A 110,797-nucleotide genomic window follows, 5' to 3' on the forward strand; every position below is an offset into this window, starting at 1 on the left:
CTAGTGCCAGGCGGCAGGCGGTGGTGCATCTCCAGGCCTGCGCGGTTTTGGGCGCTGCCGCATGGCACGCTCCCACACGATCGCAAGCGACAACGGCACCGAACTGACCAGCATGGCGATCCAGCGCGGGTCGAAGGAGCGCAATGTCGAGTGGCACTATATCGCGCCGGTCAAGCCCTATCAGAACGGGTTCATCGAGAGCTTCAATGCCCGGCTCAGGGACGAGCTCTTGAACGAGACGATCTTTACCAGTCTTGTCCATGCCCGCCAGGAGTCGGAAGCATGGCGGCCCGACTACAACTACTTCCAGCCCCACTCGAGCCTTGGAAACAAACCCAGGCCGACATCGAGGCAGGATCAAACGGCAATGGGCATCAAAACGGCCCAAGGCCCTGCTCGTAGCTGATGAAAACTTCGGGCTCAGACCACCAATTCTATGCCATCGAAGACGAGGTGCGAGGGTCGCCGGCGCAGCAACGTCAGGCCGTCCGCAACGCGCAGAGAAAAGACATCATCGATGACCTTCATCAGTTTCTCGATAACCGTGCCCCCCAAGGTGAGCACCAAGAGCAGGCTGGACGAAACGATACGCTATGTGCTCACACGCTTGGACGGCCTCATCCGCTTCCTCGATGATGGCCGCATCGATCTCGACAACAATAGCGTCGAGCGATCAATCCGCCCGCTTGCGCCCAACCGCAAGGACGCCCTGTTCACTGGTTCCAACGAAGGCGCCGACAGCTGGGTAATGATCGCCACTCTTATCGAGAGCGGCAAGTTACCAAGCATCGATTCGAACGCATGGATGAACGCCATGCTCACCAGTCTCGCCAACCGTCACTTGGATAAGCACATCGATCAACTGATGCCTTGGGCCGACAGGGGCTGAAAACACCGCTTACGCATCAAACAAATATAGCCGGTCGAATGACCCTGCACCACAGCCTATACGCGCTCGGGATTTACGGGTTCACGACCTAGGACCGCAACCGCATCGAAGGGATGTTCAAAAAACTCTAGCTATCACGTCGCATCACATTTCACTGCGGCAAGACCATTAAACCCTCGCCAGCCGTCTCAACATTGCCAGCATACGGCTATGACTTAATTATCTTGTCAACACGACCTAAAAAGCCCGATCGTGAACCAATACACGTGCGGTAGCGAAGCTAATCGATATGTCCCTCCATAACGACCAGCCATCCATGTATTGAAGGTCCGACTGCAGCCGATTGGTGAGATCGCCTTCCGTATCAGTCGCGCCGCGAAAACCCCGTACCTGCGCAAGGCCGGTAAGGCCGGGCTTTAGCGTGTGACGCTGCCAATATCGCGAATCAATTTCCCAGAAAAGTTTGTCACCAGCCTGCGAACCGAGGGCATGCGGACGCGGCCCCACGATACTCATGCTTCCTCCCAGAACGTTGAGTAACTGTGGAACCTCATCCAGCGACGTTCGGCGCAAGAAACGACCGACCTTGGTAATTCGATCGTCATCCTTGGACGCCGAACGATTTCCCGCGCTGTCTAGTCGGTCGCTGCGCATGGAACGAAACTTGTAGATCGAAAAAAGCTGGTTCGACCGCCCCATTCGTTTCTGAAGAAAGAAGACAGGGCCGCGATCCTCAAGCCAGATCGCCAGGGCAATAAGCCCCAGCAAAGGAGAGAGAAGTATGACCGCCGGGCCAGCCACGGCGAGGTCAAAGGCACGCTTCATGATACGAGCGCGAAGACCAAGCGGTCGATGCGAAATCAGCAGAATTCCCATCCCATCGCGAACGTGCGCGCCCAAAGCACCAAGCTCCCTAACGGAATCATCGAGAATTTCGCCATCAACCGAAAGGCATTTAAGAGCGTGCGCCCATTCACCTCGGCGTTCCGGCGCACAAGAAACCAGAACGCGGTCCATGTGACGTAACATCTTGCCCAGCCGTTCGATCGCTTCGGGATTCCCGATATCTGGACGAAGACCAAAGCGCTCCGCATCGAAATAATACGCATTGTCGCTTTCGATCTTCGGCCCCCCATCAGACACGATAAGGAAATTTTCACCTGTCGTACCGCACCTTTGCCGGATGACCGAACGCATCTGATCACGCACGAAGATGATCGTGATCACCGAAAATAGAAGCGATAGCGCCATGGTGCTGCGCGAAAATTCCGCGCTGGATTTGGCAAAAAATGCGACGAAGGTGATGATCGCGGCCGCGACAAGCAAAGCCACAATCGCCCGCAGAATCGAGAAGGTCGGCTGTCGCAAGGCTTTTATCGAATAGCTGCCGTTATAAAGTCCGATGGTCAGAAAAACCGGCAGGATCATCTGTATCTGCATCATCGATTGCGGTGCGAACATCGCACCAAGATAGATATAGCTCGCCAAGAAAAACCCAAAGGCAAGCGCCGCCAAGTCTCCGATAACGAGCATGAGGTAGCATTGGAGACGCCCGTGCTCGAGTGACGGAATGCGCGCTAACTGCGAAGGTGTTAGTATCCTGCGATCCTGCCGTGCCGAGATTGAGGTTTGGCGCTTGCCTTTTTTCGTAGGCCGCGCATCGGTTGCAATTCTGGAATTTAGTAGCATCGGTTTGATCCGTTCCACTTTCACCGACTAAGGGTCGTTACCCGAAGCACGCTAAGGGCTATTCCATGTTGCATCGCAGCATACACGGCCAAAGCCATATGGCAAAGTAATACCAACCAATGAATAGGCTTTTATACCTAATGGCCAGATTGCGATGCCGCTCGTGCGATATTGGTACAACCTATACGAAAATTGAGCGAAGCCGTCTGGCTATCGGCCAGAAGCTGCCGATGCATCGCTACCAGTCGTTGAGACAATCGAGCCAGACGTGGACCCCGCCAGCGAGAAAGCTGGTCTGCGATCGCACCCTTTTCCATAAAGAACACACCGGGTTGCTGAGCGACGAACGCGGCGACATCGGCTCGGGACCCCAATTTAGATGACAATTCGGTCAGTTTTGCTACCCGACGCTCCATCGCGAGCAAAGTGCCAAGTGGATTCATATCCAGTTGCTGAAACCGCGTAAGCTCCTCGCCAAGCCGCTCTATGTTTCCGGACAGAACCGCATCCACCAGCGCCATCATTCCGTCGTCTTCGGTCACAGCACCGATCGCATGCACGTCAGCTTCGGAGAGGGAACGGGGTGCTTCTGGCGCAGCGTCGATATAAAGAGCCAGCTTCGCGATTTCCGATTTCGCCATGCGGGTGTCCAGCCCAACCGATCCGGCGATCCGTTGGGCCAATTCCGAGCCCATACGCAGTCCCGCCGCATCAGCCATATGTCGCACTTCCGATGTCACGGAACGAATGTCGGGCGGGTAGAACATCGCGACCAGCGCATCGTCCCGCTTTTCCAACAACTTGGCCGTGCGCGATTTGTCAGTCGCACCCGATGCCAAGATAAGCACCGGCCAACCATCGGCCACCGTCTCGCTCTCGATAAGGATCTTTAACGCTTCGAGCGCTTCTTCCGCCTGAACGCGTACGAAAATATGGCGCGTGTCCCCGAACAAGGAAGTAGAGCGGGTTTCGTCCGACAGCCTGACCGGATCACGCTTCAATTCTGAGCCGCCAATCTCCACCCGCTCGCCAGCTTTTTCGCCCAACAGGGTTATTAGGCGCATTGCGGCAGCATGGGCGCCCGCCTCGTCCGGCCCGCAAAAGAAGAAGATTTTCGCCGTCTGCACAGCCCGCGGCGCAATCTGTGCAAAATTGCTGTTCTTTGCTTTCACCGTTCAGCTTCACGCGATTGGTCGCGCAGTTTCAGCGCCAGCGTGGCAACGATCCGGTCGGCAACCACCTGCGTCAAGTTTTCGAGTGCGGTCTGCTCCGCCGCGATCGTAGCATATTCGCTCGAAACCACATCGACCCCGGCATCGGAACCAGACGTGGTGTCCAGCATGACCGCCCCGGTCGCCACATCCACGAGCCGATAACGCGCACGCAACGTGCGCCTTTCACGTCCGATCGTATCGTCCTTCAACAGCCCCAGCCCTTCGAGTCGATTGTCTAGCCGTACGTCGAGCCGGTACCGCGTTGGCACCGCCCCGCTCGCGCCCAGCCGCTCGATCAACGCATCGCGCATGAGCCAGCCCGACTGCCCCTCAATGGGCAACACCTCGATCCCGGAGAGCCCGGACGCGACCGCTCCATCGCCGCCACCAGCATATACCGGCTGCAACGCGCACGCCGAAAGCGGCATCGTCGCGAGCGCGAGGAGAAGAACCGCCGCCCGCATCAGACCACCAGATTGACCAGCCGGTCGGGTACGACGATCACCTTGCGGATTTCGGCCCCGTCGAGATTGCGCTGCACCTTCTCGCTCGACAGCGCGAGCCGCTCCAGCTCGTCCTTCGGCAAGCCCTTCGCCACGGTCAGCGTGTCGCGCAGCTTGCCCTTGATCTGCACCGCGATCGTCACCTCGTCCTCGACAAGCAGGCTTTCTTCCACGGACGGCCAGGGCGCGTCTGCGATAAGCCCTTCGCCGCCGCTGCGCGACCAGGTTTCCTCACAAAGATGCGGCATCATCGGGCTGGCGAGATGCATCAGCGCGGTGATCGCGTCGTTGCGGCTGACCGATGGCGGCGCCTTTTCCGTCGCGTTGGTCAGCTCGTAGATCCGCGCGACCGCCTTGTTGAAGGACAGGGCCTCGATATCCTCACCGACGGCGGCGATCGCCTGATGCGTCTTGCGGGCGAGCGGCTTGTCCTCGCCCGTCGCAGCATCGTCGACCTGTCCGAACAGGCGCCACAGACGCTGCACGAAACGGCCGCAGCCCTCGATCCCCGCCTCGCTCCACGGCAGGTCGCGTTCCGGCGGACTGTCGGAGAGCATGAACCAGCGCACCGCATCGGCGCCATATTGCGCGATGATCTCGTCGGGGTCGACGACGTTCTTCTTCGACTTCGACATCTTGATGACGCGGCCGATGTCAACTGCGCCACCATCATCCTTCAATGTCGCGCCCTCTGCCGCCCGGCTGATTTCCGATGGCGCGTAATAGACCGGCTGCCCGTTGGGACCGGTGCGCGAATAGGTTTCGTGCGTCACCATGCCTTGCGTAAACAATTGCCGGAACGGTTCGGCGACATCGATCATGCCGATGTGTTTCAGCGCCCGCGTCCAGAATCGCGCATAGAGCAGGTGCAGGATCGCATGCTCGATCCCGCCGATATACTGATCGACCGGCAACCATGCGGAAATTTCCGCAGGATCGAACGGGCGGTCGGCGGGCTGGCTCGCGAAACGCAGGAAATACCAGCTGGAATCCACGAACGTGTCGAGCGTGTCAGTCTCCCGCTCCGCCTTGCCGCCGCATTTCGGACAATCGACATGCTTCCACGTCGCATGCCGTTCGAGCGGATTGCCCGGCGTCTGAAAATCGACATCCTCGGGGAGCGTGATCGGCAGGCTGTCCACCGGCGCAGGCACGACGCCGCAATCCGCGCAATGGATGAACGGGATCGGCGTCCCCCAGTAACGCTGACGGCTCACGCCCCAGTCGCGCAGGCGCCACACGGTTTTGCCCTCGCCCCACGTGCCCTTTTGCGCACGGGCGATCACCTCGGCCTTGGCATCGGCGACGCTCATGCCGTCGAGAAAGTCGGAATTGACGATGACGCCCTCGCCCGCCTCGGCCTCCCCGGCGAAGGGCGTGTCCGCCTCCTCCGCACTGGCGGCAACCACACGCCGGATCGGCAGGCCGTATTTCGTGGCGAATTCGAAGTCGCGGCTGTCATGGCCGGGCACGCCCATCACCGCGCCGGTGCCGTAATCCATGAGCACGAAATTGGCGATATAGACCGGCAATTTCTCGCCCGTGAACGGGTGGTCTGACCGCAGCCCGGTGTCGTATCCGAGCTTTTCCGCGGTCTCCAGCTCCACCGCGGTCGTGCCGCCGGCGCGGCACGTCTCGATAAAGGCCGCCGCCTCGCCCGACGTGTCGGCCAGTGCGCGGGCAATCGGGTGCTCAGCCGCTATGGCGATGAAACTGGCGCCGAATATCGTGTCGGGCCGGGTCGAATAGACCTCGATCTCCTCGTCGAAATTGCTGCCCTTGAAATGGAATTGCAAACCCTGCGACTTGCCGATCCAGTTCTCCTGCATCAGCCGCACCTTGTCCGGCCACATGTCGAGATTGCCAAGGCCGTCGAGCAATTCGTCGGCAAATTGCGTGATCTTCAAGAACCACTGCGACAGCTTGCGCTTTTCCACCAAGGCACCCGAACGCCAGCCGCGCCCGTCGATCACCTGCTCATTCGCGAGCACGGTCATGTCGACCGGGTCCCAGTTGACCGCGCTTTCCTTGCGATAGACCAACCCCGCCTCGTAAAGCGCGAGGAACAGCGCCTGCTCATGCCCGTAATATTCGGGATCGCAGGTGGCGAATTCGCGCGTCCAGTCGAGCGCGAAGCCCAGCCGCTTGAGCTGCGCCTTCATGTTGGCGATATTTTCGCGGGTCCAGCCGCCGGGGTGCACGCCCTTCTCCATGGCGGCGTTTTCGGCCGGCATGCCGAACGCGTCCCAGCCCATCGGGTGCAGCACTTCGTGCCCCGTCGCTTTTTTATACCGCGCGAGCACGTCGCCCATCGTGTAATTGCGGACATGCCCGATATGAATGCGCCCGGACGGGTAGGGAAACATCTCCAGCACGTAGCTTTTGGGCTTCGCGCTCGCCGAATCGGCGCGGAAGGTTTCCGCATCGTCCCACGCGCGCTGCCAGCGCCCGTCGGCCTGTGACGGATCGAAACGCTCGTCGCTCATGCCCTGCGTATCCCCCGGTTCAGCCGATCACCGCGTTGCGGCGCAATTCGCGAGCGCGGGTGAGGATGATGTCCTCCAGCTTCTGCACCGTGGCGGCTTGCACCGGCGCATCGACCCATCCGCCGCCCTGCGCGACCTGCCGGCTGGCCGCGACGCGCAGCGCATCGGCGCGCAGGTCGGTATCGAGGATGCTGACTGTCATCTTCATGCGTTCGGCCGGATTTTCGGGGTTGCTGTACCAGTCGGTCACGATGACCCCGCCCGCGCTGTCGGCCTGCACCAACGGCATGAAGGACAGCGTGTCGAGGCTGGCGCGCCACAGATAGCTGTTGACGCCGATGGTCGCGACCTGCGCCGCGGCGGCTTCGGTCTGCACGCGTTCGGGCCCGCCGCATCCGGACAATGCGGACAGGGCGGCCAGCCCTGCGATAGCGACAGAAACGGTGGAAAAGCGAGGGCGTTGACCGGTCATTGCGGGACTTTCGTTCGTCGATTCGCCCGCCGGGGCGAACGTATCTGGCACAAGGGATCGGCCCGCGCCGCGATGGGCGGGCCACATGTTTCGCGCGCTCTATCACCGTGCGCGCCTCGGCGGCAAGTTTTTGCACGCGCGCCGCCGATGCCCGGTCCGGCGTGAACGAGGGCCGAACCGCGCGCGCCGTAACGACCCGGCTGTCGATTCAATGCAACAGTCGGTCAGGGAACTGTCATCGAACCGACGCATTCATTTGGCAGTGCGCCCTACGACAGGTTATGCATGTTTATCTCCGTGCCCTGCAATCGGGTCATGACGGCGAAAGCTTTCCGGTGTATAAGGAAGGCGAGTGAGATTCAGGGGATCAGGACTGTGGCGTCGCAAGGTACGAAATTCGGCACGAAACGGTGGGGCATTGCCCTGCTGACGGGTGCTGCGTTCGTCGCGGCCCTGCCCAGTGCGGTCGCCGCCGCCAGCAATGGCCTGATCGATAAGGCCGACGCCGATTCGATGGCCGGGCGCATTCTTTCGGTAGGCTCCGACGGGCTTACCGCTTTCACCCCGTCCTCCGCCGACCCCCGCCTGCTCGCCCGGTTGAGCGGCGCGCAGGGCGACGCGCAGGACAACAGCGGCATTTTCCGTTTCACCCCCGCCGGCGCGAAAAAGACGGGCAAGCGCGCCGTGACGGTCGCCGTACGAGTCAACACCGATACCGTCCGCGCCATTTCCATGCGCGCGGGCGCGGTCGGCGGATTGGACGCCGGTCGCGGCGCTTCGATACCCAGCATTTCGCCCGTCGCCTTCAACCTGGGCATGGCGCGCGGCTATCAGGGTTTTGGCGTCGAGCGCGGCGAATCGAACACGATCGGCCGTGCCGGATTGGGCGCGGGCATTGCGGGAAGCGCGAACCGCACGTTGACCCTGCCGGGCGAGGTTCGCAAGCTCGACATGCCCGACCTGTCCAGCTTTACCCCGTCGAAGGCGAAGCCCAGCCGGTTCAGCGCCACGGTCAATCTCGACGAGAGACAGTTCCCGGTCGATACGGTCCGGAGCGGCGAAACCGGGTCCGACGTGTCGGTCGATGTCGGCGGCGCCTATCGCGTGGCCCGCAACCTGAAGGTTACCGCCGGCCTTCGTTACTCCGCCGACCGCAACCGGATCGCCCCGCTCACGGATGAGGAGCAGGACGCACAGGCCGTCTATGTCGGGACGCAGTTCCGTTTCTGATTCCTGCCGCAGATGCGTAGCCAAATTGCTGCATTGCCATAGTTTCGATCCGACCGAATAAGAGGTTGTGACCGTCCGCCGCTATCCCTAACCTTTTGAGGAGGAGAGCAGGCGGAAAGGATGTTCATGTCAAAAATTGCAGTGGTTACGGGCGGAACACGCGGCATTGGCGAAGGGATCAGCCTCGCCCTGCGCGAGATGGGATGCACAGTTGTCGCCAACTACGCCGGCAATGACGAAAAGGCGAAAGCGTTCAGCGAGCGCACCGGAATCAAGACGGCCAAGTTCGACGTCGGCGATCACGACGCGGTGACGCAGGGTTGCAGCCAGATCGCCGGGGATGTCGGCCCCATCGACATTGTCGTCAACAACGCCGGCATTACCCGCGACGGGGTCTTGCACAAGATGACTTGGGACGACTGGAACGAGGTGATGCGGATCAATCTCGGCGGTTGCTTCAACATGGCGAAGGCCACGTTCCCCGGCATGCGCGAACGCAAATGGGGCCGCATCGTCAATATCGGGTCGGTCAACGGCCAGGCCGGTCAATACGGGCAGGTCAACTATGCCGCGGCGAAATCGGGCATCCACGGCTTTACCAAGGCGCTGGCGCAGGAAGGCGCGAAATATGGCGTGACGGTCAATGCCATCGCCCCAGGCTATATCGACACGGACATGGTGGCGGCGGTGCCGGAACCGGTTCTGGAAAAGATCATCGCGAAAATCCCGGTCGGACGGCTGGGCCATGCCGATGAAATCGCGCGCGGCGTCGCGTTTTTCTGTTCCGAGGATGCGACCTTCGTGACGGGCTCCACGCTCAGCATCAATGGCGGGCAACACATGTATTGATCGAATCGCGTGCGATTCGCATGGGGCGGTCCGTTCTCTTCCGAACGGGCCGCCCTTTTTCCATCAATCCCGCCCGGTCGATCCGAAACCGGCCGCACCGCGAACGGTGTCAGACAATGCGTCGGCTTCCTCGATTCCGACGCGGCGCACATCGGCGATGACCGCCTGTGCGATGCGGTCGCCATGGGCGATGGTAAAGGACGCATCGCCCAGATTGTGCAGCCCCACCATCACCACGCCGCGATAATCCTCGTCGACCGTGCCGGGGCTGTTGGGCACGATGATCCGGTTCTTGAGCGCCATGCCCGACCGCGGGCGGATCTGCATCTCGGTCCCGCGCGGCAGTTCGACGCGAAACCCGGTCGACACCAGTGTCAATTCGCCAGGCGCCAGCGTCACCGCGCCGTCGGGCAGAAACGCGCGCAGATCCATGCCCGCCGCCCCCGCGCTCGCATAATGGGGGAGCGGGAGATCATTGCCCTCCACCCGGCTGAAACGCACCGCGGTCATGGCCTGTCCTTATTGTCGAGCGTTTCCGCCATGCGCGTCACCAGCGCGCGGGCGACCGCATCTTTCGCCATGGCATTCCAGCTTTGGGTGCCGTCGGCGTCGATGACATGCACCGCATTCGCATCGCCGCCCATCACGTCGCCCGACACGTCGTTGGCCACAATCCAGTCCACCTGTTTTGCACGGCGTTTCGCCTCCGCATGGGCGATCACGTCCTGCGTTTCGGCGGCAAACCCGACGAGCAGCGCGGGCCGCCGATCCGACTGGGCGAGCATGCGCAGAATATCGGGATTCTGTTCGAGCGCGAGGGGAGGTATCTGCCCCGACCCGTCCTTCTTGATCTTCTGATCACGCACGGCGGCGGCGCGCCAGTCGGCCACCGCGGCAACCATCACCGCGACATCGGCGGGCAGCGCGCCGTCCACCGCGGCCTGCATCTCCCGCGCGCTTTCCACGTCGATCCGGTCGACCCCCGGCGGCGTCGCCAGCGTGACCGGCCCGGCGACCAGAGTTACGCGCGCGCCCATCGCCGCGGCGGCGGCGGCAATGGCAAAACCCTGCTTCCCGCTCGACCGGTTGGCGATGTAGCGGACCGGGTCGATCGCCTCGTGCGTCGGCCCTGCGGTGACGAGCACATGGCGCCCGAACAGCCGGCGATGCGCCGTGGCGGAAAAATCGGGCCGTCCGGCGAGCGGATCGCTGCCGTTGTCGAGCGTATCGCGAATCGCCCCGAATATCGCATCCGGTTCGGGCAGGCGCCCCGGCCCGTATTCGCCGCAGGCCATCGCGCCCGCGTCCGGCTCCATCACGGCGATGCCATCGGCGCGCAGCCGGGCGACATTGCGCTGCGTCGCGGGATGCTGCCACATGCGCACGTTCATTGCCGGCGCGATCAGCACCGGCTTGTCCGTGGCGAGCAGGAGCGTCGTCGCCAGATCGTCGGCGATGCCCGCCGCCATCTTCGCCATGAGATCGGCGGTGGCGGGGCACACCACGACGAGATCGGCCTGCCGCGAAAGCTGGATATGCCCCATCTCAGTCTCGTTCTTGAGATCCCAGAGCGTGGTGTGCACCACATTTTCGCTCAAGGCCGCGAGCGTCATCGCGGTGACGAAATGCGCGCCCCCGTCGGTCAGCACGCAGGTCACCTCGCCCCCGCTATTGCGGATGAGCCGAACGAGTTCGCACGATTTATAGGCCGCGATCCCGCCGCCGATGATCAGCAATATCTTCATGCCGCCCCGTCCATGCCCGCGTCAGAACAACCCGGCCGCCAGCGCCCCATAGGCCGCCGCCGCGCCGACGCCGGCCGACAGCACATAGGGCCAGAACCCGCCGCCCTTGCGCTCCCGCCGTTCCCAGATAAGCTCGATATGCGGCAAGGGCGGTGCCTCCGGCGCGCCGCCCTTGGCCGGAAACATGTCCTCGATCCGGCGGATAAGGCCGGGCAGGCGCAGCAGCGTGTCCGTATCCTCGCGGATGCGGGTCGTGATCGCCGCCTCCGGGCCGAGCTCGTCGCGGATCCATTCGCGGACATAGGGGGCCGCCGTGTCCCACAGGTTGATACCGGGATCGAGCGAGGTCGCGATTCCCTCCACCATGACCATCGTCTTTTGCAGGAGGAGGAGGTGCGGCTGCGTCATCATGTCGAAATCGCGGGTGATGGCGAACAACCCGTCGAGCATCTGTCCCACGGACAATTCGCTAACCGGCTTGCCACGCATGGGTTCGCCTACCGCGCGCAGGGCAGTCGCGAATTCCTCGACCGAGTGATAGCTCGGCACATATTGCGCCTCGAAATGAATTTCGGCGACGCGGCGGTAATCACCGGTGGTCAGGCCATAGAGGATTTCGGCAAGCCAGCTGCGCGCCTGCCGGTCGATGCGGCCCATGATGCCGAAATCGATGGCGACGATGGTGCCGTCCGCCGTCACGAACAGGTTTCCCTGATGCATGTCGGCGTGGAAGAACCCGGCGCTGATCGCCTGACGCAGGAAACCGAGCACCAGCCGGTTGGCGATATCGGGCAGATCGTGCCCCGCCTCGATAAGCCGCGCGCGGTCGGCAATTTTTACTCCGTCGATCCATTCCATGGTCAGGACGCGGCCATTCGTCCGGTCCCAGTCGATGTCAGGCACGCGGAAACCGGGCACCGCGCTCATCCCCTGCGCCAGTTCGGAGGCCGACGCCGCCTCGCGCCGCAAGTCCAGCTCGCGCAGGGTCCAGCGTTTGAAATTGGCGATGGTGAGGCGCGGGCGCAGCCGCGTGGCCTCCCCGCCAAATGCCTCCAGATGGGCGGCGGCCCATTCGAACGTGTCGATGTCGCGCGCGAACTGCGCACGGACGTCGGGCCGCTGCACCTTGACCGCGACGGTGCGGCCTTCGGTCGTGACCGCCTTGTGCACCTGCGCGATGGAGGCCGCGCCGATCGGCGTTTCCTCGATACTGGAATAAAGCGCGGCGATCGGGCGCTCGAAGCTTTCCTCGATCACCCGGCAGATGCGCTCGAACGGCACCGGGGGAAGCGAATCCTGCAACGACAGCAGGTTGCGTGCCGCTTCCTCGCCCACGAGGTCGGGCCGCGTGGCGAGCGTCTGTCCCAGTTTGATCGCGGCCGGGCCGATCTCCTGAAACGCGGCGGCGTAATCGGGGATGCGCGGCTGGCGCGTGCCGAACCGGGCGATCCGGCACAGCCGGCGCACCGGCGCGGGCGTCGCGGGGTTTTCCTCCACGATGCGCAACGCACCATGTCGGGCGAGCGTGCGGCCCCATCGCAGAAGCCGCATCACATGGATCGCAGGGCGCGTCATGAACTCAGATTTTCCAGCCCGAATGGATCGCGACCAGCCCGCCCATGATCGGTTCCACCTTCGATTGGGCGAACCCTGCATCGCGGATCATGCCCTCGAATTCGGGCATGGTGGGAAAGCGGCGGATCGATTCGACGAGATAGCGATAGCTGTCCGCGTCGCCCGCGATCCGCTTGCCGATTTCGGGCACGAGCCGGTGCGAATAGGCATCGTAGATGTCCTTGAACCCGGCCCATTCGGTCGTCGAGAATTCGAGGCAGAAGAACCGCCCACCATGTTTGAGCACCCGGTGCGCCTCGGCCAGCGCGCGATCGATATGGGTGACGTTCCGGATGCCGAAGGCGATGGTATAGGCATCGAAGCTGTTGTCCTCGAAGCTCAGATCCTCCGCTTCCTGCCGCGACCAGACGAGGCTGTCGATGCCGCGTTTCACCGCGCGGTCGAGCCCCACGTCCAGCATATCCTGATTGATGTCGGACACGGTGACGTCGGCGCCGCGCGCCTCCATGCGAAAGGCGATGTCGCCCGTCCCGCCTGCCATGTCGAGAATGCGCTCGTGCGGCTGCGGCTTAACCCGGCGGACGAAGCGGTCCTTCCACAAACGGTGCATGCCGCCCGACATCGCATCGTTCATGATGTCGTATTTGCGCGCCACATTGGTGAACACCGCGCCGACCCGGTCGGCCTTCTCACTCGCTGCGACCTGTTCGTAGCCGAAAGAAACTGTCTCGCTTTCTGTCATGGCACAAGCGTTTAGGGGGTTATGCGCCCCGCGCAAAGCAATTGTGTCGCGTTTTGCCTCGCTCAACGCTGACACTTCGGGCACCAGAACGTGCTGCGCCCGCCCTGCACGAAACGCTGCACCGTCCCCCCGCAATGGCACGGCTGCCCCTCGCGGCCATAGACCTGCCACGATGTCGCGAAATAGCCCAGCTCGCCATCGGGCTTTGCATAATCCCGCATCGAGGAACCGCCCGCCGCAATCGATTCGTTCAGCACGTCGCGAATGGCCGGGACCAGCAGCTTCAGCTTCGCGAGAGAGACCGCGCCCGCCGCCTTGTCCGGGCGGATGCGCGCACGGTGCAGCGCCTCGCACACGTAGATATTGCCGAGCCCCGCCACGATCCGCTGATCGAGCAGCATGATCTTGATCGGCGAAATCCGCCCCGACAACGCTTCGCGCAGATCGTGCGGGGTCAGCTCCGGCCCCAAAGGCTCCGGCCCCATCGCCGCGAACGGGCCGAACGCATCAATTCCATCGGCATCGACCAGATCGACCGATCCGAATCGCCTTGCATCATTGAGCGCCAGCACATGGCCGCTGCCGGTTTCGAGCACGAGATGGTCGTGCCTGCCCATCTCCTCGGGGTCGATGCGCCAGCGCCCGCTCATGCCCAGGTGAAACACCATGACCTGCGGGCGGGAGAGGTGGATGAGCCCGTATTTCGCCCGCCGCGACAGGCCGGTGACCCGCGCCCCGGTCATCGCCTGCACCAGCCCGTCGGGGAAAGGCCGGCGCAGGTCGGGCCGGTTCACGCGCACGCGGGCGATGGTTTCCCCATCGAGAAAGGCGGACAGCCCGCGCACGGTGGTTTCGACTTCGGGAAGCTCTGGCATGAGCGCACAGATAGGAACGATCAGCCGATGAGGGAATAGCGGCAGGCCGGCGGCGGCGGTTCGACAAGAGCTACGTACCCATCCGGCCCACGCATGACCCCGCCGCGCGACAGGGTTTCGCCGAACGGATGCGCGGTGCCTGCGATAATGACGCGATCGGGTTGTACGATCACCGATGTTTCCGCGGAAACCATGGGCAAAGCCGCATCGCCGCCCGCCATGACGAAGAGGAGGCAATCGTCGCGCACCGCATAAGCCCCGTGGAACAGCGCAAGCGGCCTGACGATTGGCGGGGTTCCCGGTTGCGCGACCGGTGCGGGATAGCGCGCGACCTAGATGGTGCGCGCGTCGGCGGACGGCGTTGCGACGGTGCCAGCGGTTTGGTCGGTGCGCCCCGTGCCCGCATCCGCCGCCAGCGCGCCGCATCCCAGAAGCAGGACCGCCACGCTCGCCGGCAAAAGCCGCACCGCCCGCAGCCCATTCAGCTCTCCAGTTGCCGCAGCAGGCTGCGCACATCGCCGTCCATGTCGGCATCGCGCGTGCGCAGATCCTCGATCAGGCGAACGGCGTGGATCACGGTCGAATGGTCGCGCCCGCCGAACTTGCGCCCGATTTCGGGATAGCTGCGCGGGGTGAGCACCTTGGCCAGGTACATCGCCACCTGCCGCGGGCGGACCACCGTGCGGGTCCGGCGCTTCGACGCCATTTCGGATCGGTCGAGCCGGTAGAACTGGCACACCGTGCGCTGAATCTCGTCGATGGTGATGCGGCGGCGATTGGCGGACAGAATATCGGTAAGCTGTTCCTCGGCCAGTTGCAGGCTGACCGGCTGGCCCGTCAGTTGCGCATAGGCGATCAGCTTGTTGAGACCGCCGACCAGCTCGCGCACGTTGCGGCTGATGGTGCGGGCGAGGAATTCGATCACGTCGGCGGGCACGTCGCTCGCGGTAAAGCGGGCGAGGCGGTGATTGAGGATCTTGCGCCGCAAATCGATATCGGCGGGCTGAATATCCGCGACCAGCCCCATCGACAGGCGCGACAGCAACCGCGGCTCCACCCCGTCGAGCGCCTGCGGCGCGCGATCGGCGGCAAAGGCGAGGCGCTTGCCCTCCGCCAGCAGCGCATCGATGGTATAGAGCAATTCCTCCTGCGCCGAGGCCTTGCCGATGATGAACTGAATATCGTCGACCAGCAGCATGTCGAAGCCGCGCAGCCGCGACTTGAATTCCATCATCTGATTATGGCGCAGCGCCTGCACGAATTCGACCATGAAGCGTTCGGCGGAACAGTAGAAGATGCACGCGCCCGGACGCGCCGCGGCAAACTGATGGCCCAGCGCATGGAGCAGATGCGTCTTGCCCTGCCCGGTCGCGGCCTTGAGATAGAGGGGCGAGAATTGCGGCGTCTCGATCGCGGCCATGCGCTGCGCCGCGTTATAGGCGAGCACATTGCCCTCGCCCGTGACGAAGCTCGCGAAGGTCAGCGACGGGTCCAGCCCGGCCGAGCCGAGATCGGTCAGCGCGCCTGCGGGATCGGCCATCGCCGCCGGTTCCGCGGCGGCGGACCCCACGCGCAATTCGGGCAGCTTGCGCCGGTTCGGATGCACGCAGATGCGGACATTGCGCACGTCGCTGCTCGCGATCTTCCACGCCAGCGAGAGCCGGTCGGCAAAGCGGTCCGTGACCCAGTTGGCGGAAAACTCGGTCGGCAGATACAGGTCGAGCGTGCCCGTCTCGCGGCAGAACGGGCCGAGTTCGACCGGGCGAATCCATTGATTGTAGAGCTGCTGCCCCAAATCCTTTTTCAGCCCGATGCAGATGTCGGCCCAGTCGGCCTGCAGATCCTCGGCGCGGCGGCGCGCCTCGTCGCTGTGCGCCGAATCGCCAGCCGCCGAAGCACCGGCCCCCGAAGCGCCGGACGCCACTGCCCCCGCGCCGCGCACATCGCGTCGATCCGCGGTGCCGCTCGCGATGCGCGAGGACGAAAGGGGCGCGGCGGTGCCATGTCCTGCATCATTCGTATCATCCGATCCGCGCATCATAGCCGTCATCAAATCCTGCCCCAAAACCTTCGTCCACCCGTCCTGTCATCGGCAATATCCGCCCATCGGCGCCGCACCATAATACGGCGCCGTCCGCCGGAGTAATCCGGTGGGCGAGCGATCTTCGCGATGTTCAATAATGCCGGTTGCGGGTCACCGCCCGGCCCTCATTTTGTAGGGCTGTGGATGGTCCACGGGCAAGGGTTGCAGCGTAAAAAAGTTGAAATAATGCGCCTTGACTCAATCAAGCCCGCACAACTCCAAGAGTGCGGTTTCAAGCCATTGGTTTGGAACGTTTTATTGGTCACACCGCCATCCGAATCAACGGATTTCCGCCGATTCGAGGGCGATCGCATCCGGGCCTGAGCCGCCGGATCGCAGGTACGAAAAAGGCCGCCGGATCATGCCCGGCGGCCCTTTCATGGCCCGATCCGCCAGCGGTCCGGCGAATCGTCCTGCGATGTCGGCGTCAGAGCGCGGCGACGCGCTTCGACAGGCGCGACATCTTGCGCGAGGCGGTGTTCTTGTGGATCGCACCACGCGCCACGCCGCGCGCCAGTTCGGGCTGCGCATCGTGCAGGGCGGTCTTGGCCGCGTTGCTGTCGCCCGATTCGATGGCAGTCTCGACCTTTTTCAGGAAGGTGCGGATGCGCGCCATGCGGTTGCCGTTCACTTCGGCGCGGCGCTCGTTGCGACGGATGCGCTTGCGCGCCTGGGGGGTATTGGCCATGTCGATCCTTTATGCGGCCGCCGGCGCGGCGGCCCTGTTCAAACGGGGTACTTGCGAGTTGCTCCGGGTCCGGCCCGCACGAATGCGCGATACCCGACCGATACGAAATCATGCGCGAAAGGGCATGCCCCTCACGTGAAAGCGCGGCGCATATCCCCGTAGCGGCGAATCGTCAAGCTTTTCGGGCGTTCCGGCCCGCCGTGTCACGCCGATCCGAAGCAGTTCTTGCCCCCGCCGCCCCCGCCGGGGCAAGGGACAGCTCATGCCCCATGATACCACGCCCCGCCGTCCTGACGCGCCATCGCCCCGTTCCGCCATGCTGGACGGCGACGAACGCATGGAACGCTATGCCCGCCATATCGTCCTGCCCGAAATCGGCGGCGTGGGGCAGGTCCGGCTCGCCGCGTGCCACGTGGTGGTCGTGGGGGCGGGCGGAATCGGTTCGCCCGCGATTCAGTATCTCGCCGCCGCCGGGGTGGGCCGCATGACGATCGTGGACAGCGATGTCGTCGATGTGAGCAATCTGCAGCGGCAGACGATCTTCACCCCCGGCGATACCGGCGCGGGAAAGGCCGAGCGCGCCGCCGACTGGGTCCGCCGGTTCGATCCGGCCATCGCCGTGACGGCACGCGACATGCGCATCGATGCGGATAACGCCGGCGCGATTCTCGCAGGGGCCGATCTCGTGCTCGACGGGTGCGACAATTTCGCCACCCGCCTCGCAGTATCGGATGCCTGCGTCGCGACGGGCGTCCCGCTGAGCAGTGCGGCGATCGGACGGTTCCAGGGGCAGATCGCCAATTTCGCCGGGCATCTCGAGGATCAGCCCTGCTATCGCTGCTATGTCGGCGATGCGTTTGATGCGGACGATTGCGACACCTGCGCGGAGCAGGGCGTGCTCGGCGCCTTTGCCGGGATGGCGGGATGCTTTGGCGCGATGCACGGCCTGCGCGTGTTGCTGAATGGCGTGCCGAACGGGGGCTCGGCGCTGAGCGATCCGCAATTCGGGCGGCTGCACCTGCTCGACGGGCTGGGGCCGGGCCTGCGCACGATCCGGATTGCGCCCGACCCGCAATGCCGGGCTTGCGGCGGGGGATGAGCGGCGGCGGTTCATCTGGAGCCCCCCTCCACCTCGACAGCCGCGCCCGGCCTGCCCATATTGGCACCCATGCCAGCCAAGAAACAGCCCGCCCCCCCCATCGGCACCCCGCAGCAGCTTGAGGAACGGGTGCAGCGCGTGCTGGCCGGCAATCCCAGCGCGTTTACCCTGCACGGGACGCAGACCTATATCGTCGGCGCGGGCCATGATGTCGCGGTGATCGACCCCGGCCCCGATGATGCCGCGCATATCGACGCGCTGATCGCCGCCATCGGGGATCGCACGGTCACGGCCATCTGCTGTACCCACACCCATCGCGACCATTCGCCCGCCGCCGCGCCGCTTGCGGCCCGCACCGGGGCGAGGATCGTGGGCTGCGCTGCGCTCGCGCTCGAATCCATCGGGCCGCGCGGCGATGCCCCGTTCGATACAGGCTACGCGCCCGACCGCGTGCTCTCCGATGGGGAGAGCATCTCGGGCGATGGCTGGACCCTGACGGCGGTGGCGACGCCGGGGCATACGTCGAATCACCTGTGCTTTGCATTGGAGGAAAGCGGCGCGCTGTTTACCGGCGATCACGTCATGGGCTGGTCCACCACCGTGGTCATCCCGCCCGATGGCGACATGGCGGATTACATGGCCAGCATGGAATTGCTCCATGGCCGCGAGGATCGCATTTATTACCCCGCCCACGGTGCGCCGGTGGACAATCCCCGGCAACTGGTGCGGGGCATGATCGGCCATCGACGGCAACGCGAACGGCAGATCCTCAAAACGCTCGACAAGGGCGCGCGCGCCATCCCGGCGCTGGTCGACACGATGTATGTCGGGCTCGATTCGCGGCTCGTCGGGGCGGCGGGGCAATCGGTGCTGGCGCATCTGATCGACCTCGAACGACGGGGCATGGTGGGGCGCGATGGCGAAGAATGGGCGCTTGCTGGCTGAATGCCCTGTAAAAGCCGGGGGTTTGTCCCTAGATGAAGGGCAAGCACGCCCGCCACGGGCCACGACAATACGGGGACACGACGCATGACCGCCCAACCGCGAGAGAATCTGACCGGCATGGACCTGCGCGAGGAGATCGAGAAGCTGCGCAAGGAGCGCAATGCCGTGATCCTCGCCCATTATTACCAGAAGCCCGAAATCCAGGACATCGCCGATTTCGTGGGCGACAGCCTCGAACTGTCGAAAAAGGCAGCCGCCACCGATGCGGAGGTGATCGCGTTCTGCGGCGTGAAGTTCATGGCGGATACGGCCAAGATCCTGAGCCCGGAAAAGATCGTCGTGCTGCCCGATCTCGACGCCGGGTGCAGTCTTGAGGACAGCTGCCCGCCGGACAAGTTCCGCGCATTCCGCGAGGCGCATCCCAACCATATCGCGCTGACCTACATCAATTGCTCGACCGAGGTGAAGGCGCTGTCCGACGTCATCGTCACCTCGTCCAGCGCGGAGACGATCCTTCAGCAGATCCCCGAGGACCAGAAGATCATCTTCGGTCCCGATCGCCATCTCGGCGGCTATCTCAACCGCAAGTTCGGGCGCGACATGCTGCTCTGGCCCGGCGTGTGCATCGTGCACGAGGCGTTCAGCGAAACCGAGCTGATGAAATTGGAGCAGCAATATCCCGACGCGCCCATCGCCGCGCACCCGGAATGCCCGCCGCAGATCGTCGACCACGCCGATTACGTCGGCTCGACCAGCGGCATCCTGCAATTTGCGAAAACGACGGAGAGCGACACGCTCATCGTCGCGACCGAGCCGCACATCATCCACCAGATGGAGCTTGCGCTGCCGGAGAAGAATTTCATCGGCGCGCCGGGGGCGGACGGCAATTGCAACTGCAACATCTGCCCGTACATGGCGCTCAACACGATGGAGAAGCTCTATATCGCCCTGCGCGACCTCGAACCCCGGATCGAGATCAAGGAAGGCTTGCGGCTGAAGGCGAAGCAGAGCCTCGACAAGATGATCGAAATGGCGGCCGGCACCATCGGCAAGGGCGATCTGGGCCGGGTGTGAGCGGACCCGGCCCCGCGCCCGATCCGCGCCGCATCCCCAACGGGCGGCAACGAAACGGCGCGTACCGCGTTGTGTTCTCCGGTCGCACGACAGGAGGGCACGCCATTCGCATCGACACATCCCCGCACGCAGCCGCGTATCGCGCCGCCGCCCGCCATCGCATGGGTAAGCCGTGACCGCGCATCTCCGCTCGTTCCTGGCGGGCATCAATGCCAGTTACTGGTTCTATCCCGCGCTGTTCTCGATCCTCGCCTTCGTGCTGGCGCTGGTGACGATCATGCTCGACCGCAGCTTTGCGGCCGAGATGATCTCGAACACCAAATATCTCGTGCCCGCCCGCCCCGATGGCGCCAGCACCATGCTGCAGGTGATCGCCGGCACGACGATCGGCGTCGCCGCGACGGTGTTTTCAATCACCATCGCCGCCGTCGCCTATGCCAGCGGCACCTACGGCCCGCGCCTCCTCACCAATTTCATGGAGGACAAGGGCAATCAGCTTTCGCTCGCCACGTTCATTGGCACGTTCGTCTATTCGGTGATGGTGCTGCGCGTGGTGCGGGCGGAGGACGAGGCCGCCGCCTCGGCGCAGGCCGCCGCGTCCGATGGCCTGCCGGGTTTCGTGCCGCAATTGTCGTTGCTGGTCGCGACGGGGCTGATGCTGGCGTCGATCGCGGTGCTGGTGTTCTTCCTCAACCATATTCCCGATTCGATCCGCATCAACACCGTGCTGAAACAGATCGGCGAGCGGCTCATCCGGCAGATCAAGCATCGCTTTCCCCACAACGGCTCGGATATCGAACAGCCCGAACCGCCCGATGGCAAGATCGTGTCGGTCACCTCGGCCGGATATATCGAGATCATCGATTTTTCCGGGCTGGAGGAGATTGCGGAGCGCACCGATTCGGTCATCGTGCTGAAGGCGGAGGCGGGCGATTTCGTGCATCCGCCGATGGCGCTGGTGCAGATTGCCGCCGACGACCCGGACGATGCGCTGATCGAGGAGATTCTGGGCTGTTTCGTGCTGTCGGGCCTGCGCACGCCGACGCAGGATCTGGGCTTCCTTCTCGACGAGCTGGTCGAGATTGCCCTGCGCGCGCTATCGCCGGGGATCAACGATCCGTTCACGGCGATGACGGCGCTGCACTGGATCGGGGCGGCCACGGCGGAGCTGGGCGGGCGGGTGCTCGCCGATTCGCCCAATGACGACCGTGCGCAGTCGACCGACCGGCGCGTCATCCCGATCATGACCGGGTTCGACGGCTATGTCGCGGCGGGGTTTGGCGCGGCGCGGTCCGCCGTCGCGACCAGCCGGAAGGCGACCTTCGCCATGTTCGACGCGATGCAGCATTGCGCCAGCGCGCTCAACAATCGCGACCGGGTGCAGGTTCTGTTGAAAGAGGGCGACCTGTTGATGAGCCAGGCCGTCGATGCGTTGAGCGGGCCGGACCTTGCCGAGGTGCACGACCGGCACCTCGCCTTCCGCGCCAGACTCAGCAACAATCGGCAGGCCGGGGACTAGTCTTCGGGTTCGGCGTCCGGCGTCGCGGCGTCGGTTTCGGTATCGATATCGGCATCATCCGCGTCCTCGCCGGCGGTCTCGCCTTCCCCTTCCGCTTCGCTGACCGGCATGCCCTGCGATTGGAGCTGATCGAACGGGATCATCGCATCGTCGATCGTGCCGGGCAGCACCTCGCCCTGCGCCGCCGCGCCCTCGGCCTCGGCCGGAGCGTCCGCCGTGTCGTTACAGCCGGACAGGAGCGGCAGCAGCGCCGCCATCGTGAGGGTGAGGATCGTTTTCGCCATGGCCTCGCTGATTACTCCGTCGGGCATTTGCGGTCCAGCGCGGAGAGGAACGTTTCGCTGTGCCGCCCCATCGCCTCGTCCCATTCGCGCGCCGACACCGCGCGGCCGAGCCGTTCGAGGCTGGTCACGCCGAATTCGCTGATGCCGCAGGGCACGATGCCGGTAAAATGGGTGAGATCGGGCGACAGGTTCACGCTGAACCCGTGCATCGTCACCCATTTGCGCACGCGCACGCCGATCGCGCCGATCTTCGCCTCGCGCCCGTCGACATTGCGGGTCCAGATGCCGATGCGCCCCTCCGCCCGCCAGCTTTCGACATCAAAATCGGCAAGCGTGTCGATCACCCACCCTTCGAGCGCATGCACGAAACCGCGCACGTCGCGCGCCCGCCGGCTGAGGTCGAGCAGGACGTAGCCGATCCGCTGCCCCGGTCCGTGATAGGTGAATTGCCCGCCGCGCCCCGCCTTCACCACGTCGAATCGCGGGTCGAGCAGGTCGGCATCCTTCGCGCTGGTCCCCGCGGTATAGACGGGCGGATGTTCGAGCATCCAGATCAGCTCGCGCGCGCCGTCGCGAATCGCGGCATTGCGCACCTCCATCTCGGCCAGCGCATCGCGATAGGCGACCTGCTCATAGCTATGGCGCCATTCGATCGCGCCGCGCAGCGAGGCGGGCATATCCGTCGTATCATCGGTCATCGCGCGTTGCGTGGCGGCAAATGCCGTGCCAATCAAGACCCATGGCATTACCTTCATGGAAACCGGCGCCCAAGGGGCCGCCGCCTGCAAAGCTCGACATCGGCCGGGCATGGTCGCGCGCCGCGGCGATGATCGCGGCGAACCGGCAATTGCTGCTCATCGTGGCGGGGGTGTTCTTTCTCCTGCCGCAGCTGATCGTGAATTTCGTCCTGCCCTCGCCGCAGGACGGGCTGGAGGGGGATGCCGCGACGCAGGCGATGCTCGACCTCTTCGCCGGCTGGTGGCCGGTCCTGCTCGCCTCGCTGTTGATGCAGAGCGTGGGCGTGCTCGCCGTGATCGCGCTGCTCGCCGATCCGGCGCGGCCCACCGTGGGGGAGGCGATGAAGCGGGCGCTGCGCTATCTGCCGAGCTATGTCGCGGCGCAGCTCGTGCTTCTGTCGGGTATCGGGGTGGTCATGCTGCTCGTGCTGGTGCCGGTCGCGACGGCGGGGGCGGCGGCAGGCAGCGCCTCTTCAGCCGGGGCGTTCGGCACGCTCATTGCGCTGGCCATCGCGCTCTATCTCTTCATCCGGGCCGTGCTGACCGCGCCGGTCATGGTGGCGCAGCGGGTGCGCAATCCGTTCGATGCCCTGCTGCGCGCGTGGCGGCTGACGCGGGGCAATGCGACGCGGCTGCTGTTCTTTCTCGCGCTGCTGACGCTGTCGGCGCTGATCATCTATACGGTGGCGACGCTGATCCCGGGGCTGATCCTGCTCCCGCTCGTCGGGGCGGATGGCGCGGCGGTCGTCGTCGGCTTTATCGGGGCGCTGGTGGGCGCGGTCTATTCGCTGATCACGACGGCGGTGCTGACCGCGATCTGGGCGCAGCTTGCTGCGACGCCTGCCGAGTGACGCTCAGCCCGCGTCCTTCCAGCCCCAGAACATCTTGCACGGCAGCACGTTGAGCGGTTCGAAATCGCTGTCGATGCGGCGGAACCGGCGGGCCATGAAATCGCGCGCCTTGGCCGAAAACTGATAGACGAGAAACGCGCCGCCGGGCCGCAACACGCGGTGGGTGGCATCGACGATGGCCGGGCCGACCCCATCCGGAAGGGTCGAAAACGGCAGGCCCGAAAGGACGTAATCCGCCCCGTCATGGCCATGCGCGGCGATGATCGCCTCCACATCCGCGGCGGAGCCGAGCACGGCGGTGAACCGGCTATCGGCGATCGTGCGATTGAGATAGTCGATATACAGCGGGTTGGTGTCGATCACGATGAGCGCGGCATCCCGCTTCATCCGGTCGAGCACCGGTTGGCAGAACGTGCCGACGCCGGGGCCATATTCGACAAACAGATCGCACCGGCTCCAGTCCGTGCGCGACAGCATGCGGTCGATGGTAAAGCGCGAGGACGGAATGATCGAACCGACCATAACCGGGTGCTGCACGAACCCCTTGAAGAACACGCCCCAGGGTCCAAGCGCCCGGGAAAGGCGGCGCTTTGCCCGGCGCGTGATGGTCTCGCGCGTCAATTCGGTACCCGCCATGAAATAATCGTCTCCGCCTCTTAACAGATCGTTGCGCGGGCGTGGCAAATCGCGGCCCGCTTTGCAAGCGCCGGGGCATACATCGGTGCAAACATCGGTAAGTTAAAGGATTTCGTACACCGTATCCTGCGGCCGGCACAGGCGGGCACCCTTTTCCGTCTCGACCAGCGGCCGCTCGATCAGCATCGGCTCGGCCGCCATCGCGTTGAGCACCGTGTCATCGTCCGCATCGGGCAGGCCGCGTTCGGTTGCATCCGTGCCCCGCATGCGCAGGCCCTGCTGCGGCGTGATGCCCGCCTTTTCGTAAAGGCCGCGCAGGCGCACCGCGCTCGGCGGGTTTTTCAGATATTCGACCACCTCGACCTCGACGCCGGGCGTGTCTTCCAGGATGGCGAGCGTCTTGCGCGAGGTGCCGCATTTCGGATTGTGCCAGATGGTGGCCTTCATTCGTCGTTCTCCTCACTTGCGATAGTCGCGTTGCCGGGCGCCATGGCGGGCACGTCGCGCGCGGCCTGCGCCGGGTCGATGCCGGGGGCGGGCACGTCGCCCGCGGGTTCGCGGCGGCGGAGCGACCGGCTCGCCCGTTCGAACGCCCGCCGTATCCGCGGATGCGCGCCGCACGGGCACAGATTGCGAATCGCATCGTCGATCGCGGCCCGGCCCGGCGCCGGATCGCGCGCCAGCAGCGCCGCCCCCGCCATCACGATGCCCGGCGTGCAGAACCCGCATTGAATCGCGCCCTCGGCCACCATCGCCTGTTGCAGCGGGTGCGAACGGTCGGGGGACAGCGCCTCGATCGTCGTGACGTATCGCCCCTCCACCTCGGCCAGCGACACGAGGCAGGACCGGATCGCCTGCCCGTCGATGATGACCATGCACGCGCCGCAATCGCCATTGCCGCAGCCATGCTTCGTACCGGTGAGATTCGCCGCATCGCGCAGCGCCCAGACTAGCGGCGTATCCCCATCCATCAGGAATTGCACCGGGCGATCGTTGACGGTCAGGCGAGTCATCGTGCGCCCGCCCTACCGCGAAGCACCCGCGCACGAAAGCACCCGACCCCCGCCATCACGAACCGAGCAGGCCCCGCCGCTCGAAATCGGCGCGCAGCGTGGGCGCATCGGTGAAATGATGCACCTGCCACCCGAGCGCGGCGGCGGCATCGACATTGTCGCGGCGGTCGTCGATGAACAGGGCGGTCGCGGGCACGATGCCGAAACGGCGGGCGGCAAGGTCGAAGATTTCCGGCTCCGGCTTGGCCAGCTTTTCCGTGCCGGACACGACGATGTCGCGAAACCGGTCGAAAACCGGCTGCGTCGCGCGGAACTGTTTCCAGAAGCTGTCGGCGAAATTGGTGATCGCCCAGAGCGGCACCCCGGCGGCGTCCAGCTCCTCGACCAGTTCGAGCGAGCCTGGAACCGGGCCGGGGATGGATTCCGTAAACCGCGTCGCATAGGCGTCGATGAGCGCGCCCTCGTCCGGGAACGCGGCCTTGCGCTCGGCGACCATCTCGGCGAGGTCGCGGCCTTCGTCGTGGCCGTGGTGCCACTCGGGCGTCACCACATGCGTCACGAACCATTCGAGCCGCGCCGGATCGTCGATCATCGGGCGATAAAGATAGCGCAGGTCCCAGCGGAACAGCACCATGCCGACATCGAACACGACATGGTCGACCGTGCGATCATCCATCACCAGATCACTCCCGTCGCGCACGCATACGCGAAAGCGCCGCCCGGTCGCCCCGGCGGCGCATCTTCACGCAAGGCCACCGGGCCGGCGAACGGCCCGAGACGCATGGGTTCAGCCCTGGCGGGCCTTGAACCGGCGATTGGTCTTGTTGATGACATAGACCCGGCCGCGACGGCGGATCACGCGGTTGTCGCGGTGGCGGTTCTTCAGCGATTTGAGGCTGTTGCGAATCTTCATTGTCTCATTCCCAATTGCCGGTGAGAGATCGACCCCACCGGGCGCATTCCGACAGATGACCGGGTGGGCATCCATCTCTGGCGGGGGTGCGATCCATATGGACACGAACCCGCCGAAATCAAGGTGGGGCGGATAGGTGCAGCCCAGCCTTGAGTCAAGCACGTTTGGCGCGCGCCTTACCCGCCCTGCCCGCCGCCTTGCCCCTCACGCAGGCCGGTCAGCCGCTTTTCCCATTGCAGCGCATGGCCGATGATCGTTTCCAGATCGTCGTGCCGCGGCTGCCATGGCACGGTGTCCATGATCCGGCTGTTGTCCGACACGAGCGAGGGCACGTCGCCCGCGCGGCGCCCCTCCATCACGCGCGGCACGGGCTGTCCCACAACCCGGTCCACCGCGTCGAGCACTTCGAGCACGGAAAAACCGCGGCCATATCCCACATTCATGGTCAGGCTGCGCTCCGGCTGCGCGATCAACGCCTCCAGCGCGAGGACATGCGCATCGGCGAGGTCGGACACGTGGATGTAATCGCGCACCCCGGTACCGTCGGGGGTCGGATAATCGGTGCCGAACACGCCGACCGGCCCGCGTTTGCCCAAGGCCGATTCGACCGCCACCTTGACGAGATGGGTCGCACCGATGCTGGACTGTCCGCTGCGCGCGTCGGGATCGGCGCCCGCCACGTTGAAATAGCGCAGCACGCAATGGTTGAGGTCGTAGGCGCGCGAACAATCGGCAAGGATCCGCTCGGTCATCAGCTTCGACATGCCGTAGGGATTGACCGGCGACAGCGGCAGATCTTCCTGCAGCGGCTTGAGGTCCGGCTCGCCATACACCGTCGCGGTGGAGGAGAAGATCATGTGCGGCACGCCATGTTCGACCGCCGCCGCGATCAGGGCGCGCCCCTTCACCGTGTTGTTGTCGTAATATTTCAGCGGGTCCGACACCGATTCCGGCACGATGATCGAGCCTGCGAAATGCATGATCGCGCGCGTACCCTGCTCGGCGAAGATGCGGGACAGCAATTCGGCATCGGCGATGTCGCCTTGATAAAACGCCACCTCGTCCGGGATCGCCCAGCGAAAGCCGGTCGACAGATCGTCGATCACCGCGACGTCCCACCCCTTGTCGAGCAGGGCCAGCACGGCATGGCTCCCGATATATCCGGCCCCGCCGGTCACCAGCACCGGAACTTTTGCACTGTCGTCGGATTTCACCATCGCGGGCTCCTCGGCATTTGGTCCATAGTCGATGGGTGACCTATTCGAACCCGGCCTGCAAGTTAAGCGCGAATACACGATGCATCCCCTAATCGGACGCCTCACATTATTTCGCCGGTTCGGGAGACGATCATGACATTTCGCGCATTCACGCCAGGAACCCTGCCCATGCTGGCGCTCGCACTCGTCGCGCCGGCGATGCTGGGGGCCTGCGCCACGACGCCGCCCGTCGATGTCACGCGGTTCAGCGCGCCCGAACGATTGAACCTGGCCGACCGCGGCACGGTCGAGATCGTGACCCCCGACATGCCGGGCGGCTCGCTCATGCTGGAGCCGTGGCGCGCCGCGGTCGCGGCGGAGCTGGCCGAGGCCGGCTATACCCCGACGAACCGCGCCGACAGCGCGCAGGTCGCCGAAATTTTCGTGCGCCGCGACACGATGCGCCCCGAACGCCGCCGCGGCCCGGTCAGCGTCGGGGTCGGCGGATCGACCGGCGGATACGGTTCGGGCGTTGGCGTGGGCGTCGGCATCGACCTCAGCGGTCCGCCGCCCGAGCAGGTGTCGAACGAGCTTTCGGTCGTGATCCGCGACCGGGCCAGCGGCGAATCGGTGTGGGAAGGCCGCGCCGATCAATATGTCGAGGCCAAATCCGGGCTTGCCGACGCGGCCACCGCCGCGCAAAGGCTGGCCGCCGCCCTGTTCGCCGATTTTCCGGGCGAACCCAGCGAAACCTACACCGTAAAGGACTGATCCGACCCCATGACCGATACCACCCACGAAAACGCCGATATTGCCATCAATGCCGCCTTCGATGCCGGCAATATCGCGGTGACGCGCGTTTCGGGGGCGGAGGCATGGCTGACCATCCGCAAGGACGAGCAGAGCGAATTTTTCCAGTGGTTCCATTTCCGCGTCGCCGGGGCGGCGGGGCGCGAACTGACGCTGCGGATCACGGGACTTGCGCAGTCGGCCTATCCGGATGGCTGGGCCGATTACAAGGCGTGCGTGTCGGAGGATCGCGCCGAATGGCTGCGCGCGGATACCGAATGGGCGCCGGGCGAGGATGGCGGAACGCTCACCATCCGTTACACGCCGATGGGCGATCTGGCCTGGCTCGCCTATTTCGCGCCCTATTCGATGGACCGGCACAACGATCTCGTCGCGCAGGCCGCGCTGACCGAAGGGGTCACCCATCGCACATTGGGCGAAACGCTCGACGGGCAGGCGATCGACTGCCTCGAAATGGGTGAGGGCGATACGCAGGTCTGGCTCTACGCCCGGCAGCATCCCGGCGAATCGATGGCGGAATGGTGGATGGAAGGGGCGATCGCCCTGCTCACCGATCCGTCCGACCCGGTGGGCCGCGCCCTGCGGCAGAAGGCGACATTCCATATCGTGCCGAACTGCAACCCGGACGGCAGCCGCCGCGGCCATTTGCGCACCAATGGCATCGGCACCAATCTCAACCGCGAATGGGACGAGCCCTCGCCCGAAAAATCGCCGGAGATCTACGCCATCCGCAATGCGATGGATGAAACCGGCGTCGATTTCGCGATGGACGTGCACGGGGACGAGGCGATCTCCGCCGTCTTCCTCGCAGGGTTCGAAGGCATCGCCGACGCGAGCGAGGAGCAGGCGGAGGGCTACACCCTCTATTCCGACCTGCTGCTGGCGCAGACGCCCGATTTCCAGACCGAGAAGGGCTACCCGGTGACCGCGAAGGGCAAGGCGAACATGGCGATCTCCACCAATCAGCTGGCCGGTCGGTTCGGCGCGGTGTCGATGACGCTGGAAATGCCGTTCAAGGACCACGCCCCGATGGCCGATGCGACCAACGGGTGGAGCCCGGATCGCTGTATCGAGCTCGGGCGGTCATGCATGGCGGCGCTCTATCAATGGCTGGTGCGGCGGGGCTGATTTTAACGAAGCGTTAGGATTTGGGCGCTACGTTCGGAGGCATGAACGCTTTCGTGTCCCGCGCCGATCACATTGTCCGGTCCCGTCTGGCCGCCACGCCCGGCGCCCTCGCGCGGAGCTGCGTCATCGCGGCCTGCGCCATGGCGCTGGCGGCTGCGGGACCGTTTCTTCCGTTCTGATCCTGCGCTGCGTCCAACGACGCTGGCTTTTTCATGGGCGGCTGCGCTAACGCTGCGCGCCATGACCGACATTTCCTCACCGCTCGACCTCGCCCGCCGTCTGATCGCATGCGAAAGCGTGACGCCGGCGCGCGGCGCGGTATTCGATACGATGGCCGCAATGCTCGAACCGCTGGGCTTTGCCGTGACGCGCACCGTCGACGGCGCGGCGCCCGACGGGCCGGTGGAAAACCTCCTCGCCGTGCGCGAAGGGCCGGTGGGCAGCCGCCATTTCGCCTTTGCCGGCCATCTCGACGTGGTGCCGCCGGGCAAGGGGTGGCATTCCGATGCCTTCGCGCCCGACATTCGCGGCGACCTCCTCTATGGCCGCGGGGCGGTGGACATGAAGGGGTCGATCGCCTGCATGATCGCGGCCGTCGCCGCCATCCCCGCCGATGCCGGCACGATCAGCTTCCTCATCACCGGCGACGAGGAAGGCCCCGCCGTCCACGGCACGCGCGCCATCATGGAACACATGGCCGCCGCGAAGGTCGCGCCCGACCTGTGCCTCGTCGGGGAGCCGACCTCGGTCCACCGGCTCGGCGACATGATGAAGATCGGGCGGCGCGGTTCGGTCAATATCTTCCTCTCCGTCGCGGGGACGCAGGGGCATGTCGCCTATCCGCATCTCGCCGACAATCCGATCCCGCGGCTCGTCGCGATGCTGGCCGAACTCGATGCGCTGACGCTCGACGAGGGGACCGACTGGTTTCAGCCGTCGAACCTCGAAATCACCGAGCTGGAGGTTGGGAACCCCGCCCATAACGTCATTCCGGCGCAGGCGAAGGCGCGCATCTCCATCCGCTTCAACGACACGCACACCGGCGCCGAACTGGGCGCGCGGGTGAAGGCGATTGCCGAAAGCCATGGCGGCACTGCGGTCCCGGTGATTTCGGGCGAGCCGTTCCTGACCCCGCCGGGCGAGTTTTCGGCGCTGCTGGCCGAGGCGATCCGGGCCGAAACGGGGATCGACCCCGAACTGTCGACCGGCGGCGGCACGTCGGACGCGCGCTTCCTGCGCGCGCTGTGCCCGGTCATCGAATTCGGCCTCTGCAACGCCACCATGCACAAGCGGGACGAGGCGGTGGCGATTGCCGATCTGGACGTGCTGACCCGCATTTACGAACGCACGGTCCGGGCCGCACTCACCGCATAACCGCCGCCGCCCACTTGCGGGCCGCGTCGGCGCAGGCCACAAGGGCCGCTTGCTCCAAGGCGCGAGAGGGATCGAGCCCATGTTCCGTATCTGGTTTAACATACCCTTGTGGCAGCGGGTGATCGCGGCGCTGATCCTCGGCGTGGCGGTCGGCATGTGGTGGGGGCCGGGCGCGGAAAGCATCAAGTGGATCGGCGATTTCTTCATCAAGTCGATCAAGATGCTGGTCGTGCCGCTCATCTTCTTCAGCCTGGTATCGGGCGTGGCGGCCATCGGCGACCTTCGCAAGCTGGGCGCGGTCGGCGGGCGCGCGATGCTGATCTTCGTGGTGACGGGGCAGATCGCGGTGTGGCTGGGGCTGTTCCTCGGCACGGTGCTGGCGCCCGGCGCAGGGGTCGATACCTCCGCCATCGAAATGGGCGCGGTGCCCGAACCGGTGCCGACGACGGCGGTGGACATGATCCTGTCCATCGTGCCCGAAAGCCCGGTGCAGGTGATGGCCGACGTATCCGTGCTCCCGCTGATCGTGTTTTCGCTGCTCATCGGGATCGGCATCCTGATGGCCGCAGACGAAGGCACGCCGGTACAGAAGGTGTTCGATAGCGGCGCCGTCATCATGCAGAAGGTGACGATGGTGGTGATGGAACTCACCCCGTTCGGCGTGTTCGCGCTGATGGCGTGGGTGGCGGGCACGCTGGGGCTCGACGCGCTGATCGCATTGTCGAAGCTGGTCGCGCTCAATTACCTGGGCTGTCTCATCATCATTTTCGTCATGTATTCGGCGATGATCAAGTTCATGGCTCGTCTTCCGGTGCGCGATTTCTTTCGTGGGATCATCGATGCCATGGCGGTCAGCTATTCGACCGCGTCGTCCAATGCGACGTTGCCGGTGACGATGCGCTGTGCCGAGCGCAATCTGGGCGTGTCGAATTCGGTGGCGAGCTTTGTCGTGTCGCTGGGCGCGACGATCAACATGAACGGCACGGCGATGTATCTGGGGCTCGCCACCTTGTTCGGGGCGCAGATCTTCGGCGTGGATCTGAGCTGGGCCGATTATTTCCTGATTTCGATCCTCGCTACCCTGGGCGCGGTGGGGGCGGCGGGCATTCCGGGCGCGGGGCTGATCATGATGGCGCTGGTGTTCGGGGCGGTGGGCGTGCCGCTCGAAACCATTGCCTTCGTCGCGGGCGTGGACCGGATCATGGACATGATGCGCACGACCACCAACGTGTCGGGCGATGCGGCGGTGGCGACCACCGTGGCCGTGATGACGGGCGAGATCGACCGGCGGGAGATGATTTCCGCCGACGACGTCTAGTCCGCCGCGCCCCTTACCGGGTGGCGGAGCAATAGGCCGCGGCGGCGCCCGTCACCGCGATGACCTCCGGGTCGCCGACGCGGCGGGCGCGCTCGACATAATCGGCGATGGTCAGGTTTTCGGTCCGTTCACCATCGCGCGCCTTCGCCCGCGACAGTTTCCGCAATTGCGCGACCGACAGGCGATCGGCCATTTCCGCCGCCATGCACCGCGCGACCGGCGTGCGCACCCCCGCATCGGTGAGCCCCGATTGCACCGCCTGCTGCTTTACACAGCCGGTAAGCGCGACGAACGAAAGAAGCAGAAGCAGGCGCAAGCGTATCATCCTTTCACCAGGAAACTGCGCGGTAAGGTGTCTACGCCCCACGCGCCAGCACCGAATCCACCCATTCGGGCACGATCACCCCCGCCGGGCCAAGCCGGGTTTCGTCGAACCAGCCCGAACCCTGGCTGCGTTCGAGATTCAGCTCCAGCGTGGCCGCCCCCATCGCCTTTGCCTCCTGTACGAAGCCCGCGGCGGGATAGACCGCGCCCGACGTGCCGATCGACACGAACAGATCCGCCTCGCGCAGCGCGGCATAGATCCGCTCCATCTCATACGGCATTTCCCCGAACCACACGACATCGGGCCGGAGCGCCGCCTCTCCGCACGCCGGGCACGCGGGCCGGTCGATCAGCGTCCCGGTCCACCGGCTCCGCACGTCGCACGCGGTGCACCACGCGTTGAGATGTTCGCCATGCATGTGCAGCACGCGGTTCGCGCCCGCCCGTTCATGCAGATCGTCCACGTTCTGCGTCACGATCAGCAATTCGCCGTCGAATTCGCGGTCGAGCCGGGCCAGCGCATGGTGCGCCGCGTTCGGCTCCTTCGTCTGGATCGCTTCGCGCCGCATGTCGTAGAAGCGGAGGACAAGATCGGGGTCGCGGGCGAACCCTTCGGGCGTGGCGACATCCTCGACCCGGTGCTGCTCCCACAATCCGCCGGCGCTGCGAAACGTGTCGATGCCGCTTTCGGCGGACACGCCCGCGCCGGTGAGGATGACGATGTTCCGCAATGCGTTGATGTTGTCTTTCATGTCCCCCATGAAGCACGACAACACGCATCAAGGCAAAAGGCAAAATACATGGCACGGATCGGCATCGTCGGAATCAACGGCCGCATGGGGCAGGCACTGGCCAGCGCGATCGCCGCATCGGGCCATGAATGCACCGGCGGGGTCGATCGCGATACCGGCGACATCGCCGCCCTTTCCCGCGACAGCGACGCGCTCGTCGATTTTTCCTCGCCCGACGCGCTCGCCGCTACGCTGGACGCGGCGGTGGCGGGCGGGGCCGCCGTGCTGATCGGGACGACCGGGCTGGACGATACGCATCACGCCGCGATCGATACGGCGGCGCGCGATATTGCCCTGCTGCAAACCGGCAATACCTCGCTCGGCGTGACGATGCTGGCCCATCTGGTGGAGGAGGCAGCCGCCCGGCTCGGCCCCGATTTCGATGTCGAGATCGTGGAAATGCACCACCGCAACAAGGTCGACGCGCCGTCGGGTACCGCGCTTTTGTTGGGCGAGGCGGCGGCGCGCGGGCGTGGCATCGACCTTGCGCCGCATAGCGAGCGCGGGCGCGACGGCCATACCGGCCGCCGGGCCGAGGGGGCCATCGGCTTTGCCGCCCTGCGCGGCGGCACGGTCGCGGGCGAGCACAGCGTGATCTTCGCCGGTGACGAAGAGCGCATCACATTGTCGCATGGCGCGGAAAATCGCATGATCTTTGCCCGCGGTGCGGTGCGCGGGGCCGAATGGCTGATCGGGCGCGCGGCGGGTCGCTACACCATGCCGGAGGTGCTGGGCCTCTAAGCAGATGACCAAGGACCAGATCTTCGAATTCTTCCGCCGCCTCGCCGAAGACAATCCCGACCCCGAAACCGAGCTGGAATATGGCAATGCCTTTCAACTCGTCGTCGCGGTCGCCCTGTCGGCGCAGGCGACGGATGTCGGGGTGAACAAGGCAACCCGCGCGCTTTTCGCAAAGGTGGAGACGCCGCAGCAGATGCTCGACCTCGGCGAAGACGGGCTGAAAGAGCATATCAAGACCATCGGTCTCTTCAATTCCAAGGCGAAGAACGTCATCGCCCTGTCGCGCCTACTGATAGAGGACTATGGCGGCGCGGTACCCGACACCCGGGAGGATCTCGTCCGCCTGCCCGGCGTCGGGCGCAAGACCGCGAATGTGGTGCTCAATTGCTGGTTCGGGCAGGAAACCTTCGCCGTCGACACGCATATCTTCCGCGTCGGCAACCGCACCGGCCTCGCCAAGGGGAAAACCCCCGAAGCGGTCGAGGCCAAGCTGGAAAAGCGGGTGCCCGGCCCGTTCCGCATGGGCGCGCATCACTGGCTCATCCTGCATGGCCGCTATGTCTGCAAGGCGCGCACGCCCGAATGCTGGCGCTGCACCGTGGCGGATCTGTGCAGCTTTCGCGGCAAGGTGATGGAAAAACCGGCGAAGCGGTAGCCGCGGTGCGGAACGGGGCGCCCGTCCCGCCCGTTTCCCTGGTCTATCCAGCAAAGGAACGACCATGGCGAAAACCGACACTGCAAAGCATCTCGACCATATCGCAAAGGCGATGAAAGACATCGATTTCGTCATGCTTAACACCCATACGGAGGGTGGACGGATCGGCGCACGCCCGATGAGCAACAACCGCCAAGTCGATTACGACGGCGACAGCTATTATTTCACCTGGGAAAAATCCCGCATGGTGGAGGATATCAAGGCCGATCCGAAAGTCGGCTTGTCGCTCCAGGGCAAGGGATCGCCCGATGGCGCGCCCGGCATCTTCATCGCGATCGAGGGCGATGCCAAAATCGTGCGCGACAAGGCCGCATTCGAGGAGCACTGGGTCGAAGAGCTCGATCGTTGGTTCGAGGACGGGATCGACACCGACGGCATGATCATGCTGCACGTGGCGGCCACCCGCGCGGCATACTGGGATGGCGAGGACGAAGGCGACTTCGAAATCGCGTAAATGCAGCGGCGGGGCGGACGCATGACGCCTTGCCCCGCCGGCCGCGATTACCCCACCACCTCGGCCGCGGCGAGCACGGCGAGGGTCAGCACTTCGGGTGCAATGCTGGTCATCGGCGCGATCTGCACCGGCTTCTCCATTCCGATCAGCATCGGGCCGATCGTCGATGCACCCGCCAGTTCGCGCAGCAGTTTCGCCGACAGGTTCGCCGATTGCAGGCCCGGCATGATGAGCACGTTGGCCGGCGACGACAGCCGGCTGAACGGATAGAGCTTCATGACGTCGGGGTTGAGCGCGGCATCGGGCGCCATCTCGCCTTCATATTCGAAGCCGGGATCCTCCTCGTCGAGGATGTGCACCGCGTCGCGGATATTCTCCAGCCATTTGCCCGACGGATTGCCGAAGGTCGAATAGGACAGGAACGCCACGCGCGGTTCATGGCCGAGCCGCCGCGCGACCTTGGCCGTTTCTTTTGCGATATGGGCGAGCATCTTCGCATCGGGGCGTTCGTTGATCGTCGTATCAGCGAGGAACACGGTGTAGTTCTTGCCCAGCATCATGTGGATGCCGAACGGCACCTCGCCCGGCTTCGCGTCGAGGACCAGCCCGATTTCGCGCGCGGTCTGTGCAAACGGGCGGGTGAGGCCCGTGATCATTGCATCGCCCTTGTCCAGCGCGAGCAGCAGCGAGGCGAACACGTTGCGGTCCTGGTTCACCATGCGGCGCACGTCGCGTTCGGTATAGCCGCGCCGTTGCAGCCGTTCGTACAGGAAGTCGACCATGGCGGGCACATGCTCGCTATCGGCGGAATTCTGGATTTCGTAGCTTTCGGGATCGTCGACGCCCAGTTCGCGCAGCTTGTCGCAGACCGCGCCGGTGCGCCCGACCAGCACGGGTTCGCCATAGCCGAAATCGCGGAACTGGATCGCGGCGCGGATGACGACATCCTCCTCCGCCTCGGCAAAGACGACGCGCTTGGGGTTCTGCTGCAGGTTCTCGTACACCTTGGTCAGGACCGAGGTGGTGGGGTTGAGCCGCGCTTTCAGCGACATCTTGTAGGCGTCGAAATCCTCGATGCTGCCCTGCGCAACGCCCGAATCCATCGCCGCCTTCGCGACGGCGGCGGACACCCGCTCCATCAAACGCGGGTCGAACGGGGCGGGAATGATGTAATCCTCGCCGAACTGGTGATCGACGCCATAGGCCGCGGCGACTTCCTCCGGCACGCGTTCGCGGGCGAGTTCCGCGATGGCTTCGGCGGCGGCGATCTTCATCTCCTCATTGATGGCGGTCGCCCGCACGTCGAGCGCGCCGCGGAAGATGAAGGGGAAGCCGAGCACGTTGTTCACCTGGTTCGGGTAATCCGAACGGCCGGTGGCGATGATGGCGTTGGGCTTGACCTCGCGCGCGAGTTCGGGGCGGATCTCCGGCTCCGGATTGGCCATGGCGAAAATGATCGGGCGGTCGTTCATCTTTGCCACCCATTCGGGCTTCAACGCGCCCGCCGCCGACAGGCCGAGAAAGATGTCGGCACCGACCAGCGCCTCTTCGAGGCTGCGCTTGTCGGTTTCCACCGCGTGGGCCGATTTCCACTGATCCACATCGTCGCGGCCGGGATAGATCGGGCCGGAGCGGTCGCACATGATGACGTTTTCATGCCGCACGCCCATCGCCTTGATGAGAGCGGTGCAGGCAATGGCCGACGCGCCCGCGCCGTTCACGACCATCTTCACATCCTCCATCCGGCGCCCGGTGAGGTGCAGCGCATTGATGAGGCCGGCGGCGGCGATGATCGCGGTGCCGTGCTGATCGTCGTGCATGACGGGAATGTTCATGCGTTCGCGCAAGGCCTGCTCGATGATGAAGCATTCGGGCGCCTTGATATCTTCGAGGTTGATGCCGCCAAAGCTCGGCTCCATCAGCGCGACGGCATTGATGAAGGCGTCGGGATCCTCGGTCGCGAGCTCGATATCGATGGAATCGACGTCGGCGAAACGCTTGAAGAGCACGGCCTTGCCCTCCATCACAGGCTTGGACGCGAGCGCGCCGAGATTGCCCATGCCGAGGATGGCCGTGCCGTTGGAAATCACCGCGACGAGGTTGGAGCGCGCGGTATAGATCGCCGCGGTCGACGGATCGTCGGCGATGGCCTGCACGGGTGCGGCGACGCCGGGGGAGTAGGCGAGGCTGAGATCGCGCTGCGTCGCCATGGGTTTCGACGCGACGATCTCGATCTTTCCGGGTCGGATCGTGGAATGGTAGAACAGCGCCTCACGCTCGGTAAAGCTGCTGTTCCGATTGTCGCCGTCATTCGCCAAAATGGCCTCCCGTTGGAATACACCTGCCGAAACGCCCTATCGCGCAAATCGCGTTCGGGATAGGGCGCGCGCCCAAGTTTTCGATTGTCCCGGCTTTTTCGGCGGGGGATAGCCAAACGCCCGGCTTTGGCGAATCGTTCATGCTGCGCTACGCGATGCGGCATGGCAGGCGGTCCCACCCCGATGATGGCGCAATATCTGGCGTTGAAGAGCCAGGCCGGCGATTGCCTGCTGTTCTATCGCATGGGCGATTTCTTCGAACTGTTCTTCGACGATGCGCGCCGCGCCGCCGCCGTGCTCGACATCGCATTGACCAGCCGGGGCGAACACGATGGCGCACCGGTGCCGATGTGCGGCGTGCCGGTCCATGCGGCGGAAAGCTATCTTGCCCGGCTGATCCGCGCAGGGTGCCGGGTCGCCATCGCCGAACAGGTGGAAACCCCGGCCGAAGCGAAAGAGCGCACCAAGCGCGAGGGCGGCGGCTCCAAGGTGCTGGTCCAGCGCGACATCGTGCGCTTCGTGACCGCCGGCACCCTGACCGAGGATAATCTGCTCGAATCGCGCAGGGCCAACATGCTGGTCGCGCTGGCGCCGCTACGCGACCGCGTGGGTATCGCGGCGGTCGACATTTCGACAGGGTCGATGGTCCTCGAAAGCCACGAGGCGGGCGGCGTCGCGGCGGCGCTGTCGCGGATCGGGGCGAGCGAGATCGTCGTGCCGGAGGGGTGGGAGTTCGCACCCGATGGCGCGCCCGCCGATGCCATCGCGCGCCCGGCGGCGGAGTTTGCGTCCGACAGGGGGGAGGCGCGGCTGAAATCGCTGCACGGGGTTGCGACGCTTGACGGGTTCGGCGCGTTCGACCGGGCGGCGCTGGCGGCGGCGGGCGGGCTGATCGCCTATCTCGACCATGTCGGACGCGGGCAATTGCCGCTGCTGCTCCCGCCACGGGCGCGGGCGGCGGACGGCCATCTCGCCATGGACGAGGCTACGCGGGCCAGCCTCGAGATCCTGCAATCGGCATCGGGCACGCGTTCGGGCAGCCTGATCGATTGTGTCGACCGGTGCCTGACCGGGGCGGGCGCGCGCCTGCTCGCCGAGGATCTGTCCGCCCCGCTGACCGAGGCGGAGGCGATCCGCGAGCGGCTGGCGGCGGTGGACCGGCTTTACGGCGATGCCCTGCTGCGCGAGGATCTGCGTGGGTTGATGCGCGGCCTGCCCGATATTGCGCGCGCACTCGGCCGGGTGGTCGCCGGGCGGGGCAGCCCGCGCGACCTCGGGCAGATCCGCGACGGGCTCGGCCTTGCCTACGAGCTTCACCTGCTGCTGGAGGAAATGGGCGAGCGTCCGGCGCTGTTCGAACGGCTTCGCCCTGCGCTCACCGGCCATGGCGCCTTGGTGGAGACGCTCCTGCGCGCGCTGGTCGAGACGCCGCCGACCGAGCGGGCGCAGGGCGGCTATATCGCGAAGGGTTACGATGCCGCGCTCGACGAATTGCGCGACATTGCCAAGAACGGGCGGCAGGCCATCGCCGCGCTCGAACAGGATTACCGCGATACGACCGGCATCGCCGCGCTCAGGATCAAGCACAATGGCGTGCTCGGCTATTTCATCGAGGTGCCTTCGCGCCATGCCGATGCGCTGATGGCGGCGGACAGCGGCTTTACCCATCGGCAGACGATGCAGAGCGCGGTCCGCTTTAACGCGCTGGCGCTCCACGAACAGGCGAGCCGCATTGCCGAGGCCGGCGGACGCGCGCTCGCCGCCGAGGACGCCCATTTCGAGGAGCTGGTCGCGAGGACCGCCGCCCATGCCGAGGCGATCGCCGCCACGGCCCATGCGCTCGCGCGGATCGACGTGTGCGCAGGACAGGCGGAGCGCGCCGCGGAGGGCGGATGGGTGCGGCCCGACATCGCCGATGCCCCCTGCCTCGACATTCGCGGCGGGCGGCACCCGGTGGTGGAGGCCGCGCTGGCCAAGGGGCGCGACCGTTTCGTCGCCAATGATTGCGCGCTGTCGGACACGGACCGGCTCTGGCTCATCGGCGGGCCGAACATGGGCGGCAAATCGACATTCCTGCGGCAAAACGCGCTGATCGTCCTGCTCGCGCAGGCGGGCGGTTTCGTGCCCGCCGACAGCGCGACGATCGGCCTCGTCGACCGGTTGTTCAGCCGGGTCGGCGCGTCGGACAATCTGGCGAAGGGGCGCTCCACCTTCATGGTCGAAATGGTGGAAACCGCCGCCATCCTGTCGCAGGCGACCGACCGCAGCTTCGTCATCCTCGACGAGGTCGGGCGCGGCACCTCCACCTATGACGGGCTGGCGCTGGCCTGGGCGGTGGCGGAAAGCGTGCATGGCATGGTGGGGTGCCGGTGCCTGTTCGCGACGCATTACCATGAACTGTCGCGCCTTGCCGAAACATGCGAGGCATTGTCGCTCCACCATGTCCGCGCGCGGGAGTGGAAGGGCGATCTCGTGCTCCTGCACGAGCTGGCGGAGGGGCCGGCGGATCGCAGCTACGGGCTTGCGGTTGCGCGGCTGGCAGGCGTGCCCGCGCCTGTCATCGCGCGGGCCAAAAAAGTGCTGGAAAAGCTGGAGAAAGGGCGCGCGGAAACGGGCGGGTTGGCGGCGAGGCTGGGCGAATTGCCGCTGTTCGCTGCCGCCGCCGAAGCGGAGGAGCAGCAGTGCGACACACTGCGCGACACGCTCGCCGCGCTCGACGTGGATGCGCTGTCGCCGCGCGATGCGCTCGACATGCTCTACCGGTTGAAGCGCGAGGCCGCCGATTGACCCATGCGGCGGGGGCCGTCATGCTCTCACCCATGACAGAGGACGAGATCAAGTCGGAGGACGCCTCCAGCCGGACCCATCTCGCCGAGGACCGCACGATCATGGCGGTGGAACGCACCTTTGCCGGCTGGATGCGCACGGCCTTTGCCGCGATCGGCATCGGCATCGCGTTTCGCGCCCTGTTCGGGGAGCTGGATCCGCCGTGGCTTGCCCGCGTGATCGCGACGATGTTCATGGTGCTGGCCGCGATGTTCGCCATCGGGGCGGAACGGCGGGCGTGCAGGGCGCTGACCCGGATGAACCCGCACGAGGTGGATTCGCCGGACATGCCGCGCCTGAAATGGATCGCCTATGCGGTGGCCGCCGGCGCGATCATCCTCGCCATCGCGATATGGCTGGCGCGGGACATCGGGGCCGGCGGCTGAACCGGATCAGCTGTCGGAATGGCCCGGCTCGTCCTTCATGATGTTGGACTTGCCGTATTTCTTCTCGTTATCGTCGTGGTTCGGCTCGCCGCGATAGGCGCTCATGTCGATGCCGCCGGTGTCCATCTGCTTCATCTTGTCGACAAGATCGCCCTGCGTGCTTTCGTCGAGCGGGCCTTTCTCGGGCTTCTCGCTATCCTCGTCGAGCGAATAGCTCGACACGCGGCGGCCCTGCGCCTGGCGCGAGACGGTCTGCGCCTGCGTATCCTTGTCGCGCTGTTCGGTGTTGAGGTTTTCGTGGGCGTTGTCGTTGGTGGGGTCTGCCATGGTTCAATTCCTGTTTGCGTTTGCCTACAGGAACGGGCGGCAAGCCTCCCCGGTTCCAACGCGATCAGCCGCGATTGGCGCCCGGCACCCACAAAACATCCGACCGCCCCCCGTCATTGAGCGCGCGTGCCGCCACGAACAGGTAATCCGACAGCCGATTGACATAGGACAGCGCCGCGGGATTGACGGCATCTTCGCGGCTCAGCGCCACGCATGCACGCTCCGCCGAACGCACCGACGCCCGCGCCACATGCACCCGCGCCGCGGCCTCGCTGCCGCCGGGCAGGATGAAGCTTTTCAACGGCTCCAGTTTTTCATTGAGCGCATCGATCCGCGCCTCCAGCCAGGAGGATTGCGCGTCCGTCATGCGAAGCTGCATCTCGCCGGGCGTGAAATCGTCGCCCGGCGTGGCGAGATCGGCGCCAAGGTCGAAAAGGTCGTTCTGTATCCGGCGCAGATCGCCCGCGATATCGCACTCCGGCATGGCGCAGACCGCGACGCCGATGGCGCAGTCGGCCTCGTCCACGGTGCCGATCGCGGCCATGCGTGCGGCGTTCTTCGCGACGCGCGACCCGTCGACCAGCCCCGTCGTGCCGTCATCGCCGGTGCGCGTGTAGATCCTGTTGAGCCGGACCAAGTGCGATCAGCTATTGATGACGAGCAGCAGCGCCACGACGATGATCGCGGCGGCCTGATACTTGATGCGCGCGAACATCGCCTTGTTCTGGCGGAGCTGCATCATCTCGATCCGTTCGTCGCCGCCTTCGAGGTCGAGTTTCGTCGTCTGAAGGAACGCGACGATCCCCTTCACGAGCGAGACGACGACCATGATGGCCAGGATGGCGATGACGATGGCGAGAATGGTGTTCATGCCATTCAAGATAGGGGCACCGGCCGCGTATTTCCAGCCCCCGCCCCCTCGCCTCTTCCATCGCCCCAATACAACCCGTCGCCGAGGCGCCCGGCCCGCAAATCCGCCGCCAGTGCGCGCCCGTCCACCCCGGCATCCCGCATGTCGGCGAGCGAGGGCGAACCGCGCCGCTTCGCCAGCTTGCGCCCGTCCCCTTGCACGATCAGCGCATGGTGATGCCACACCGGCACGGGCAGGCTCAGCAAGCCTTGCAGCAGGCGGTGCACATGGGTCGCGGCGAACAGGTCCATGCCGCGCGTGACGCAGGTGACCCCGTCCGCCGCGTCGTCGCACGTCACGGCGAGGTGATAGCTGCCCGGCGCATCCTTGCGCGCGAGCACGATGTCGCCGAAGATGTCCGGCGTCGCGCGTATTTCGCCGCGCCGCTCGTCCCGCCAGGTGAGCGGCCCTGCGCGGTCCAGCGCCGCCGCCATGTTGATCCGCCACGCCACCGCCCCATCGCCGGCCTCGTGGTCGCGGCCCCTGCACGTGCCGGGATAGACCGGGCCGTCGGGACCGTACGCCGTTGCCGCGGCCGCGATCTGCGCGCGGGTGCAGCGGCACGCATAGGCCAAACCCATCGCGCGCAGGCGGGCGAGCGCGTCGGCATGCGCGCCGATCCGCGCCGATTGCCGGATGACCGCCCCGTCCCAGCCGAGCCCGAGCCAGCGCAGATCGGCCAGCGCCCCTTCGGCGAATTCCTCCCGGCTGCGCGCGCCGTCGATATCCTCGATCCGGAGCAGGAACCGCCCGCCATCCGCCCGCGCCCGGTCATGCGCGACGATGGCCGCATGGGCGTGGCCGAGATGCAGGGGGCCATTCGGGCTGGGCGCGAAGCGGGTGACGATCATCGCCGCGCAGCATAGCGCCGGTGCGCCCCTGCGAAAGGGGCGATCATGCGTCCGTTGCGCATATGGTCTTGACGGGATCGCCGCTTGCGGGCAGCAATGGCACTTACGATGCGTCATCAACCTGTCACGCCTCACTGCGATAGCGTCCCGGCACTCATTGGAGGAGGCCGGATAACGGCATGTTCAGCAACGCGCTGATCGAACAACGCGTCACGCTCGCCAGCGCAAGGGAGGATCCGACCCGCGCGCTCGGCCAATGTCCTGCCCTTGTCCTCAACGCCGATTATTCGCCGCTGTCCTATTACCCGCTGTCGCTCTGGCCGTGGCAGACCGCGATCAAGGCCGTGTTCCTCGACCGCGTCGATATCGTCGCAAGCTATGAACGGCAGGTCCATTCGCCCTCCCTCGACATGCAGATCCCGTCGGTCATCGCGCTTCGCGAATATGTGAAGCCTTCGGAATTTCCCGCCTTCACCCGCTTCAACGTGTTCCTGCGCGACCGGTTCGAGTGTCAGTTCTGCGGCAGCCCGAAACAGCTGACCTTCGATCATGTCGTGCCCCGGCGGCTGGGTGGAAAGACGAGCTGGGAAAACATCGTCGCCGCCTGCGCGCCCTGCAACATGAGGAAGGGCGGACGCACGCCGAAACAGGCGAACATGCAACTGAAACTCGCACCGATCCGCCCGACCAACTGGCAATTGCAGCAGCGCGGCCGCGAATTTCCGCCGCATTACCTGCACGAAACCTGGCGCGACTGGCTCTACTGGGACATCGAGCTGGAAGCCTAGATCCAGCCGGACAATTCCCGCCGGATCAGCGTTTCGAGCATCGCCATCCCCGGCTCCCCGTCGTTGAGGCAGGACAGCGCATCGAATTGCGTGCCGCCATTGCCGACAAAGCTTTCCCGCCCCCGGATCGCCAGCTCTTCGAGCGTTTCAAGGCAATCGGCGGAAAACCCCGGCGCCGCGATGGCCAGCCGCTTCGTCCCCCGCTTCGCCTCCTGCTCCAGCACCGTGTCGGTCGCCGGCTCAAGCCATTTGGCCCGGCCGAAGCGCGATTGAAACGTCGTGTCGATGCGCAGGTCCGGAAACGCGGGCGCCAGCGCCGCGGCCAGCAGCCGCGCGGTTTTCCGGCAATGACAGTGATACGGATCGCCCAGATGCAGCGTGCGTTCGGGCATCCCGTGAAAGCTGAGCAGCAGCACCTCCGGCATTTCGGCAAGCGCCTCGATCTGCCGCGAAAGATCCTCCGCCAGCGCCGCGATATAGGCCGCGTCGTCGTGATAGGGCGGCAAGGTGCGGATCGCCGGCTGCCAGCGCATGTCGGCCAGCACGCGGCCTAGTTCGTCCACCGCCGTCGCCGTCGTCGCGCCCGAATATTGCGGATAAAGCGGCGCAAAAAGAATGCGGTCGTGGCCGGCATCCTTCAACGCCTGCACCCGCGCCGGGATCGACGGATTGCCATATCGCATCGCCCAGTCGACCGTGACCCCCTCGCCCAGCCGGTCCTGCAACCGCTCGGCCTGACGCTTCGTGATCGCGGCGAGCGGCGACCCGTCCTCGCCCCACACCTGCGCATAGGCGTGGGCGGATTTCGCGGGCCGCGTGTTGAGGATGATCCCGCGCAGGATCGGCTGCCATGCGATGGCGGGAATTTCGACGACGCGGCGATCGGACAGGAATTGTTTGAGGTAACGCTTCACCGCCCCCTTTTCCGCCGCATCGGGCGTGCCGAGATTGGCCAGCAGCACCGCAATGCGTGCCGTCGGGGCCGCCGGGTGATCGGCGGGGCGCGGCATGGGGGTTGCGGGCGTGGCGTCGTGGGTATCGGTCATGGGATGCTTTCATTCGAAAGGGCGGGGTCGGCGCCAGAGTCTTCGGGTGGGTCAACGGGCGGGGGGCCATCGCCCGGCTCTGCCGCCCCGGCATCGGTGGGGGCTGCCATCGGCGGCGGCGGCACCAGAGGTTCGGCAACCATCGGCAGGCGGCGGAACCGTTCGCCCGTCGCGGCGTGCAGCGCATTGGCAATGGCGGGCGCAATGACCACGGTGCCCAGTTCGCCCGGATCGAACGGCGGGAAATCGTTGCGGGCAAAGCCCACGGTAATCTCCGGCGCGCGCGACAAGGGCGGCAGGTTCAGCGCGCCCATCGTCTCCTCCCGCGGCAATCCGCGCGCGTAGCTGGCGCGGGAGCCGAGCGCGAGGCCCATGCCATACAGCAATCCGCCCTCGATCTGTTGCAGCGCGAGTTCGAGATCGACGACGCGCCCGATGTCGCAGAAGGCCGCGATGCTGGCGACCTCGGCGCCCATCGGGCCGCGCCGGGCGCGAACGATGGCGGCAATCCGCCCGCCGCCGTCGGCCCGGCCCGCGGGGTCGCGCATGTGCCAGCAGGCAATCCCCTGCCCCGATCCGGCGACGCCGCCGTCCCATTCGCCGATCTGCGCCGCGCCCTGCAGGCATTCGGCCAGCCGCACGTCCCCGCCCAGCATCGCCACGCGGTAGGACAACGGCTCCGCCCCCGCGGCGCCCGCCATCTCGTCCATGAAACTCTCGGTGATGAAACAGCATGCCGCATCGCCATTGCCGCGGATCCGCCCGACCGGAAGGCCGATCGCGGCGGGCACCGCCTCCACCCGCATGGCGGGAATGCGATAGGGCGGGGCCGCACCGAACAGGGCCGGCGGATCGACCGCATCGTCGTTCGCCGCCATCGCCGCGGCGGGCGCCATGCGCGCGAACAGCCGGTCGTGCATCTGCCGCGCCGGTGCCGGGGTAGCGATGCGCGACTGCCACGCGGCGATCAGTCCGTTGCGCCCCGGCACGGCGCGGACCTGGGCCGCGACCGGTGCGCGCGGCATTTCGGTCAGCATCTCCTGCCATCGGGAATAGCTCAGCTGTACCGGCCGCCCGGCCGCCCGCGCGATCAGCGCCGCCTCCCGCGCGATGCGAATGTCGAGCCGCGCATCGAAACTTCCGCCCGCACCGACCGGATAGACGACGACATCGCGCGCCCCCATGCCGAGCGCGCCCGCCGCCGCGCGCCGCGCCTGCTCCGGCGCCTGCGACGCGATCCACAGTTCCAGCCTGCCATCGGCGAGCCGCGCCGTCGCACTCGCGGTTTCGAGTGTGCCATGCCATGCCGGCGCAATGTCGTAGCGCGCCGCGATCGCATCGGGCCGGTCGAGCAGCGGCACCGGATCGCCGGTTTCGTGAACAGCGACCGCCTCACCCTTGGTCAGCGCGGTCTGCAACGCCGCCTCGATGCGAATATCCTCGGACAATTCGCCCGTCGGGGCAAAGCGGGGGGCGAGCGCCTTCACTGCCTTTTCCGCCGCCCACGTGCTGCGCGCCAGAGCGGCGATCCATTCGTCGTGGACCACCCGCCCTTCATATCCGGTGATGCGCCGCGCCGCCTCATGATCGAAACCCGTCAGCCGCGCACCCGGCAACGGCCCGTGCGCGATGGCGGCAAACAGCATGCCGGGCAGGCGTATGTCCGCGGCAAAGGGAAAGCTGCCGTCGACCTTGGACGGCGCGTCGAGCCGGGGGTAGCTTTCCTGCGGCCCGGTAAAGACCGGCGCGGCCGTCTCGCTCGCCGGGGTGGGGTTGAGCAGCGGGGGATCGGGCGCCTCGAACCCGGCGGCGTCATCGACTAGATCGGCGAAACGCACGCGCTTGTCGCCGTGGATGATGAAGCCACCCTCGGCGCGGCATTCCTCGAACGCGACGTCCCACCGCTCCGCCGCTGCCATCGACAGCACCGCGCGCAGCCCCGCCGCCGCCTCGCGCAGCGGCGTTTCATACGCCGCAAGCGCCGTACCGTCTGCCGTCGCCATCAGCGTCTCACGCTGTGCATGGAGTTTCGCCAGCGTATCGCCGGGCGTGTCGGCGATTCCTGCGAACCATCCCGCCCAGAGCTGCGCCCAATGCGCGGCGAGCACCGGGTCGGCATAGGTCGCGCTGATCGCGGCGGGCTCCACCGCGATCTGCCGCCAGTCCGCGCCGAGCTCCTGCGCTGCGATCCGGGGCAGCAGCGTCGTCGCCCCCTGCCCCATTTCGAGCACCGGCACCGCGATCGACACCACCCCATCGCGCGACAGCTTGATCCAGCTGCCAAAGGCGCGCTGCCCTTCGCCGGGCGGGATCGGCACCGGGTAGTCGCGCGGGATGAACGTCCATGCCGCGATCAGCCCGCCGCCCGCCGCCGCCCCGATGAGCAGGCCGCGCCGAGTCACGCGCGCACGACCCCCGCCGGCGCGCGATGCGGGATCAGGCTTTGGCGGTGTCGGCATCGGCGTTCACGCTGTCGGCAAAGGCCATGACCTGCCCGGCGAGCTCGGCGAACAGGTCCGAAATCTCACCCGACCCCGCGGCGGGCGGCGTGCCCGCGTCGCTTTCCTCGCGCAATGTCATGGTGAGCGGTATGCGCCCGAGGAAGCGGCGGCCGAGTTCGCGGGCCGCCGCCTCCGCCCCGCCGGCGCCGAACGGGTCGCTCACCTCGCCGCAATGGGGGCAGGCGAAACCGGCCATGTTCTCGACAATGCCGATGGTGGGCACCGCCGCCTTGTCGAAAAAGGCGATGGCGCGGCGCGCGTCCATCAAGGCGAGATCCTGCGGCGTGGAGACGATCACCGCGCCAATGGGCTTGAATTTCTGGATCATGGTGAGCTGCACGTCGCCGGTGCCGGGCGGCAAGTCGATGACAAGATCGGTGACGTCGCCCCAGTCCGCCTCGATCAGCTGGGCCAGCGCATTGCCCGCCATCGGCCCGCGCCATGCGATCGCCTGATCCGGCGTGGCGAGATGACCCATCGACAGCATCGGAATATCGAGCACGCCGGTCACGGGGATGAGCTGCTTGTCCTTCGCCTGCGGCTTCTTGTCCTCGCTATGCATCAGGCGCGGTTGCGACGGCCCGTATATATCCGCATCGACGAGGCCGACGCGGCACCCGGCACGTTTCATCGCGACGGCGAGATTGGCCGACACCGTGGATTTGCCGACGCCGCCCTTGCCCGAACCGACCGCGATGAGGCGCGGTTTCGGCTTTTCAGGGCCGCGCTCCGCCGTCATGGCGATGCGAAGCGGCGGCAGGTCCATGCCCGCGAGCGCGGCGCGCATGCGATCTTCGAGCGCGGCGCGCGCGCCATCGTCCAGCCCGCCCACCTCGACGACCAGCGTCACGGCATTTTCGGTCAGGCGCACGCCTTCGACACGGTCGCCGGCCACCGGCGCGAGTGCGGCACGGATGGCGGCCTCGCGCCCCTGGCCAGCGCCTTGTTGGGCGTCATTCATGGTGTTTCCTTTACGATCATTCGCACCGGTTCGCATTTAACAGCGCAAAAAGCCACCGACAGCCCCTGTTTTTGCGCCTCTCAATAGCTATAAGGACATCATGGATAAAACGGGCGGGTCCCTGAAGGACAGGATTTTGGCAATGGCCGGGCGCAACCCCTGGGGGGGATCGTCGGGCGACGACGATTCGGATCGCGGCCCCGGCGGCGAACCGGACACCATGCCGACGGGCGATGGCAGCAAGCCGAAAAACCCCTGGCTGCCGGGCGGCGACCCCACGGGGCAGGGCAACCCGGACGGGCGCGCGCCGGGTCGCAAGCCATCGAATATCGAGGATATCTTCCGCGCCCGCCAGCGGCGCGGCGGCGGCGGTGGCGGCGGTTCGCCGCAGTTTCCCCGTGCGCCGGGCGGCAGGAGCTGGACCCCGTACATCATCGTGGCGGTGGTACTTCTGTGGCTGTTCCTGAGCTCGGTCCACCAGATCAATGCCAAGGAACAGGGCATCGTCACCACGGCGGGCAAATATACCCGCACGCTGAACCCCGGTCTGCATCTCACCCTACCCTGGCCGATTCAAAGCGTGTCGGACATGGACGTCACTTCGATCCGGCGGGACAATATCCCCGACGGGACGGAGGAGAAGCTGATGCTGACCGGCGATCAGAATCTGGTCGACCTGTCCTATCTCGTGCGCTGGAACATCAAGGATCTGAAGCTCTACAGCTTCCAGCTCGCCGAACCCGATGAAACCGTGCGCGAGGTGGCCGAGGCCGCGATGCGCGCCAGCGTCGCCGAGGTGAAGCTCGACGATGCGCTGTCGGGTGCGGGCCGGGCACAGATCGAACAGGCCGTGCGCGCCCGGATGCAGCAATTGCTCGACGCCTATCGTTCGGGCGTCGCGGTGCAGGGTGTCGAGATCAAAAAGGCCGACCCGCCGACCCGCGTGATCGACGCGTTCAAAGAAGTTCTCGCCGCGCAGCAGGACGCGCAGTCCGACATCAACCGCGCCCGCGCCTGGGCAGAGCAGGTCACCGCCCGCGCCGAAGGCGAGGCCGAGGCCTTCAACCAGGTGTATAGCGAATATCGCCTCGCGCCCGAGGTCACGCGCCGCCGGATGTATTACGAAACCATGGAACGCGTGTTGAGCCAGACCCCGAAGACCATCGTGGAGGCCGACGGCGTCGTGCCCTACCTCCCCCTCCCCGAAGTGAGCCGCAGGCGCAGCGGCGGCGATGCCGCGCCGAACGCCGCCACGCCGGGCGCCTCCGCACCGTCGCGGGGACCGGCCGCCAATGGCAACAACGCTGCGGGAGGCCAGTGATGGAACACATCTGGAACCGGTACAAGGCGCTCATCATCGCGGTGATCGTGCTCGCGCTGATTGCCGCCGCGTCGATCGTGGTGGTGCCCGAAACGCAGCAGGCCGTGATCATCCGCAATGGTAAGCCCGAACGGGTCGCGAACCGTTTCCGCCCCAATCTCGACTATGGTCAGACGGGCGCGGGCATCGTGTTCCGCATTCCGCTCATCGAACGGGTGGTGATGGTCGACAAGCGCGTGCTCGACGTCGACATGCAGCGTCAGGAAGTCCTGAGCCGGGATCAGCGCAGGCTCGAGGTCGATGCCTATGCCCGGTTCCGCATCATCGACCCCACGCTCATGGTGGAAACCGCTGGCAGCACCGAGCGCGTCGCCGAACAATTGCAGCCGATCCTGAACTCCGTCCTGCGCCAAAGGCTTGGCACGCGCAGTTTCCAGGCGCTGCTGACCGCCGAACGCGGCGAGGCGATGGAGGAGATCCAGCAAGGGCTCGACCGGCAGGCGCGCGAATATGGCGCGCAGGTGATCGACGTGCAGATCAAGCGCGCCGATCTTCCGCCGGGCCGTCCGCTGGAAACCGCGTTCACCCGGATGGAATCCGCCCGTAAACAGGAATCGGACACGATCCGCGCTCAGGGTCAGAAAGCGGCGCAGATCATCCGCGCCGGCGCCGAGGCCGAAGCGGCCAGCACCTATGCCGACAGCTTCAACCAGGATCCGGAATTCTACGATTTCTACCGCGCGATGCAGAGTTACGATGCGGTGTTTGCCGGCGACAATGAAAACAGTTCGATCATCCTGTCGCCCAACAACGAATATCTGCGGCAGTTTCGCGGCGGCCGCTGACGTTGAAATCGGGCCATTCAATGGCCATTCATGGGATGCGGTGTGAAATCACGCCCGACCGGGGATGGGACGGCCGGACCGCAGAGGTCCGGTGCAACAGAAACGAACGAGGATAGAACCTTTGCGCTACGCCTATTCGCTTACCACCGCGCTGCTCCTGGGCGGCGCCGCGGTTTCCCTCGCCACCGGCTATCCCGCCGGGGCGCAGATCGCGCAGAACGACGACGCCACGATGAGCCGGGTCGTCCCGCGCAGCGGCGCGCCCGCAAGCTTTGCCGATCTCACCGAACAGCTCGCCCCTGCGGTCGTGAACATCTCCACGCGCCAGCGGGTCGAGGTGCAGGAACAGAACCCGTTCGCCGGCACCCCGTTCGAAGGGATGTTCGGCCGGCGCGGCGGCGGCGGGGCACAGCCGCAGACCCGGGAGGCGCAATCGCTGGGTTCGGGCTTCATCATCTCGGAAGACGGCTATGTCGTGACGAACAATCACGTCGTCACCGCACAGGGCCGCGCCACGATCGAGGAAATCACCGTCACCCTGCCCGACGGGCGGGAATATGAGGCGGAGCTGGTCGGGGCGGATCCCGAATCCGACCTCGCCGTGCTCAAGGTCAACCGCGACGATCCGTTCCCCTTCGTCAATTTCGGCGATTCGCGTCAGGCGCGCGTCGGCGACTGGGTCATTGCCATCGGCAACCCGTTCGGCCTGGGCGGTACGGTCACGTCGGGCATCATCTCGTCCGTGTATCGCGCGACGGGCGGCGGCGGCGCCTATGACCGGTATCTGCAGACCGACGCGGCCATCAACCGGGGCAATTCCGGCGGGCCGATGTTCGACATGCAGGGCAATGTGATCGGCATCAACAACGCCATCTTCTCCCCCACCGGGGGCAGCGTCGGCATCGGTTTCGCAATTCCCGCCGAAACCGCCGCGCCCATTGTGCGTCAGCTCATCAGCGGCGAGGAGATCGAGCGCGGCTATCTCGGCATTCAGATTCAGGCCGTCGACGACGATCTTGCCTCCTCGCTCGGCATTCGCCGCAACCGGGGCGAATTCGTGCAATCGGTGGTGCCCGGCGGCGCCGCGGCCGAAGCGGGCCTGCGCGCAGGCGACGTTGTGATCGAAATCAACGGCAAGGAAATCACGCCGGAACAGACCCTGTCCTTCGTGGTGTCGAATATCGAGCCGGGCACGCGCGTGCCGATCATCGCGATCCGCAATGGCGAGCGCGTGCGCCTGACCGCCCAGATCGCGCAGCGCCCCTCGGCCGAGGAGCTGGCGCAGCAGAACCAGTTCATGGCGCCGGAGGAAAACGGCGACAGCCTGGAGCAGAGCGAACCGAGCGGCGAGGATTCCTCCATCGGGGAGGCGCTCGGCCTGTCGACCACGCCGCTCACGCCGCAGATCGCGCGTCAGCTCGGCGTGTCCGACGACACCGGCGGGCTGGTCGTCGCAGGGGTCGCGCGCTCGTCCGACGCCGCGGCAAAGGGTCTTCGCCGCGGGGACATCATCCTCAGTGCCAATTACCGTTCGGTCAGCAGCAATGCCGATCTGGAGGCGGTGATCCGCATGGCACAGGACGAAGGCCGCGAGGCCGTTCTGGTGCGGGTGCAGCGCCGCGGACAGCAGGCGGTCTATATCCCGCTCCGCATTCGCTGAACCAGCGTTCGTCCATGAAAAAGGGCCGCTTCCCCATCGGGAGGCGGCCCTTTTTTCATGCATGGCCCTTGGCGGGTGATCAGGGCGACTGCGGCGCAATCGGGGTCCGGGTCGGAACAGGGGTCGGCGTCGGCAAGGGCCGGGACCGCGGCGGGGCGGTGCCGGACGGCGCCCCGCCCTGTGCCCCCGATGTCCCGCCGTCACCGCGTCCGGTCGCCCGGTTCAGGAAATCCTCATTCGCGGCGGGCGGCGGCGGCGGGGCGGACGGCATGCGATCCCCGTCGTCCCGGTTCCGGCCCCGATACTCGTCGCGCGGGCGCACGACGCGCGGCTCATCCGGCTCGCTCCCGCGATACCGGTAATCCTCGTCATATTCGTCGCCGTAGCCCGGCCCGTAACCCTGGTCATAACGGCCCCAGCCATCGCCGCGCACGGGGTCGACCGGATTGCCGTCCTCGTCCATGAAATAATAATCGTCGGGATTGCCGAACCACGTCTCGTCATCGGGTTCGAGCTGCCATTCGGGAAGCTGCAATTCGGTCTGGAACTGTTCGACCGGGCGTTTCGCGACGGCGCGCCGCATGAAATCGGCAAAGGCGCGGGCCGGGGCGGCGCCGCCCTGCAACCCGCTCACCGCCTTTGCATCGTCGCGGCCCATCCAGACCCCGGTGGTGATCCCGCTCGAAAAGCCGAGGAACCAGCCATCCTTGTTCGAGCTGGTCGTGCCGGTCTTGCCCGCGACGGGCCGGCCGATCTGCGCCGCGCGGCCGGTGCCCGTGCTCACCGCGGTCTGCAACAGATCGGTCATCGCCGCCGCGACATAGGGCGCGACGAGCATCTGTTCGCGTTCCGGCTGACGGCGATAGAGGAGCGATCCGTCCGCCCCCGTCACCTTCGTGATGCCATAGGGGGTGACCGAACGCCCCTGCGCCGACACGGCGGCAAAGGCGCGGGTCATGTCGATCAGCCGCGTTTCCGACGCGCCCAGCACCATCGAGGGAAACGTCGAAATCGGCGTGGTGATGCCGAACCGCCGTGCCATGCTGGCGACCGTGCCGAAGCCGACCTCCTCGCCCAGCTGCGCTGCGACGGTGTTCTTCGAATAGGCGAAGGCGCTGCGGAGGTCGATCTGTCCGGCATAGCGGCCGCCGGAATTGCGCGGGCTCCACCCCTCGATCGTGACGGGCTTGTCGACCACGGCGGAATCGGGGGTGTAACCCGCCTCCAGCGCGGCGAGATAGACGAACAGCTTCCACGCGGAGCCGGGCTGCCGCACCGCCTGCGTCGCGCGGTTATAGTTTGATTTCACGTAATCCGCCCCGCCGACCAGTGCGAGCACGGCCCCGTCGCGATCCATGCTGACCAATGCGCCCTGCGCGCCCGAGGGGGCGTTGTTGCGGATCGCGGCGGTGGCGGCGTCCTGCAATCCGGGGTCGAGCGTGGTCCACACCTCGATCGGCTCGAACGTATTGGGGAGCAGCATGTCGAGCTGCGGCAGCGCCCAGTCGGTGAAATAGCGGACCGAATTCTGACCGTGGTCCTTTTTCAACCGGACCGTTTCGGGATCGACATTGCGCGCCTCATACGGGCTGATGACGCCTTCCTGCGCCATGAGGCGCAGCACGATGCTCGCCCGCGAAACGGCGGCCTCGGCATCGGCGGTGGGGGAATATTGCGACGGCGCTTTCACCAGCCCGGCGATGATCGCGGCCTCCGGCGTCGACAGCTCGGTCGCAGGATGGCTGAAGAAAAGCCGGCTCGCCGAATCGATGCCATAGGCGCCCCCGCCGAAATACACCTTGTTGAGGTAAAGTTCGAGGATCTCCTCCTTGGTGAATTTCTGCTCCAGCGCGAGGGCGAGGATCGCCTCGCGCGCCTTGCGCTCGAACGTGCGATTGTTGTTGAGGAAGATGTTGCGCGCGAGCTGCTGCGTAATGGTGGAGCCGCCCTGCCGCCAGCGCCCTTCGCGCGCGCGGACCCAGAGCGAGCGCAGCACGCCGACCGGATCGACGCCGTAGTGCGAGTCGAAGCGCCGGTCCTCGACCGCGATCATCGCCCCCTTCATCACCTGCGGGATCTCGCGGGAATTGAGCCATTCGCCATAGCTGGGGCCGAGTTGGACAATCTCCGTCCCGTCGCGTGCCCGCACGACGATCATCTGCCCATGCTCGCTCGCGCGCAGGGCGGCGTAGCTTGGTAACGAACGCGCGGTAAACGCCACGGCAAGGAACAGCCCCACCGCGGCCAGAACCACGAGCGCGGTCCCCCAGCCCAGCACCCGGCCAAGCCAGCGCCGTTTCCGCTTTTCGGGTTTGCGCGGCCGGCGCGGAGTGGGTCGCCGCCTGCTGTCGTTCGCCATTCTGGTCCGTCAATCTGCCGCGGGAAGGCCCCGCTTCGCGCCTGTGTCTAGCGACAGATGCACAGGGGTGCCAGAACCTTCGATGAACGCAAGGCAGGAAGCGGGCGACTGGCGAAACAGGGTGCGCCGCGCTCAATCGTCCTTCGGTTCGAAGTCCAGGCTCGCGCTGTTCATGCAATAGCGCAGGCCGGTCGGGTTCGGCCCGTCGGGAAATACGTGACCCAGATGCCCTTCGCACGTGGCGCAGCGCGCCTCGGTCCGGACCATGCCGTGCGAGGTATCGGTCTTTTCCTCGACCGCATCCTCGTCCAGCGGGGCGTAGAAGCTGGGCCAGCCCGAACCGCTGTCATATTTGGTGTCGGACGGGAACAAGGGCGTGCCGCACCCGGCGCATTTGTAGATGCCGGGTTCCTTCTTGGCATTATACTCGCCGGTAAAGGCCCGCTCGGTCCCGCCTTCGCGCAGGACATGATATTCCTCTGGCGTGAGCCGGTCGCGCCATTCCGCTTCGGAGAGGTTCATCTTGTCGGCCATCGTCAATTCCTTACGGCATGATTTCGCTGTTGCTGCCGATATGGGGAGCCTTCGGCGGTCCGACAACAAGCGTGGTGCCATCGTGCCCGATCACGGTAAGCCGGGTGCCCACCGGCGCATCGGGACCGCGTGCGGACCATTCGCTGTCCCCGTGGCGCACGCGCCCCTCACCGCTTTCGATCGGTTGCGTGACGATGACGCCCTGGCCGATCAACCGCCCGCCGCGATCGTTCATCAACGGATCGGACGATTCGATGGGATAGGAATTGAGCCAGTTCTTCGCCGCCGCCACCGAGAATACGGAAAACACGGCAAAGCTGAGCAGCTGTATCTCGATCCCCACCGCCGTCACCGCCGCGATCAGCGCGGTGGCCAGCGCGGCGGCCGCCATCCAGATCAGGAAATAGCCAGGCACGACAAGCTCCGCCGTGGCCAGCACGATGCCGATCACGACCCACACCCACTCCCCATCGAGATCGCCGAGCCAGTCCATTACGCGCGATCATCCCGGGTGGCGGGCACGGTGGGCCGCGGCGGGAACGGCGTGCCATTGTCGGCAGGCGCGGGCTGAGCGCGCGGCGCATCCGCCTTGGCCGCGCCGACGGGCGGGGTCACCGCATCGCGCACCAGCTCGCCAATCCCGCCGAGCGAGCCGATGAGCTGCGTCGCCTCGACCGGGAACAGGATCGTCTTCGCATTGGGCGAGCGGGCGAATTCCTCCACCGCCGACACATATTTCTGCGCCACGAAATAGTTCAGCGCCTGCGTCCCCGACGACGCGATGGCATCGGACACGACCTGTGTCGCGCAGGCCTCGGCCTCGGCCTCGCGTTCGCGCGCCTCGGCATCGCGGAATGCGGATTCGCGGCGCCCCTCGGCATCGAGGATGCGGGCCTGCTTCTCGCCCTCCGCGCGCAGGATTTCGGCGGCGCGGCTGCCCTCCGCATCGAGGATTTGCGCGCGTTTCAGACGTTCGGCCTTCATCTGCCGGGCCATGGCGTCGGAAATATCCTTGGGCGGGCGGATGTCCATGATCTCGACCCGCGTCACCTTCAGCCCCCAGGGCGAGGTCGCATGATCCACGACCGACAGCAGCCGGGCATTGATCTCGTCCCGCTTCGACAAGGTTTCATCGAGGTCCATCGACCCCATGACGGTGCGCAGATTGGTGGTGGTGAGCGCCTGTATCGCATTGTGCAGGCCGGAGATTTCATAGGCCGCCTTGCCCGCGTCGAGAACCTGGAAAAAGACCACCGCATCGACGCCGACCATGGCGTTGTCCTTGGTGATGATCTCCTGCCCCGGAATGTCGAGCACCTGCTCCATCATGTTGATCTTCTGACCCACGCGATCGACGAACGGCACGATCACGTGGAGGCCGGGATGCGCAGGCTTGGTAAACCGGCCCAGCCGCTCGATCGTGTAGACATAGCCCTGCCGGACCACGCGCACGCTGGAAAACAGGATGACGATCGCCAGCACGACGATCAGGATGAGAGCGATATACATGGCGGTTCCCGGTCCTCGCGCATCCCCTTCGACACGCGTTCGCCATCATGCGCGCTTCAATCCGGTTTGACCAGTTCCAAACCGGGCGCAGCGCCGCCCCCGTCGCAATCCGCGGGGAGCGAACCCGCACGGCCGTTCAACATGCCCTCACGCGCGGCGGCAATGGCGCGGTCGGCGGTTTCGGCCCCTTCGTCCCGGCGCAGCGTTTCGCCAAGCTTGGCCGCACGCGCGCGCAGACGTTCCGCCTCCGCGCCCGTCGTTGCGGCGGCGGCGATCTGCAACGATGCGACGCACCGGGCGCGGCTGGCCATTTGCACAGGCGGCACCTCGGTATCGAGCAGGGCATTACACGCCGGGGCCAGTTGCGGCAATTGCCCGGCCACCTGCCCCGCCGCATCGCGCATGGCAGCGGCGACATCGGCGCGGCTCCATCCCGCGGCGGTCAGGCGCGCGCCGGTGCGCACCAAATATTCGCGCCCCCGCTCGCCGATTCCAGCATAGCCGGGCACGGGTTCGCCGCGCGCCTCCGCCCCCGCGGCCAGCGCAAACGCCGCGGCACAGCGCAAGGCCGCCCGGTCCTCCGCCACGGGCACGGACACAGCGCCCGTATCCTGCGCCAGCGGAGCCGTGATGGCAGGGACGAGGAACGCGGCGCAGACCGCCGTTGCGATCGCCTTTGGTGCAGAAAACTTGATACGAGACAGCATCGCTATGCTATGGACCTGCCCCGTGGATAGCGTCAATTGCCCTGATAACCGCCGCGTCGGCTCCCGTGCCCATGCCGCCCGCCCACCATGTTACGATCGCCTTGCATCATGAGTTATACCGCAGACCCCTCCCGCGACGACGCGACCGCCGACACCGCCGACACGGCGCAGACCCCGCCGCCCGCACCGGACCGCGCGGCGCGCAAACGCCAGCGTGCGCTCGCCGATTATCGCGTGCTCGACACCGCGACCGAGGATGCGTTCGACGAGATCGTCTTTATCGCGTCAAAGATTTGCGACGCACCGGTCGCCCTCATCAGCCTGGTCGAGGCGGACCGCCAGTGGTTCAAGGCGCGCATCGGGTTCGAGGCGTGCGAAACCCCGATCAGCCAGTCGGTCTGCCGCCATGGCATGGACAGCGACCGGATGCTCATCATTGAGGATCTGACGAAGGATGCGCGCACCGCGCAAAACCCGCTCGTCCTGCACGATCCGCAGATCCGCTTCTATGCCGGCGCGCCGCTCATCACGCCCGACGGGACGATCATCGGCATGCTGTGCGTGATCGACACCGCGCCCCGCCCCGGCGGATTGACCCACGAACAGCAACGCATGATGACGGGCCTCGCGAAACAGGTCGTCACGAGCCTGGAACTCCGGCGCGAAGTCGCCGATGCCGAACGCGAAACCGCGATCATGCGCCGCACGGTGGAGCGCATGCGCCTTGCCGAGGAAGCCGGCCATGTCGGCGCCTTCGAAGTGGATCTGACGACGGGGATCGTCGAAACGACACGCGAATTTCGCCGGATCTACGGCCTCGACGATGTGAGCGCCGTCGACGTGGCGATGCTGTCGGCGATGCAGCTTGGCGATGCGATGCCATTCGATGGGGTGGACGATGCTGACGATCTGCGCGTTTCGGAATATGAGATCGAGCAACCGGGCGGCGCGCGCCGATGGGTGCAAAGGCGCGCGGAACTGGCGCCGGGCCAAAAGGGCGAGCCGGACCGGCTGTACGGCGTGATCACCGATGTCACGGAACAGCGCGCGATCAATCAGGAAATGTCCCACCGGCTGAAAAATTCGCTGGCGCTGGTACAGGCGATCGCGAGCCATACGCTGCGCGGCGTGGCGGACGCGGAACCGGTGATGGAATTCAACCGCCGTATCGCCGCATTGTCGTCGGCGCACGACATATTGCTGAGCCGGACGCATGCGGCAGGCTCGCTCCGCGCGGTCGTGGAGGCGGTGCTGTCGCGGCTTGGCATGGAGGAGCGGATCGTGTGGTCGGGGGCGGATTTCAACCTCGCCTCGCGCCCCACGCTGCTGCTCTCCATCCTCGTGCACGAGCTGGCGACGAATGCGATGAAATATGGCGCGCTGTCCGTCGAAGGGGGTTGCGCCGAGATCGCCAGCCATGTCGAGGATCACGCCGATGAGCCGCAGCTCGTCATCGTCTGGCGCGAAATCGGCGGGCCGCCCGCCAGCGAGCCGGAGAAGAAGGGGCTGGGCATGCGGCTCGTGCAGAGCGGGCTCGACCCCGCCGGAAGCGCGAAGGTCGATTTTGGCGAGGAGGGCATGACCGTCCGCTTTACTGCCCCCGTCGCGCGCGTCGCGGGATAAGCGTTTACGCGCGCGGGGCCTGCCGGCGGTAGGACAGCGCCTCGGCCACATGCGCACGCCCGATCTCGCGCGCACCGGCAAGGTCGGCAATGGTGCACGCCACGCGCAGGATGCGGGTATAACCGCGCGCCGAAAGACGCATCGCATCGGCCGCCTTGAACAGCAATTCGCGCCCCGCCTCGTCCGGTGTGGCGAACCGGTCCAGCGCCTCACCATTGAGCTGTGCATTGGTGCGCGCGCCGGTCTGCGCCAAGGCGTTCGGCCTGTATGCCGCGGGCCGCGGCGACGCGCGCGGCGACCTCGGCGCTGCCCTCCGCCGCGGGCGGCAGCGCCAGATCGCGCGCGGACACCGCGTCGACCTCGATATGCAGATCGATCCGGTCGAGCAGTGGTCCCGAAATCTTGCCCTGATAATCGGCGGCGCATTTCGGCGCGCGCGAACAGGCCAGCGCCGGATCGCCCAGATACCCGCAGCGACACGGGTTCATCGCCGCGACAAGCTGTACGTCGGCGGGAAAGGTCACGTGGCCATTGGCGCGCGCGACGCTGACCTCGCCGGTTTCCAGCGGCTGCCGGAGCGAATCGAGCACGGCGCGCTGAAACTCCGGCAATTCGTCGAGGAACAGCACGCCGAGATGGGCGAGGCTGATCTCGCCCGGCTTCACCTTGTGCCCGCCGCCGGTGAGCGCGGCCATCGAGGCGGAATGATGCGGGGTCCGGAACGGCCGAGCACGGCGGATGCGGCCATCCTCCAGCATGCCGGCGACCGATTGCACCATCGAGCTTTCGAGTGCCTCCGTCGATGTCATCGGCGGCAATATGCCCGGCAGGCAGCTCGCAAGCAGCGATTTTCCTGCACCGGGCGGGCCGATCATCAGCAGATTATGCCCGCCCGCCGCCGCGATTTCGAGCGCGCGCTTCGCCGTCTCCTGACCCTTCACCTGCCGCATGTCGGGACCGGGCACCGGCTCCTCCACCATGCCGGGGGCGGGCACCGGCAATTGCTGCGTGCCTTTCAGATGGTTGAGCAGGCTGACCAGATCGGGCGCGGCGACGACCGATGCGCCGCCCGCCCATTGCGCCTCGGCGCCCTGTACGGCGGGACAGATGAGCGCCTTGTCCGCCTGCGCCGCGTGGATCGCGGCGAGCAGCACGCCGGGCGAGCCGACAATCCGCCCGTCGAGCGCGAGTTCGCCGACGGCAACATAGTCGGACAATTGCTCCGCATCGGCGACCTCCATCGCGGCGAGCAACGCCAGCGCCACCGGCAAATCGAAATGCGAGCCTTCCTTCGGCAGGTCGGCGGGCGACATGTTGATCGTGATCCGCTTTGCCGGAAGTGCCAGCCCCATCGCGGCGAGCGCGGCGCGCACGCGTTCACGGCTTTCGCCCACCGCCTTGTCGGCGAGGCCCACGATATTGAAGGCGGGCAATCCGGCGGCGAGTTGGCACTGCACCTCGACCCGGCGCGCGTCGAGCCCGAGATAGGCAACCGTCGATACCAGTGCGACCATATCGCTTCGTGCCCTTTTCCGCGCCTTGCCCCCGGCTTGTGACGCGCATCCCTGCCAATGTCGATAGCGACGTCGCGCGGGCTTCGTGCTTGACTCCGCGCCGCGCGAACCGTAACGGCAGCCCATCACGCGGTCGCCATTGTCTGGCGGCCCTGTTTATTCGTGCCGGTTTCGCGCCATTGCATCCCGGCCAACCAGAGATACAGGATTTCGCCATGAAGCGCACTTTCCAGCCGAGCAATCTCGTGCGTCAGCGTCGCCACGGTTTCCGCAGCCGCATGGCCACCCCCGGTGGCCGCAAGGTTCTGCGTGCCCGCCGCGCCCGCGGCCGCAAGAAGCTGTCGGCCTAAACCACTCCTATGCCGAATCGCCCGTCCGGATTGTCCCGGCGGGCCGACTATCTGGCCGCCAACCGGGGCGTGCGCGTCGCGCGGCCCGGTTTTGTGCTGCTTGCGCGGCCCAACGGGCTCGACCCGCAAACCATGCGCTATGGCATTACCGTCACCAAGAAGATCGGCAATGCCGTCGTGCGCAACCGGATAAAGCGCCGGTTTCGCGAATTGCTCTGGGCGATCCTGCCCGAATGCGGGCTGGCCGGGCACGATCATGTCCTGATCGGGCGCGATGGCGGGGTCGAGCGGGATTTCGAAACGCTTGCCGGTGAATTGCGCGCCGCGCTGAACCGTGCGCGCGATGGCAAGGGCGATCCCCCGCGGGGGCGCAATCCACGCGGCAACGCGCGCGGGCGCCGCAAGCCTGCGACCACCGGGCAGCACGGCAATGCACCGAAGGACGCGGGCCGATGAAATACCTGCTCATCGCCATCGCCCGGCTGTGGCAGATCGGCCCGTCGGCAATCCTGCCGCCGTCGTGCCGGTTCACGCCGTCCTGCTCCGAATATGCGATACAGGCGCTTCGCCGGTATGGCGCGATTAAGGGTGGCTGGCTGGGGGGCAAGCGGCTATTGCGCTGCCATCCGTGGGGCGGATGCGGCCATGATCCGGTGCCATGAGGCATGCGGATACCGGCAAAGCGGCCCCGCCACGACCGACGACGACAGGCGCAGACGGCCCGGCCGGTCCGCCTTTGCCATTGCGAATTAGGGAATTGACGTGAACGAGCAGCGCAACCTCCTCCTGGCCGTGGTGCTTGTCGCCGCGCTGCTGTTCGGCTGGGATGCCGCGACAGGCTATTTCTATCCGCAGCCGCGCGGCGAGGTGATCGAGAATGCCGAACCCGGCGACGCCCCGGTCAAGCGCACGCGCGAAGGCGGGCTGACCAATCCCGTCGCCATTGCGAAGGAGCAGCGCGACCTCGCCACCGAACTGACGCAGGCGGATCGCATCCGCATCGACGGGCCGGAAATCGCCGGCTCGATCAATCCCGTCGGCGCCAAGATCGACGACGTCACGCTGAAAACCCATCGCCAGACCATTGAGAAGGACAGCGGCCCCGTCCGCCTGTTCTCCCCTGCCGGCACGCCCGCGCAATATTATGCGCAATTCGGCTTTCTGGGCGAAGGGGTGCCGACCCCCGGCCCCGATACGGTGTGGCAGGCCGATGGCGAGGTTCTCACCGCCGACAATCCCGTCACGCTGCGCTGGAACAACGGGCAGGGGCAGGTCTTCCAGATCCGCTTCGCCATCGACGATCATTACATGATCACCGCGACGCAGACGGTCGCCAACACCGGCGGCGGATCGGTCGCGGTGCAGCCCTACGGCTTCATCAACCGCACGTCGACGACGGCGAGCACCGATACCTGGACCGTGCATTCCGGTCCCATCGGCGCATTCGACGGGTCGGTCGCGTTCGACAATGATTACGACGATATTGACGAAGACCGCTTGATCGAGCCTGCGGGCCGGGCCGACTGGATCGGGTTTACCGACATTTACTGGCTGTCCTCGCTCGTGCCCGACGATGGCGCGCAGGCGGAGGCGGCGTTTCGCGCGCTGGGCGGTGAAACCTATCGCGCCGACGTGATCTACGACCCCGTCACCGTGTCCGCCGGTCGGCACTACTCCACCACCACGCGGCTGTTTGCGGGCGCGAAGGAAAGCAATGTGCTCGACGCTTACGAGGCGCAGGGCATCGCCAATTTCGGTCTCGCGATCGACTGGGGCTGGTTCCGCTGGTTCGAGAAACCGATTTTCTGGCTGCTGAAGCAATTGTTCGCGCTGGTCGGGAATTTCGGCGTCGCGATCATCCTGCTGACGCTGCTCGTGCGGCTGGTGATGTTCCCCGTCGCGCAGAAGCAGTTCAAGTCCATGGCCGCGATGAAGGCGTTGCAGCCCAAGATGAAGGCGCTGCAGGAACGCTATAAGGAGGACAAGCCCAAGCTGCAGCAGGAGATGATGGAGCTTTACAAGCGGGAGAAGGTCAATCCGCTCGCCGGCTGTCTCCCGATGTTCCTGCAGATTCCGGTGTTCTTCGCGCTGTACAAGGTGCTGATGCTGGCGATCGAGATGCGGCATCAGCCGTTCGCGCTGTGGATCCGCGACCTGTCCGCGCCCGATCCGGCGACGATCCTCAACCTGTTCGGCCTGCTCGATTTTCAGCCGCCGGGCTTCCTCGCCATTGGCGTGCTCGCGCTCCTGCTCGGCTTCTCCATGTGGCTGCAGTTCCGATTGAATCCGGCGCAGATGGACCCGCAGCAGCAGCAGATCTTCATGTTCATGCCGTGGATCCTGATGTTCGTGATGGCGCCGTTCGCGGCCGGGTTGCTGATCTACTGGATCACGTCCAACACGCTCACCATCGCGCAGCAGAAATGGCTCTATTCCCGCCATCCGCAGCTTCAGGCGCAGGCGGAGGAAGCGAAATCGCCCGCCGCGCAGGTGGTCGAGAATGGTGCGTCCAAGCGAAAGCCGAAAAAATGAGTAACGCCACCGGTCCCGACGCCGAAGGGCTCCGCCTCGCCGAGATGGAAGAGCGCGCGCGGCGGCTTTTCGCAGGGCCGGTCGAATTCGTGAAATCGGCGCCCGCGCTGCATTTCCTGCCCGAACCGACGGTGCCGGAAATCGCCTTTGCCGGACGCTCGAACGTGGGCAAATCGTCGTTGCTGAACGCGCTTACGGGGCGCAAGGCGATCGCGCGCACCTCGGTCACGCCGGGCCGGACGCAGGAGCTCAATTATTTCGACGTGGGCGATCCCGCCGTGCTTCGGCTGGTCGACATGCCGGGATACGGTTTTGCCAAGGCGCCGCCGTCCGTGGTCAAGAAATGGCGGTTCCTGGTGAACGATTTCCTGCGCGGGCGGGTCGTGCTTAAACGCACGCTGCTGCTGATCGACGCGCGCCACGGGATCAAGCCGGTGGACGCCGACATCATGGAAATGCTCGACGCGGCGGCGGTATCCTATCGCATCTGCCTGACCAAGGCGGACAAGATCAAGGCGAGCGAGCTTGCCGCCGTCGCCGACCGCACCCGTGCGGAAATCCGCAAGCGCCCCGCCGCCCATCCCGAAATCTCGATCACCAGCGCGGAAAAGGGCATGGGCATTGCCGCCCTGCGCGGTTTCGTCCTCGACAGCGCGGAAGGCTGAACCGCGGAGCGCGCGGCGGCACTCGACTTGCCCGCCGCCAGCCGTTACGCCCGCCCCTGCAAACAGCGGGGCACATGCATGAAACTGGTCATCGGCAACAAGAACTATTCGAGCTGGAGCCTGCGCGGCTGGCTCGCGGCGAAGCAATCGGGGCTTTCGTTCGAGGAGCTGACCGTCAATATCTCGGGCGAGGACTGGGAAGCGCAGAAGAAGGAATGGGGCGACGTACAGCCCTCCTCCGGCAAGGTGCCGATCCTGTGGGACGGCGACGCGGTGATCTGGGACAGCCTCGCGATCCTCGAATATCTGGGCGACAAGGTCGGGCGCGACCGCTTCTGGCCCAAGGATGATGTCGCGCGCGGCATGGCCCGCGCCATGGTCGCCGAAATGCACAGCTCCTACCTGCCCCTACGCCGCGAAATGCCGATGAACGTGCGCCGCCGCATCGAAGGGCACCGCATATCCGACGACGCGACCGGCAATATCGTGCGCATCCTGTCGCTCTGGGCCGAGGCGCGTTCGCGATTCGGTGGCGGCGGGCCGTTCCTGTTCGGGGCTTTCTGCGCGGCGGACATCTTCTATGCCCCGGTGGTGTCGCGCTTCATCACCTATGGCGTCGGTGTGCCCGGTTTCGCACAGGCCTATATGCAGGCGGTGTGGGAGCATGACTGGATGCAGCAATGGATCAACGCCGCCGAAGACGAGGATTGGGTGATCGAGAGCTTCGAGATGGAGGAAGCGTGATGCGCGCAATCGCAATGTTGGCCGCGGCGGTGGCGGCGATGGTCGCGACCCCGTCCTTTGCGTGGAGCGGGTTCGGCCATCGCACCGTTGCCGACATCGCGATGGAGAATATCGCGCCCGCCACCCGCGCGAGGATCGACGCGCTTTTCCGCGCCGCCGAGGGTGATGTGGGCGCCGGCTGCGACCTTTCCGACATGGACGATGCCGCGACATGGCCCGACTGCATCCGCCGGGTCGACGGGTTCCGCAACACCGCGCCCTGGCATTATCAGACGCATGACGTGTGCCTCCCCTACGCCCCCGACGACAATTGCGAGGATGGCGATTGCGTCAATGCCGCGATCGAGACGCAGGCGGCACGGCTTGCCGACCGGACCCTGCCCGCCAATGAACGGCTGCGCGCGCTGTCCTATGTCGTGCACATGACCGGCGACGTGCATCAACCGCTGCATTCAGGCGACCATGAGGATCGCGGCGGCAACGACGTCGCGGCAAGCTATGGCATCGTGCCAGGCTTCAACCTGCATGCCGTGTGGGATGGCCCGCTGGCCGAACGCGCGATCAGTGCGGGCGGACGCGATCTCGTGCGTCGCTACAGCGCGGCCGAACGACGCGCCATCGCCACGGGCGGACCGGGCGACTGGGGCCGGGAAAGCTGGGAAATCGGGCGCGAGCTGATCTACCCGCGCGCCGCCAACGGCACCCCGTGTGCGCAAGAAGGCCCGATCCCCGCGACCGCGTGGACCGAGGTCGATATCGAGGCCAGCGTGCCGGTCGTGCAGGACCGCATCCGTCAGGCCGGCCTGCGTCTCGCCCGATTGCTGGACGAGATGCTCTCGAACTGAGTCCCTCGCCGCCCGATCAGGCGAGATCTGGCGGCGTTGCCTTCCCCTTCAGCATGGCGATGGCCTCGTCGAGGGTCATCATCTGCTGCGCCTGCTCGCCCAACGTGCGGACGGCGACGGTGCCTTCCTCCGCCTCCCGCTTGCCGACGACGAGGATGTGCGGAACCTTCGCGTGGCTGTGTTCGCGCACCTTGTAATTGATCTTTTCATTGCGCAGGTCCGATTCGACCCGGATGCCCGCAGCCTGCAATTTCGCCGTTGCGTCCTTCGCATAATCGTCGGCATCGGACACGATGGTCGCCACCACCGCCTGCACCGGGGCGAGCCATACGGGCAGGCGCCCGGCGAAATGTTCGATCAGGATACCGATGAAACGTTCGTAGCTGCCAAAAATCGCACGGTGGAGCATGACCGGGCGGTGGCGCGCGCCATCCTCGCCGACATAGCTCGCGTCGAGCCGTTCGGGCAGCACGCGGTCCCCCTGTATCGTGCCGACCTGCCAGGTGCGGCCGATCGCGTCGGTGAGATGCCATTCCAGCTTGGGTGCATAGAACGCCCCCTCACCCGGCAATTCTTCCCAGCCATAATCCTCATTCGCCATGCCGGCCTCGGCCACGGCGTCGCGCAATTCCTGCTCCGCCTTGTCCCAGTCGGCATCGCTGCCGAACCGCTTTTCGGGGCGCAGCGCGAGCTTCACGTGATAGCTGAACCCGAAATCGCGATAGACTTCGTCCGCCAGCTTGCAGAAGGCGCGGACCTCGTCGACGACCTGCGCCTCGGTACAGAAGATATGCGCGTCGTCCTGCGTGAACTGCCGCACGCGCATCAGCCCGTGGAGCGCGCCATGCGGTTCGTTGCGGTGGCAGCATCCCATCTCGCCCAGCCGGATCGGCAGGTCGCGATAGGAGGTGATGCCCTGCTTGAACACCAGCACGTGGGCCGGGCAGTTCATCGGCTTGATCGCCATCCAGTCGGCATCGGGCGCGACCTTCGGATTGGCCGGCCCGTCGCCGAGGCCGTCCACCTCCGGCACCATGTCGGGCACGGCGAACATGTTCTCCGCATATTTGCCCCAGTGGCCCGATTGCTCCCACTGGCGCACGTCCATGAGCTGCGGCGTCTTGATCTCGTTATAGCCGGCGCCGTCCATCTTGCGGCGCATGTACGATTCCAGCTCGCGCCAGATGCGGTATCCCTTGGGATGCCAGAACACGCTGCCCTGCGCCTCGGCCTGAAGGTGGAACAGGTCCATTTCATTGCCGAGCTTGCGGTGGTCGCGCTTCGCCGCCTCCTCCAGCCGGACGAGATGCGCGTTCAGCTGCTTTTTATTCAGCCAGCCGGTGCCGTAGATGCGGCTGAGCATGGCGTTCGACTGATCCCCGCGCCAGTATGCGCCCGACACGCGGGTCAGCTTGAACGCGGCCGGATCGAGCTTCCCCGTGCTGGCCAGATGCGGCCCGCGGCACAGGTCGAGCCAGTCCTCGCCCGAATGGTAGACGGTGAGCGCCTCGCCCTCGGGCAGTTCGCCGGCCCATTCGGCCTTGAACGTCTCGCCATGGTCGCGGAACCACGCGATGAGCCGGTCGCGGTCCCATTCCTCGCGGCGGAGCGGCTTGTCCGCCTTGATGATCTCCCGCATCTTTTCCTCGATGACGGGCAGATCCTCATCGGTGAACGGGCCGCGTTCGCCCGGCGCGAAATCATAGTAGAACCCGTCGTCGGTCGACGGGCCGAAGGTGATCTGCGTATCGGGCCAGAGTGCCTGCACCGCCTCGGCCAGGACATGCGCGTAATCGTGACGGGCAAGGTCGAGCGCGTCGGCCTCGTCCTTTGCGGTGACAAGCGCGAGTTGCGCATCGCCGTCGAAGGGCCGCGTGATGTCGCGCAATTCGCCATCGACGCGCGCGGCGATCGCCGCCTTGGCCAGCCCCGGCCCGATGGCGGCGGCAATGTCGGCAGGCGTGCTGCCGGGCGCGACCTCGCGCACCGAACCGTCGGGCAGGCTGATCTTCAAAAGCTCACTCATGACACAGGATCTCTCATTCCGGCCCGTTCGGGTCCGCGTTCGCGATGCCCATGACACAGGCGCGCGGCAACCGAAAGGTGCGGCATCGCAGGGGTAGAATCGAATCGGTCGCGAAACGGATGGGGATGCCGTCCACCCGCAACGCCGGGCGGCGGTATCGCGCCGGCTTTCAGGCCGGGCGGACCGTGCCCGGATGGATCCGGGTGGTAGTCGTAAAAGGTGCAAACATCCGCATGAGGCAAGGGTTTAGCAGCACGGATCGCCGCTGTCATCCGGGATCGAAAAGACAAGCGATCACTTCCTTTTGTAAACCATGCTTGACACCAATTTTGCCGATTGTTAAGTACGCTTTACACAACAGCAAGGGAGCTTGTCCTATGTCACATTGTCCGATCTCGAAAAAGCCGGTGCCGAAACATATCGCCATGGCCTGGGGCCTCGCCGTCATTGTCGTCGCGGTTATCAACATTCTCGACGTGCTGCCCGACTGGGCCACCTTCGCCGCCATTCTGACGCTGCCGTTCTTCACCGTACGCCGTTGCGGGGCGAGCCGCCGGGACGCGCGGCCATGAACCGCGCCGGACGCTTGCGCGACGAATCCCCGCGCGATCCGGCAAGGCCGGGCCTGTGGCTCGGCCTGATGATGGGGTGCATCGGCATCGTGGCCGGCCTTCGGTTCAGCGGCGCGGTCGGGGCGCCTGTCGGTTTCATCCTGCTCGCCCTCAGCTTTACCCTGCTGATCCCCGCGACCCGCGCCATGAACCGCAGCCGCAATTGCACGACGAGCACGGCGGGCCGGCGCTACAACACGGGCATCATGGTCGCCTCGCTCGCCTATGTCGCGGGGCTGGGCATCGCGGTGCGCATCCATGACCAGATGACGCTGAGCCCGTCGGTGATGTTCTTCGTGGCCTTGCTGCCGACCATTCCGACGCTGGCCGTCATCTATGTCATGGGGCGATACGTGGTGGAGGAGCAGGACGAATATCTGCGCCACCGGGCGATACAGGCCTCGCTGATCGGGCTGGGCGCCGTGCTCGCGGTCGGGTCGTTCTGGGGCTTCCTCGAAACCTTCGAACTGGTGCCGCATGTGCCGGGCTGGTGGACCGTTCCCGTCTACGCGATGGGAATGGGCCTTGCGCAATGCTGGATGTCGCTGCGCAATCGCGCCGACGGCGAATCATGAAGAACCGGCTGAAAGTGCTCCGCGCCGAGCGTGACTGGAGCCAGCAGGATCTCGCCGACCGGCTGGAGGTCAGCCGGCAGAGCGTGAACGCGATCGAGAAGGGCCGCTACGACCCGTCCCTGCCGCTGGCCTTTCGCATCGCCGACCTGTTCGCCATGCGGATCGAGGAGATTTTCCTGCGCGAGGCGGATTGAACCCGTGCCGCGCATTGCCAGCCGTGCGGCCCCGCCCTATCCCACACCCATGATCCAGACCGCCGAAAGCGCCCTGCCGCCCGTCCGCCATTTCACCGTGCTGAATGCGGATGACATCGCCTATCGCCACCATCCCGGCGACGGGCCGACGATCGTGTTCCTGCCCGGTTACATGTCTGACATGGAGGGCGGCAAGGCGACCCGCGTGATGGCCGATGCCATGACGAAGGGCCGCGCCTGCCTGCTGCTCGATTACGCAGGATGCGGGCAGAGCGGGGGCGATTTCACCGATGGCACGTTGTCGCGCTGGTGTGCGGAGACGATCGCACTGCTCGACCATGTGGCGGACGGACCGCGCGCGGGTCCGGTGTTGCTCGTCGGCTCGTCGATGGGCGGATGGCTCATGCTGATGATCGCGCGCGCATTGGTGAGCCGCGGCGGCGATGCGGCGGTCGCGGGCATGGTGGGCATCGCCGCCGCGCCCGATTTCACCGACTGGGGTTTCGACGACGCGCAAAAGGCCGCGCTGGCCGCCGGTGAAACCGTGTTCGAGGATAACAATTACGGCTACGATCCGATGCCGACCCATGCGCGGTTCTGGCGCGATGGGCAGGCGCAGCGCATGCTTGGCGACACCATTGCGCTGTCCTGCCGCACCCGCCTGCTCCACGGACAGGACGATCCCGAGGTGCCGGTGGGCATCGCGCTGCGGCTGGCGGAGCGGCTGGAGGGCGGCGATGTCCGCATCACGCTGGTGAAGGGCGGCGATCATCGTCTTTCGCGCGAATCGGATATCGCGCTGCTGCTCGCCACGCTCGACGAACTCGTCGGCTGATACCGCTCGGGACGGCGCCGACACTTGGGGTTCAGCACATGCTCCCTAAATAGGGGGCATGACCATTCTCCCCCTGCTTTCGCCGCTGCTACTTTCGCTGCAGGGCCCGCCCGCCACCAACGCACCCGCCAATCCGCCTCAGGCCATGACGCTGGCCGATGCGCGGCTGTCGGGCTGTCTTGCGCAGGCGCGCAGCGATTCCGCCGCCGCCATTGCCGAGGCGGATCAATGGCGGGCCGAGATCACCGCAGGCTCGCGGGCGCTCCCGCTGCAATGCCTCGGCACCGCCTATGCCAACCGTTCGATGTGGGCCGAGGCCGAGGCCGCCTTTGCCGAGGCCGCCGCCGATCTTGCCGCGCACCCCGCCCCCGATCCGCGCCGCCTGTCCGCGCTTCATGCGCAGGCGGGCAATGCCGCGCTTGCCAGTGGCGATGCGGCCGGCGCGCTCACCCACTTTAACGCAGGGCTTGCCGTGCTTGCCGGGACGGCGGTTCCGGGGCGCGTGGCCGCCGGGCTTCACGTCGACCGCGCCCGCGCGCTCGTCGCCCTGTCGCGCGATGACGACGCGGCGCAGGCGCTCCTTTTCGCGCAGGAAGGCGACCCGCAGGATGCGACGGCCTTTCTCCTCGGCGCGACGCTGGCCCGGCGCACGGGCAGGCTGGCCGATGCCGCGCGCGCCATCGCGGTTGCCGACGCGCTTTCGCCGGGCAATCCGGACATCATGCTCGAAGGCGGGCTGATCGCGGCGCTGGCGGGCGACGACATGACCGCGGCCAGTGCGTGGCGCCGCATCGTCGAAAGCACGCCCGGCAGCGAAACCGCCGCACGCGCGCAATTCTATCTGCAACAGCTCGACGCGATGCGTGCGGACGAACCCGCCGCCGCCGCGACACAGGCGACCTCGCCACAGGCGCCGGATTCCCAGGAGATTGGTCGATGACCGTCCTTTCCGTACTCGATTTCGCATCCATCACCGAAGACGGCAGCGTCGCCCAGTCGCTCGACGACAGCGTGGCGCTTGCGAAAAAGGCAGAGGACGCCGGCTTTCACCGGTTCTGGATGGCGGAGCATCACGCCATGCCCGGCATCGCCAGCGCGGCGGTCTCGGTCTGTCTCGCCCATGTGGGCAAGGCGACCTCGACCATCCGGCTCGGCGCGGGTGGCATCATGCTGCCCAATCACAACCCGTTCGTCATTGCCGAGCAATTCGGCACGCTCGACGCGATCTATCCGGGGCGCATCGATCTCGGGCTGGGCCGCGCGCCGGGGGCCGATGGCCGCATCGCCCGTGCGCTGCGCAAGGATCTCCACAGCAGCGCCGAGGCATTCCCGCAGGATGTCGTCGAATTGCGCGACCTGTTCGAAGGCGACCCGCAGTTACCGTTGCAGGCCACGCCCGGCGCCGGCGCAAAGGTGCAGATGTGGATGCTCGGCAGCAGCCTGTTCGGCGCGCAGCTTGCCGCCATTCTCGGCCTGCCCTACGCCTTTGCCGCGCATTTCGCGCCCGCCGCGCTGGACGAGGCGCTCGCCACCTATCGCGAACGGTTCGAGCCGTCCGAAACGCTCGACCGGCCGCGCGTGATGGTTGCGGTCAATGCCTATGCCGCCGATACGCGGGAGGATGCATTCTATCATGCATCCTCGATGGATCAGTCTTTCGTGGCCTTGCGCACCGGGAACCCCGGACGGCTGCCGAAACCGGTGCGCGGCTACCGCGACGACCTGCCCGCGCAGGCCCATGCCATGTTGCAGGCCACCCGTTCGGTCAGCGCGATCGGCACGCCGGACGAGGTGCGCGTATCACTGCAATCCATCATTCAGCGTACCGGCGCGGACGAGCTGATGCTGTCGGGCTCAACCTATGATCCGCAGGCGCGGCATCGCTCGCTCGACATCATCGCCGGGCTGGCAGGCGACCTGTAACCTTGGGTGTCCGGGGGCGGGCATGCGGCGTTTCGGGACCAACCAACCATGCGTCGCCCTGCCCCCTGATCCCCTTATAGTCGTCGCGGCAGGTTCGCGGGCGCGGGCATGAAAATTATCCCGCACTCTTGCCCCTTTCCCGCCCGCGCCCTAGCAATCGGCACGAATAGGGAGAGAGAGGGCTCTTATGGATCATGCCAATGTCATCATCGTCGGCGGGGGCCATGGCGGCGCCGCGGCGGCGCTCGCGCTGCGTCAGAACGGTTTTGAGGGGACCATCACGCTGATCGGGCGCGAACAGGAACCGCCCTACGAACGGCCGCCCCTGTCGAAGGAATATCTCGCGCGGGAGAAGGAATTCGAACGGCTCTATATCCGTCCGCCGTCCTTCTGGGACGACAAGGACGTGACGCTCATGCTGGGCCGCGAGGTGACCGCGATCGATCCGCAGGCCAAGCGCGTGACCCTCTCCGACGGGAGCGAGATGGGCTACGACCACCTGATCTGGGCGGCGGGCGGCGATGCGCGGCGGCTGTCGTGCGCGGGCGCCGAGCTTGCCGGGGTGCATTCGGTGCGCAATCGCGCCGATGTGGACCGGATGATGGCGGAAATCGACGCGGGCGCGCGCCGTGCGGTGATCATCGGCGGCGGCTATATCGGGCTGGAGGCAGCGGCCGTCCTGCGCAAGCTCGGCGTCGAGGTGGTGCTGCTCGAAATGCTGGACCGCGTGCTGGCGCGCGTCGCGGGCGAGGATCTGTCCCGCTTCTACGAGGAGGAGCATCGCAAGCACGGCGTCGATCTCCGCCTCGAAGCCGCGGTCGATTGCATCGAGGGCGACGGCGAAAAGCTCAACGGCGTGAAAATGGCGGACGGGTCCATCGTGCCCGCCGACATGGTCATCGTCGGCATCGGCATCGTGCCGTGCATCGGCCCGCTCATCGTGGCGGGCGCGGCGGGGGCGAACGGGGTCGAGGTGGACGAATTCTGCCGCACGAGCCTGCCCGACGTCTACGCCATCGGCGATTGCGCCGCGCATGGCAACGATTTCGCCGATGGCGCGGTCATCCGGCTCGAATCGGTGCAGAACGCGAATGACATGGCGACTATCGCGGCCAAAGCGATCTGCGGCGAGGAAAAGCCTTATGAGGCGACGCCGTGGTTCTGGTCGAATCAGTACGATCTGAAACTGCAGACGGTCGGCCTGTCGATGAACCACGATCGTACCGTCCTGCGCGGCGATCCGGCGGACCGCAGCTTTTCCGTGATCTACCTGAAGGACGGGCGGATCATCGCGCTCGATTGCGTGAACAAGATCAAGGATTACGTGCAGGGGCGCAAGCTGGTCGAACGCCGCGCGGTGATCGACCCCGACCTGCTGGCCGACAATGATGTCGCGCTCAAGGAGATGAAGGCGAGCTGAGTTCCTCCCATGCCCAGCGCGCCGCGTCGGCCACCACCGGGTCGGCATCGGCGCGCAGGGCATCGACCTTCGCCAGCAAGGCCGGATCGCCCGAATTTCCCGCCGCGATCAGGCAATTGCGCACGAACCGCCCTCGCCCGATCCGCTTGATCGGAGAGCCGGAAAACAGCGCCCGGAACCCTGTATCGTCAAGGTCGAGCAGCGCATCGAGCGGGGGCGCGGCCAGTTCGGCACGCGGCAGGAAGGCCCGGTTCGCCGCCGCCGCGTCGGCAAAGCTGTTCCACGGACACACGGCGAGACAATCGTCGCAGCCATAGATGCGATTGCCGATGGCCTTGCGAAATTCGGTCGGGATCGGGCCCTTGTGCTCGATGGTGAGATAGGAAATGCAGCGGCGCGCATCGACCGTGCGGGGCGTTGGAAACGCGTCGGTCGGACATGCGTCGAGACAGCGGCGACACGATCCGCAATTGTCGGCATGGGCGGCGTCGGGCGCGAAGGGCAGGTTGGTATAGATCGCGCCGAGGAACAGCCAGCTCCCGTGGCGGCGGCTCACCATGTTGGAATGCTTGCCCTGCCAGCCGATGCCGGCGGCGGCGCCAAGCGGCTTTTCCATGACCGGCGCGGTATCGACGAACACCTTCACCTGCGGGTCCGGGTGCCCGTGTTTCGGTGCCTCCGCTACAAGCCACCGCGCCAGCCGTTTCAGCGCCTTTTTCACCGTGTCGTGATAATCGCGCCCCTGGGCATAGACCGAGATCCGCCCGGTATCGCCCGCGTCCGCTAGCGCGAGCGGATCGTGCGCGGGCGCGTAGCTCATCCCGAGTGCGATGACCCGGCGCGCCTCCGGCCACAAGGCTTGCGGGTCGGCGCGTTGTTCGCGGCGTTCCTCCATCCAGGCCATCGTCGCGTGATGCCCCTCGGCGAGCCATTGCGCGAAACGGGCGCTGCGTTCGGGATTGGCGGCGGCATCGGCGATTCCGACGCTGGCAAACCCTTCCTCCGCCGCCTGCGCCAGCAATCGCGTGCGCAGATCGGCGAGCGTGTCGTTTGGAGGAGGCTTGGCGGGCTCGGTCATGCGGCCCTCTATGCCGCAATGACGCTGGCGGCGCGACCCCGCAAGACTGCCTCGGTGCGGAAGGTTCATGGCCGGGTCAGCCGCCGTGCCCTATATTCGACAAATGAAAAACAGTTCACGACGCAGCGTTCTTTCCTGGCTTTCGGCCTGTGCGGTGGCCCCGTTCGTATCGGCATGCGGGGGCGGCCCGGCCCAGGCGAAGGATTTCCCCGTGTCGATGAGCGAGGACCGCTGGCGCGCGAAGCTGTCCGCCTCGGAATTCCGCATCCTGCGCAAGGCGGGGACGGAGGGGCCCTATTCCTCGCCGCTGAACGCGGAGAAGCGCGCCGGCACCTATATTTGCGCAGGGTGCGACAATCGCCTGTTCTCGAGCGAGACGAAATTCGAAAGCGGCACCGGTTGGCCGAGCTTCTATCGTCCGCTGCCGGGCGGGGTGGGAACGTCCACCGATTACAAGATCGGCATGCCCCGGACCGAAGTGCATTGCGCTCGGTGCGGCGGGCATCTCGGCCATGTCTTCAACGACGGGCCCAAGCCGACCGGCAAGCGTTATTGCATGAACGGCGCGGCGATGGATTTCCGCCCGGCATGATGCGGCGCGAAATTTGCAACCTTTGCCGCCGCCGATCCACTTACCCATTCGACAAGCGTGAATTGGCCGTATAGGACAGGGGGATGACTGCCGAACCGGCCACGCCTCTTCTCGATACCGTCGACACGCCTGCTGACCTGCGCAAGCTCAAGCCTGCGCAAATGCGCCAACTCGCCGATGAGCTGCGGAGCGAGATGATTGCCGCAGTGGGCCAGACCGGCGGGCATCTGGGCTCCGGGCTCGGCGTGGTCGAGCTTACCGCGGCGATCCATTATGTGTTCGACACGCCGCGCGACCGGCTGATCTTCGATGTCGGGCATCAGGCCTATCCGCACAAGATCCTGACCGGGCGCCGGGATCGCATCCGCACCCTGCGTCAGGGCGGCGGGTTGTCCGGATTTACCAAGCGCAGCGAGAGCGAATACGACCCGTTCGGCGCCGCGCATTCGAGCACGTCGATCTCCGCCGCGCTGGGCTTTGCCACCGCGAACAGGATTTCGGGCGCGCCGGGCAAGGCGATCGCCGTCATCGGCGATGGCGCGATGAGCGCGGGCATGGCCTACGAGGCGATGAACAATGCGGAGGCGGCGGGCAATCGCCTGGTCGTCATCCTCAACGACAATGACATGTCCATCGCACCACCCGTCGGCGGCTTGTCGAGCTATCTGGCCCGGCTGGTGTCGAGCGGGCGCTTCCTCGGCTTTCGCGAACTGGCGCGCCGGTTCGCGCGCAAATTGCCCCGCCCATTGCAGAACGCGGCGCGCAAGACCGACGAATACGCGCGCGGCATGGCGATGGGCGGCACATTGTTCGAGGAGCTGGGCTTCTATTACGTCGGGCCGATCGACGGGCACGACATGGACGCGCTCATCCCCGTGCTCGAAAACGTGCGCGACGCGGGCGAGGGGCCGTGCCTCGTCCATGTCGTCACGCAGAAGGGCAAGGGATACGGCCCGGCCGAAAAATCCGCCGACAAATACCACGGCGTGCAGAAATTCGACGTCGTCACCGGCGAACAGAAGAAATCCGCCGGCGGTCCGCCCAGCTATACCAACATCTTTGCCAAGGCGCTGATCGCCGAGGCGGAGAGCGACAACCGCATCTGCGCCATCACCGCCGCGATGCCGTCGGGCACCGGGCTGGACAAGTTCGCGGAGAAATTTCCCGAGCGCAGCTTTGACGTGGGCATCGCCGAGCAGCATGCGGTGACCTTCGCCGCGGGCCTCGCGGCGCAGGGGATGCGCCCGTTCTGCGCGATCTATTCGACCTTCCTGCAACGCGCCTACGACCAGGTCGTGCACGATGTCGCGATACAGAATCTGCCGGTGCGCTTTGCCATCGACCGGGCGGGACTCGTCGGGGCGGACGGGGCGACCCATGCGGGCAGCTTCGACGTGACCTATCTCGCCTCGCTCCCCAACATGGTGGTGATGGCCGCCGCGGACGAGGTCGAACTGACCCACATGGTTCACACCGCCGCGCAATATGACGACGGGCCGATCGCCTTTCGCTATCCGCGCGGTTCGGGCGTGGGGCTGGACCTGCCCGAGGTGCCGGAGCGGCTCGAAATCGGGAAGGGTCGCATCGTGCGCGAAGGGTCGAAGGTCGCGATCCTGTCGCTGGGCACCCGTCTCGGTGAAGCGCGCAAGGCGGCGGACGAGCTGGAAGCGAAGGGGCTTTCGACCACCATCGCCGACATGCGCTTTGCCAAGCCGCTGGACGAGGATCTCATCCGCAAGCTGATCGCCTCCCACGAAGTGGTCGTCACGGTCGAGGAAGGCAGCATTGGCGGGCTGGGCGCGCATGTGCTCACCATGGCGAGCGACGAGGGGCTGACCGATGGCGGGCTGAAGATCCGGACGATGCGCCTGCCCGACGCGTTCCTCGACCATGATGCGCCGGACAGGCAGTATGACATCGCCGGGCTGAACGCGCCGCAGATCGTCGACACGGTGCTGAAGGCGCTGCGCCACAACAGCGCCGGCATCGCGGAAGCCAGCGCGTAGGCGGCCCTCTCCCGCGTTAAAGCGAGAGCATTACGGCCGCCTCATAACCAGCGCCATAGCCCGGCGGGAATCCCGCCGATCGGCCCGTGCGCCCAGGTAATCGCGAGCCAGAGCACCGCCGCCCCCGCCCAGAACGGCCAGCGCACCGAACCCAGCCGCGATAGCCGGGGCCAGAAGGTCGTGCGCGCGCGCCAAGCCGCCCATGTCTTGCCCATGTGGCGCGCCTTGCGCCCGTCCTGAAGCGCGGAGCCGGCGAGGGCGAGAAACCCGAGTGCGCCCGCAAGGACAAGCGTGCGCGGATTGGGCGCGACCACGATATGCGCCGCGGCCCACAGGGCGATGCCCCACATCATCGGGTGGCGCGTGACGGCAAAGATGCCGGTCGCCTCGCGCGCCTGCGCCACGGCTTCCGCCTCCGGGTGCGGGAGGGCCGGATTGCGCACCACGCTGCCGAGGAGGAAGACCAGCGCCAGCAGCGTCAGGACGCTTCCCGCAAGCCAGCTCGCGATATGCCATCCGTCCCACAGCATCGGCGCGGCGGGCGCATGACGGAACGCGCGCACCATCCAGCCCAGCGTGACGAGCGCGATGAGCGAGTAGGCGATGGCAAAGCCGCGCTCCCCCAGCCACCCGGCCACAAGCGGGCGGAGCGGGCCGGAGAGCAGGATATGCGTGCCCACGAACACGATCGCGGCGGAGAGCAGGAGGGAAATATCGGTCATGGCCGGTCCTTGTAGCAAAACGCCCCCCGGCGCGCGGGGCGGCGGGGGGCGTCGTGTTACGGCATGGCGGCCGGGCCTAGCTGGGCCGGGTTTCGGGGTGAACCCCGGCGGCCTGCTGCTCGCCGACTTCGGCCTGACCCAGAAGGTCGTCGCCGACATTGTTATCGGCCAGCGTGTCGAGGTGCATCAGCTTCTTGATCAGCGGCGAAATCACCAGCACGACCACGCCGACGCCGATGGAGATCCAGCCGATCTGGCTGTAGACGCCCATCACCGTTTCGCGCGCCGCACCTTCGCCGCTCGCCGCCTCGGACCCGGTCGCCGCCGCGATCAGGCCGGCCACGAAATTGCCGGTCGCCGATGCGAAGAACCAGGTCCCCATGATGAGCGAGGCCATGTGCGCTGGGGCCAGCCGGTTCATCGCCGACAGACCGACCGGCGACAGGCAAAGCTCACCCGTGGTGTGCAGCAGGTAGATGAGGAAGATGAACAGGACCGGCACCAGTGCCGGCCCCGCCGCCGCCGCACCCGCGACCAGCACGAGGAAACCCGCGCCCAGCTGCAACAGCGCCAGGCCGAACTTCGCCGGGGCCGAAGGTTCGAGCCCCTTGCGCCCGAGCAGCGTCCACAGCCCTGCGAACACCGGGCCGAGCAGCACGATATAGATCGCGTTGATCGACTGGAACATGGAGGCCGGAACGCCGCCGCGATCGACATGGCGGTCGGTGAACAGGTTGAGCGAGGAGCCCGCCTGCTCGAACAGGGCCCAGAACAGGATCGACCCGATGATGAGGAACATCGCGGCAAAGATCCTTTCGCGGTCGTGCCGCTCCAGCTTCGTCACCGCCACGATCAGCACGTAGCCCACGAGGATGACGCCCGCCACCATGAGCAGCCAGCCGACCATTTCCTGATACTGGATCAGCGCCCACAGGACCGCGATGCCCGCGACCGAAACGGCGTAGATGGTGAGCTCGCGCGCCTTCGACAGGGCGATCGGCGGTTCGCCGCGGCCCAGCAGCAGGGGGCGGAAAATGGTGAACACGATGAGGCCGGCCAGCATGCCGACACCCGCCGCGCCAAAGCCATAGGCCCAGCCATAGGTCTGCCCGAGATAGCCGCAGAGCAGCGAACCGAACGCTGCGCCGAGGTTAATGCCGACGTAGAAGATCGTGTACGCGCCATCGCGGCGCACGTCGGTGCGGGGGTACAGCTGCCCCACCATGACCGAGATGTTCGCCTTCAGAAAGCCGGTGCCCATGATGATGAAGCTGAGCGCGAGCCAGAAGATGTTGATCGTCGCATCGTCCTGGCCGCCGGTCCCCTCGAATGCCATCAGGAAATGCCCGAAGGTCAGCAGCATCGCCCCGAACGCGGTCGCCTTGCGCTGCCCGATATATTTGTCGGCGAGATAGCCGCCCAGAACCGGGGTGATGTAGACGAGCGCGGTATAGGCGCCGTAGATGACGCCGGACTGGCTGTCGGAAAAGAGCCAGTGCTGGGTCAGGTAGAAAATGAGCAGGGCGCGCATTCCGTAATAGGAAAAACGCTCCCACATCTCGGCGAAGAACAGCACGAAAAGGCCTTTGGGATGGCCGAGAAACGTGCCGGCTGCGTCGCCGTCCTGCGCGTATTGGGTCGCCATGAGCGATCGATCCCCCGATTATATTTTCACAAGCGCGCGACCCTAAAGCATATTGCGTTGATGTGAAGCGCATTTGTTTCGTCCGAAACCGGGTTGATCGCGAAGCCGCAGCGCACGAAGCGTCACCTGCGCAATTGACCGACTCGCTGTGTTATGGCACTATACCACCATGCCCGATCGAGCCGCCACGACCGCAAACCGCCCCGCCGGTACCCGGTCCGTGGCGCCCTTGCCGGGTGCGGGGGCCGGCATGGCAAAGCCTGTTTACATGCGCCTGCGCGAAATCATCGCGGCCGCCATTATCGACGGGACGTTCTGCGAGGGGGAGATGCTGCCATCGGTGCGCGCTTTCGCCGCGGATCAGGGCGCCAACCCGCTCACCGTCGCCAAGGCCTATCAGCAGTTTCAGGACGACGGCCTGATCGAGGTGCAGCGCGGCATCGGTATTCGCGTGCTCGAAGGCGCGCGGCAACGGTTGAAGCAGGCCGAACGCCGTCAGTTCCTGAACACCGAATGGCCGGATATCGCCGCGCGGATGCGGTTGCTCGACATCGATATTGCGGATCTTACCGCATCCGACGCCTTTGCGGATTGATATTGCCGGATCTATGGAAGTAAGGGCATTTCTGTTCTAGGTAGAAATCCCTAGGAGCAGGACATTCAGGATCTTTCGATCCATTCGCCATGGTGGGGGGGCTCCACGTGCCATGACACAAATCGAATCTCGCGGGTCGCGCACAAACCATACCCAAGGAATACGATGATACGGTCCGAACTTGTTCAAGAACTAAGCGCCGAGAATCCGGAGCTTCGTCCCGACGAAGTCGATGCGATCGTGACCGTGTTCTTCGACGCCATCAGCGATCAGCTGGCCAAGGACGGGCGGGTCGAACTGCGCGGGTTCGGCGCCTTCTCCACGCGGCAGCGCGAGGGCCGCACGGGGCGCAATCCGCGCACCGGCGAAGCGGTGGACGTGCCGGCGAAGCGGGTCCCCTATTTCAAGCCGGGCAAGGAAATGCGCGAGCGTCTCAACGACGCCGATTGACGCGGGCCAGACCCCGGAATTGCCGTAGGGCGCGCGTGTTCCCGATGATCCGGCCTCGCCCGTTGTCCGCGAAAAGAGCCCGATACACGCATCCGAAGTCGCCGATTGCGGCGCGGCTGGCGGGCGGCTAACACGGGGCGCGCAGCGTGCGGGCGTGGCGGAATGGTAGACGCCGGGGACTTAAAATCCCCTGAGCTTTGCTCGTGCGGGTTCGAGTCCCGCCGCCCGCACCATGTGCATCCAGGACCCGGTTCCGGACCGATCTTTAGGATTTGCAAACGCCTCCTTAACCAATTCCCCTTACCCCCGATGGAGGATGGGTTTCGCTCTTCGGTGCGATGAGCCTGTCGACCGGGGCGCGAACAGGGGCAATGCGAAACCATGCAGCAGACGAACAGCTTTACCCGGCCCGCCCCCTTCGACGGCGGCGGGGACGGCCGGACCACGATCATCCGCTTTGCCAAGCTTGTTGGTGAGGGCGGCGAATTTCCCTGCGTCCTGCGCGAAGTGGGGAGGACCGGCTTCGGGTGCGGCTGTTCGGGCCCTTGCCGATGCGCGTATCGCCGATGGAACTGGCGTTCGGCGACGGGGAGACGATCGCCGTCATGCTGATCTGGCAACGCGGGACCGAAGCGGGGTTTCGCCTTTGCTAGCAGGCCGACCGGCAGAGGTTGCTGTGTCCGCAGGGGCCTTATGAAAAACGTGCGATCCGCGTCGCCGTCGCGGTTCCGAGCCATGTCCATGCGCTCAGCGGGACGCACGATGTTACCATCCGCAATCTCTCGCACGAGGGGGCCTGCATCCTATGCGCCGCCCATTTCGCGATCGATCAGCGGCTCAAACTCGCCATTCCCGAACTGGGCGATGTCGTCGCGACCGTACGCTGGAGCAAACAAAGGGAATATGGCCTCGCCTTCGTGGAGACTTTCCGTTTCGAGGCGATGGCGCGCGCCGTGCGCGTGATGCAACAACAGGCAGGCGGAGACGCGGGCGAAAATTACGGCGAAGACGCGTAGCGCCTAGTTACAGGCCGCGCAGGTCCCGCGCAGCTCGACAACCGGGCGCACATCGGAAAAACCCGCCTTGTCCGCCGCCTCGCGAAGCGAATGAGTCAGCCGGTCGTCATCGACATGCTCGGCCCGCCCGCAATGATCGCAGATCAGGAAGATGCAATCGTGCCGGCAACCGGGATGGCTGTTCACCAGATAGGCATTGGCGCTTTCAATCCGATTCGCCAGATTGGTTCGTACGAACAGGTCGAGAATGCGATACACGCTATTGGCCGCGACGCGCCGCCCCTCCGATGCGGAGAGTGTTTCCGCGATGTCGTAAGCCGATGCCGGCGCATCGCGATTCGCCAGCGCGTCGAACACCCGCGCGCGCATGTCGGTCCATTGTTCGCCCGCGTCGGTCAGCACGCCGCGCGCCTCGGTCACGAGGGCGGTTCCATGGTGTTCGACATGCGCGTGGGAGGAGCAGGACATGCCCTTCATATAGGTGGCCCGGCGCGCGCTGGCAAATGGGACGCCGTTATCCGGTGACGAAGCGCGCCCGGTAATCGTCGGGGTACATCGCCTTCAGATTGCGCACTTTCGGCGCATCCCACCGCACGATATAGCCGTGGCGCGGGTTCTTGAGCGCGAAATCCTGATGATAGGTTTCGGCCGGGTAGAAGGTCTGCATCCGTTCCAGACGCGTCACGATGGGACGGTCCCACAGCCCCGCCTCATCGAGCTGCGCGATATAGCCGCGGGCGATCTTGGCCTGGTGGCGGCTCGTCGGGACGATGGCGCTGCGATATTGCGGGCCGCGGTCGGGGCCCTGCCGGTTGAGAAGCGTCGGATCCGCCACCACCGAGAAATAGATGCGCAGCAATTCGTCGTAGCGCACGACGGATGGGTCATAGGTCACCTTGACCGCCTCGGCATGGCGCGTGCCGCCTGCGCTGACCGTGCGGTAATCTGCCTCGGCCTTCGTCCCGCCGTGATAGCCGGAGACCGCGCTTTTCACGCCGTTCACATGGCTGAACACCGCCTCCACGCCCCAGAAACAGCCGCCGGCAAAGATAGCCGTCTGCGTGCCGTGCTCGCTCGCCGGGGCGGTTGCGGCCGGGGCATTCACCGGTTCCTCCGCCGCCATCGCCGGGGTCATGCATGACGCCAGCACGGCGGCCGACATGCCGAGCGCGACATTGCGTGCCCAAGCCATCATGACGCCACCATCGCCGCGACGGGCGCAATGAAGGCATGGCCGTTGATGAAGGACAGCACGCCCGCGCCGAGGCCGAAGCCGAGCGCGAGGCGGGACACAAGGGCGGTATCGGACAGGGAAGGGTTTTCGGTTTTCATGGCGACCCTTATACACAGGTCGCCATGAGCGCGCGCTGAACGCCGTTCGTGCGCTAACCCCTTCGTATCAATGGCGAAAATGCCGCATCCCGGTGAATACCATGGCGAGGCCGGCCTCGTCCGCAGCGGCGATTACCTCGTCGTCGCGAATCGAGCCGCCGGGCTGAATCACCGCGGTGGCCCCAGCCTCCGACGCGGCGAGAAGCCCGTCGGCAAAGGGGAAGAACGCATCCGACGCCACCGCGCTGCCGACCGTCTTCGCCTCGGTCCAGCCGTAGGTTTCGGCGGCCTCGGCGGCTTTCATCGCGGCGATGCGCGCGCTGTCGCGGCGGTTCATCTGTCCCGCGCCGATGCCGGCGGTCTGCCCGTCCTTGGCATAGACGATGGCGTTCGACTTGACGTGCCGGGCGACCGTCCATGCGAACAGGCAATCCTTCAACTCCGCATCGGTCGGCGCGCGCTTCGTCACGACTTTCAGGTCGGCCGGGCTGATATGGGCGGCGTCGCGATCCTGCACCAGCAATCCGCCCGCGATCACGACCTGCGTCACGCCGGCGCGGCGCGCATCGGGCAGGCCGTCGGTGAGGAGCAGGCGCAGGTTCTTCTTTTTCGCGAACACGGCGCGGGCATCGTCATCGGCGCCGGGGGCCACGACCACCTCGGTAAAGATCTTCGCGATACGCTCCGCCGTCGCGCCGTCGAGCGGGCGATTGACCGCGACGATCCCGCCGAATGCCGAAACCGAATCGCACGCCAGCGCCCGTTCCCACGCCTCGGCCAGCGTATCGGCGGTGGCGACACCGCACGGGTTGGCATGCTTCACGATCACGACGGTCGGCGGGCCGCCCGCAAATTCCGCCACCAGTTCGAGCGCCGCATTGGCATCGTTGTAATTGTTGTAGGACAAGGCCTTGCCCTGCACCTGCTCGGCCTGCGGCAGGCCGGCGACATGCGGCCCCTCCGGCACATACAGCGCGGCCTTCTGATGCGGGTTTTCGCCATAGCGGAGCGAGGTGACGAGCCGGCTCGCCATCGCGCGGCGGGGGGGAAAGCGTTCCTCCTGATCGACATAGGCGAACCACTGGCTGATCGCGGCGTCATAGGCGGCGGTGGCGGCGAACGCCTTGGCCGCCATGCGCTTGCGGAACGACAGCTTCGTGCCGCCCGCATCGATCTGGTTCAGCAATTCATCGTAATCGGCAGGATCGGTGAGCATCGCGACATAGGCATGGTTCTTCGCCGCGGAACGCACCATCGACGGGCCGCCGATGTCGATATTCTCGATCACCGTGTCGCGGTCCGCCCCGCTCTTCACCGTTTCGGCAAAGGGGTAGAGATTGACGACGACGAGATCGATGGCGCCGATGCCGTGCTCTTCCATCGCGGCGGCATGGTCGGGATTGTCACGCACGGCGAGCAATCCGCCATGCACCATCGGGTGCAATGTCTTGACCCGCCCGTCCATCATTTCGGGAAAGCCGGTGATGTCGGACACGTCCTTCACGGTCAGTCCGGCCTCGCGCAGCGTGCGCGCGGTGCCGCCCGTCGACACCAGCTCCACCCCCCGCTCGGCAAGCGCCTGGCCAAGATCGGCGAGGCCCGTCTTGTCCGATACGGACAGGAGAGCACGGCGGACGGGGACGAGATCGGTCATGGGGCTTGCGGTTCCTCTGGCGTCGGGAGGGGGGTCACGGTGCGCCCATAAACCCCGCCGCCCACAGGTCAAGCACCCGGTCGCGCGGGGCGCGGCTTTGACCTGTGGGCCGCGTTCACTTCATCCGTTCAAAGCTCCAGCGGATCGCACCGCCCTTGCCATCGACGGTTTCGGACAGGACGAGCTGCTGCACGTTCTGTGGACGGCCCTCGGCATCGACCCAGAGGCTTTCCTCCACCGCAACCGGCACGTCCGGACTGTGAAAGCGCCAGAAGCTGCCGTCGGCCAGCGCCAATGTCATGCCCCCGCCGTGCAGCGCATGGTCGACCCCGACGCCGGGGCCGAGGTGAAAGCGGATGTCGAACGGGTGCGTGCCCTTGCGCGCGCGGCGGTTTTTCGGCGTCAGTATGTCGATGCCTTCGAACAGGAGCCCGGTCTTCGCCAGCGACAATTGCCGTTCGTGGACCAGCCCCCACCGCGCGAGATAGCCGTCGTGGATGCCGCACATCGCCTCGCCCGCCTCGGCGCGGTCGCGTTCGAGCTGCACCTCGCGCACGCCGGCGCCCATGGTGCCGTCCTCGCGCAGTTCGGTCGAATCGGCATCGTGAAGGACAAGCGTCGAATGCGCGGCGGTGGAGCGCAGCCCGTCGCGAATGCGCATCGGCACCGCTCCGCCCGCGACCGCAGCGCCGCCGCAATTGACGACGATACGCTGGTCACGGTGGCTGAATTCGATGGCGAGGGTGGAGGCGCAGGCCGCCGCCGTTTCCTGCCCATGCCCCGTCCGCCCGGCGGGCGGCGGCGCGCTGTCGAACTGCACCACGGCCTGTCCGGCGGCCATGCGCTGATACCCCCAGGGTCCGGCATCGCGCAGCGGCCGGTTGCGCAGGTTCGCGGCATTGAGCAGCTGTCCGATGCGGCCGGCCGCGACCGGGAGCGCGCCCTGCCAGCTGCCGAGCGAACCGTCGGCATGGGTGAGCGCGAGCAGCGCGCGCATCATCATGGTGAGGAACGCCTCCATCTGCGGCGGCGGTTCCATCCGGCACGCGCGATAGCAGGCCATCACGCGCAGCAGCAGGACGATCGTTTCCAGCTGATCGGTGGGGCGGCGCGACAGTCTGCCGCCATCCTCGCCCACCGCGTCGCCCAGCGCGGAAATCAACCCCGCCTCGGCATAAAGCCGGCGCGGCTTGCCTTCGGGCAGGAGCAGGCCCGCCGCGGTCAGCCCGGCCCAGGCGGGAATGGCATCGGCCGCAGGCAGCGAGCGGCCCGTCTGCCGGTCGAGCCACGACGCCGTCGCCGCGACATGGCGCAGCAGGCTGGCGCGGAACATCTTGTCCCCGCCCGACAGCAGCAGCGGCGCATGCACGAGCCAGTTCATCAGCCGGTGCCCCGTATCCGCCACGCCCCATGCCGGCGTTTCGCCGATTTCGTGATGGACCAGCAGCCAGCGGCGCAGGATCTCCTCCGCCACCTCGGTAATGCGGTCGCGCGGGCCCGCCGCCTCCAGGTCGGGCAACCACGCGAAACGATGGACGTAGGACGCGGCCAGCGGCGTCAACGTGCGCCCGGTAAACCCGTCGATGGCAACGCGCTTGCCCGCGACGAGGAAATGCCCGGCACGAAGCGCCATGCCCGCGGCGCGTTCGCCCGGCACCGGTTCCGCCACCGTGGCGAGCAGGCGCAGCCGCGCGGGTTTACGAAACGGGTGGGTCAGCGTGCGGGCCGACACCCCCTGCGCATAGGCGAAACGGATGGCCCGGTCGATCGCGCCGAGCTGCGGCGGACGCAGATCGGGCAGCGCCGGTTCCCCCCGCATGTCGCGCGGCGCGGCCTGCGCCGGGGCATGCTCGGTATCGTGGGGCGCGAAATGGGCGGGTGCGCGTTCGTCCTGCGTCACGCGCGCGGCCCGTGGGTCGGGGCGCCGGTCCGCTCCGCCGGACAGCGACGGACGATCCTCACCCGCGGTGCGCACCGGATCGTTGGGGTCGCCACCGGTCCACACCTTACCCATGATTCTTGAGCGCCGCGATATTCGCCGCGTAGTGATCGGCCCCGCCCTTGAAAGTGGCGGACCCGGCGACGAGCACGTCCGCGCCGGCATCGACGCATTGGCGCGCGGTTTCGGCATTGACGCCGCCGTCAACCTCCAGCCTGATGTCGCGGCCCGATTTATCAATCATGCGGCGCACCGCCTCGATCTTCTTCAATTGCGAGGCGATGAAGCTCTGCCCCCCGAATCCGGGATTAACGCTCATCACCAGGACGAGGTCGATCTCGTCGATGAGATAGTCGAGCATTTTCGCCGGCGTCGCGGGATTGAGCGAAATGCCCGCTTTCTTGTCCAGCGCCTTGATCGCCTGCACCGTGCGGTGGGTGTGCGGCCCGGCTTCGGGATGGACGGTGATGATGTCGGCGCCGGCCTCGGCAAACGCTTCGAGATAGGCGTCCACCGGACTGATCATCAGATGCACGTCGAAGGGTTTGTCGCTGTGCGGGCGCAACGCCTTTACCACGGCGGGCCCGATGGTGATGTTGGGCACGAAATGCCCGTCCATCACGTCAACATGGATCCAGTCGGCACCGGCGGCGTCGATGGCGCGCACCTCCTCGCCCAGGCGGGCGAAATCGGCGGACAGAATCGACGGAGAAATCAAGGGAATCGGCATGGCCTGCCCTTACTCCCCCACCGCCGAAACGCACAAGCGGGATCGTCGCGTTTTGAACACGGTTCGCGCCGCGTGCAGGGCGTCCGGTCGCAGCGCATCGCCGAACCCGTCCCTTGCCTCATGTCCCGCTTGCCTCGTGCCGCCGGGACGGATAGCGCATCGGCCATGGCAGGATCGGGTTCGCAAGGTCGGGGACAGCGCGCCGCCGCGCTGATGCGGCGGGAGACGCGCGTTTGCCGCGGCCCCGTCCCCGACGCCATCGGCGGCGAGCGCGTCGCGGACGGGCAATGGGTGCTGATCGGGGAGGAGTTCCTGCTCCGCGCGGGCGGCTGCACGATCTATTACCGCACGGGCCACGGCATTCGAGTCGATGTCGCGACCGCCGACGCCGAGCGCAGGCTCGACCTCTATCTTTCGGGCACCACCCATGCGGCGGTCGCGTGCATGAACGGGCTGTATCCGGTGCATGCCTCCGCCGTCGTGGTCGGCGCGCTGACCGCGAAGGCGGCGATCGTGCGGCTGGCAAGCGGCTTTGCCGACGCGGGCGTGCCGATGGTGGCGCTGAAAGGTGCGCAGCTCGCCTTCTTCGACTATCCGAACGAGGCTCTGCGCCCGATGCGCGATGTCGACATACTGGTCGCGCCCGACGACCTGCCGGCGGCATTGTCGGTCATGGGCGCGCTGGGCTGCGTCATTCCCGACGATCGGGACGCGGCCATCGCGCGCGCTGCGGGAAAAACGTGTCGATCCCATCTATTTCCCCGCCTTCGACCGCCATATCGAACTGCACCACCGCATCATGGAGCCGCAAAAGCCGCGCGGCCCCTTCGTGCCCCATATCGCGACCGAGAACATTCTCGCCGAGGCGCGGACCCGGATGATGAGCGGGCAGGCGGTCCGCTACCCCAGCGCGCAGCACATGCTCGCCCATCAGGTCGTGCATGCCGCCTATAATCATCGTTTCGATTGCGGTCCGCTTGCCCTGTCGGATATCGCGATGCTCTGCCGGGACAGCACGATCGACTGGGCCGAATTCACCGCCCGTGCGCAGGAGGCCGGCTACGAATCCGGCGCGATGCTCGTTCTTGCGCTGGCCGAACGCTATTTCGGAACAATTCCGGGCAGAGATGCCGCCGCCACCGTGCCGGACGACGTGATGGCATGGGGCGAGAACCTGATCCTTCAGGATTTCGAAACGCGCGATCAGGTGAAGCTCGCGGTCGAGGCGGCGCACGGCGGCGGCATGGTTTCGACCATGTTCGAACGGTTGAGCGCCGGTTTCGCGGAGCCTGCTCCCGAAGGGCGGCTGTGCTGGCTCGGCAATCGCGCGATCCGCACCATCGCGCAGGCCAGCACCTCGCGCGCCCGGTCCGAGGCGCAGGCCGGCGGCGATCTCGCGCGGTGGCTTTCCGATAGCGACGAAAATGGCGAAAAGGCGAGCCGCCCCGATCCTTGATGACCGACATCACCGGGCCGGTCTTGCGCAGCCGCGCGGGGCCACCCAAATTCAGGACCTATTCACCGTGTAACCGCCATTACGGCAACAAGGATCGAGCCGTCTTCGAACACGGCCATGCGATCCATTGCGTTTCTGCCTTTCGAAAAACCTTGCGTCGCGCAGGGTCGCAGCCCAGCTTTTGCCGACGCATCATGGAATCAGGACTGACCGGACATTATGACCGAGACGATGAAAACCAAGTTTAGCCAATGGGGCAAGGCAGCCGTGGCCGCGGCGGCCGTCGGTGTCGGCGGCCTCGCGCTGGGCGCCGCACCGGCCCATGCCGCCCCCGCCGGATGCAACGGCGATACCAGCGGGAAAAGCTGGATCTATGTCGAGGTGGCGGGCGTCAAGAATTCGAACGGCTATGTCACGCTGACGCTGTATGACGACGATCGGAGCAAGTTTCTGGCAAGTGGCGGGTCGCGCGATGTCGAACGCATCCCGGCGCAGGCGGGCACGACGAAGGCCTGTCTCAAGCTGCCCTCGAACGGGGTGTGGGCGATCGCGGTCTATCACGACGAGAACGCGAACCGGAAAATCGACCGCAGCACGTTCGGCCTGCCAACCGAAGGGTTCGGCTTTACAAATAATCCCAGCACGGTGGCCGGTCTGCCCGCCTTCCGCTCGGTACGGCTGAACGTGGCCAAGCCGGGGCTCGCGACGCGCATCAACATGCGCTACCCGTGATGGACGGCGAGCCCTGACCCGATCAGGCTGGAGTTGCCCCGCCCGCCCCCGTGGCCGGCGGGGCTTTTCATGCGCTCAGGCTGCTTCGTCCTGTTCCAGCAAGCCTCGCAGCGATTTGAGGGCGGCGGCCTTGATCTGATGCACGCGGGGGACCGATACCTCCAGCACGGCGGCGATCTCGGTCAGGTTCAACTCCTCGGTGAAATAGAGCTGCAGGACGAGCTGCTGCCGTTCGGGCAACTGGGTGATTGCCACGATCAGCGCGCTGCGGTCCTGCGCGCCCGAAAGGAGGTCGAAGGCATCGGGCGTATCGTCGGCGAACCGCGCATCGCCATCGTCGTAATCCGCATCGAGCGAGGTCAGCCGCACCGGCATCTCGTCCGCCCCGTGCCCGCCCGGCATATGGTCGAGCGCGGCGTTCAACTCGCCCCGCTCCGGTTCGCGACCCAGCTCGCCGGTGAGCTTCTGCCGCATCTCCTCGCGCTGCCGGCGGCGGCGTACCGCCCCGCGCGAATCGGGAAGCGTGCGGCGGATCGCATCGAACATCGCGCCGCGCACCCGGATACGGGCATAGGCAGCAAAGCCATCCTCCGTCGGCCCGTCATGGCGGCGCGCACATTCGGTGAGCGCAACCATCCCGGCCTGCACCAGATCGTCGATTTCGAGACCGGCCCGCCCCGACCCGTTGATGTGCCAGGCGGCGCGATGCACCATGGGAAGGAACCGGCGTATCCGGTCCTCGGCCCCGTCGCGTGCGCCATAGGCGCTGGCGGCGCGGAACTGTCGATGATCCAACTTCATGCTGCAACCTCCTCTTGACGCGCGTTTTGCGGTTCGGCCTGTTCCTCTTCGGCGCCGATGACGGCGATGACCTCGACCGCCTGCGAACTCGGCAATTCGGCCAGCGCCATCACAATACAGTCCGGCGCCCGCGCACGGACCAGCGAGGCGAGCGCGCGGCGGGCCGGCGGCTGCACCACGAGTGCGGGCGTATTGGCGGGGGTGTCGCGCCGCGCGAGATCGGCGCTGATCTGGGCGAGGCGTTCGCCGATCATGCTGGCCAGATCGGGCTCGATGATCGGTTGCCCGGTGGCGGGGTCGCGCATGCCTTGCAAAATCGCGCTTTCCAGCCGCGCATCCAGCGTCACCACCGGCAACACCTCGCCAAAGGGACAGATCTTGCCCACGATCCAGCCGCCCATGTCGATCCGCACCCGGTCGATCAGCGCCTCGAAATCCTGCGTCTGCTGCAAAGCAAGTGCGAGCGACGACAGCACCGGAAGCGGATGCGCCAGCGATATGCCGTCGGCAAGCAGCGCCCGCAGCACGCGGGTCAGTTTCGACAGGGAAAGCGGATCGGGATGGATCGCCTCGACGAGGCCCGGCGAATCCTCCTTCACCGTGTCGAGCAGCGCGCGCACCTCCTCAGGCCCGAGCAGGGCATCGGGGCGCCGCGACAGCAGTTGATCGAGATGGGTGGCGATCACGGTGGACGGATCGACGGTCAGGAACCCTTCGGCGGTGGCATGGTCGCGCTCGCTCTCCTCGATCCAGAGCGCGGGACAGCCAAAGCTCGGATCGAAAGTGGGTTCCCCCTCGATCGCGTGGCCTTGCCGCACGTCGCCGATGTCGATGGCGAGAACGCGGCCGTTGCGGATCGTGGCCCCGCCGATATGCACCCCGCCCAGCAGGACGCGATAAGCATTGGCGTCGATATCGAGCGAATCGCGCACCCGGAATTGCGGCACGATGAAGCCGAAGGTCTGCGACAGCTGGCGCCGTACGCCGGTGATGCGCGCGACCAGCGGCGCCCCCTTTGCTTTGTCGACCAGATGGACGAGGCCATAGCCCATTTCGATCGTGATAAGCGTGCGATCGCTCACATCCTCCATCGTGATGCGGTCGGGCGAAACGGGCGGCGCCTCGGCCACGGGTTCGGGCCTTGCGGCGCGTTTCTTGAGATGCCAGGCCAGATAGCCGGCGATGGCCGCGGCGGGCAGAAACACGCTCTGCGGCATGGCGGGGATCATGCCCAGCGCGCCCATGACGACCGCGACCGGCATCCAGCTGCGCGGGTCGGAAAACTGCCCGCCGATATGGCCGGCAAGGTCGCTCTTGTCCGTGACGCGGGTCACGATCACGGCCGCCGCGATAGATAGCAGCAGTGCGGGCACCTGCGCGACGAGCGCGTCGCCGACGGCAAGGGTGATGTAGCTTTCCGCAGCCTCCGCCGCGCTCAGCCCGTGGCTGATCATGCCGAGGCAGAAGCCGGCGATGATATTGACGGCGAGGATGAGCAGGGCCGCGATCGCATCCCCCTTCACGAACTTGCTCGCGCCGTCCATCGCGCCGTAGAAATCGGCCTCGGTCGCGACTTCGGCACGGCGGGCCTTCGCCTCGTCCGAGGTCATCAGCCCGGCGGCGATGTCGCTGTCGATGGCCATCTGCTTGCCCGGAAGCGCGTCGAGCGTGAAACGCGCGCTGACTTCGGACACGCGGCCCGCGCCCTTCGTGATCACGATCATGTTGATGATGAGCAGGATGACGAAGACGAAAATGCCGACCGCGAAATTGCCGCCGACGAGGAACTGTCCGAAGCTTTCGATGACATCGCCCGCCGCGCCCGCGCCCTCGTGCCCGCTCACCAGAACGACGCGGGTGGACGCGACATTGAGCGCGAGCCGCAGCAAGGTCGCAAACAGCAGCACGGATGGAAATGAGGAGAAATCGAGCGGCTTCATCGCGTTCATCGCCGCCATCAGCACCGCCACCGAAAGCGCGATGTTGAGGACGAAGAACACGTCGAGCATCACCGCCGGAATCGGCAGCACCATCAAGGTGATCAGCGTCAGGATACCGACCGGCAGGGCCATGCTCGCGGCCCGGAATGCAGGCGCCTTCGACGCAGCGGTCTGCATCGTCAAAGCCCCGCCGCCCGCAGGCGCGCATAGGCCCGTCGCACATGGGCGCCGCCCGGCCCGTCATGGCCCTCGATTGCGAAATTGGTGCGCAGCATGTCGGATACGGGCGCGGCATGATGCGCCGGAGCCGCCATCGGTGTCGGCGTTTGCGCGGAGCGGGCGGGATGATCCGCCGCCCATCGCGCCGCCTCCATCCGCCAGGGTTGCCCCGGACCGACGGCAGCGGACGGATCGAACGACGCAAATTGCGGCACGGCGCCGTCGTCGCGCATCGCGTGCTCCATCTTGCCCCGGATCACGCCCATCACTTCACCGAGCGAGCGGGCCCGGCCGCCATCGTAGAAGATCGCCCGATTGGCACCGGCCGCCTGCGGCAGCACGGTGGCGGCGGACTGTTCCGGCGCCGTGTTGAGCGCGGTCAGGAAACGCGACGCCCCGCCCGCCCCCAGGAAATGGGCGAGATACAGCTCCGCCGAATCCGGCTCCCGCCCCAGCACCGGGGTCAGCGCCGCGCGATTGTCATTGGCAAGCGCACCCGCCATCAGCGCATTGGCCTGCGGATCGTAGCGCAGCGCCATGATCGCGGCATGCTGCGCAGGGTCGGTGACGACCGCACGCCCACCGCGCATTTCGATCGCGCGCGCGGCGGCGCCATACCCCAGCGCCTCCCCATGCCGGTCGAGCGTGGCGAGCCAGGTGCTGTCGATGAATTGATAAAGCCCGGTGGCCGAGGATGTCCGCGCGCGGGCGGAGGGATTGAGCCCCGATTCGATGCGGGCCTGCGCCATCATGAAGTGGAAATCGGTGCCGGTGGCCTGCGCCGCGCCCGCAATGGCGGCGCGGGTGCGATCGGCCGGGGCGCCGGGCATGGCGACCGGCGATAGCGCGATTGGGTTCTGACCGCTCATATGCGAAATCCTCGAAGACTGTCTTCGAGGATTGTTTCAGCAAGAGCCGTGCCAGATGCGCGCCTGTCCGCGCGAGATTATCAGCGCGGCCGGTAAAGCCCGCTGGTGCCGCCGATCATTTCGAGCCGCATCGCGACATTCGCCGCCAGAAGGTTGCGGATGCGGCGGTTGACCTCGTTCATCTGGCGCGCCGATTCCGCCAGGCTGCGGCATTCTTCGGGCAGGGTCGCGGGCGTCAGGCGATCCAGCGCACTGCACAGCGATTGCTTCTCTTCCGCCGAACCGACCAGACCGTTGAGGTCGAGATCGGCAAGCGCCTGCCGCTCCTTGTGCAGAACGGCAATCATTTGCCGCAAGGCCGCCTCGGGCCCGTTCGGGCGTGGCGCGGGTTTCACGCGCCTGCTCATTGCGGGATGCTCAACAAAAGGCGCCCTGCGATCATCGCATCGGCGATCTTGGCGGGCTGGATCGGGTACGTTCCGTCGCGAAGCGCGTTGCGAATGATCGAAACCCGGTCGGCATCGAAGGGCGCACCAGTCGTCGGGGTCGCGCTGGTTTCGACGCGAACCGCATCGTTGCGTCCCTGGGGCAGGGACCTTGCCACCTCCGCTTGCGCAGAAACCGATTTCTGGCCCATGTCGCGCGCCGACACCGCACCGGTGCGGGCAGAGGAATTGACGGCGGAAATATCGAAGGGTGACACAAGAGGTCTCCTATGGATCATGCGTTCGTGGTTCAGAACGGCGGCCGGGCGATTTTATTAATCGCGCCACCGCCGATTTTTCATAATTTCAGGACAGGGCCGGAATGACGAGGGTTCCGGCGCGTTCGACGCGGGCCTGCACCTCTTCGCGCGAACCGTCCATGCGCACCGTGATCCATTCGCCGGCGGCGCCATTGGCGGTCGCCTCGCCCCCTTGCGACACGGTAAAGCCGCGTCCGCGCACAATCACGGTCACGCGGTCGCCGCGCTTTACCACCGGGGCGGCGGCGACCTTGGCCGCCGTGGAACGGATCGGATCGACGGCGACGAACACGTGCCACCCGGCATCCGGACAGGCCACGCGCACCGTATCCTGCCAGCGGCCATGCCATTCCAAGGCGAGGGGAACGCCGCAGCGCGCCAGTTTCAAACGCCGGTCGACCGGGCCGCGTGCACCGCGCGGTTCGCCAATGGATGCGCCGGTAAAGCCGGCGACGGCGGCGTCGATCGCCGCGGGGTCAGTGAACGCCTGCGCCAGCGCCGCGCCCGGCGCGGCCAGCGCCAGCATCGCGGCCAGCATGGCGGCGGTGTGAAATGTCATGGGTCTGCCTCTTGAAACGCGTGTCATGCGCGATTCAATGCAAGCTATGTGCCAAGCGGCGTATTGAGCGATGCGGCGAGTTCCTTGCTGCCTGTCATGACGGGTTCCGGCAATGCCGCCCCGCGCCGGTCGAACGCGAACACGGCGACCACCGCGTCCCCGCTTTCGGGTTCCAGCACGATGCGCGTCGCCAGGCCCCGCGTCGCGGCAATGGCGACGAGCGCCGCCGCCCGCGCCAGTGCGGCATCATAGCGGCCCTCCCGCGGTCCGCCCCGTATGGTCAGGGTTTCGCGCGTATCCGCCGACCGGCTGTCGAGCCAGCGGGCAAAGCGTTCATCCTCCCCATTGTCGCGGAAAACGGCGCTCGGCTCGCCCGCGACGGCAGGCTTGGCCAGGGCGACCGCGGCGGGCACGATGTCGCGCGCCGGCACGGCGGATGCCGCGACCAGGAACAGGATCATCGCCAGATCGGCGAGCATCACCTGCCAGCTTTTGCCGATGCCGCTCATGCCGCCTCGCGCTCCACCGGACGCGTCAGTTCTTCGTGCGGGACGGCCTCGGCGAGCTGCTCGCTCAACCAGTGGACCAGCCGGTCGCGATCCTCGTCCTCCCGCTTGCCCCGCCGTTCGATATAGCGGGCGAGCGGCATCAGCACGAGATGCGCCAGCAGCAGGCCGTAAAGCGTGGTCAGCACCGCGCGCGCCACCGCGCCCGCCATGGCGCCCGCGACATATCCCCCCTGCGGCACCTGCGCGAGCGCGACGAGCGTGCCGGCCATGCCGAACACAGGCGCAAGCTCCGCCCCCTGCTGCAACACGCGCAAGGCCCCGTTGCGAAGCACGCGCCGCCTGCGCGCGGAGGCATCGTGCACCGCGCCCAGCGCATCGAGCGAGCGCGTCGTCACCAGCGCGTCGAGCGCCTCCGCCGTTTCGGCATCGTCGCGCGGCAGGTCGCCGGGGCGATAGAGCCCGTCATGGCGAAGATCCTCCACCGCATGCGCGACCTGCGCGCGCGCATCGTCGTAGGAAAACGCCCGCGCGCGCAGCCCCGCCAGCGCCCGTCCCGTCGCGGCAAGATCCGCCCGCCCGGACCGCAGCACGGTCGCCAGCAGCGTGCCGCCGATGACGATGGCCGCGCTGCTCCAGTCGAACAGGGCAAAATCCCCCGGCATCGCGGCGAGCGAGAGCCAGCCGTCCGACGCGGAACCGGGGAGCGATGGATCGGATGGGACGGATGCGGGCATCGAACGGGGTTCTCCTTCTCCCCGGCAAGAACGGCAGGACGCTCGCCGTTTTCAGGGCGCGGCGTTCATTTTCCGGATGCGGCAAACGCTTGCCGCCCCCGCCCCCTGCCCGCCCGGTACCGCCACGAACGCCCCGCAAATCGGGCGGCGGGGCAAAACTGGCACGCACCTTGCTGATACCCCGGCACAGCCAGTCATACGATCCGGCATTCACACGATCAGGGACACGTCCGATGGGCACGAACACACAGAAAGGCATACGCACATGAGCGAAGGTCTTTTCGGCATTCACGGCGCCGCGCTCGAACTGCGCTCGCAGCGTCTTGGCATGCTGACCTCCAACATCGCCAATGCCGCGACGCCGGGGTACAAGGCGAAGGACATCGATTTCGCCACCGCCCTCGCCATGCGCGAAGGGGGGAGCGACACCGGCCGCGCCATTGCCGGCGCCACGCGGTACCGCATTCCGGTGATGCCCTCGCTCGACGGGAACACGGTGGAACTCGCCAACGAGCAGATGGCCTTTGCCGAAAATGCGGTCGCCTATTCGGCCACGCTGTCCTTCGTCGAAGGGCGGGTCAACACCGTCAACCGCGCATTGCGAGGCGAATGATGGCCGATAATCTCAACCTGTTTTCCGTCGTTCAACGCGGCATGTCGGCACAGCTCGTGCGCATGAACGCGGCGGCATCCAACCTTGCCAATGCCGGCGCCGTCGCGGGGAGCGAGCAAGAAGCCTACCGCCCTCTGCGCCCGGTATTCAGCGAAAATCTCGACCGTGCCTCTGGCCTGTCCACCGTGCAGGTCAACGGCGTCTACCGCAGCGACGATGCCCCCATCCGCCGTCACGAACCCGGCCACCCGATGGCCGATGAAAACGGCGACGTGTGGGACAGCTCCGTCGATGAGACCGCCGAGATGGTCGAGATCATGGAAAGCAGCCGACAGTACCAGAACCTGGTCGAGGCGATGCAGACCGCCAAGCAATTGATGATCGATACGATGAGGATGAAATGACCGTAACCAGCCTGAACCAGCTGACCGCCGCCAATAATGTCAGCGCGGCGACCACCTCGCCGGCCGGCGGCGGTTTCGCACAGCTTGGCCATGCCGATTTCCTGCGCCTGCTCATGACACAGCTGCAGCAGCAGGACCCCACCGATCCCGCCGACAACAAGGACATGCTGGCCCAGATGGCCCAGTTTTCCAGCCTGGCCGGCACCAATGAAACGAACGAACGCCTGTCCGACATTTCCGACAAGCTGGATGCGCTGATCGCGGCGCAGACCGCGGCGTCCTGACCCTTTTACCAACCGGAGAATAACCGATGTCCTTCTACACCTCGCTGAGCGGCCTTCGAAACGCGCAGACCGATCTCGGCGTGATCGCGCACAATATCGCCAACGCCGAAACGACCGGCTTCAAGAAAAGCGATACCGAGTTTTCCGACCTCGTCGCAGGCGGCCGGAGCGCGGACCCGCGCCTCACCGTCGGCATCGGCGCGCAGGTCAGCTCGATCAAGCAGAACTTCAAGCTGGGGGCGACCGAACAGACCGGCTCGACCACCGACCTTGCCATCAACGGCGACGGCTTCTTTGCCATTCGCGGCGCCGAAAACAACAAGACCGCCTTTACCCGCAACGGCGCCTTCGCCGTCGACGGGCAGGGCTTCATGCACGACGGTTTCAACAACCGGCTGCAGCTCTACGCGGTCGATGCCAACGGCGACGTCATCGACACGACCACCACCATCGACGCCCAAATCCCGCAGGCGAACGGCGCGGGCGCCGAACTATCGGGCATCTCGATCGGCAAGAACGGCCTTCTCTCCGCATCCTATGTCGATGGTTCCGTCGAACCGGTTGGCCGCGTCGCACTCGTCAGCTTCATCGCGCCGACGGGCCTGCGCCAGCTCGGCAATTCGCAGTGGGAATCGACCGGCCTGTCGGGCGATCCGACCTACGGCATGCCGGGCATCGGACGTTACGGCAATGTGCTGTCGGGCGCTCTGGAACGTTCGAACGTCGACTTGGCCGAGGAAATGGTCGGTCTCATCACCGCGCAGCGTAACTTCCAGGCCAATGCGAAGGCGGTCGATACCGCGACGCAGCTTTCGCAGACGATCCTCAACCTGCGGAGCTAAGACCCATGGACCGCATGATCTACACCGCGCTCACCGGCATGGATTCGGCCATGGTGCGGCAACGCGCCGTGGCCAGCAATCTCGCCAATGCGCAGACGCCGGGCTTTCGCGCCGAAACCTTCGCCGTCCAGACCAAGACGCTGAAGGGCCCGGCGCTCGAAGCGCGCGCGCAGACGCAGGGCACGGTGCGCGGCGCCGACATGACGACGGGCGAGATCGTGCGGACCAGCCAGCCACTCGACGTGGCGGTGTCGGGCGAGGCGCTCATCGCCTTGCAGGCCGCCGACGGGGCGGAGGTCTATTCGCGCCGCGGCGATCTGTCCGTGGGCGTGGGCGGCGTGTTGCAGAATGGCGACCGCCGCCCCGTCATGGGCGAGGCCGGTCCGATCACCGTGCCCCCGGGCCGCATCGTCACGATCAGCGACGACGGCACCGTCCGCGCCGCCGACCCGGCGCAGCCTGAGGAACCCCCCGAGGACATCGGCCGCATCAAGCTCGCCAATCCCGTCGGCAGCCGGATCGAGAAGGATATCGACGGGTTCATGCGGGTCGTGGGTGGCGGCGTGCTGCCGGCCGACCCGACCGCCGAACTGCTGACCGGCGCGCTGGAGCAGAGCAATGTCGATCCCTCGCAAGTGCTCGTCGACATCATCGAGGCGCAGCGCAGCTTCGATCGCCGGTCCAAACTGTTTTCCACCGCGAGCGAGCTGGACCAGTCCACCGCCCGCCTGATGTCGCTGCGCTGATCCGCGCGCACATTTGCCAAGGAGTATAATCCATGCCCGTTTCCGCTCTCCACGTCGCCCGCACCGGGCTTGAGGCGCAGGACGCCCGCATGCGCGTCATCGCCAACAACCTCGCCAATATCGGCACCACCGGGTTCAAGCGCGACCGCGCCGATTTCGCCACGCTCGCCTATCAGGATGCCCGCGTCGCCGGACAGCAATCGGGCGAGAACACCGCCTATGCGGTCGGCATCAATCTCGGCACCGGCGTCGCGATCCAGGGGACCAGCCGGATCAATTCGCAGGGCACGCTCAACGGCACGGGCAACGCACTCGACGTGGCGCTCAACGGCGATGGCTTCTTTGAAATCGAGATGCCCGACGGCACGACCGGCTACACCCGCGCGGGCAATTTCACCCTGTCGGGCGAGGGGCAGCTCGTCACCTCGCACGGCTATCCGGTGCAGCCCGGCATCGACATTCCCGAAGGCGCGCAATCCATCTCCATCGCCGAAGACGGCTCGGTCTCCGCAGTGCTCGCCGACGACGCGGCGCCGGTGCAGCTGGGGCAGATCACCGTCACCAGCTTCGTCAATCCCAACGGATTGCAGGCCATGGGCAACAATTTGCTGCGCGCCACCGCGGCGAGCGGCGACCCGCAGCAGGGCGTCGCCGGACAGGAAGGCCGCGGCGCCATCCGCCAGGGCATGCTGGAATCGAGCAATGTGAACGTCGTCGAGGAGCTGGTCGAGATGATCGAGGCGCAGCGGGCCTACGAAATCAATTCCAAGATGGTCAGCGCCGTCGACGAAATGCTGCGCAACGCGAACCAGACGCTGTGATGCGCACCCTCGCCCCCCTCTCGCTCGGTATCGTGGCGCTCACGCTGTCGGCCTGCGCCACGACGCAGCCGCAGCCCGGTTATCAGGCCGCCCTGCCCGCGCCGCCGCCGGTCTATGCGCCGCGCGACGGGGCGATCTTCCACGTGGCGGACGGCTATGCCGGGCTGCATTCGGGTACGCGGGCGGCGCGGGTCGGCGATCCGGTCACCGTGCTGCTGGTGGAATTCATCGACGCCACGAAGAACGCCGATGCCCGCACGCAGCGCAACGGCAGCGCGTCGATCACTCCGCCCGCATCCGGCCCGCTCGATTTCCTCAATCCGGAGGCTCTTAAGGCCGCGGCCCAATCGTCGTTCAATGGCCGGGGCGATGCGGCGCAGGGTTCCGCGCTGAGCGGCGCGATCGCCGTCACCATCGCGGAGGTGCGGCCCAATGGCACCGCGCTGATCAAGGGAGAACGACAGATGTTGCTGAGCCAGGGGACCGAATGGGTGCAGTTTTCCGGCATCATCCGGCTCGTCGACATAGATTACAACAATCAGATCCCGTCGACCGCCGTGGCCGATGCACGGATCATCTACGCCGGCGACGGCGCGGTGCAGCAGGCGAGCCGGCCCGGCTGGCTTAGCCGTTTCTTCGGCCTCATCAGCCCGTTTTGACCCTTGAGAAAGTGCCCGTGATGTTTCGCAAATTCCTTCTCGCCATGATGGCCGCCTGCCTGGGGATGGTCGCCACCACTCCCGCGCATGCGGAACGCGTGCGCGATCTCGGCGAGTTTCAGGGCGTGCGTCCCAACCAGCTCACCGGATATGGCGTGGTGGTGGGCCTCCCCGGCACCGGCGACAACAATCTGGAATATGTGACGCAGGCGATGCGCGGCGTGTCGGGCCGGCTCGGTATGCCGTTGCCGCCGGGCGTCGAGCCTGGCCTCAAAAACGCGGCTGCCGTCATCATCACCGCCGAACTGCCCGCCTTTGCCAAGCCGGGGCAGCGGATTGATGTCACCGTCTCCACCATCGGGCAGGCGAAATCGTTGCGCGGCGGGGCGCTCATCCTCACCCCGCTGATCGGGTCGGACGGGCAGATCTACGCCATGGCGCAGGGCAATCTCGCCGTCGGCGGGCTCGACGCGACCGGCCGCGACGGGTCCAGCCTGACCATCAACGTGCCGACCGTGGGGCGCATCGCCGCCGGCGCCACGGTGGAGCGCGGCGTCGCCACCGGTTTCGATTCCGAAGGTTCGTTGCGCTTCAATCTCCACGACGCCGATTTCCTGACCGCGCGGCGGCTGCGCGATGCGATCAATTCGCGCTTTCCCGGCTGCGCCAGCATCGTCGATGGCGTCACCCTGTCGCTCGTCCTGCCGCATGGCGCCGACATTCGCTCCGCGATGATGGCCGAAATCGAAACGATCGAGGTTAACCCGGCGCAAACCGCCGCCAAGGTCATCGTCAACAGCCGTTCGGGCACCGTCGTCATCAACCAGGCCGTCCGCCTGTCACCTGCCGCAATAAGTCATGGCCGCCTCGTCGTGCGGGTGGAGGAAGACCCCATGGTGGTGCAGCCCGCCCCGTTCAGCGATGGCCGCACCGCGCTCGAACCCTCCAGCAACGTCAGCGCCGATGAATACGGCGGCAAGGTAAACCTGATGCCCGGTGGTGCCGATCTCGCCGAAATCGTCGATGCGCTCAACATGCTGGGCGTGGGTGCGTCCGACCTCGTCGTCATCCTCGAGGCGCTCAAACAGGCCGGCGCGCTCAAGGCCGAAATGGTGGTGCTGTGATTCCGCCGATTGTCCCCATGGCCGCCCCACCCGCCCCCGCCCTGCGCATCACCGGCGCGGCGGAGGGCACCACGCCGCCGCGTGCCACGGGGGCCACGCCGGAGCAGGCCAGCGCCGAACGCGCGGAGATCAAGCGCGCGGCGCAGGCCTTCGAGGCGATCATGCTGCGCCAGCTCTTCGCGTCTGCCCGTGCCACCGATTTTGGCGGCGAGGACGTCATGGGCGGACAGGGCATGGAACAATTCACCGCGATGCGTGACGAACATCTCGCCGACATCGCCTCCCAAACCGGCGCGTTCGGCCTCGCCGCGTCGATCGAAACGCAACTGGCCGCAATGAAGGGAATGCGCTGATGTCCTCGAACATGATGGTGATCGGCAAGAGCGGGGCCGCGGCGGCGCGTGCCGCGCTCGAACTCACCGCGCAGAATATCGCCAATACCGAAAACGCGACCTACGCGCGTCGCTCGATCCAACTGTCCGAGGTGACCGCCACCGGCGGCATCGGCCTCAATTCCAGTAGCGCGCTTTCGGGCGTGCGGCCCGAACGGGTCAATCGCGTCAGCTCCGCCTTTTTGTTGAGCGAGGCACGGCGCACCGAATCGGATGTGACCCGCGCCGATTCCGAACTCGTCGGCATGCGCGAGCAGGAGACCGCGATCGAACAGGCCGGCATTTTCGAGGCCGGCGTGGAATTCGAATCCGCGCTGTCGCAGCTCGTGTCCGATCCGCTCGATGCATCGCTGCGCACGCAGGTCATCGAAGAGGCCGAAACGCTGATGCAGACCTTCGCCATCGCGGTCGAAGGTCTCGATGCCTCGACCCGCGGCCTGCATATTCGCGCGACGGAGGATGTGGGCACGCTCAATGTCATTTCGCAGGAGCTGGCGCGCAACAATATCGGCCTTTCGCGCAGCGAGGTCGGCACGAGCAACCACGCCGCCCTTCTCGACAAGCGCGATGCGCTGCTTTCGCAAATGTCGACGATCGCGGGCATCCGGACGGAATTCGATTCGCTCGGCCGCGTTTCGGTGCGGCTCGCCGGCGGGACGGAGCCGTTGCTGGTGCTCGGCGCGCAATCCGAGGATCTGGAGATCGCCATCGCCGCCGACGGCACGCTGGAATTCGCGACCACCGGCGGTCCGGCGACGGTCGCTGCCGGGCGGCTTGCGGGATCGGCCCGGGCGCTCGACCGCATGGTCGACGTGCGCGCATCGCTCGACGACATCGCTGTGACGCTCATCACCGCCGCCAACGATGCGCAGGCGAACGGCGTCACCCAATCGGGCGCTGCGGCGCCGCCGATGTTTACAGGGTCAGGCGCGCGCGACATCAGGCTCGCCATCACCGACGGGGCCGATTTCGCCACCGCGCCCACGGGCAGCGGCCCCAACAGCCGCGACACCAGCAATCTCGATTCGCTGCGGGCCGCGCTGGCCGCCCCGGACGGCCCTTCGGCCAAGCTCGATGCCTTGCTGCTGCAGATGTCGAGCGCCATCGACGGGCGCAGCATCACGCGCGATGCGCTGCGCACGCTGGCCGATACGGCAAGCGTCGCGCTGTCCACCGAAACCGGCGTCGACCTCGACACCGAGGCCGCCAATCTGGTGCGTTACCAACAGGCTTACCAGGCCTCGGGCCGCGTGATCCAGGTGGCCGCCGAAATCTTCGATACCATGCTGGGGATCCGCTGACATGACCTATGGCGCCAATATCACGAGCGGTACCTCCGCCTTCTTCAACCGCTCCCGGATCGAGATGGGCACGCTGCGCAAGGAAGCCGAACGCATGCAGGCGCAGCTTGCCACCGGCGAGCGGATCGAACGGTCGAGCGACGATCCCGTCGCCGCGTCCCGCCTGCGCAGCCTGATGCGTGCGGACCGGCTGGCCGAAATCGACGCATCGAACGCCGCCCGTGCGGCCAACGACCTGAGCTATGCCGATACCGCGTTGCAGAATATCGCCGGCGATCTCATCCGCGCGCGCGAACTGGCCGTCTGGGCGGCGAGCGATTCCATGTCGGAGGAGCAGCGGCGGCTCATTTCCGGCGAGCTGCTGCAATTGCACGAGGGCATGGTGGCCAATGCCAATGCCCGCACCTCCACCGGCCATGCCGCGTTCGGCGGGGCGGCGTCGGGACAAGCCTACGAAATCGATGCGACGGGGGCGGCGGTCTATGTCGGCACCAACGATCCGGGTGTCGTCGAACTGGGCGAAGGGCAGCGCGTCACGCGCGGGGTCACCGGGCCGCAATTTGCCGAATTCACGATCGGCGGCACCACCTCCGACATCTTCGCCGTCGTGCGCAACCTTGCCGAGGCCATGCTGGCCGGCGCGGGATCGGCCGTGGCCCGCGATTCGCTGGCGGCGATGGATGCCGGGCTGGAATCGATTACCCGTGCGCAGACCGCGGTCGGCACGCGCGTCGCCTGGATCGAAACGGTGCAGGACCGACAGGTCGCCTCGTCCGTCGCGCGCGCCGAGGAAGGCGACCGCACCGGCGGTGTCGACGTGGCCTCCGCCATCACGCAATTGCAACAGCTCATGCTCGTGCTGGAGGGAAGCCAAGCGGGTTTCGCGCGGCTGAGCCAGCTGACGCTGTTCGACGCCATTCGCTGATCTTGCTGCGTTTTCGAACCAAGTTCTTCAATCTTTTCAAGGGGGAAATTCCATGCTGCCGGCAATAGGCATCGTCATTCTGATCGTCATGGTATTCGGGGGTTTCGCCCTTACCGGCGGTGCTCTGGGGCCGGTCATGCACGCCGTTCCGCACGAAATGCTCATCATCGGCGGGGCCGCGGTTGGCGCTCTCGTCGCGGGCAATTCGGTGCATGAGCTAAAGGCCATCGGCGCCGGTTTTGCGAAAGTGTTCAAGGGGCCGCGCTATACCAAGCAGGACCATATCGACGCCATCGCACTGACCGGCCGGTTCATGCGCAAGTTCAAGCTCGAAGGTCCGGTCGCATTGGAAGCCCATGCCGAGTTTCCGATGGAATCGGCCATTTTTGCCGAATATCCCCGCCTTCTCAATGACAAGGCGCTGCGCGAGCTCATCTGCGATACGCTGATGCTCAACATCGTGTCGTCGGGCACGCTCGAGGTGCACGCCGTCGAGGAGGTGATGGACAATGCGATCAAGAGCCATTTCCACCACATGGACGAACCGGCCCACGCGCTTCAGAACCTCGCCGATGCGCTCCCCGCTCTGGGCATCGTGGCCGCGGTTCTGGGCGTGGTGAAGACGATGGGTTCCATCGACGAGCCGCCCTCGGTGCTCGGCGGGATGATCGGGTCGGCGCTGGTCGGCACGTTCCTCGGCGTGCTGCTGGCCTATGGCATCGTCGGTCCGCTTTCCGGCAAGCTGACCAAGATCAATCAGCAGGATCAGCAGATCTTCCACTCGATCAAGCAGGTGATGATCGCCAGCCTGCACGGATGGCCGCATGCGCTGGCCGTGGAATCGGCGCGGTCGGGCCTGCCCGATGCGCTGCGTCCGCCGCTGACCGACCTGCTCGACACGCTGAAGGCTGCGTAAGATGGCCACGGCTCCCGCTCTGCAACCCGCCCCGGTCGAGGAACCGGTCCGCCCCATCATCGTGAAGAAGGTCGTCGTGCAGGCGGCCGGACATCACGGCGGCGCGTGGAAAGTCGCCTATGCCGATTTCGTGACGGCAATGATGGCGTTTTTCCTGCTGCTGTGGCTCTTGGGCGCGACGACGGAAAAGCAGAAGCAGGGGCTGGCCGATTATTTCACGCCCACGCTGGTCAACCTCAAGGAGAACGCGGCGGGATCGAACGGCCTGCTCAAGGGCGATTCGCTCAACGCCGCCGAAGATCTGCGCGACGCGAAATCGCAGACCAGCCTGCAATCGCCGCCGCGCGATGCCGACGCCCCGACGGCCAACGTACTGCGCGAACGCATCGAACAACGCTTGCGGCAAAGCGCGCAGCTGCGCGATCTTGCGCGGCAGGTGCGCGTCATGGAAACGCCCGAGGGCATTCGCATCGATCTCGTCGACGATGCCGATTTCTCGATGTTCGCGCTGGGCACCACCGTGTTGACCGACCGCGCCCGTGCGCTGGTCGACGTCATCGCGAAGGCGGTTTCGCAGGATAGCGCCCCGATCATCGTGCGCGGCCATACCGATGCGCTGAAATGGAAACCCGGCCTTGTCGCCAACAACTGGTCGCTGTCGACCGGCCGGGCCGAGGCCACGCGTCAGGAATTGATGCGCAATGGCGTCGCACAGACCCGGTTCCGCCGGATCGAGGGCGTCGCCGACATGGAGCCGCTCATCGCGGACAATCCCGCCGATCCGCGCAATCGCCGCATCTCGGTCCTGCTCCTGCGCTAAGGCCCGTTCAATCGGCGCCGAGCTGCGCCTCTTGCCACGCTTTCAACGTCTGGCCGGTACCGGATAGCTTCCATTCGGTCCGGCCATTCGCGTTGCGGTTGAGGATGATGGTCGCCGCCTCGCTCGGGCTGCGGAACACGGTGTCCTGGGTCACGTGCAATGGACCGCCCGGCCTGTCCTCCCGCAATATGCCCCGCTCGATCAGCGTTGCGCGCGTCTCGGCATGTTGCTTCGAGGTATGCCCGTCATACGCGCTCGCGGTCGATCCGCGCAGCACAACGAACCCCCCGTCGTTTTCCTCGGCATGGGCCTCGACCTCGTGCCGGGGCCCTTTCAATTGGAGCGATAGCGAGCGGTTAGCCGCTGCGCGATCGGGCGCCTGGCTCTCCACCACTCTCGATTTCGGGCGCAGCGCATCGATCCTGACGACGGGCAGCACCGTCTCGATCTGTTCGAGGAAATATTCCATGTCGGCCCTGTCGCTGTCGGGCAGGGGATTGGGGGCGCCGCCGTTCCGGTTCTCCACCTCGGCGCGCCCGGCTGCATGCGCACGCTCGATCAGCCGCGCTTCGAGATAGCGAGCATGCGCCTTGGTAAGATTGGCATCCTTGGACGTGACGATACACGCCTGTTGCCAGAAATCCTTGCCCGCCTCCGAATCATGAGCACGCAAGCGCCGGGAGACATTGTCCCCCTCACCGATATAGATGCGGCTGCGCGCCGGTTGATCGGGATCGGGCCCGACGAGGACATAGATCCCCGTCCGCTCGGCCTCATCACGGCGCAGCGCATCGGCGATCCGCATTCGGGGAAAGTGCAGGAGATGGCCGGTCCAGTTATGGATCTCGTCGGTTTTAAGACCCGTTGCGGTCCCGTCGATCAGGAACAGCTGGATGGTTCGGCCATGGGCCACGGCTATCTCCCCCTGCATCGCCATGCTGTGGCAGGGCGGGCGCGTCCTATCAAGCCGGCATGGCGCAAACGCCAAAACCCGACGAGTTCCTGGAGGGGAGAACTCGCCGGGCGCCCGTTCCGCCCGGTGAGGGGCGCACGGTGGGAGGCCGAAAATTAACGCAGCAGCGACATCACGTTCTGCGTGCTCTGGTTGGCCTGTGCCAGCATCGCGGTCGACGCCTGGCTCAGGATCTGTGCCTTGGCGAGAGCGGTCGTTTCAGCCGAATAATCGGTGTCCATGATCCGCGAACGCGCGTCGGTCAGGTTGGTGGCGTTGTTGGACAGGCTGTTCACGGCCGATTCCAGACGGTTCTGCGAGGCACCCATGCCGGCACGCGCCGTGGCGATCGCGGTGATGTCCGTGTCGAGCAGTGCGAGCGTCGCGCTGGCATTCGCCTGCGTATCGACGGCGTAGGAGCCTGCCGTGCCGGCGCCGCCGGTCAGCGTGGTCAGGTTGGCATTGGTGATGTCGACGGTGTCGGCGGCATTCGCGCCGGCCTGGATCGTGACGGTCGCCACGGTGCCGTCGAACAGCTTCGTGCCGTTGAATTCGGCATTGGCCACCACGTCGCCGAGCTGCGCGGTGAGCTGGTCGACTTCGGCCGTCATGTTCAGGCGGTCGTTGTCGGTGTAGGTGCCCGAGGCGCTCTGCACGGCCAGTTCACGCATACGCTGCATCATGTTCGTGACTTCGTCGAGCGAACCTTCCGCCGTCTGCGCAAGGGCGATGCCGTCGTTGGCGTTGCGGATGCCCTGGTTCATGCCGCGAACCTGCGAGGTCATGCCGGTGGCGATGGCGAGACCGGCGGCGTCGTCCTTGGCGGAGTTGATGCGTTTGCCGGTGGAGAGGCGTTCCATTGCCTGGCCGGTCATCTTGTCGGCCATGGTCGAAGCGTTGGTGGCGCGAAGGGCGCTGATGTTGGAATTGATAACGGCCATGATGTGTTCCCTTTTGTTTCGGTTGACCAGCGATGGCGGATTGCCGCGCTGTCCCCCCAAAGACCGGCAGGCAGCGGCAAAGCTTAAGGGGGTCGATCGGCCACGTGGGTACGTAGTTCTACGTTGTCTTAAATTTCCGGCGCCTTTTACGCCGCCGAGTCAAACAGGGGCATCAACAGGGTAAACGGGATTCGCAAATGCTCACCGCACGGACGGGTAAAAACGCCGAAAAAAATCACAATCCGCTGGTTCGCCGGGTCGCGACTGTGGTGGAATCGATGCCGGGAACGGGAACCGTGACGCTTTGCGAGGCGGGTGAGGACCTGCCGGCACGCCGCCGCGACGATATCGTGGTGGTTTTCGAACGCGCTGCGGGCAATACCGCTCCCGCGATTCTGCGGCAGGGTGCCAATCGCCACCTCGTGCGGCATGCGGACGCACAGACCGAGACATCGCTCGCCGCGGGCATTGCCTGCGCCCGCGCATCGGGCGGGCCGGTGTGTGCCGATCCCGGCTCGCTCGCCCTGCTCGTGCTCGCGGAGAAACTGGCGAAGTCCGATATCCCGGTCCTCATCGCCGGGCCGACCGGCACGGGCAAGGAAGTGCTGTCGCGCTTCATCCACGAACATAGCGACCGCGCGGGCAAGCCATTCGTCGCGATCAATTGCGCCGCCATGCCCGAAACCATGTTGGAGGCGCTGCTTTTCGGTCACCGCAAGGGCGCGTTCACCGGCGCCGCCGCCAATGGCGCCGAAGGATTGTTCCAGGCCGCCGATGGCGGCACGCTGCTGCTCGACGAAATCGCCGAAATGCCGCTCCCGCTTCAGGCGAAATTGTTGCGCGCCCTTCAAGAAGGCGAGATTCTTCCGCTCGGCGCGACCATCCCGGTCAAGGTCGACGTGCGCATCGTCGCCTGCGCCAATCGCGACCTCCCGCGCGAAGTGGCCGAGGGTCGCTTCCGCGAGGATCTGTTCTATCGCCTCAACGTCTTTCCGCTCAATATTCCGGCGCTGCGCGAACGGGTTGCGGACATCGCGCCGCTCGCCTTCGCGCTGATGCTGCGCCACGCGCATGGCGACGACCTGCCGTGGATCAGCGATGCCGCCATCGCAAAGCTGCAGGCGCACAGCTGGCCCGGCAATATTCGCGAGCTGGAAAACGTGATGCGCCGGGCGCTGCTGATCGGCAATGGCGCGATCATCGGCGAGGAGGACATCTGCTTCGACATGGCTGCGCGCCCGCTCGCGGCGCCGGTCGCTACGGACACGGCTTCCATTTCGGCGCAGGACATCCCGGTGCAGGAGGCCACCATGCCGGAGCCAGCTGCGAGCTCCGCCGTGGCGCCCCGCCTCGCCAATATCGTGCAGCAGTCGCAGGCCCGCGCCATTGCGCAGGCGCTGCAATGCAATGACGGCCATCGCGGCCAGACCGCACGACAGCTCGGCATCTCCGAACGCACGCTGCGCTATCGTCTCGCCGACATGCGGGCCGCGGGTCTCGACCTGTCCCGCATGGCGATGGGGGCGGGCCGATGAGCGGCCCTGTCACCGGCATCGGCGCCGGTCCGGGCGCAGCCGGCGGATTGCAGCAGATCATCGCCCTGCGCCAACAGATCATCGACCGGTCGGAAGCGCTGCAATCCATTCGCGCGCCCGCGACGCCGGACGCGGCGCGCACCGGCCCGCGCGGCACCGGCTTTGCCGATACGCTCAGGACCGCGGTCGAAGGCGTGAACCAGACGCAGCAGCGCGCCGGCGCGATCACCGCCGCCTACGAACGGGGCGAGGTCACCGACGTCGCGCAGGTCATGCTCGCCCGTCAGGAAGCCGGCATCGCGTTCGAGGCCACGCTCCAGGTCAGGAACAAGCTCTTGTCCGCCTATCAGGACATCATGCGGATGGGAGTATAACCGATGGCCGCCCTTCCCGTGCCCGCCAACGGCCCGCCCCCCGGCGACACGCCCCGCAACGGCGACGCCTCCGGTTTCGCCCTGCTGCGCCCGCTTTCGCAGGCAGGGGCCAGCCCGCGCGACCGCATCGCCGCCTTTCTCGCGCAGCCCGCCGTGCGCCGCAGCCTGCCGATGGTGGCGGGGCTGGGGCTCCTGGTGGTTGCGGTGCTGCTCTGGATGGCGATGTCGTCGGGGCCGCAGCGCGTATTATATAGCAGCCTCGGCGATGGCGAGCGGGCCAGCGTGGTCGAAACGCTGGAAAGCGCGGGCATCGATTATACCATCGACAACGACACCGGCGCGCTTTCGGTGTCGGAGGACGATCTCTATCGCGCGCGCATGCTGGTGGCGAGCGACGGCGCGCTGGCCGTGCCCGAAACCGGGGCGCAGATGCTGGACGCGATCCCCATCGGGTCGAGCCGCACGCTCGAAGGTGAGCGGCTGCGCAACGTGCGCGAGCGCGAATTGATGCTGACCATTGCGGAAATCGACGGGGTGGAGGCCGTGCGCGTCCATCTCGCGCAGCCGGAGCGCAGTGTGTTCGTGCGCGACAATCTCGCCCCCGGCGCCTCCGTCATGGTGCGCATGGCGCGCGGGCGTTCGCTTTCGGACGATCAGGTCCGCGCCATCGTCAATCTCGTCGCCGGCTCCGTGCCGGGCATGTCGCCCGATGCGGTCCGCGTCGCGGATCAACACGGCCGCCTCCTCTCCGACGTCACGTCGCAGGGCGGCAGCGCGCTCGAAGTTCAGAGCCAGTACGAGGACAAGCTGCGCGCGCAGATCGCCCAATTGCTCGTCCCCATGCTCGGCGAAGGCAATTTCACGAGCGAGGTGCAGGTCGAGCTAGACATGGCCGAGGTCACCTCCGCCCGTGAAAGCTACGACAAGGACGGCGCCATCCGCACCGAGACCGAAAGCCAGATGGAAAGCACGGGCACGGGCCCGATGGCCGGCGTACCGGGCGTGTTGTCCAATACGCCGCCCCCGCCCACGGGCATCGAGGATGGCGCCCCCGAAGGCACCGCCCCCGGCGCCCCCACGCAGACCACCGGCGAAAGCAGCGCCCGGCGCACCTATGAACTGGGCCGCGAGGTCGCGGTGTCGAGCAATGGCCCCGGCGGGGTGAAGCGCCTGTCCGTCGCCGTCGCGATCAGCCAGGATGCGCTCGCCGCCATCGCACCCGCTACCGGCGCGAATATCGAACGGCTGGTCGCCTCCGCCGTCGGTGCACAGACGGATCGCGGCGATGAGGTCACCGTCGTTACCGGCGGGTTCGAAGCCGCCGCGATGGAGGAGGCGCCGTTCTGGGAGACCGCCTGGTTTGCCACCGTGCTGCGCAATGTCGTAGCGCTGATCGCGGTGATCCTGGCGCTGGTGTTCGGCGTGCGGCCCATCGTGAAGGCGTTGAAGGAGCGGAACCCGGTCGCCGACCCGCAACCGGCCGGCGACACGACCGAGGAACGCGACCCCGATGCCATCATCGACATTGAAAGCGAAATGCCCGCAGGGTTGAAGGGCAAGCAGGGCGAACGGCTGCGCGAGCATGTCGCGCTCGCCCGTCAGCTTGCCACCGAACAGCCCGACCGCGCCGTCACCGCGCTGCGCCGCATGCTGGCGGTGCCGTCCGAAACTATTGCCGATGATGACGACGCCGATACATCCGCGCGCGGCAAGGCCGAACCCGAAAAGGAAGCCGCATGACCGCCGTGCAACCCGGATCCCTGAGCGAGGCCGACCGGGCCGCGATGATCGTGATGCTGCTCGACGACGACAGCGCCGCGAACCTCCTGGCACAGCTCGAACCCGAAGAGCTGGAACGGCTGGGCAGTCATATGGTGAAGCTCGGCGAGATCGAGAGCGATGGCCTGGAAAGCGCCATCGAATCCTTCGTCACCCACGCCGATGCGCAAGGGTTCAGCGTCGGCGACCGGCAAAGCCATCTGTCGCGCGTCATGACGCGCGCCGTCGGCGAGGTGAAGGCGCACGGCATGATGAGCCGCATCGCTCCCACCGCGCCGAGCCGCACGATCGAGATCGCCCGCTGGCTCACGCCGGAGGTGCTCGTGCCCCTGCTCGAAGACGAACATCCGCAGGCGATTGCCGTGCTGCTGCTCATGC

At 66.3% G+C, this 110,797-nt stretch carries 118 protein-coding genes, 1 tRNA gene and 3 pseudogenes (1 of these 122 cut by a window edge); 65 read left to right on the forward strand and 57 right to left on the reverse strand.

Annotated features, from left to right (window positions below; genetic code table 11):
- Positions 1–79: 79 nt before the first annotated feature.
- Both Q0897_RS07580 and Q0897_RS07585 read left to right on the forward strand, forming a co-directional pair.
- A pseudogene (locus Q0897_RS07580) lies at positions 80–406 on the forward strand (transposase); the annotation flags it as partial.
- 111 nt (positions 407–517) lie between these two features.
- Entirely contained in the window at positions 518–889 is a 372-nt protein-coding gene (locus tag Q0897_RS07585) for a transposase (RefSeq protein ID WP_299308652.1), read from the forward strand.
- Positions 890–1,126: 237 nt separating this feature from the next.
- Here the strand turns inward: Q0897_RS07585 and Q0897_RS07590 are convergent, their stop codons facing one another.
- From Q0897_RS07590 to Q0897_RS07610, 5 genes are all read right to left on the reverse strand, one after another.
- On the reverse strand, positions 1,127–2,596 hold the full coding sequence (locus Q0897_RS07590) for an exopolysaccharide biosynthesis polyprenyl glycosylphosphotransferase (protein WP_299308653.1): 1,470 nt from the start codon (positions 2,594–2,596) through the stop codon (positions 1,127–1,129).
- Between the two features lie 119 nt (positions 2,597–2,715).
- Positions 2,716–3,750, reverse strand: a complete 1,035-nt coding sequence (gene holA / locus Q0897_RS07595) for a DNA polymerase III subunit delta (RefSeq protein WP_299308655.1) — start codon at positions 3,748–3,750, stop codon at positions 2,716–2,718.
- Positions 3,747–4,256 carry an LPS assembly lipoprotein LptE gene (gene lptE, locus Q0897_RS07600; RefSeq protein ID WP_299308657.1) on the reverse strand — a complete coding sequence of 170 codons (510 nt, stop codon included), beginning with the start codon at positions 4,254–4,256 and terminating at the stop codon, positions 3,747–3,749. Before lptE ends, holA begins: the two co-directional genes overlap by 4 nt.
- Positions 4,256–6,781 carry a leucine--tRNA ligase gene (leuS, locus tag Q0897_RS07605; RefSeq protein WP_299308658.1) on the reverse strand — a complete coding sequence of 842 codons (2,526 nt, stop codon included), beginning with the start codon at positions 6,779–6,781 and terminating at the stop codon, positions 4,256–4,258. Before leuS ends, lptE begins: the two co-directional genes overlap by 1 nt.
- Before the next feature lie 19 nt (positions 6,782–6,800).
- Entirely contained in the window at positions 6,801–7,253 is a 453-nt protein-coding gene (locus tag Q0897_RS07610; RefSeq protein ID WP_299308659.1) for a DUF3576 domain-containing protein, read from the reverse strand.
- A gap of 375 nt (positions 7,254–7,628) precedes the next feature.
- Here Q0897_RS07610 and Q0897_RS07615 point away from each other — a divergent pair, with 375 nt between their 5' ends.
- Positions 7,629–8,483 carry a hypothetical protein gene (locus Q0897_RS07615; RefSeq protein WP_299308660.1) on the forward strand — a complete coding sequence of 285 codons (855 nt, stop codon included), beginning with the start codon at positions 7,629–7,631 and terminating at the stop codon, positions 8,481–8,483.
- 126 nt (positions 8,484–8,609) lie between these two features.
- Entirely contained in the window at positions 8,610–9,332 is a 723-nt protein-coding gene (gene phbB, locus Q0897_RS07620) for an acetoacetyl-CoA reductase (RefSeq protein WP_299308661.1), read from the forward strand.
- 63 nt (positions 9,333–9,395) lie between these two features.
- Here the strand turns inward: phbB and dut are convergent, their stop codons facing one another.
- The 8 genes from dut to rpsT form a co-directional block, all read right to left on the reverse strand.
- Positions 9,396–9,842 carry a dUTP diphosphatase gene (gene dut, locus Q0897_RS07625; protein WP_299308662.1) on the reverse strand — a complete coding sequence of 149 codons (447 nt, stop codon included), beginning with the start codon at positions 9,840–9,842 and terminating at the stop codon, positions 9,396–9,398.
- Positions 9,839–11,077 carry a bifunctional phosphopantothenoylcysteine decarboxylase/phosphopantothenate--cysteine ligase CoaBC gene (coaBC, locus tag Q0897_RS07630; protein ID WP_299308663.1) on the reverse strand — a complete coding sequence of 413 codons (1,239 nt, stop codon included), beginning with the start codon at positions 11,075–11,077 and terminating at the stop codon, positions 9,839–9,841. The genes dut and coaBC overlap by 4 nt, the downstream gene beginning before the upstream one ends.
- 21 nt (positions 11,078–11,098) lie before the next feature.
- Complete coding sequence (gene ubiB, locus Q0897_RS07635; RefSeq protein WP_299308664.1) at positions 11,099–12,652, reverse strand: 2-polyprenylphenol 6-hydroxylase; 1,554 nt, start codon at positions 12,650–12,652, stop codon at positions 11,099–11,101.
- A gap of 4 nt (positions 12,653–12,656) precedes the next feature.
- On the reverse strand, positions 12,657–13,394 hold the full coding sequence (locus tag Q0897_RS07640; protein WP_299308665.1) for a class I SAM-dependent methyltransferase: 738 nt from the start codon (positions 13,392–13,394) through the stop codon (positions 12,657–12,659).
- 62 nt (positions 13,395–13,456) lie between these two features.
- Positions 13,457–14,269, reverse strand: a complete 813-nt coding sequence (gene mutM, locus Q0897_RS07645; protein WP_299308666.1) for a bifunctional DNA-formamidopyrimidine glycosylase/DNA-(apurinic or apyrimidinic site) lyase — start codon at positions 14,267–14,269, stop codon at positions 13,457–13,459.
- Positions 14,270–14,289: 20 nt separating this feature from the next.
- Positions 14,290–14,517 (reverse strand): hypothetical protein, encoded by a 228-nt coding sequence (locus tag Q0897_RS07650; protein WP_299308667.1) that lies wholly within the window; start codon positions 14,515–14,517, stop codon positions 14,290–14,292.
- Positions 14,518–14,750: 233 nt separating this feature from the next.
- Positions 14,751–16,319: a chromosomal replication initiator protein DnaA gene (gene dnaA / locus Q0897_RS07655; RefSeq protein WP_299308668.1), complete on the reverse strand. Its 1,569-nt coding sequence runs from the start codon at positions 16,317–16,319 to the stop codon at positions 14,751–14,753.
- A 460-nt stretch (positions 16,320–16,779) separates the two neighbouring features.
- Positions 16,780–17,040: a 30S ribosomal protein S20 gene (rpsT, locus tag Q0897_RS07660; RefSeq protein WP_202082632.1), complete on the reverse strand. Its 261-nt coding sequence runs from the start codon at positions 17,038–17,040 to the stop codon at positions 16,780–16,782.
- A gap of 316 nt (positions 17,041–17,356) precedes the next feature.
- On the opposite strand from rpsT, the gene Q0897_RS07665 reads away from it, so the two are divergent.
- The 4 genes from Q0897_RS07665 (at position 17,357) to Q0897_RS07680 (ending at position 21,677) form a co-directional block, all read left to right on the forward strand.
- Positions 17,357–18,139 (forward strand): HesA/MoeB/ThiF family protein, encoded by a 783-nt coding sequence (locus Q0897_RS07665; protein WP_299309087.1) that lies wholly within the window; start codon positions 17,357–17,359, stop codon positions 18,137–18,139.
- Between the two features lie 69 nt (positions 18,140–18,208).
- On the forward strand, positions 18,209–19,084 hold the full coding sequence (locus Q0897_RS07670) for an MBL fold metallo-hydrolase (RefSeq protein WP_299308669.1): 876 nt from the start codon (positions 18,209–18,211) through the stop codon (positions 19,082–19,084).
- 84 nt (positions 19,085–19,168) lie between these two features.
- Positions 19,169–20,158 carry a quinolinate synthase NadA gene (nadA, locus tag Q0897_RS07675; protein ID WP_299308670.1) on the forward strand — a complete coding sequence of 330 codons (990 nt, stop codon included), beginning with the start codon at positions 19,169–19,171 and terminating at the stop codon, positions 20,156–20,158.
- A gap of 172 nt (positions 20,159–20,330) precedes the next feature.
- Positions 20,331–21,677, forward strand: coding sequence for a DUF2254 domain-containing protein (locus tag Q0897_RS07680; protein ID WP_299308671.1), 1,347 nt, complete (start codon positions 20,331–20,333; stop codon positions 21,675–21,677).
- Here Q0897_RS07680 and Q0897_RS07685 read toward each other — a convergent pair.
- Both Q0897_RS07685 and lipB read right to left on the reverse strand, forming a co-directional pair.
- Entirely contained in the window at positions 21,674–21,961 is a 288-nt protein-coding gene (locus Q0897_RS07685; protein WP_299308672.1) for a hypothetical protein, read from the reverse strand. The two genes, Q0897_RS07680 and Q0897_RS07685, sit on opposite strands and share 4 nt — an antisense overlap.
- 11 nt (positions 21,962–21,972) lie before the next feature.
- Positions 21,973–22,659 (reverse strand): lipoyl(octanoyl) transferase LipB, encoded by a 687-nt coding sequence (lipB, locus tag Q0897_RS07690; RefSeq protein WP_299308673.1) that lies wholly within the window; start codon positions 22,657–22,659, stop codon positions 21,973–21,975.
- 41 nt (positions 22,660–22,700) lie between these two features.
- Here lipB and Q0897_RS07695 point away from each other — a divergent pair, with 41 nt between their 5' ends.
- Positions 22,701–23,549, forward strand: a complete 849-nt coding sequence (locus tag Q0897_RS07695; protein WP_299308674.1) for a glycerophosphoryl diester phosphodiesterase membrane domain-containing protein — start codon at positions 22,701–22,703, stop codon at positions 23,547–23,549.
- A gap of 3 nt (positions 23,550–23,552) precedes the next feature.
- Here Q0897_RS07695 and Q0897_RS07700 read toward each other — a convergent pair whose 3' ends face one another.
- From Q0897_RS07700 to galE, 6 genes are all read right to left on the reverse strand, one after another.
- On the reverse strand, positions 23,553–24,185 hold the full coding sequence (locus tag Q0897_RS07700; protein WP_202082618.1) for a methyltransferase domain-containing protein: 633 nt from the start codon (positions 24,183–24,185) through the stop codon (positions 23,553–23,555).
- A 102-nt stretch (positions 24,186–24,287) separates the two neighbouring features.
- The gene (arsC, locus tag Q0897_RS07705) at positions 24,288–24,632 is read right to left on the reverse strand and encodes an arsenate reductase (glutaredoxin) (protein WP_299308675.1); all 345 of its coding nucleotides are present in this window, start codon (positions 24,630–24,632) and stop codon (positions 24,288–24,290) included.
- Positions 24,629–25,198 (reverse strand): (2Fe-2S)-binding protein, encoded by a 570-nt coding sequence (locus Q0897_RS07710; protein WP_299308676.1) that lies wholly within the window; start codon positions 25,196–25,198, stop codon positions 24,629–24,631. Before Q0897_RS07710 ends, arsC begins: the two co-directional genes overlap by 4 nt.
- Positions 25,199–25,253: 55 nt before the next feature.
- Positions 25,254–25,874, reverse strand: a complete 621-nt coding sequence (locus Q0897_RS07715) for an HAD family phosphatase (protein ID WP_299308677.1) — start codon at positions 25,872–25,874, stop codon at positions 25,254–25,256.
- Between the two features lie 111 nt (positions 25,875–25,985).
- Positions 25,986–26,111 (reverse strand): type B 50S ribosomal protein L36, encoded by a 126-nt coding sequence (gene ykgO, locus Q0897_RS07720; protein ID WP_202082613.1) that lies wholly within the window; start codon positions 26,109–26,111, stop codon positions 25,986–25,988.
- A 176-nt stretch (positions 26,112–26,287) separates the two neighbouring features.
- Positions 26,288–27,328 carry a UDP-glucose 4-epimerase GalE gene (galE, locus tag Q0897_RS07725; protein WP_299308678.1) on the reverse strand — a complete coding sequence of 347 codons (1,041 nt, stop codon included), beginning with the start codon at positions 27,326–27,328 and terminating at the stop codon, positions 26,288–26,290.
- A gap of 132 nt (positions 27,329–27,460) precedes the next feature.
- On the opposite strand from galE, the gene Q0897_RS07730 reads away from it, so the two are divergent.
- The 4 genes from Q0897_RS07730 to Q0897_RS07745 all read left to right on the forward strand — a co-directional run bounded on the left by Q0897_RS07730 (position 27,461) and on the right by Q0897_RS07745 (position 31,937).
- Complete coding sequence (locus tag Q0897_RS07730; RefSeq protein WP_236672007.1) at positions 27,461–28,078, forward strand: DUF4136 domain-containing protein; 618 nt, start codon at positions 27,461–27,463, stop codon at positions 28,076–28,078.
- A 9-nt stretch (positions 28,079–28,087) separates the two neighbouring features.
- Positions 28,088–29,245 carry a M14-type cytosolic carboxypeptidase gene (locus tag Q0897_RS07735; RefSeq protein ID WP_299308680.1) on the forward strand — a complete coding sequence of 386 codons (1,158 nt, stop codon included), beginning with the start codon at positions 28,088–28,090 and terminating at the stop codon, positions 29,243–29,245.
- Between the two features lie 240 nt (positions 29,246–29,485).
- A complete protein-coding gene (dapE, locus tag Q0897_RS07740; RefSeq protein WP_299308681.1) occupies positions 29,486–30,619 on the forward strand; it encodes a succinyl-diaminopimelate desuccinylase in 1,134 nt (377 codons plus the stop codon).
- 79 nt (positions 30,620–30,698) lie between these two features.
- Complete coding sequence (locus Q0897_RS07745; protein WP_299308682.1) at positions 30,699–31,937, forward strand: dicarboxylate/amino acid:cation symporter; 1,239 nt, start codon at positions 30,699–30,701, stop codon at positions 31,935–31,937.
- Between the two features lie 13 nt (positions 31,938–31,950).
- Here the strand turns inward: Q0897_RS07745 and Q0897_RS07750 are convergent, their stop codons facing one another.
- Positions 31,951–32,253, reverse strand: coding sequence for a hypothetical protein (locus tag Q0897_RS07750; RefSeq protein ID WP_299308684.1), 303 nt, complete (start codon positions 32,251–32,253; stop codon positions 31,951–31,953).
- A 40-nt stretch (positions 32,254–32,293) separates the two neighbouring features.
- Positions 32,294–33,001 carry an NAD-dependent deacylase gene (locus Q0897_RS07755; RefSeq protein WP_299309088.1) on the reverse strand — a complete coding sequence of 236 codons (708 nt, stop codon included), beginning with the start codon at positions 32,999–33,001 and terminating at the stop codon, positions 32,294–32,296.
- 60 nt (positions 33,002–33,061) lie between these two features.
- Here Q0897_RS07755 and dapB point away from each other — a divergent pair, with 60 nt between their 5' ends.
- From dapB to Q0897_RS07770, 3 genes are all read left to right on the forward strand, one after another.
- On the forward strand, positions 33,062–33,793 hold the full coding sequence (dapB, locus tag Q0897_RS07760; protein ID WP_299308686.1) for a 4-hydroxy-tetrahydrodipicolinate reductase: 732 nt from the start codon (positions 33,062–33,064) through the stop codon (positions 33,791–33,793).
- A gap of 4 nt (positions 33,794–33,797) precedes the next feature.
- Positions 33,798–34,448, forward strand: a complete 651-nt coding sequence (nth, locus tag Q0897_RS07765) for an endonuclease III (protein WP_299308688.1) — start codon at positions 33,798–33,800, stop codon at positions 34,446–34,448.
- A 64-nt stretch (positions 34,449–34,512) separates the two neighbouring features.
- Positions 34,513–34,962: a pyridoxamine 5'-phosphate oxidase family protein gene (locus Q0897_RS07770; RefSeq protein WP_299308689.1), complete on the forward strand. Its 450-nt coding sequence runs from the start codon at positions 34,513–34,515 to the stop codon at positions 34,960–34,962.
- A 47-nt stretch (positions 34,963–35,009) separates the two neighbouring features.
- Here Q0897_RS07770 and Q0897_RS07775 read toward each other — a convergent pair whose 3' ends face one another.
- Positions 35,010–37,280: an NADP-dependent malic enzyme gene (locus Q0897_RS07775; RefSeq protein WP_299308690.1), complete on the reverse strand. Its 2,271-nt coding sequence runs from the start codon at positions 37,278–37,280 to the stop codon at positions 35,010–35,012.
- A 162-nt stretch (positions 37,281–37,442) separates the two neighbouring features.
- Between Q0897_RS07775 and mutS the strand changes: the two genes are divergently transcribed.
- Both mutS and Q0897_RS07785 read left to right on the forward strand, forming a co-directional pair.
- Positions 37,443–40,067: a DNA mismatch repair protein MutS gene (mutS, locus tag Q0897_RS07780; RefSeq protein ID WP_299308692.1), complete on the forward strand. Its 2,625-nt coding sequence runs from the start codon at positions 37,443–37,445 to the stop codon at positions 40,065–40,067.
- Positions 40,068–40,099: 32 nt separating this feature from the next.
- A complete protein-coding gene (locus Q0897_RS07785) occupies positions 40,100–40,492 on the forward strand; it encodes a DUF202 domain-containing protein (protein WP_299308693.1) in 393 nt (130 codons plus the stop codon).
- 6 nt (positions 40,493–40,498) lie between these two features.
- On the opposite strand, the gene Q0897_RS07790 is transcribed toward Q0897_RS07785, so the two are convergent.
- The 4 genes from Q0897_RS07790 to gluQRS all read right to left on the reverse strand — a co-directional run bounded on the left by Q0897_RS07790 (position 40,499) and on the right by gluQRS (position 42,580).
- Complete coding sequence (locus tag Q0897_RS07790; protein WP_299308694.1) at positions 40,499–40,819, reverse strand: hypothetical protein; 321 nt, start codon at positions 40,817–40,819, stop codon at positions 40,499–40,501.
- Positions 40,820–40,883: 64 nt separating this feature from the next.
- On the reverse strand, positions 40,884–41,456 hold the full coding sequence (locus Q0897_RS07795; protein ID WP_299308696.1) for a cob(I)yrinic acid a,c-diamide adenosyltransferase: 573 nt from the start codon (positions 41,454–41,456) through the stop codon (positions 40,884–40,886).
- A 6-nt stretch (positions 41,457–41,462) separates the two neighbouring features.
- Entirely contained in the window at positions 41,463–41,690 is a 228-nt protein-coding gene (locus Q0897_RS07800) for a hypothetical protein (RefSeq protein ID WP_299308697.1), read from the reverse strand.
- Between the two features lie 5 nt (positions 41,691–41,695).
- Positions 41,696–42,580, reverse strand: a complete 885-nt coding sequence (gene gluQRS / locus Q0897_RS07805; RefSeq protein WP_299308699.1) for a tRNA glutamyl-Q(34) synthetase GluQRS — start codon at positions 42,578–42,580, stop codon at positions 41,696–41,698.
- A gap of 179 nt (positions 42,581–42,759) precedes the next feature.
- On the opposite strand from gluQRS, the gene Q0897_RS07810 reads away from it, so the two are divergent.
- On the forward strand, positions 42,760–43,368 hold the full coding sequence (locus Q0897_RS07810) for an HNH endonuclease (protein ID WP_299308700.1): 609 nt from the start codon (positions 42,760–42,762) through the stop codon (positions 43,366–43,368).
- On the opposite strand, the gene hemH is transcribed toward Q0897_RS07810, so the two are convergent.
- The 3 genes from hemH to Q0897_RS07825 are packed head-to-tail and all read right to left on the reverse strand — an operon-like array spanning position 43,365 to position 47,876.
- A complete protein-coding gene (hemH, locus tag Q0897_RS07815; RefSeq protein WP_299309090.1) occupies positions 43,365–44,378 on the reverse strand; it encodes a ferrochelatase in 1,014 nt (337 codons plus the stop codon). The two genes, Q0897_RS07810 and hemH, sit on opposite strands and share 4 nt — an antisense overlap.
- Before the next feature lie 32 nt (positions 44,379–44,410).
- On the reverse strand, positions 44,411–46,873 hold the full coding sequence (locus Q0897_RS07820) for a molybdopterin cofactor-binding domain-containing protein (RefSeq protein ID WP_299308701.1): 2,463 nt from the start codon (positions 46,871–46,873) through the stop codon (positions 44,411–44,413).
- A complete protein-coding gene (locus tag Q0897_RS07825; protein WP_299308703.1) occupies positions 46,851–47,876 on the reverse strand; it encodes an Mrp/NBP35 family ATP-binding protein in 1,026 nt (341 codons plus the stop codon). The genes Q0897_RS07820 and Q0897_RS07825 overlap by 23 nt, the downstream gene beginning before the upstream one ends.
- 142 nt (positions 47,877–48,018) lie before the next feature.
- On the opposite strand from Q0897_RS07825, the gene Q0897_RS07830 reads away from it, so the two are divergent.
- The 3 genes from Q0897_RS07830 (at position 48,019) to Q0897_RS07840 (ending at position 51,702) form a co-directional block, all read left to right on the forward strand.
- Positions 48,019–49,197 carry a protease modulator HflK gene (locus tag Q0897_RS07830; protein WP_299308704.1) on the forward strand — a complete coding sequence of 393 codons (1,179 nt, stop codon included), beginning with the start codon at positions 48,019–48,021 and terminating at the stop codon, positions 49,195–49,197.
- Complete coding sequence (locus tag Q0897_RS07835; protein WP_202082576.1) at positions 49,197–50,042, forward strand: protease modulator HflC; 846 nt, start codon at positions 49,197–49,199, stop codon at positions 50,040–50,042. Before Q0897_RS07830 ends, Q0897_RS07835 begins: the two co-directional genes overlap by 1 nt.
- A 121-nt stretch (positions 50,043–50,163) precedes the next feature.
- Positions 50,164–51,702 carry a Do family serine endopeptidase gene (locus tag Q0897_RS07840; protein ID WP_299308705.1) on the forward strand — a complete coding sequence of 513 codons (1,539 nt, stop codon included), beginning with the start codon at positions 50,164–50,166 and terminating at the stop codon, positions 51,700–51,702.
- 79 nt (positions 51,703–51,781) lie between these two features.
- Here Q0897_RS07840 and Q0897_RS07845 read toward each other — a convergent pair whose 3' ends face one another.
- The 5 genes from Q0897_RS07845 to Q0897_RS07865 form a co-directional block, all read right to left on the reverse strand.
- Complete coding sequence (locus tag Q0897_RS07845; RefSeq protein ID WP_299308706.1) at positions 51,782–54,061, reverse strand: PBP1A family penicillin-binding protein; 2,280 nt, start codon at positions 54,059–54,061, stop codon at positions 51,782–51,784.
- A 132-nt stretch (positions 54,062–54,193) separates the two neighbouring features.
- Positions 54,194–54,595, reverse strand: coding sequence for a peptide-methionine (R)-S-oxide reductase MsrB (gene msrB / locus Q0897_RS07850; protein ID WP_299308707.1), 402 nt, complete (start codon positions 54,593–54,595; stop codon positions 54,194–54,196).
- A 10-nt stretch (positions 54,596–54,605) separates the two neighbouring features.
- Entirely contained in the window at positions 54,606–55,088 is a 483-nt protein-coding gene (locus Q0897_RS07855; RefSeq protein ID WP_299308708.1) for an NfeD family protein, read from the reverse strand.
- Positions 55,088–56,104, reverse strand: coding sequence for an SPFH domain-containing protein (locus tag Q0897_RS07860; protein ID WP_299308710.1), 1,017 nt, complete (start codon positions 56,102–56,104; stop codon positions 55,088–55,090). The genes Q0897_RS07855 and Q0897_RS07860 overlap by 1 nt, the downstream gene beginning before the upstream one ends.
- Positions 56,105–56,160: 56 nt before the next feature.
- Positions 56,161–56,811, reverse strand: coding sequence for a hypothetical protein (locus Q0897_RS07865; RefSeq protein ID WP_299308712.1), 651 nt, complete (start codon positions 56,809–56,811; stop codon positions 56,161–56,163).
- A gap of 108 nt (positions 56,812–56,919) precedes the next feature.
- Between Q0897_RS07865 and Q0897_RS07870 the strand changes: the two genes are divergently transcribed.
- Positions 56,920–58,434 (forward strand): HWE histidine kinase domain-containing protein, encoded by a 1,515-nt coding sequence (locus Q0897_RS07870; protein ID WP_299308714.1) that lies wholly within the window; start codon positions 56,920–56,922, stop codon positions 58,432–58,434.
- Positions 58,435–58,438: 4 nt separating this feature from the next.
- Here the strand turns inward: Q0897_RS07870 and Q0897_RS07875 are convergent.
- Positions 58,439–59,948, reverse strand: a pseudogene (locus Q0897_RS07875) (YifB family Mg chelatase-like AAA ATPase).
- 215 nt (positions 59,949–60,163) lie between these two features.
- Here Q0897_RS07875 and rpmH point away from each other — a divergent pair.
- The 7 genes from rpmH to Q0897_RS07910 all read left to right on the forward strand — a co-directional run bounded on the left by rpmH (position 60,164) and on the right by Q0897_RS07910 (position 65,084).
- Positions 60,164–60,298: a 50S ribosomal protein L34 gene (rpmH, locus tag Q0897_RS07880; RefSeq protein WP_202087482.1), complete on the forward strand. Its 135-nt coding sequence runs from the start codon at positions 60,164–60,166 to the stop codon at positions 60,296–60,298.
- Positions 60,299–60,307: 9 nt separating this feature from the next.
- Positions 60,308–60,754: a ribonuclease P protein component gene (gene rnpA, locus Q0897_RS07885; RefSeq protein ID WP_299308715.1), complete on the forward strand. Its 447-nt coding sequence runs from the start codon at positions 60,308–60,310 to the stop codon at positions 60,752–60,754.
- Positions 60,751–60,960 (forward strand): membrane protein insertion efficiency factor YidD, encoded by a 210-nt coding sequence (yidD, locus tag Q0897_RS07890; protein ID WP_299308716.1) that lies wholly within the window; start codon positions 60,751–60,753, stop codon positions 60,958–60,960. Before rnpA ends, yidD begins: the two co-directional genes overlap by 4 nt.
- A 100-nt stretch (positions 60,961–61,060) precedes the next feature.
- The gene (gene yidC / locus Q0897_RS07895) at positions 61,061–62,830 is read left to right on the forward strand and encodes a membrane protein insertase YidC (protein WP_299308718.1); all 1,770 of its coding nucleotides are present in this window, start codon (positions 61,061–61,063) and stop codon (positions 62,828–62,830) included.
- Positions 62,827–63,495: a ribosome biogenesis GTP-binding protein YihA/YsxC gene (yihA, locus tag Q0897_RS07900; RefSeq protein ID WP_202082539.1), complete on the forward strand. Its 669-nt coding sequence runs from the start codon at positions 62,827–62,829 to the stop codon at positions 63,493–63,495. The genes yidC and yihA overlap by 4 nt, the downstream gene beginning before the upstream one ends.
- Positions 63,496–63,573: 78 nt before the next feature.
- On the forward strand, positions 63,574–64,239 hold the full coding sequence (locus tag Q0897_RS07905; RefSeq protein ID WP_299308720.1) for a glutathione S-transferase family protein: 666 nt from the start codon (positions 63,574–63,576) through the stop codon (positions 64,237–64,239).
- Positions 64,239–65,084: a S1/P1 nuclease gene (locus Q0897_RS07910; RefSeq protein WP_299308721.1), complete on the forward strand. Its 846-nt coding sequence runs from the start codon at positions 64,239–64,241 to the stop codon at positions 65,082–65,084. Before Q0897_RS07905 ends, Q0897_RS07910 begins: the two co-directional genes overlap by 1 nt.
- A 16-nt stretch (positions 65,085–65,100) precedes the next feature.
- Here Q0897_RS07910 and thrS read toward each other — a convergent pair whose 3' ends face one another.
- Positions 65,101–67,110, reverse strand: a complete 2,010-nt coding sequence (thrS, locus tag Q0897_RS07915; protein ID WP_299308722.1) for a threonine--tRNA ligase — start codon at positions 67,108–67,110, stop codon at positions 65,101–65,103.
- 377 nt (positions 67,111–67,487) lie between these two features.
- Here thrS and Q0897_RS07920 point away from each other — a divergent pair, with 377 nt between their 5' ends.
- From Q0897_RS07920 to Q0897_RS07950, 7 genes are all read left to right on the forward strand, one after another.
- Positions 67,488–67,682, forward strand: coding sequence for a hypothetical protein (locus Q0897_RS07920; protein WP_299308723.1), 195 nt, complete (start codon positions 67,488–67,490; stop codon positions 67,680–67,682).
- On the forward strand, positions 67,679–68,296 hold the full coding sequence (locus tag Q0897_RS07925; protein WP_299308725.1) for a hypothetical protein: 618 nt from the start codon (positions 67,679–67,681) through the stop codon (positions 68,294–68,296). Before Q0897_RS07920 ends, Q0897_RS07925 begins: the two co-directional genes overlap by 4 nt.
- Positions 68,293–68,490, forward strand: coding sequence for a helix-turn-helix transcriptional regulator (locus tag Q0897_RS07930; RefSeq protein ID WP_202082529.1), 198 nt, complete (start codon positions 68,293–68,295; stop codon positions 68,488–68,490). Before Q0897_RS07925 ends, Q0897_RS07930 begins: the two co-directional genes overlap by 4 nt.
- Before the next feature lie 49 nt (positions 68,491–68,539).
- On the forward strand, positions 68,540–69,325 hold the full coding sequence (locus Q0897_RS07935; RefSeq protein WP_299308726.1) for an alpha/beta hydrolase: 786 nt from the start codon (positions 68,540–68,542) through the stop codon (positions 69,323–69,325).
- A gap of 58 nt (positions 69,326–69,383) precedes the next feature.
- Positions 69,384–70,265: a hypothetical protein gene (locus tag Q0897_RS07940; protein ID WP_299308727.1), complete on the forward strand. Its 882-nt coding sequence runs from the start codon at positions 69,384–69,386 to the stop codon at positions 70,263–70,265.
- Positions 70,262–71,248 carry an LLM class flavin-dependent oxidoreductase gene (locus tag Q0897_RS07945; protein WP_299308729.1) on the forward strand — a complete coding sequence of 329 codons (987 nt, stop codon included), beginning with the start codon at positions 70,262–70,264 and terminating at the stop codon, positions 71,246–71,248. Before Q0897_RS07940 ends, Q0897_RS07945 begins: the two co-directional genes overlap by 4 nt.
- Positions 71,249–71,435: 187 nt before the next feature.
- Positions 71,436–72,668 carry an FAD-dependent oxidoreductase gene (locus tag Q0897_RS07950; protein ID WP_299308731.1) on the forward strand — a complete coding sequence of 411 codons (1,233 nt, stop codon included), beginning with the start codon at positions 71,436–71,438 and terminating at the stop codon, positions 72,666–72,668.
- Here Q0897_RS07950 and queG read toward each other — a convergent pair.
- Positions 72,646–73,746, reverse strand: coding sequence for a tRNA epoxyqueuosine(34) reductase QueG (gene queG, locus Q0897_RS07955; RefSeq protein ID WP_299308732.1), 1,101 nt, complete (start codon positions 73,744–73,746; stop codon positions 72,646–72,648). The genes Q0897_RS07950 and queG overlap by 23 nt on opposite strands.
- Positions 73,747–73,849: 103 nt before the next feature.
- On the opposite strand from queG, the gene msrB (Q0897_RS07960) reads away from it, so the two are divergent.
- On the forward strand, positions 73,850–74,338 hold the full coding sequence (msrB, locus tag Q0897_RS07960) for a peptide-methionine (R)-S-oxide reductase MsrB (RefSeq protein ID WP_299308733.1): 489 nt from the start codon (positions 73,850–73,852) through the stop codon (positions 74,336–74,338).
- An 83-nt stretch (positions 74,339–74,421) separates the two neighbouring features.
- The gene (gene dxs / locus Q0897_RS07965; RefSeq protein WP_299308734.1) at positions 74,422–76,344 is read left to right on the forward strand and encodes a 1-deoxy-D-xylulose-5-phosphate synthase; all 1,923 of its coding nucleotides are present in this window, start codon (positions 74,422–74,424) and stop codon (positions 76,342–76,344) included.
- 41 nt (positions 76,345–76,385) lie between these two features.
- On the opposite strand, the gene Q0897_RS07970 is transcribed toward dxs, so the two are convergent.
- Both Q0897_RS07970 and Q0897_RS07975 read right to left on the reverse strand, forming a co-directional pair.
- Complete coding sequence (locus Q0897_RS07970) at positions 76,386–77,066, reverse strand: NnrU family protein (RefSeq protein WP_299308735.1); 681 nt, start codon at positions 77,064–77,066, stop codon at positions 76,386–76,388.
- Between the two features lie 76 nt (positions 77,067–77,142).
- Positions 77,143–78,711 (reverse strand): oligopeptide:H+ symporter, encoded by a 1,569-nt coding sequence (locus Q0897_RS07975; RefSeq protein WP_299308737.1) that lies wholly within the window; start codon positions 78,709–78,711, stop codon positions 77,143–77,145.
- A 250-nt stretch (positions 78,712–78,961) separates the two neighbouring features.
- Here Q0897_RS07975 and Q0897_RS07980 point away from each other — a divergent pair, with 250 nt between their 5' ends.
- The 5 genes from Q0897_RS07980 to Q0897_RS08000 all read left to right on the forward strand — a co-directional run bounded on the left by Q0897_RS07980 (position 78,962) and on the right by Q0897_RS08000 (position 80,772).
- Positions 78,962–79,306, forward strand: coding sequence for a GntR family transcriptional regulator (locus tag Q0897_RS07980; RefSeq protein ID WP_299309091.1), 345 nt, complete (start codon positions 78,962–78,964; stop codon positions 79,304–79,306).
- Positions 79,307–79,471: 165 nt separating this feature from the next.
- Positions 79,472–79,756 (forward strand): integration host factor subunit beta, encoded by a 285-nt coding sequence (locus tag Q0897_RS07985; protein ID WP_299308738.1) that lies wholly within the window; start codon positions 79,472–79,474, stop codon positions 79,754–79,756.
- Positions 79,757–79,904: 148 nt separating this feature from the next.
- Positions 79,905–79,989 (forward strand) — tRNA-Leu (locus Q0897_RS07990).
- 294 nt (positions 79,990–80,283) lie between these two features.
- The gene (locus Q0897_RS07995; RefSeq protein ID WP_299308739.1) at positions 80,284–80,409 is read left to right on the forward strand and encodes a hypothetical protein; all 126 of its coding nucleotides are present in this window, start codon (positions 80,284–80,286) and stop codon (positions 80,407–80,409) included.
- A gap of 18 nt (positions 80,410–80,427) precedes the next feature.
- Positions 80,428–80,772 carry a PilZ domain-containing protein gene (locus Q0897_RS08000; RefSeq protein WP_299308741.1) on the forward strand — a complete coding sequence of 115 codons (345 nt, stop codon included), beginning with the start codon at positions 80,428–80,430 and terminating at the stop codon, positions 80,770–80,772.
- A 3-nt stretch (positions 80,773–80,775) separates the two neighbouring features.
- On the opposite strand, the gene Q0897_RS08005 is transcribed toward Q0897_RS08000, so the two are convergent.
- The 6 genes from Q0897_RS08005 to rpe form a co-directional block, all read right to left on the reverse strand.
- Positions 80,776–81,240, reverse strand: coding sequence for a transcriptional repressor (locus Q0897_RS08005; protein WP_299308742.1), 465 nt, complete (start codon positions 81,238–81,240; stop codon positions 80,776–80,778).
- A 46-nt stretch (positions 81,241–81,286) separates the two neighbouring features.
- Positions 81,287–81,964 carry a peptide-methionine (S)-S-oxide reductase MsrA gene (msrA, locus tag Q0897_RS08010; RefSeq protein WP_299309092.1) on the reverse strand — a complete coding sequence of 226 codons (678 nt, stop codon included), beginning with the start codon at positions 81,962–81,964 and terminating at the stop codon, positions 81,287–81,289.
- Complete coding sequence (locus Q0897_RS08015) at positions 81,964–82,104, reverse strand: hypothetical protein (protein WP_299308744.1); 141 nt, start codon at positions 82,102–82,104, stop codon at positions 81,964–81,966. Before Q0897_RS08015 ends, msrA begins: the two co-directional genes overlap by 1 nt.
- Before the next feature lie 67 nt (positions 82,105–82,171).
- Positions 82,172–83,758: a bifunctional phosphoribosylaminoimidazolecarboxamide formyltransferase/IMP cyclohydrolase gene (purH, locus tag Q0897_RS08020; RefSeq protein WP_299308745.1), complete on the reverse strand. Its 1,587-nt coding sequence runs from the start codon at positions 83,756–83,758 to the stop codon at positions 82,172–82,174.
- A gap of 115 nt (positions 83,759–83,873) precedes the next feature.
- Positions 83,874–85,772, reverse strand: a complete 1,899-nt coding sequence (locus tag Q0897_RS08025) for a heparinase II/III family protein (protein ID WP_299308747.1) — start codon at positions 85,770–85,772, stop codon at positions 83,874–83,876.
- Positions 85,765–86,427 (reverse strand): ribulose-phosphate 3-epimerase, encoded by a 663-nt coding sequence (rpe, locus tag Q0897_RS08030; protein WP_202082501.1) that lies wholly within the window; start codon positions 86,425–86,427, stop codon positions 85,765–85,767. Before rpe ends, Q0897_RS08025 begins: the two co-directional genes overlap by 8 nt.
- Before the next feature lie 444 nt (positions 86,428–86,871).
- Here rpe and Q0897_RS08035 point away from each other — a divergent pair.
- The 4 genes and pseudogenes from Q0897_RS08035 to Q0897_RS08050 form a co-directional block, all read left to right on the forward strand.
- Positions 86,872–87,117: pseudogene (locus tag Q0897_RS08035) on the forward strand (nucleotidyltransferase family protein); the annotation flags it as partial.
- A 109-nt stretch (positions 87,118–87,226) separates the two neighbouring features.
- Positions 87,227–87,883, forward strand: coding sequence for a nucleotidyltransferase family protein (locus Q0897_RS08040; protein ID WP_299308752.1), 657 nt, complete (start codon positions 87,227–87,229; stop codon positions 87,881–87,883).
- On the forward strand, positions 87,883–88,131 hold the full coding sequence (locus Q0897_RS08045; protein WP_299308754.1) for a hypothetical protein: 249 nt from the start codon (positions 87,883–87,885) through the stop codon (positions 88,129–88,131). Before Q0897_RS08040 ends, Q0897_RS08045 begins: the two co-directional genes overlap by 1 nt.
- Positions 88,115–88,615 (forward strand): DUF2141 domain-containing protein, encoded by a 501-nt coding sequence (locus Q0897_RS08050; protein ID WP_299308756.1) that lies wholly within the window; start codon positions 88,115–88,117, stop codon positions 88,613–88,615. Before Q0897_RS08045 ends, Q0897_RS08050 begins: the two co-directional genes overlap by 17 nt.
- Before the next feature lie 75 nt (positions 88,616–88,690).
- On the opposite strand, the gene Q0897_RS08055 is transcribed toward Q0897_RS08050, so the two are convergent.
- The 8 genes from Q0897_RS08055 to Q0897_RS08090 all read right to left on the reverse strand — a co-directional run bounded on the left by Q0897_RS08055 (position 88,691) and on the right by Q0897_RS08090 (position 94,991).
- A complete protein-coding gene (locus Q0897_RS08055) occupies positions 88,691–89,416 on the reverse strand; it encodes a sigma-70 family RNA polymerase sigma factor (RefSeq protein WP_299308757.1) in 726 nt (241 codons plus the stop codon).
- On the reverse strand, positions 89,413–91,533 hold the full coding sequence (locus Q0897_RS08060; protein WP_299309093.1) for a flagellar biosynthesis protein FlhA: 2,121 nt from the start codon (positions 91,531–91,533) through the stop codon (positions 89,413–89,415). Before Q0897_RS08060 ends, Q0897_RS08055 begins: the two co-directional genes overlap by 4 nt.
- Positions 91,534–91,535: 2 nt before the next feature.
- Entirely contained in the window at positions 91,536–92,444 is a 909-nt protein-coding gene (locus Q0897_RS08065) for a lytic transglycosylase domain-containing protein (RefSeq protein WP_299308759.1), read from the reverse strand.
- An 80-nt stretch (positions 92,445–92,524) separates the two neighbouring features.
- Positions 92,525–92,839, reverse strand: coding sequence for a flagellar protein FlgN (locus Q0897_RS08070; protein ID WP_299308760.1), 315 nt, complete (start codon positions 92,837–92,839; stop codon positions 92,525–92,527).
- A gap of 8 nt (positions 92,840–92,847) precedes the next feature.
- A complete protein-coding gene (locus Q0897_RS08075) occupies positions 92,848–93,147 on the reverse strand; it encodes a flagellar biosynthesis anti-sigma factor FlgM (protein ID WP_299308761.1) in 300 nt (99 codons plus the stop codon).
- 88 nt (positions 93,148–93,235) lie between these two features.
- Positions 93,236–93,748, reverse strand: coding sequence for a flagella basal body P-ring formation protein FlgA (locus Q0897_RS08080; RefSeq protein WP_299308762.1), 513 nt, complete (start codon positions 93,746–93,748; stop codon positions 93,236–93,238).
- 44 nt (positions 93,749–93,792) lie between these two features.
- On the reverse strand, positions 93,793–94,257 hold the full coding sequence (locus Q0897_RS08085) for a hypothetical protein (protein WP_299308764.1): 465 nt from the start codon (positions 94,255–94,257) through the stop codon (positions 93,793–93,795).
- Complete coding sequence (locus Q0897_RS08090) at positions 94,254–94,991, reverse strand: MotA/TolQ/ExbB proton channel family protein (RefSeq protein ID WP_299308766.1); 738 nt, start codon at positions 94,989–94,991, stop codon at positions 94,254–94,256. The genes Q0897_RS08085 and Q0897_RS08090 overlap by 4 nt, the downstream gene beginning before the upstream one ends.
- Positions 94,992–95,256: 265 nt before the next feature.
- Here Q0897_RS08090 and flgB point away from each other — a divergent pair, with 265 nt between their 5' ends.
- The 13 genes from flgB to Q0897_RS08155 are packed head-to-tail and all read left to right on the forward strand — an operon-like array spanning position 95,257 to position 104,838.
- A complete protein-coding gene (flgB, locus tag Q0897_RS08095; protein WP_299308767.1) occupies positions 95,257–95,604 on the forward strand; it encodes a flagellar basal body rod protein FlgB in 348 nt (115 codons plus the stop codon).
- A complete protein-coding gene (gene flgC, locus Q0897_RS08100) occupies positions 95,604–96,008 on the forward strand; it encodes a flagellar basal body rod protein FlgC (RefSeq protein ID WP_299309094.1) in 405 nt (134 codons plus the stop codon). The genes flgB and flgC overlap by 1 nt, the downstream gene beginning before the upstream one ends.
- Positions 96,005–96,292: a flagellar hook capping FlgD N-terminal domain-containing protein gene (locus Q0897_RS08105; RefSeq protein WP_299308768.1), complete on the forward strand. Its 288-nt coding sequence runs from the start codon at positions 96,005–96,007 to the stop codon at positions 96,290–96,292. The genes flgC and Q0897_RS08105 overlap by 4 nt, the downstream gene beginning before the upstream one ends.
- Before the next feature lie 26 nt (positions 96,293–96,318).
- Complete coding sequence (locus Q0897_RS08110; RefSeq protein WP_299308769.1) at positions 96,319–97,134, forward strand: flagellar hook basal-body protein; 816 nt, start codon at positions 96,319–96,321, stop codon at positions 97,132–97,134.
- A 5-nt stretch (positions 97,135–97,139) separates the two neighbouring features.
- Positions 97,140–97,880, forward strand: a complete 741-nt coding sequence (gene flgF, locus Q0897_RS08115; protein ID WP_299308770.1) for a flagellar basal body rod protein FlgF — start codon at positions 97,140–97,142, stop codon at positions 97,878–97,880.
- A 32-nt stretch (positions 97,881–97,912) separates the two neighbouring features.
- Complete coding sequence (flgG, locus tag Q0897_RS08120; protein ID WP_202087154.1) at positions 97,913–98,701, forward strand: flagellar basal-body rod protein FlgG; 789 nt, start codon at positions 97,913–97,915, stop codon at positions 98,699–98,701.
- Positions 98,701–99,360, forward strand: a complete 660-nt coding sequence (locus Q0897_RS08125; RefSeq protein WP_202087153.1) for a flagellar basal body L-ring protein FlgH — start codon at positions 98,701–98,703, stop codon at positions 99,358–99,360. Before flgG ends, Q0897_RS08125 begins: the two co-directional genes overlap by 1 nt.
- Before the next feature lie 20 nt (positions 99,361–99,380).
- Positions 99,381–100,484: a flagellar basal body P-ring protein FlgI gene (locus tag Q0897_RS08130; protein ID WP_299308775.1), complete on the forward strand. Its 1,104-nt coding sequence runs from the start codon at positions 99,381–99,383 to the stop codon at positions 100,482–100,484.
- Between the two features lie 17 nt (positions 100,485–100,501).
- On the forward strand, positions 100,502–100,837 hold the full coding sequence (locus Q0897_RS08135) for a rod-binding protein (protein ID WP_299308777.1): 336 nt from the start codon (positions 100,502–100,504) through the stop codon (positions 100,835–100,837).
- The gene (gene flgK / locus Q0897_RS08140) at positions 100,837–102,177 is read left to right on the forward strand and encodes a flagellar hook-associated protein FlgK (protein ID WP_299308778.1); all 1,341 of its coding nucleotides are present in this window, start codon (positions 100,837–100,839) and stop codon (positions 102,175–102,177) included. Before Q0897_RS08135 ends, flgK begins: the two co-directional genes overlap by 1 nt.
- A 1-nt stretch (position 102,178) precedes the next feature.
- A complete protein-coding gene (locus Q0897_RS08145; RefSeq protein ID WP_299308779.1) occupies positions 102,179–103,102 on the forward strand; it encodes a flagellar biosynthesis protein FlgL in 924 nt (307 codons plus the stop codon).
- 52 nt (positions 103,103–103,154) lie between these two features.
- A complete protein-coding gene (gene motA / locus Q0897_RS08150) occupies positions 103,155–104,018 on the forward strand; it encodes a flagellar motor stator protein MotA (RefSeq protein WP_299308780.1) in 864 nt (287 codons plus the stop codon).
- A 1-nt stretch (position 104,019) separates the two neighbouring features.
- Positions 104,020–104,838, forward strand: a complete 819-nt coding sequence (locus Q0897_RS08155) for a flagellar motor protein MotB (protein ID WP_299308781.1) — start codon at positions 104,020–104,022, stop codon at positions 104,836–104,838.
- A 7-nt stretch (positions 104,839–104,845) separates the two neighbouring features.
- Here the strand turns inward: Q0897_RS08155 and Q0897_RS08160 are convergent, their stop codons facing one another.
- Complete coding sequence (locus tag Q0897_RS08160; protein WP_299308782.1) at positions 104,846–105,751, reverse strand: GIY-YIG nuclease family protein; 906 nt, start codon at positions 105,749–105,751, stop codon at positions 104,846–104,848.
- Positions 105,752–105,906: 155 nt separating this feature from the next.
- Positions 105,907–106,731 carry a flagellin gene (locus tag Q0897_RS08165; RefSeq protein WP_299308784.1) on the reverse strand — a complete coding sequence of 275 codons (825 nt, stop codon included), beginning with the start codon at positions 106,729–106,731 and terminating at the stop codon, positions 105,907–105,909.
- Positions 106,732–106,928: 197 nt separating this feature from the next.
- Between Q0897_RS08165 and Q0897_RS08170 the strand changes: the two genes are divergently transcribed.
- The 4 genes in view from Q0897_RS08170 to fliG are tightly spaced (at most 3 nt apart) and all read left to right on the forward strand, a layout consistent with a single transcriptional unit that may run on beyond the window.
- Positions 106,929–108,266, forward strand: a complete 1,338-nt coding sequence (locus Q0897_RS08170) for a sigma 54-interacting transcriptional regulator (protein ID WP_299308785.1) — start codon at positions 106,929–106,931, stop codon at positions 108,264–108,266.
- Positions 108,263–108,640, forward strand: a complete 378-nt coding sequence (gene fliE, locus Q0897_RS08175) for a flagellar hook-basal body complex protein FliE (protein ID WP_299308786.1) — start codon at positions 108,263–108,265, stop codon at positions 108,638–108,640. The genes Q0897_RS08170 and fliE overlap by 4 nt, the downstream gene beginning before the upstream one ends.
- A 3-nt stretch (positions 108,641–108,643) precedes the next feature.
- A complete protein-coding gene (fliF, locus tag Q0897_RS08180) occupies positions 108,644–110,380 on the forward strand; it encodes a flagellar basal-body MS-ring/collar protein FliF (protein WP_299308788.1) in 1,737 nt (578 codons plus the stop codon).
- Positions 110,377–110,797, forward strand: the beginning of a protein-coding gene (gene fliG, locus Q0897_RS08185) for a flagellar motor switch protein FliG (protein ID WP_299308790.1). Its footprint extends 587 nt past the window's final position; the window shows 421 of its 1,008 coding nt (coding positions 1–421); its start codon is at positions 110,377–110,379; its stop codon lies off the right edge, out of view. Before fliF ends, fliG begins: the two co-directional genes overlap by 4 nt.

The sequence above is a fragment of the uncultured Croceicoccus sp. genome, from assembly GCF_947496385.1.
Classification (GTDB): Bacteria; Pseudomonadota; Alphaproteobacteria; order Sphingomonadales; family Sphingomonadaceae; genus Croceicoccus.

Coding starts and splice junctions, on each gene's coding strand:
- Q0897_RS07585 (WP_299308652.1), top strand. CDS start 518: ATGACCTTCATCAGTTTCTCGATAACCGTGCCCCCCAAGGTGAGCACC.
- lptE (WP_299308657.1), bottom strand. CDS start 4,256: ATGCGGGCGGCGGTTCTTCTCCTCGCGCTCGCGACGATGCCGCTTTCG.
- leuS (WP_299308658.1), bottom strand. CDS start 6,781: ATGAGCGACGAGCGTTTCGATCCGTCACAGGCCGACGGGCGCTGGCAG.
- Q0897_RS07610 (WP_299308659.1), bottom strand. CDS start 7,253: ATGACCGGTCAACGCCCTCGCTTTTCCACCGTTTCTGTCGCTATCGCA.
- phbB (WP_299308661.1), top strand. CDS start 8,610: ATGTCAAAAATTGCAGTGGTTACGGGCGGAACACGCGGCATTGGCGAA.
- dut (WP_299308662.1), bottom strand. CDS start 9,842: ATGACCGCGGTGCGTTTCAGCCGGGTGGAGGGCAATGATCTCCCGCTC.
- coaBC (WP_299308663.1), bottom strand. CDS start 11,077: ATGAAGATATTGCTGATCATCGGCGGCGGGATCGCGGCCTATAAATCG.
- ubiB (WP_299308664.1), bottom strand. CDS start 12,652: ATGACGCGCCCTGCGATCCATGTGATGCGGCTTCTGCGATGGGGCCGC.
- Q0897_RS07640 (WP_299308665.1), bottom strand. CDS start 13,394: ATGACAGAAAGCGAGACAGTTTCTTTCGGCTACGAACAGGTCGCAGCG.
- mutM (WP_299308666.1), bottom strand. CDS start 14,269: ATGCCAGAGCTTCCCGAAGTCGAAACCACCGTGCGCGGGCTGTCCGCC.
- dnaA (WP_299308668.1), bottom strand. CDS start 16,319: ATGACGGCTATGATGCGCGGATCGGATGATACGAATGATGCAGGACAT.
- rpsT (WP_202082632.1), bottom strand. CDS start 17,040: ATGGCCAATACCCCCCAGGCGCGCAAGCGCATCCGTCGCAACGAGCGC.
- Q0897_RS07665 (WP_299309087.1), top strand. CDS start 17,357: ATGCTGGACGGCGACGAACGCATGGAACGCTATGCCCGCCATATCGTC.
- Q0897_RS07670 (WP_299308669.1), top strand. CDS start 18,209: ATGCCAGCCAAGAAACAGCCCGCCCCCCCCATCGGCACCCCGCAGCAG.
- nadA (WP_299308670.1), top strand. CDS start 19,169: ATGACCGCCCAACCGCGAGAGAATCTGACCGGCATGGACCTGCGCGAG.
- Q0897_RS07685 (WP_299308672.1), bottom strand. CDS start 21,961: ATGGCGAAAACGATCCTCACCCTCACGATGGCGGCGCTGCTGCCGCTC.
- lipB (WP_299308673.1), bottom strand. CDS start 22,659: ATGACCGATGATACGACGGATATGCCCGCCTCGCTGCGCGGCGCGATC.
- Q0897_RS07695 (WP_299308674.1), top strand. CDS start 22,701: ATGGCATTACCTTCATGGAAACCGGCGCCCAAGGGGCCGCCGCCTGCA.
- Q0897_RS07700 (WP_202082618.1), bottom strand. CDS start 24,185: ATGGCGGGTACCGAATTGACGCGCGAGACCATCACGCGCCGGGCAAAG.
- arsC (WP_299308675.1), bottom strand. CDS start 24,632: ATGAAGGCCACCATCTGGCACAATCCGAAATGCGGCACCTCGCGCAAG.
- Q0897_RS07710 (WP_299308676.1), bottom strand. CDS start 25,198: ATGACTCGCCTGACCGTCAACGATCGCCCGGTGCAATTCCTGATGGAT.
- Q0897_RS07715 (WP_299308677.1), bottom strand. CDS start 25,874: ATGGATGATCGCACGGTCGACCATGTCGTGTTCGATGTCGGCATGGTG.
- ykgO (WP_202082613.1), bottom strand. CDS start 26,111: ATGAAGATTCGCAACAGCCTCAAATCGCTGAAGAACCGCCACCGCGAC.
- galE (WP_299308678.1), bottom strand. CDS start 27,328: ATGGTGAAATCCGACGACAGTGCAAAAGTTCCGGTGCTGGTGACCGGC.
- Q0897_RS07730 (WP_236672007.1), top strand. CDS start 27,461: ATGACATTTCGCGCATTCACGCCAGGAACCCTGCCCATGCTGGCGCTC.
- Q0897_RS07735 (WP_299308680.1), top strand. CDS start 28,088: ATGACCGATACCACCCACGAAAACGCCGATATTGCCATCAATGCCGCC.
- dapE (WP_299308681.1), top strand. CDS start 29,486: ATGACCGACATTTCCTCACCGCTCGACCTCGCCCGCCGTCTGATCGCA.
- Q0897_RS07745 (WP_299308682.1), top strand. CDS start 30,699: ATGTTCCGTATCTGGTTTAACATACCCTTGTGGCAGCGGGTGATCGCG.
- dapB (WP_299308686.1), top strand. CDS start 33,062: ATGGCACGGATCGGCATCGTCGGAATCAACGGCCGCATGGGGCAGGCA.
- nth (WP_299308688.1), top strand. CDS start 33,798: ATGACCAAGGACCAGATCTTCGAATTCTTCCGCCGCCTCGCCGAAGAC.
- Q0897_RS07770 (WP_299308689.1), top strand. CDS start 34,513: ATGGCGAAAACCGACACTGCAAAGCATCTCGACCATATCGCAAAGGCG.
- mutS (WP_299308692.1), top strand. CDS start 37,443: ATGGCAGGCGGTCCCACCCCGATGATGGCGCAATATCTGGCGTTGAAG.
- Q0897_RS07785 (WP_299308693.1), top strand. CDS start 40,100: ATGACAGAGGACGAGATCAAGTCGGAGGACGCCTCCAGCCGGACCCAT.
- Q0897_RS07790 (WP_299308694.1), bottom strand. CDS start 40,819: ATGGCAGACCCCACCAACGACAACGCCCACGAAAACCTCAACACCGAA.
- Q0897_RS07800 (WP_299308697.1), bottom strand. CDS start 41,690: ATGAACACCATTCTCGCCATCGTCATCGCCATCCTGGCCATCATGGTC.
- gluQRS (WP_299308699.1), bottom strand. CDS start 42,580: ATGATCGTCACCCGCTTCGCGCCCAGCCCGAATGGCCCCCTGCATCTC.
- Q0897_RS07810 (WP_299308700.1), top strand. CDS start 42,760: ATGTTCAGCAACGCGCTGATCGAACAACGCGTCACGCTCGCCAGCGCA.
- hemH (WP_299309090.1), bottom strand. CDS start 44,378: ATGCCGCGCCCCGCCGATCACCCGGCGGCCCCGACGGCACGCATTGCG.
- Q0897_RS07820 (WP_299308701.1), bottom strand. CDS start 46,873: ATGCCGACACCGCCAAAGCCTGATCCCGCATCGCGCGCCGGCGGGGGT.
- Q0897_RS07825 (WP_299308703.1), bottom strand. CDS start 47,876: ATGAATGACGCCCAACAAGGCGCTGGCCAGGGGCGCGAGGCCGCCATC.
- Q0897_RS07830 (WP_299308704.1), top strand. CDS start 48,019: ATGGCCGGGCGCAACCCCTGGGGGGGATCGTCGGGCGACGACGATTCG.
- Q0897_RS07835 (WP_202082576.1), top strand. CDS start 49,197: ATGGAACACATCTGGAACCGGTACAAGGCGCTCATCATCGCGGTGATC.
- Q0897_RS07845 (WP_299308706.1), bottom strand. CDS start 54,061: ATGGCGAACGACAGCAGGCGGCGACCCACTCCGCGCCGGCCGCGCAAA.
- msrB (WP_299308707.1), bottom strand. CDS start 54,595: ATGGCCGACAAGATGAACCTCTCCGAAGCGGAATGGCGCGACCGGCTC.
- Q0897_RS07855 (WP_299308708.1), bottom strand. CDS start 55,088: ATGGACTGGCTCGGCGATCTCGATGGGGAGTGGGTGTGGGTCGTGATC.
- Q0897_RS07860 (WP_299308710.1), bottom strand. CDS start 56,104: ATGTATATCGCTCTCATCCTGATCGTCGTGCTGGCGATCGTCATCCTG.
- Q0897_RS07865 (WP_299308712.1), bottom strand. CDS start 56,811: ATGCTGTCTCGTATCAAGTTTTCTGCACCAAAGGCGATCGCAACGGCG.
- Q0897_RS07870 (WP_299308714.1), top strand. CDS start 56,920: ATGAGTTATACCGCAGACCCCTCCCGCGACGACGCGACCGCCGACACC.
- rpmH (WP_202087482.1), top strand. CDS start 60,164: ATGAAGCGCACTTTCCAGCCGAGCAATCTCGTGCGTCAGCGTCGCCAC.
- rnpA (WP_299308715.1), top strand. CDS start 60,308: ATGCCGAATCGCCCGTCCGGATTGTCCCGGCGGGCCGACTATCTGGCC.
- yidD (WP_299308716.1), top strand. CDS start 60,751: ATGAAATACCTGCTCATCGCCATCGCCCGGCTGTGGCAGATCGGCCCG.
- yihA (WP_202082539.1), top strand. CDS start 62,827: ATGAGTAACGCCACCGGTCCCGACGCCGAAGGGCTCCGCCTCGCCGAG.
- Q0897_RS07905 (WP_299308720.1), top strand. CDS start 63,574: ATGAAACTGGTCATCGGCAACAAGAACTATTCGAGCTGGAGCCTGCGC.
- Q0897_RS07910 (WP_299308721.1), top strand. CDS start 64,239: ATGCGCGCAATCGCAATGTTGGCCGCGGCGGTGGCGGCGATGGTCGCG.
- thrS (WP_299308722.1), bottom strand. CDS start 67,110: ATGAGTGAGCTTTTGAAGATCAGCCTGCCCGACGGTTCGGTGCGCGAG.
- Q0897_RS07920 (WP_299308723.1), top strand. CDS start 67,488: ATGTCACATTGTCCGATCTCGAAAAAGCCGGTGCCGAAACATATCGCC.
- Q0897_RS07925 (WP_299308725.1), top strand. CDS start 67,679: ATGAACCGCGCCGGACGCTTGCGCGACGAATCCCCGCGCGATCCGGCA.
- Q0897_RS07930 (WP_202082529.1), top strand. CDS start 68,293: ATGAAGAACCGGCTGAAAGTGCTCCGCGCCGAGCGTGACTGGAGCCAG.
- Q0897_RS07935 (WP_299308726.1), top strand. CDS start 68,540: ATGATCCAGACCGCCGAAAGCGCCCTGCCGCCCGTCCGCCATTTCACC.
- Q0897_RS07940 (WP_299308727.1), top strand. CDS start 69,384: ATGACCATTCTCCCCCTGCTTTCGCCGCTGCTACTTTCGCTGCAGGGC.
- Q0897_RS07945 (WP_299308729.1), top strand. CDS start 70,262: ATGACCGTCCTTTCCGTACTCGATTTCGCATCCATCACCGAAGACGGC.
- Q0897_RS07950 (WP_299308731.1), top strand. CDS start 71,436: ATGGATCATGCCAATGTCATCATCGTCGGCGGGGGCCATGGCGGCGCC.
- queG (WP_299308732.1), bottom strand. CDS start 73,746: ATGACCGAGCCCGCCAAGCCTCCTCCAAACGACACGCTCGCCGATCTG.
- msrB (WP_299308733.1), top strand. CDS start 73,850: ATGAAAAACAGTTCACGACGCAGCGTTCTTTCCTGGCTTTCGGCCTGT.
- dxs (WP_299308734.1), top strand. CDS start 74,422: ATGACTGCCGAACCGGCCACGCCTCTTCTCGATACCGTCGACACGCCT.
- Q0897_RS07970 (WP_299308735.1), bottom strand. CDS start 77,066: ATGACCGATATTTCCCTCCTGCTCTCCGCCGCGATCGTGTTCGTGGGC.
- Q0897_RS07975 (WP_299308737.1), bottom strand. CDS start 78,711: ATGGCGACCCAATACGCGCAGGACGGCGACGCAGCCGGCACGTTTCTC.
- Q0897_RS07980 (WP_299309091.1), top strand. CDS start 78,962: ATGGCAAAGCCTGTTTACATGCGCCTGCGCGAAATCATCGCGGCCGCC.
- Q0897_RS07985 (WP_299308738.1), top strand. CDS start 79,472: ATGATACGGTCCGAACTTGTTCAAGAACTAAGCGCCGAGAATCCGGAG.
- Q0897_RS08005 (WP_299308742.1), bottom strand. CDS start 81,240: ATGTCCTGCTCCTCCCACGCGCATGTCGAACACCATGGAACCGCCCTC.
- msrA (WP_299309092.1), bottom strand. CDS start 81,964: ATGGCTTGGGCACGCAATGTCGCGCTCGGCATGTCGGCCGCCGTGCTG.
- Q0897_RS08015 (WP_299308744.1), bottom strand. CDS start 82,104: ATGAAAACCGAAAACCCTTCCCTGTCCGATACCGCCCTTGTGTCCCGC.
- purH (WP_299308745.1), bottom strand. CDS start 83,758: ATGACCGATCTCGTCCCCGTCCGCCGTGCTCTCCTGTCCGTATCGGAC.
- Q0897_RS08025 (WP_299308747.1), bottom strand. CDS start 85,772: ATGGGTAAGGTGTGGACCGGTGGCGACCCCAACGATCCGGTGCGCACC.
- rpe (WP_202082501.1), bottom strand. CDS start 86,427: ATGCCGATTCCCTTGATTTCTCCGTCGATTCTGTCCGCCGATTTCGCC.
- Q0897_RS08040 (WP_299308752.1), top strand. CDS start 87,227: ATGGAGCCGCAAAAGCCGCGCGGCCCCTTCGTGCCCCATATCGCGACC.
- Q0897_RS08045 (WP_299308754.1), top strand. CDS start 87,883: ATGACCGACATCACCGGGCCGGTCTTGCGCAGCCGCGCGGGGCCACCC.
- Q0897_RS08050 (WP_299308756.1), top strand. CDS start 88,115: ATGAAAACCAAGTTTAGCCAATGGGGCAAGGCAGCCGTGGCCGCGGCG.
- Q0897_RS08055 (WP_299308757.1), bottom strand. CDS start 89,416: ATGAAGTTGGATCATCGACAGTTCCGCGCCGCCAGCGCCTATGGCGCA.
- Q0897_RS08060 (WP_299309093.1), bottom strand. CDS start 91,533: ATGCAGACCGCTGCGTCGAAGGCGCCTGCATTCCGGGCCGCGAGCATG.
- Q0897_RS08065 (WP_299308759.1), bottom strand. CDS start 92,444: ATGAGCGGTCAGAACCCAATCGCGCTATCGCCGGTCGCCATGCCCGGC.
- Q0897_RS08080 (WP_299308762.1), bottom strand. CDS start 93,748: ATGACATTTCACACCGCCGCCATGCTGGCCGCGATGCTGGCGCTGGCC.
- Q0897_RS08085 (WP_299308764.1), bottom strand. CDS start 94,257: ATGAGCGGCATCGGCAAAAGCTGGCAGGTGATGCTCGCCGATCTGGCG.
- Q0897_RS08090 (WP_299308766.1), bottom strand. CDS start 94,991: ATGCCCGCATCCGTCCCATCCGATCCATCGCTCCCCGGTTCCGCGTCG.
- flgB (WP_299308767.1), top strand. CDS start 95,257: ATGAGCGAAGGTCTTTTCGGCATTCACGGCGCCGCGCTCGAACTGCGC.
- flgC (WP_299309094.1), top strand. CDS start 95,604: ATGGCCGATAATCTCAACCTGTTTTCCGTCGTTCAACGCGGCATGTCG.
- Q0897_RS08105 (WP_299308768.1), top strand. CDS start 96,005: ATGACCGTAACCAGCCTGAACCAGCTGACCGCCGCCAATAATGTCAGC.
- Q0897_RS08110 (WP_299308769.1), top strand. CDS start 96,319: ATGTCCTTCTACACCTCGCTGAGCGGCCTTCGAAACGCGCAGACCGAT.
- flgF (WP_299308770.1), top strand. CDS start 97,140: ATGGACCGCATGATCTACACCGCGCTCACCGGCATGGATTCGGCCATG.
- flgG (WP_202087154.1), top strand. CDS start 97,913: ATGCCCGTTTCCGCTCTCCACGTCGCCCGCACCGGGCTTGAGGCGCAG.
- Q0897_RS08125 (WP_202087153.1), top strand. CDS start 98,701: ATGCGCACCCTCGCCCCCCTCTCGCTCGGTATCGTGGCGCTCACGCTG.
- Q0897_RS08130 (WP_299308775.1), top strand. CDS start 99,381: ATGTTTCGCAAATTCCTTCTCGCCATGATGGCCGCCTGCCTGGGGATG.
- Q0897_RS08135 (WP_299308777.1), top strand. CDS start 100,502: ATGGCCGCCCCACCCGCCCCCGCCCTGCGCATCACCGGCGCGGCGGAG.
- flgK (WP_299308778.1), top strand. CDS start 100,837: ATGTCCTCGAACATGATGGTGATCGGCAAGAGCGGGGCCGCGGCGGCG.
- Q0897_RS08145 (WP_299308779.1), top strand. CDS start 102,179: ATGACCTATGGCGCCAATATCACGAGCGGTACCTCCGCCTTCTTCAAC.
- motA (WP_299308780.1), top strand. CDS start 103,155: ATGCTGCCGGCAATAGGCATCGTCATTCTGATCGTCATGGTATTCGGG.
- Q0897_RS08155 (WP_299308781.1), top strand. CDS start 104,020: ATGGCCACGGCTCCCGCTCTGCAACCCGCCCCGGTCGAGGAACCGGTC.
- Q0897_RS08165 (WP_299308784.1), bottom strand. CDS start 106,731: ATGGCCGTTATCAATTCCAACATCAGCGCCCTTCGCGCCACCAACGCT.
- Q0897_RS08170 (WP_299308785.1), top strand. CDS start 106,929: ATGCTCACCGCACGGACGGGTAAAAACGCCGAAAAAAATCACAATCCG.
- fliE (WP_299308786.1), top strand. CDS start 108,263: ATGAGCGGCCCTGTCACCGGCATCGGCGCCGGTCCGGGCGCAGCCGGC.
- fliF (WP_299308788.1), top strand. CDS start 108,644: ATGGCCGCCCTTCCCGTGCCCGCCAACGGCCCGCCCCCCGGCGACACG.